The sequence below is a fragment of the Terrihalobacillus insolitus genome, assembly GCF_028416575.1.
Lineage (GTDB): Bacteria > Bacillota > Bacilli > Bacillales > Amphibacillaceae > Terrihalobacillus > Terrihalobacillus insolitus.
Map to the genome: position 1 here is coordinate 115343 of NZ_JAMQKB010000003.1, position 92006 is coordinate 207348.

Below are 92006 nucleotides of genomic sequence, written 5' to 3' on the forward strand. Positions count from 1 at the left end.
TCAAAAAGTCATCAAATGATAAGCTGCGACTTTTTGAACACGCACTTATAAATTATTTTCTTATTATAGAAAAAGACAGCATCATTTGCAAGCCTAATTATTTAAATAATACATTAAAACACCAGCAGCGACACTGACATTTAATGATTCGGCCTGACCATAAATCGGAATATGTACCTTTTGATTGGCAAGCTCGATGATTTCCTGGGAAATTCCAGCACCTTCATTGCCCATAACTAATGCTATTTTATCCGGTACCTGCAAGTGCGTATATTCCTTTGCACCCTCATCAAGTGTCGACACCCAAACATCGAAGGATTGATTTATAAGATTTGATATCACGTCTTCCAAACTCTGATGAAAAATGGGTAAGTGGAACAGTGATCCTTGCGTAGAACGAATTACCTTATCGTTATAGAGGTCTACTGTGCCTGTCCCAAGAATGACAGCATCAAATCCTGCCGCATCTGCTGTTCGCACCATTGTGCCCAAATTTCCAGGATCTTGGACGGCATCGATCAAAAGCAACTTTTTAAACGGTTTCCAAATCGGTTTGTTTATTTCAACGACGGCCGCCATCCCTTGTGGCGTTTTTGTGTCGGTTATGGATTGCAAAACATGGTCTGCTACGATGCTTACTTTTGTCTCCCTTGCCCATGAAGGCAGTTCTACGCCATTTTGCACGATTAATTCCTGTACTTTCCATTTAGATGTTAGCGCTTCTTCAATTAAATGAATACCTTCAATTAAAAAAGCGTTTGCCTTATGTCGTCCTTTTCTTTTTTTCAATTTATGCCATTGCTTTACTTTTTCATTCTGTACCGATGTGATCATACCGTTCCCGCCTTATTATTTAGTGACTTTTTGAACATCCTCTTATAAACTTTAATCCAATCATACATATTTCACCATCACTAGGTCAAACTATGTTTAAACCAAACTAAAAAAAGAGGTGTGCATGGTGGATTTAAATTTAAGAAAAGCGATCCTAGAAAACATTTCTGACAATGACCAGTCTCAATTAGAAGCAACCATTGTAGAGGCCATTCAAAGTGGGGAAGAAAAAATGCTTCCTGGTTTGGGTGTATTGTTTGAACTTATTTGGGAACAATCGAGTGAATCCGATAAAGAAGAAATGCTTAACACATTAGAAAAAGGTGTAAAACAATCATCCTAAAGGTTGAAGGGTTATCTCTGTTAATGGGATAACCTTTTTTGTTGCAAAAAAAGGTTTATCGTCAACTTTGCAAATAGGATCAATTACACCGAGTTTATGTTCCAGTTTGCTCCGAATACACCTCCTATGCACTGGATAGAAAAAAAGATTGCTCCTTTTACGCATATCCTGTAAACTTAAATAAAAAACTCGAACATTTGTGGGGGAATGAAAATGGACGTCAAATACATACAAAGTTTTATTCAGTTGCAAGCAATGTCTTTAATGTCTGGCAAAGACTCATTTTCTTACCAATCTCCCGTATTTGATACTGCTTTTCAGCAATTACTTGCATCACATGCACAAAATAAAGATTCCACCAATAGTATGATGAGCAGCACCACCGACAGAGTTATTCCACCTAATACTTTATATTATCCACCTAACATATCTTATGACAAAAATGCAATTGAACCATTGATTAATCAAGCGGCAACTAAATACGGTGTGGATCCAAGTCTGATTCGTTCTATCATTCAAACGGAATCTAATTTTGATACAAATACTGTTAGCCAGGCAGGAGCACAAGGGCTTATGCAATTAATGCCTGATACTGCAAGAGGGCTTGGTGTGAAAAATCCGTTTGATCCACAGGAGAACATTTTGGCTGGTACAAAGTTTTTCAAGCAAATGCTGGATCGATACGATGGCAATTCTGAGCTTGCATTAGCAGCTTACAATGCTGGACCAGGAAACGTTGACAAGTTTAACGGTATTCCACCATTTAACGAAACACAAAACTATGTAAAAAAAGTAATGGCTTCGTATTTAACTTAAGGCAGCTTTTTTTACACATTTTTGATCACTTCAATCTGCCCGATACTTTCTAAGCAAAAGGGTGTTTCAGAATACATTTCTGAAACACCCTTTACTAATCGCTTATCCAAATGTAATTTCTTTTACCTTATCTGCATCCAAACCTTTAATTACTTCAACGACCAATTTCACCGCATTTTCAAAATCATCTTGGTGTAAAATTGCTGCATGCGTATGGATATATCGGGTGGCAATCGTAATAGAAAGCGCAGGAACCCCATTTGCTGTTAAATGAATGGAACCAGAATCCGTTCCACCACCAGCCATTGTAGCGTATTGGTAAGGAATTTTCTTTTCATCTGCAGTGTCAAGAACAAAATCGCGTAAACCTTTATGCGAAATCATAGATGCATCATATAACACAATTTGTGGACCTTCGCCTAACTTGCTGTCTGCATCTTTATCCGAGATACCTGGTGTATCACCAGCAATGCCTACATCAACTGCAAAGCCAATGTCTGGCTCAATTTTATTTGTTGATGTTTTTGCTCCACGCAATCCTACCTCCTCTTGTACTGTGCCGACACCATATACAATATTCGGATGTTTTTCATCTTTTAATCTTTTAAGGACTTCAATCGCCATGGCACATCCAATTCGATTGTCCCAAGCCTTTGCAAGCAGAAGCTTTTCATTTTTCATTTGAGTAAATTCAAAATACGGTACGATTGAATCCCCAGGTCGGACGCCAAATTCTTCCGCCTCTTCTCGACTCGTTGCGCCAATATCAATAAACATATCCTTCATTTCTACCGGTTTTTTTCTAGCTTCTGCAGGTAATATATGTGGAGGTTTTGAACCAATAATACCCGTAATATCTCCTTTTCTAGTCAGAAGCGTAACCCGCTGTGCAAGCATTACCTGACTCCACCAGCCACCAGCCGTTTGAAAATAGATAAAACCTTTGTCGTCTATTCGAGTTACCATAAATCCAACCTCGTCAAGGTGGCCTGCAACCATAATTTTAGGGCCATTTTCTTGCCCAACTTTTTTTGCGATAAGACTTCCCAAATTATCTGTAAAAACCTCATCTGCATATGGTGCAATATACTTTCTCATCACTTCTCTCGCTTCTTTTTCGTTTCCAGGAATTCCTCTTGCATCTGTTAATTCTTTTAACATGGTTAATGTTTCTTCGTTTTTTGCCATATGTAAAATTACCTCCCTCATAATATTCTTCCTATAAAGTATATACTTTTTTAAAAGAAGTAACAAAAAATACGAGCGGCTTCTACTTTCTTAATATCCTTGATCCTGTCTCTCATGGTTTACTTGATTCTTTTCCATATAGGCTTGTTGTATATCCCTTTCCCCAAATCCTAAAGATTCACCGAGCTGTATATACTTCGTAAACAATTGAACATACGTTTCTTTACTTGGCGTATTTTTGAATGCCAAAGTTTTCTCAAATACTTGATTAAACAAAACAGTAGGATCTGCTGATTGTAGATTAATTGGAATAGAATGATAAGTAAGTCCTTTTTCTATCCCTAAAGATAAAATAAAGTGAAGCCCATCAACATATTCTTCTAATATAACATCTGATTCACTTTTAGGCTTGGTGCTCCAGAATTTAAAGCAACGTGTTTCATTTGCTAATTCACCTACTTCTACAAACAGGGCCAAAACCTTTTTGTCGAAAAGATCACTGCCATCCAATTGATGCTTTGATAGAATATAGGCATCTAATTTTTTTTGCATCGTGAATAAATGATTCCAATCCATTATGTATACACCCTTTTTTAATAATTATATCACGACAAAGGCTAGAAAGAATAGAAGTACGTGAAACTAATTTATGCTCCTAGCCGCAATACAACTTGCTATGCAATTTCAAAACATAATTGATAGCAACTCCTCTTAAATCAACAAAAACTGACCATCAAATTCAAGCGTAAATTGATGGTCAATTGAACTTACATTATAATTATTTGCGATAGGTAACGGATCCCGTTAGATTTTCCAAACTTTTTTTACATAAAAGATTTATAGTCACGTACTCGCTTGAAAAAATTCATCCCACTTCATACTAATTTCCTTTTTCCGTAAGATATAGAATAACGGTATTAAAGCGAGTAATAACGCTGTGATCAATAGTGGTGATAGGGTGGATATCCATTTGCCAATAGACGTATACACTACTGCAAGTGGAATGTTCGAGTAAAAAGAATTCCTTAAGTAGTCTTTAAAGCTGTATGATACTTCCAAAATACATAATGAAAGCAAATGAAAATGAATAAATGGTATGAGACGAAGCACGGCCACTTGTGACGTCGTAAAGCTTGCATTTTTACCAATAAGCTTATGCTTCATCCGAACTAATTTATCAAAGGTTTTCGGAACCCAACGTATGACTTGATAAAAAACGATACTAGATAATGTAATACCAACAATTGAGTATATCGTTCCTGCGACGACGCCGAACAAAATGCCACCTGAGATGCAAATAAATACGACAGGTAGAAAGAACAAAGGCCTGAGCAAATGAAAACCGATAAACAATACGGGAGCAAAAATGCCACCCGTTTCCACAATGGCCATCAAATAAGTACCCAGGTATTCCATAGATGTCCTCCTCATAGATGTGTCTCTCTATATGTATGACATAAGACGAGCTATTATGACAGAAAAAGATACACATATAAAATTACTTGTAGCAAAGCGACAATAGGTAGTCCGTACTTAAATTGTAGATGTTTCGTTTTGTGACGAAATGTTCGCATACCATAATACGCTCCGATTGCACCACCAAATAACGTTAGCAACCAAAGTCGGCGTTCTGGGATTCTCCAATGTTTACTCTTTGACCTCCGTTTGTCTACTCCCATTGTAAAAAAGGCTGTGATATTGATGATTCCAAAATAGGTGATAATCAAAATAATTTCATCCATTTACCTAAACACATCCCTTTTTTGTTGATAAAAATATTGCATCAGAAAAGACCATTTCCTTAAGGAAATGGTCTTTTTGTTTCTTATTTTAGTGCTGTTTTTGCCTTTTCAGCAAGTTGGCTAAATGCCTTTTCATCATTAATCGCAAGATCAGAAAGCATTTTACGATTCACTTCAATACCAGCTTGTTTTAAACCGTACATTAAGCGGCTATATGAAAGATCGTTATTACGTGCTGCTGCATTTATACGAGCGATCCATAGTTTGCGGAATTCGCGTTTTTTCTGTCTGCGGTCACGATAAGCATACTGACCTGATTTCATTACCTGTTGTTTTGCTGTTTTAAATAAAGCATGTTTTGAACCGTAATAACCTTTAGCTAATTTAAGCACACGTTTACGACGTCTGCGTGTAACTGTTCCACCTTTAACACGTGGCATAGTTGTTCCCTCCTATATATGAACCAGTCTGGTTAGTCAAATTGTTTTATTTATTTGGTAGCATTGTTTTAATACGCTTGTAGTCTCCTGAAGAAACGACCGTTGCTTTACGAAGCTTACGTTTTTGTTTTTGAGATTTGTTAGCGAATAAGTGACTTGTATATGCATGGGATCGCTTAAGCTTCCCTGAACCAGTTCTTCTAAAACGCTTTTGAGAACCTTTATGGGTTTTCATTTTTGGCATGTGTAGTTCCTCCTTGAATGCTTATCTCACAACTCTATTTATTTCTCATTAATTGGGGCTAGCATGATAAACATGCTTCGACCTTCCATTTTTGCTTTTTGCTCAACAGTGGAAATGTCTTTACACGCATCTGCCATACGCTCTAGCACTTCTTGACCAATTTCTTTATGCGTTATGGCACGCCCACGAAAACGAATTGAAGCCTTTACTTTATCTCCTTTTTCGAGGAATTTTCTTGCATTACGTAACTTCGTATTAAAGTCATGTTCCTCAATGCCAGGACTTAGGCGGACTTCTTTTACGTTAATAACCTTTTGCTTTTTGCGTGCTTCTTTATCTTTCTTTTGTTGTTCAAAACGGTATTTTCCGTAATCCATGATCCGGCATACCGGTGGTTTTGCATTAGGAGCAACTAAGACAAGGTCTAAGTTCCTTGTTTGTGCAATTTCTAATGCGTCTTGGCGTGATTTCACACCAAGCTGATCTCCATTTGAATCAATGAGACGAACCTCGCGTGCGCGTATTTTCTCATTGACGTTCATATCCTTGCTAATAATCAGCCACCTCCATGTTTTTTTAGCAAATACTCCATGCATTCCCTCGACAAGTAAATGATCACATAAAAAAAGTGTCGGCACATACTACACCCACACGTCTTCTGTATATCAGAATAATTACCTGTCAACTGCCATTGGCGTCAATCAGGTGAGAAGCGGGTGCTTCTACTTGTCTCAGATCGCTCATTTAATTTTTACTTTTAATATATTACCATGATTTTATTTAACTGTCAACCAGTCTGTTGATCATTTGACGCGTTTAGAAAAACACGTTTAGTTATATTTTAATCCAAATTAACACTTATTTAAAAAGGATGTTCAAAAAGGCACCAAATGATAAGCGGCGCATCTCAGGCCCACACGATGTGGGTCATGCAGGCGTTGCCACAGGACGTGGCGGTCTTAGCCTGTATTCCTTAAATGGCTTGTTTTTCCGTTCCTTGGAAAAGAAATCCGCTTTTCCTGCGTGCGAAGTTTATTCGGGGAAGCATTCCTTTTGCTCACGTATTAAAAGCATACGCTACGCTACTCAAAACTACGCCGCCTCGACCTGCTTGCTTCTAATTTGCCGACTTTTTGAACACTTATTTAAAGTAAAAAATGAGATTTTCATTCCTTTGGGTGAAAATCTCATTTTAATGGCTTATTTTTTACGTAAAGACTTATCGTCAATTTCCTGCTTGATTGCAGTAACGAAGTTCTCTAAAGGTTTTGTTTCAGAATTTTTCTCCCCGTAACGGCGTACATTTACTGCTTTCTCTTCGATCTCCTTATCCCCGACTACGAGCGCAAATGGAATCTTTTGCATCTGAGCTTCGCGTATTTTATAGCCAATCTTTTCATCTCTTTCGTCTACTTCCACACGTATTCCATTATAACGTAGATCCTCTTCCACTTTTCTTGCATAATCTAAGTGGACATCAGCTGATACTGGAATAACCTTTACTTGAATCGGTGCTAGCCAGGTTGGGAAAGCTCCTTTATACTCTTCAATCAAGAAGGCAACAAAGCGTTCCATAGTCGATACTACTCCACGGTGGATCACGACCGGACGATGCTCTTTTCCATCTTCACCAATGTACGTAAGATCAAATCGATCTGGTAAATGGAAGTCTAGCTGGACAGTAGAAAGTGTTTCGTCTTTTCCTAAAGCCGTTTTTACTTGGACATCTAGTTTGGGACCATAGAAGGCAGCTTCGCCTTCAGCCTCAACATAATCAAGCTCCATATCTTCCATTGTTTCTTTCAGCATTGCTTGTGCCTTTTCCCACATTTCATCGTTATCCACATACTTTTCGGTGTCTTCCGGGTCACGGTAAGAAAGGCGGAAATAATAATTGTCAATCCCAAAATCCTTATAGACAGCTTGAACGAGCTTCACGACACGGATGAATTCATCTTTAAGTTGGTCTGGTCTAGCAAAAATATGTGCATCATTTAATGTCATCGCCCGAACGCGCTGTAATCCTGCAAGTGCACCTGACATTTCGTGCCTGTGCATTGTTCCAAGTTCAGCGATTCGAACTGGCAAATTCCGATAGCTATGGAGCTGGTTTTTGTATACCATCATATGATGGGGACAGTTCATTGGTCTTAAAACCAGATCCTCATTATCCATTTCAAGTGTTGGAAACATGTCATCCTTATAATGATCCCAGTGACCGCTTGTTTTATACAATTCAACGCTGCCCAATACAGGAGTGTATACGTGATTGTAGCCTAGACGTTCTTCTATATCCACAATGTATCGCTCAATTGTACGGCGAATGGTTGCCCCTTTCGGAAGCCAAAGTGGTAAACCTTGCCCTACCTGTTGGGAAACGGTAAACAATTCGAGTTCCTTCCCAAGTTTACGGTGATCACGTTCCTTCGCTTCTTCACGAAGACGTAAATATTCGGCAAGCTGTCCTTTTTTCTCAAATGCTGTTCCATAAATACGTTGCAGCATTTTATTGTTACTGTCCCCACGCCAGTAAGCGCCCGAAATACTTAGAAGCTTAAACACTTTTATTTTACTTGTTGCTGGAACATGGATCCCCCGACAAAGATCAAAAAATTCGCCTTGCTCATAAATAGAAACGGTTTCCCCTTCAGGAATTGCTTCAATTAGCTCTAATTTAAGCTCATCACCAATTTCCTTAAAACGTGAGATAGCTTCTTCTCTTGCTATTTCTTTACGAACAATTTCTAAATTTTCATCTACAATCCTCTGCATTTCCTTTTCAATGTGCGGCAAATCCTCTGGAGTAATTGACTCCTCCATGTCGATATCGTAATAAAATCCATTTTCGATTGTTGGTCCAACTCCCAAGTTCACATTACCATATAGTCGTTTAATCGCCTGTGCCATTAAATGCGCTGTTGAGTGCCGAAGAATATCAATGCCTTCTTCATTTTTAGACGTAATAATTTCTATTTTCCCGTCTGACGGAAGCTTCGCACGTAAATCGTACGCTTTACCATCAAGCTTCACTGCCAACGCCTGTTTTTTTAGTCCAGGAGAAATGGAAGCTGCTATATCTTCTCCTGTCGTTCCTTGCGGGAATTCCTTCTTAGCTCCGTCTGGAAATGTAATGATCATTGAATTTTCCATTTGTTTTCCTCCTTTTTCTACAACTAAAAAAACGCCCATCCCTCTGCATAACTGCAAAGGGACGAGCGTTGGTCTCGTGGTTCCACCCTAATTCCCGTATTTCTACGGCTTCTTACATCATTAACGCTGATTTAGACGTTGCTGCCTACTAATCGGTTCAGAAGCAAAGTTTAGAGGTGGTAGTCAACTGTTTCCATACAGGAAGCTTCCAGCCAATGGCTTCCCTCTCTCGCGTATTTCCCACAAATGACCTTGTCCTCATCAAAACGGATCAAACTATTATTTTTAATATGAACGTATTATAGCCTTTAAAATTAAAAAAATCAAGTGCTCTTTATTTATTTTTTAAATTACTTAAAGTGTGTGTTCAAAAAGTCGGCAAATTAGAAGCAAGCAGGTCGAGGCGGCGTAGTTTTGAGTAACGGAACGTATGCTTTTAATACGTGAGTAACGGAAAAACAAGCCAACGAAGAGATGCGCAGCTTATCATTTGGTGACTTTTTGAACAACCTCTTAAAACGGAAATTGATGAGAATGTTTTCGTTTTACTTTCTCTTGGAATATATTCATGATCGTTGTCGTTTTTGGCTCGGAGGGATCGTCTCCATAAATGTTAATTTCTTTCGGTGCCATTGCTAGCAATGGTGTAATATTCATCTCATTTGAATCCAATCCAACGATGTATAGAGGTTCATGTTGCATTAATGCTTTTAACTCCATGTGTGATAGTAGTTTCCCATTTTCATTGTAAAAAGAAAAGTTCGTACCTTGTAAAACGTGAATCGCTTTGTATTTCGACTTTTTCTTTGCCACATACTCCCTTAATGATTGCACAAATGATTGATAATCCTCTTCTCTTTTAAATTCATCAATAGCAAGACCAACGACTTCGATCAATTCTTCACGAAAGTTTTTAAAGCGAAACTTCATGATCGAATCAAAGTAGATCGGTGATTCTTCACGATTGACCCAAAACAAAGTTAGTAGCATATCCCTTGGTCTGTTGTCTTTCACTATATCCGCTAAGTCTGCATCTTCTCCAGCAATAATCGCTTGTGCCAGAGATGCAATTCGGTTGATTTCTTCTTTGTGCTTGTAATAGTAACACGTCTTAATAATGTCGATAATCCAATGAATTTCTCTATGCTGTATGAATACATCCGACAACGCATGGGCGACAGGCAATCCTATTTTCGACTTGTCCTCCATTATTTTTACTTGATTACCAATCGACACATCTGTTTTCCAAACAATATTTAGCTTGTTATCGTATGTAAATAATCGATCACAAAATGTTACTGTCTCTTCCTTTGACTCAAAATAAACTTCAAGCAATCCATATCACCCTCATCACGATCAAACTGATACATTATATGGGTGATTTGTGCAAATAATGAGTATTTCATTTAAAAATACCATTCCTAGCTTGTGCTTTGTCCTTCTAATAGAGCTTTTAGAACACACACTTTTATCGTTTCTTCTTTACCCGATTCTTTTTAACACAAAAAGCCCACACTTAAGCAGTATGGGCCGAAACACTAAAACCATTTAATGATTACATTCTTCGGTTTTTACCATATAGTGGTACTTCCCTACTTACTTGCTTGATCCGTTCGATAATCCTTCCTGCTTTAACTGTTTCAGTATCTCCTCGATTCGTCGTTGCTAGGTGCTGTTCAAGCTGCTTCAAGCTGTAGTTGGAAGTGAAAAAGACAGGCAGACGTTCCATCATTCGATATTGCAAAATGGAGCCCAAAATTTCATCTCTAAACCAGGCGGATTGAGATTCTGCTCCGATATCATCAAGCATGAGTACAGGTGTTTTTTTAAAGTGTTCTATTTTTTGGTTGATAGAATCATCTTTTAATGACGCCTTTATTGCACGGACAAATTCAGGCATATAGATGAGCATCGATGAAATATTTTTTTCTGCCAATTCATTAGCTAACGCCCCAAGAAAATACGTTTTTCCTACTCCAAAAGGCCCATGAAAATAGATTCCTTTTTCTGCATATTCAGTTCCAATCATCTCCAAGTAACCAATTACCTTACGAACAGCCTCAGAACGTTCCTTGTCCCTATGGTCTATGTCCGCAATCGAAGCATTCAAAATATCCTTAGGCATATACAAACTTTCCACTAATGATTCCTTCTTTCTTTTTTCATCATTTTTTATTTTCTTAAAACACTTGTCATAAGCGATACGAATATCACCATTTTCGACATATAGATGGGGGGTATAGCCTTTTAAAATATTGTCACATTCATTCAAAGATTGGCAAGCGTCACAGTTCTTAGATTGGCTTGTGAATTCATATAACTTCACTAAGTGTTTATCCAACTGTTCCGTTGTAAGTTCAGGGTGATCGAATAACAATTGCTTTACTGCCGGATCACTTAGCACGCTTTCCCTCATTTGGACATATTGCTGTTTAAAATTCTTATTTTCTCTCATCCACTTTTTCAATGATGCTTGAATAGGCTCCATATAACTCAACCCCATTACTGTTTAGATTGTTTGTTTTTAGAATACTTCTCTATTAAGTTAGCAATATCCTCTTTTTCCTCTAAATTACTTCCATTTTGATTATTTTCACTTGTTTTTGCTTTGGAAGCATCCTGACGTTCTTTAAACCAGTCTGGTACAATATCTTTCTTTCCAGTTGATTTCTTATAATATTGTCGGTTACTACTACTCCATTGCTGATACTTTTGATTTTCTGACTTTGCCATGATCATTGCTTGTCTGACAGTCGTCACATTTTTTCTTGCCCAGTGACTTGCAATCTTTTCAAGGTATGCCTTGGAAAGTTTCATGTCTGTTTTCAGTAAAACGTAATGAACTAATACATTCATTACTTCTGGGGTAATTCCCTGCTGTGTCATCACATCTCGAATAACCTTTAAGTCCTGTGCTGATGCTTCATTTCCGCCTGATAAGTCCTCTAACAATTGTTTTGGTGAAATTTGTTCAAGCATTTGAATAAATTGATCTTCTTTCGTTCCTGATTTTTTATCGATTGTTTCATTATTATTGGAAGGTACTTTTGTACGGAAGTCCATTCCTTTTGCACCAGATTGTTTTTTGGACGAAAACAGATCGTGGCATGCAGACTTAAATTCCTTTGAATCAAGCTTATTATCTTCGTTTAATGCCCACATTACTGCACTCTCTAATTCCTGTTCTGTAAGGTCGTATAAAACAACCAATTGTACCATTAATTTCTTGTTTTTTGGTGTTAATACTTTATTTGAAGGTAGCATCCTTTGTTTGAGCATCTTTTCTAACCAATTAAAATCAACGATATTATTCGGAAGTGGTGGACCATGTTGATCGTCACGATTATCAGGCTTGATTTGTTTATCTTTTTTGCTCAAATCTGTTTCAGTGGGGCTGTATGTATCAAAAATATCGGTAAAGGTAACCGTCACATCCTGCCCACTAATGTATTTGGATTCCATTACACCAAATAGCTCTTGAAGTTCATCATATTTTGTTTCACCTATATGATGAAGTAATAATTGGGAAAGCATTCCATCCTCAAAAAATTCATTGGCGGAAAATGGTGCATGCAACTCGTAAAGGTACGTTTTTTCCTCCTCATTTTCAGAGGCATATGAACGAAGCAAACCAATAGCTTCTAACCGTAATCGCGCTTCGTAAATTTGATCCAATGGTAAGGATAAATACGTCATAAGTGTATGGTGCGTTTGTAATGATCCTTTTTTAATATAATATTCATTTAACAACGTTTGAAATAATGAAATGGCTTGAACACCTATTAGCGGTTGATACAAATGGGTTAAGGATTGGGGATAGGATGTGGCTATATTCCCACGAATGGTGACTTGGTATCCTTCTATTGGAAGGAGTTTTCCGATATGTTGTGTCATATTACTTACCCTTTCTAAACCACAATAATTCATATAACTTACTAGAGAACAAAATGAGAGAGACCTTGAAAATATTTCAAAAACGTGAAACATAAAAGTCAAAGTCTACTTTTTATCTTTATCTGACCGAATTAAATCCTTCAACTCATCAAGAAATACACTAATATCCTTAAACTGTCTGTAAACAGATGCAAACCGAACATAGGCAACCTCATCAACAGATGATAATTGGTCCATGATCATCTCACCGATCTCCTTACTTTGAACTTCAGAAGTACCCCTGTTTCGCAATTCTTTTTCTACTTCAATAGCAATCGCTTCAATTTGTTCCAGAGCTACAGGTCTTTTTTCACATGCCTTAATAAGACCGCGCATTAGCTTTTCACGGCTATACTCTTCACGAGTGCCCTCTTTTTTCACTACGATTAATGGAACCTCTTCAATTCTTTCAAAAGTAGTAAAACGAAAAGAGCAATTTTCACATTCCCTTCGTCTTCGAATGGAACGACCTTCTTCAATTGGTCTTGAATCCAAAACCTTGGTACTTTTAAAATGACAATTTGGACATCGCATGTTTGATCATCCCCAGAAAATTGTTTTCCATAATTCGTGTAAAACCGATCTTGCTGACTTTAATTTTCAATAAACTGCAATTCTTTTTTTAACTGTGTATACAATTTCTTCGCTAGATTGTGGCTGAAACCGAAATCAAATGGAAGAGACGATTCAGTTGTGATTGAAAAATCAATAGCAGTTCGATACGGCTTGACCATAACAATAGTAGCGACAACGAAGGCCTTCTTACTTCCTTTATATATAAAACTGATTTCTCCGTGTTCTTTCGATTCAGCCTTAATTTTAAAGGATTGGGATCTCGAAAGGTAATCCTTGACTACTTGAAGACCTTTATCTTTTGTCGTTTTGAAATAATGCGTTTGAAGTAATGGATCCCAGTGTTGCTCACTCGTTTCCGAATGGTTGCTAAAATATTTTGACAATACTTGTCTAACAGTCATCACTACACCTCTTCACAGTACATTTACTACAAGTGCGTGTCTACAATTTCTATTTTAACATGTTTTTAATGAAACGTTCATGTATATTTAATTTATTATGAATTTATTTTTACACAGCAATTAAAAATCCCCAACTGTCAGAAACAGTATGAGGATTTTATCTGTTACAATGCTTTAAATTGTTCAACCTTTACAGAACCCATGCCACGAGGTAATTCAATTTTTTCGCATGTTTGTGCTTCCAATGCTTCTGCAATGTACGATGCGGCAACGTTTGGATCAATAATATCGCCACATGTATACACATCAATACTTGCATAGCCGTGTTCAGGAAAACTGTGAATGGTTAAATGTGATTCGGAAATGATCACTACACCACTTACACCATGAGGAGCAAATTTGTGAAAAGCTACTTCTCTTATTTCAGCACCTGCTTTTAAAGCAGCATCAACAAAAATTTGTTCAATTAAACTCATGTCGTTCAGTGTATCTATATTACAATCCCATAATTCAGCAATAACGTGTCTTCCCATTGTATCCATTGTATTACTCCCCCTTTACTAATTTACTTCCCATGATGCAAAACTACCACGGGGGAAAGTTAGTCCAGTGAGATCCTAACCCTTTAAGCAGTTTCTAAAGCGCATATATTCTGAAGTTCAAAAAAAGTATATACGCTTTACCCTATTTTGGCAAGCCAGATTTTTTTATTCAAGAAAACATTTGGTTAAAAATCAACCTTGTACAAGTCTGTTTCCCCTAATTCAGCTAAGACCAAACATGCTAAAAGGTGGAGCATTACATGATATAGTATTGGATACAATGGGTTATCCTATCCATTATGAACACGCACTTTTTGAACACGCACTTTTATGCAAAAACCTTTGATTCTGATCCTACGTATTTTGCTAAATCGACGACTCTACAGGAATAGCCCCATTCATTATCATACCATGCTAAAATTTTAACTTTGTTACCATCGATCACCATCGTAGATAAACCATCAATTATTGCTGAGTACTCGGATGTTGTATAATCAATGGAGACAAGCGGCTCTTCTGAATAATGTAGCAAGCCCTTAAGATCGGTTTTCATAGCATTTTTAAATGCATCGTTTACTTCCTGTTTCGTTACGTCCTTTTGTTTGACATCAACAACAAGATCAACAAGTGATACATCAGGAGTTGGCACGCGTAAGGCTACACCATGGAGTTTTCCTTGCAGCTGTGGCAATACCTCTCCGATCGCCTTTGCCGCACCCGTTGTAGTCGGAATGATGGATTGGGTACAACCCCTAGCACGCCGCAAATCTTTATGTGGATTATCAATGTTTTGTTGGTCATTTGTAAAGGCATGAACCGTTGTCATTAGACCATTATTAATTCCAAATTCGCGTTCTAACACTTTCACTACTGGAGCAAGGCAGTTAGTCGTACAGGAAGCATTAGAAATAATATGGTGATGATCAGAATCATATAACTTTTCATTAACACCCATTACAATTGTTGTGTCAACTTCCTTGCCTGGTGCAGTAATGATCACTTTTTTTGCTCCAGCTTGAAGGTGTAAGCCAGCACGATCTCTGGTTTTAAATTTGCCTGTTGCTTCGATAACAATGTCGATCTCCATTTCTTTCCACGGTAGTTCGCTTGGATTACGGGATGATACGATCTGCACTATTTTTCCGTCCACTTCAATTGCGTTCGGAAGTGCTCTTACTTCTCCATTAAAACGTCCATGGACACTATCATATTTCACTAAATGAACAAGCGTTTCAGGTGGATAACTCGCATTTATTGCGATAACGTCTAATTGATCATCCTTTATCGCTTTTCTAAACACCAATCGACCAATTCGACCAAATCCATTAATGGCAACACGAGATGGCATGAACAAAACCTCCAATATGATATACTTATTACGATTTAATTTATATATAGTATATCACATTAAAACATATTGTGTGCGATTTTCATGCATCATTTCCAAAAAAATAAAAAGCCTGACACATAGTCAGACTTAGAGGATCTTCCATTTAGATAGAATGTCATTTAATTGTGCTTGAGATTGGATGATTGTTCCATTGTTATGAATAACAGCATCTGCTCTCTTCGCTTTTTCTTTCAAAGGTAATTGTGCATGTATTCGTTGTAGTGCTTCTTGTTTTGATAACTGATTTCTTTCCATTAGGCGAGTCAACTGAACCTCCTCATCTACTGACACAACTAATGTTTTATCTACATAATGTGGCAAATTGCTTTCAAATAAAAGTGGAATATCTAGAACGATAACTTTTTCACCCATTTTAACAAATGCATTTTTCTTTTCAAGCATCCGTTCCCTTACAGCAGGATGGACGATGCTATTCAGCTTCTCACGCGCCTCTTCATTAGAGAAAATGACGTTTCCTAGTTTTTTTCGATCGATCGTTCTGTCCTGATACAGAATGTCATCACCAAATGCTTTTACAATTTTTTGATACGCTTTCTGTCCTGGCTCCACCACTTCTCTAGACAAAACATCTGCATCAATAACGGGAATTTGTTTTTCTTTAAACATATTTGCAATGGTGCTTTTACCACTAGCTATACCACCAGTTAACCCAATTACTACTGTCAATTACATCATCCTTTACAATATCTTTAAGTCATCTTTAAGTCATCTTTAAGTCATCTTTAAGTCATTTTTAGTACTCCGATCGCAATTAAAATAATCCCTGGAATAAACGTTAGGCGATGTAACCAATCCCAGTAAGAAAAAATTTTTCCGCTTTTTAGTCCTATTGTAAGAGACAAAGCTGTCGTAATTCCAATTGTAACCGCTCCAAGTAGTGGAACAAATCCAAGTAATGCAGCACCTATTCCAGCTCCAAAAGAATCCATCGATAACGCAATACCTAACAAAAAGGCTTCCACTCCTGTAACTGCACCTGATTTATCCATGTCAGCAACCATTGGCTTTTTTAAAATCCGAATTACGATGCCAAGTGACTTAATTTCAAAGTTCACCAAAATCGGGTCACTATCATTTTGTGTATTGTCTGTTTTAAAAAATTGAATAATTACCCAAATCCCAATAAGGATGAGTACCCATCCGCCAATGTCCTCTGCAACCTTAGGAGATAGGAAGGAGGCAATAAAATCTCCTACAAACATGGATAGAAAAAACACAATAGAAGAAATTGTCGCAATGATTACAATCGAACGAATCGGAAGGTACATTTGTCTTAACCCATAAGTAAAACCTACCACAAAACTATCCAAACTAACCGCAAACGCTAGCAAAATAAAGGTGGAGATTTCGGCCATTTGATTAGCTCCTTTTCTTTATTTTTCTTGGATAGTATATGGCAGGAGCTATTCGACCGTGTATCAAACCTTCATCTATTTTTGACAGGACAGACAAATGTGTGTCCCTCTTCCTCCAAGTTTTATTTTTGTAATGGGCTTACCACATGCTTTACATGGCTTATCTTCTTGACCGTACACAAATAATTGCTGCTGAAACATTCCCATGTCACCTTGACTATTCACATATGAGCGAATCGTTGTACCACCCTGCCTGACAGCCTCTTGAATCGTTGCAATAGCTTGAGTCCTTATCTCATTCACTTCTTTATGAGTCAATCCATTTCCTTTACGTTCAGGGTTAATCCTTGCTTGGAACAATGTTTCGTCCACGTAGATATTTCCTAATCCTGCTACAACAGACTGATCTAATAAAATATTTTTTATCTTTCGTTCACTGCGGTGGACTTTTTCATAAAAATAAGAGAGACTAAATGCTGGATCAAAAGGATCTGGTCCGATCTGGTTAAGTGGCTTGTCTGTTAACTCCTTCCCTTTTTCCATAAGATGCATCGTTCCAAATTTACGAACATCGTTATATCTTAGCTCCATCCCATCCGTGAAATGAAAGATAACATGAGTATGCTTTGGAAGTGGCGTATCATCTGGAAAAACACGGTATTTTCCTTCCATCCTGAGATGGGATATGAGAACAAATCGATCAAGGACAAATAGTAAAAATTTCCCCTTTCTTTCAATATCATGAATGGTTTCCCCGATAAGTTCTTCCTTAAACAATGACACATCATCAGGCCTCTTTATTATTTTCCCCCAATGCACCTCTACCTGATCAATCGTCTTATTTAGTACGAGTTGCTTTAATGTATTCCTGATTGTTTCTACCTCTGGAAGTTCTGGCATATCCTTTTACCTCTTTCTCTTTACTTTGCATCGTACCAAGTTTTTCCGTAGGCATACTCAACTTTTAACGGAACGTCAAGTTTTACAGTTTGTTCCATCACTGCAGGAACTAATTGTTTTAATTTTTCTAGTTCTGCTTCTGGTGCTTCTATAATCAACTCGTCATGCACTTGTAAAAGTAAAGTTGCTTCTAGTCTTTCCTCTTTTAGCTTTTGACGCAAATCAATCATTGCTTTTTTAATGATATCTGCTGCAGTACCTTGTATTGGCGTGTTCATCGCCGTTCGCTCAGCAAAGCTGCGCTTATTGAAATTACGACTCGTTATATCTGGTAAATATCTTCTTCGATTCATTAATGTTGTCACATATCCGGTTTGTTTTGCCTTATAAACAACTTCTTCCATATAAGCCTGAACACCAGGGAAGCTTTCCAAATATTGATCAATGAATTTTTTCGCTTCTTTTCTTGTGATTCCAAGACTTTGGGAAAGGCCGTAATCACTAATACCGTATACAATTCCAAAATTGACTGCCTTAGCTTGTCGTCTCATATTGGAAGTAATCTCTTCTGCTTCAACATGAAAAACATCCATTGCTGTACGCGTATGAATATCCATATTATTGTTAAAAGCCTCTATTAGTTTTTCGTCTTTTGCAATATGGGCCAACACTCTTAGTTCAATTTGAGAATAGTCAGCAGCAAACATATACCAGCCTTCTTTAGATGGTACAAATGCCTGTCTAATTTTCTTTCCCTCTTCTAGTCGAATCGGGATATTTTGAAGGTTCGGCTCCGTTGAACTCAATCTCCCAGTTTGTGTTAACGCTTGGTTAAAACGTGTGTGGATTTTACCAGTATCTTTATACACAACCTTTAACAGACCTTCGATGTATGTGGACTGTAATTTACCAAGCTGTCGATACAATAACAGCTTAGGAATTATTTCATGGCTCTCTTTCAATTCCTCTAATACTTCTGCAGAGGTCGAATAGCCTGTCTTTGTTTTTTTGATGACAGGTAAACCCAGATTTTCGAATAGGATCGGCCCTAACTGCTTAGGAGAATTTATATTAAATGTCACTCCAGCTAGTTCGTACACCTGATACTCTATCTCTTTTAAACGTTTTTGAAGCTCTTCACCCATCTGTCGCAGGCGTTCTATATCAACGGATACACCAGTATGTTCCATCTCACCAAGAATAAGCGCAAGCGGCATTTCTAAATCCAAGTATAGTTCGTGTTGATCATTTTGTTCGAGTAGTTTTTCAACTTTTTGTTTTACATGGAAAAGCATGTTGGTTTTTCGCACAACATGTTCAGCAAGAATGTCTTGTTCCGGAAGCTTTAATTTTGCACCTTTTCCATACACCTCTTCATCATATAATAATCCTTGTTCACCCATACGATAACCAATTGCTGGAATATCATGATGATTTTCGGAAGGGTTAATCAAGTAGGATGCTAGAAACAGATCAAAATCGATTCCTTGCACATGTATATGTTGATTTAACAGGGCCACAAGTGTTTTTTTGGCATCAAACACCCACTTTTTCTTTGTTTTATCTTCAGCCCAATTTTTGAATACATCCGATTGAATCGCAACATCTGTTGGGATAAACATTTTCCTTTGTTCATTTACAATGCCAATGCCTTCAATTGGTGCTTGATGATAATTTTCGTGGAGCATTTCAACGATTATTGCCTCCTCACCAGTAAATAAATCGTCGGTGATTTCATCGACAACCGTAACTTCTATGTCAGGCAATTTCTCCGCAGATTTGCCCACCTTTTCCCCTTCTTCGCCAACTATACGGTCAAGCAAGGACTGAAAACCGAGTTCTTGAAAAATAGCACGCACCTTTGAAGATTGGTAGCCGCTATATGCAAGATCTTCAAGCCCAATAGATATAGGGGAATGACAATCAATGGTTACTAATTCTTTACTCATACGTGCATCCATCTGATGGGTCTCTAGTTTTTCTTTTAATTTCTTCCCACTGACACCATCTAAGTTTTGATATAAATTCTCAAGTGTTTCATATTCTTTCAACAGCTTAACCGCCGTTTTTTGACCGACGCCAGGTACGCCAGGAACATTGTCCGAACTGTCTCCCATTAACGCTTTCATATCAATAATTTGATCTGGACGTAACTCCAATTTTTCTTTCATAAAATTAGGAGTATAGTGATCAACCTCGCTTATGCCTTTTCGGGTCAAGCGAACATTTACTTTATTTGATACGAGTTGAAGCAAATCCTTGTCGCCAGAAATGACGTTCACGTCCCATTCTTCCTTTTCCCCTTGCTTAGCTAATGTTCCAATAATGTCATCTGCCTCATATTGATCAAGCTGATAATGTGGAATTTGAAAAGCATCTAAGACTTCTTTTAATAAAGGGAATTGCTCGGACAGTTCTGGCGGTGTTTTTTGCCGACCACCTTTATACTCCACATACGTTTTATGGCGAAAAGTAGTTTTTCCCGCATCAAACGCGACTAATACATGTGTCGGATTGTCCTCTTCTAAAATTCTAAGTAGCATAGTAGTAAATCCGTAGATTGCATTTGTATAAACACCCTTATCGTTATTTAATAGGGGTAAGGCAAAAAACGCCCGATAAGCAATGCTATTTCCATCAATTAAAATCAACTTGTTTGTCATTTCTGGCACTCCTTAAAACATTCTATTTCTTCTATTTTATCATGTTTCATGAAAAGAGGGAAAAAGACTCTACTTGTTGGAGAACATGATACACGTCTATGGCCTGTATTGCATCATTATGTGGATGAAGCACGAAGCCGCGAAGACTATTCTGATGTTGATAAGGTGGGCTGTGTTGAAACATTACGCCGAAGAGGGCACGAGTATGTCTCCATTTTTATGGACATGGATAAGCGTAAAGTCATTTCTGTAGCAGAAGGAAAAGATCATGAGGTTTTAGATGACTTTAAACAGATTTACTAGAGCACGGCGGCCATACAGATAACATTAATGAAATGAGCATTGACATGTCCCCAGCGTTTATTAAAGGGATTGAAGAGTCTTTCCCCAAAGCATCCATTACCTTTGATAAGTTTCATGTAATGAAGTGGATGAATGAGGCTTTGGACATCACAAGACGTGAAGAGCAGGTAAAAAAATCCTGAATTGAAAAAATCGTAATGTGGGTTGCATGAGGAGATGCTAAACCAAAACACCCCCTCGGGTAGGCTTTCGTCAGCTAAACTTCACTGTTACGGTAAATTTTTACGCCTTTTCACCGAGCTCTTAACACTATCATCCTTACTGAATCCAGTGCTAATCGACTAAGAGAGAACTCTTCCGAGTGTTACCTCTTCATTTGATTCTTCGATATAATCCTTCAATTCTACAAGGAATTGCCTAGCCTTTACTAGAGAAATGTAACCATCCTCCATTTAAGCTAGGAACATTTCGCACAACTTAGATGCCAACTAGTAGATTGAAATCATAAGTTGTTGAAGAAGGTGGAAAAAAAACAGCATCAAGCGCTCAAAGCCCTGAATTGCAAGCATGTTATCAACAATGATTTTCTAAAGAAAATCCTTAAGCATTCAGCGCTGTAGTATAGAAAAGGATTTTTGGCCTTTAAAAACCCCGTTATGCCGCCGTTGTAAATATTTGCAACTAAACTTGGGTAGTAATTAGGTTTATACTATGCTCAAGGGAGAATTACTATTTTTAATTTTCGGGGTACAGAGACCGAAAAGGATTATCTCAATCAAAATGGCGAATATCCCGAACTGAAAGGACAACCACCACTGTCAGAACTATTGCACCAGCCAACATCATCATAGTTAAGACACCCCCAACGACTTCAGCCAACCACCCAGTTACTAAATAACCAATGGGCAATAATCCAAATGAACCCAACATATCCAAACTAGCTACTCTGCCAAATGCCTCTTCAGGAACAAGTTCCTGCAAAGTCGTTTCCCATATTAAACCAAAGACCATAATTCCGAACCCATCAAAAAACATCAAAAGGACTATTCCTGGGGCCCACGAAAGAAAAGGGATCACTAGAAGGGTAATTCCACTTAACAGGACTCCTCCATAAGCAATCAATCCACGATGACGCCATTGTTGCCTCGAACTAAAAATCAAAGCGCCTATGATCGCCCCTCCTCCTGAAAATGCCATGGCGAATCCATAAACAAAAGGATCAAAATGAAAATTAACATTAAGTAACCATGGAACCAAAACAGCTACTACTCCGCCATAACAAAGGTTGATAAAGGAAAAAGCCAGAATCGTTACCCATAGCCATCGGTGACGCTTTAGCACCGTTATTCCTTCCATAAAATCCTTTTTGAAATTAGGTGCTTGATTTTTAGAAATTGGCACGGTCCTTGACCCTACATTCTTTAAAAATAGAAGTGATATAAAAGAAACTAAATAGGTGAACGCATCAAGTCCGAACGCAACACCTGCTGACACGGCTGAAACAATTACGCCGCCAAGTGCTGGTCCGATCAAACGTATTCCCTGATTACTTATTTGTGTCAAGGAGTTTGCGGCATTTCTGATTGCTGGAACGAAAATTTTTGCCCTTAAAGCTGAATAGGCGGGTTGAAACAAACCATCCATAAGCCCGTATATTGCAACAAATCCATATACAATTTGAACTGTTAGTTTATCTGTAAACATAAACCCCATAATTATCAACATTAAAAAAAATCGAACAATGTCTGTTACCATCATTAATTTAACACGATTGAAACGATCCACAATTAATCCAGAAAACGGGAGTACGAGGACATTGGGAAGCGTATAAAGTGTCATTACGAGCCCCATAACTACCGTTGATCCAGTAAGCGAATAAACCACTACTGGGAGAATCACCATTGTAATGGATCTCCCTAGGAGGGAGAGGATTTGCCCAATCCATAAAAAAGTAAAGTTTCTTGATTGCACTATGGGCGATACTAGACTTTTAAAAAATACTGTTTTTTTATTTTCCTCGATTTGTTGCAACATATTCACTCCAATCATTGCAAATATATTTTTAAGTTGATCACTTATAAAATGTTTCTATTCCCCTTCGATGGCCTCTTCTAACCTTTAGTATTTTGATCAAAATTCAACAAATAATATGCACCTTTGATAAAGTATGTACTTTCTATTTTCCTTAACCTTTTTTAGCATTTTAAAGCACTTTGAGCAAAAAATTAGATGTCCAAAGTCAAATAAGGGCTTGTGAGTGTCCTCTATCAATATAATACATGGATATATTGAGAACACCGACTGAACCTCTTAAAAAAATAAAGTTTATTAGTCAATAAGTGACTGTTGTAAAACTATTTTGATTCGGCTTGGAAAAAAGCGATTATTTGAGCACAAAGAAACTTGATAATCACTACCTAGGTAATAATTTTCAAACCCCCAGTCAAGGAATTGTCTATAATTGCTCTTTACACAAATTTTGTTTTTCAAAAGCAAAGGTATATCAAAGGTAATATTTTTCATAGGGTATTTAATCCCCTCACCAGTCGCCTTAACAAAGGATTCCTTTAAGGTCCACAATTTGTAGAAAATGTCCTGTTGATCTTTGGGCACTAGTTTGTTAAATTGTTTTAATTCCTCATTCGACATAAATTCCTTACTAATTGATAAATCAGTACGTAGCCTTTTTTCTATGTCCACTCCCACCTTCCCATCCTTTGTTATCGAGCAAATAACCCAAAAATTAGAGTGTGAAATATTAAAATCTCCACCAAATTGATAAGGATTGCTTATGTAGGGTCTATTCTTATCGTCTCTGGAAATTTCAACAGGCTGTTTTAAATAATCCTCATTCAATTTTTGTGATAATAACAATCCTAACAGTGAATTATTTCTATCTTGAGGATGATGATATTTTTGAAGCCGACTGATTTCTGATCCTGGAATTTTTTTTATGGCTTTTCGATAAAAGGTATAGGAAAGTTTGTGTTTACTATTTACTGCATATATCGTAACCATCATCTTCACCGCCTTTAAGATTTTTTTTAACTTAATTTGTTATACCTCTTTAATCATATGAAATCAATTCATTGTCAAACTTGATAAGGAGACTGTAGGTATGATTACGAAAAATCCCAACACCTGACGTAAACAATATTAATTTCTATGCCTACGCTTTCATGCCTACCACTCCGGATAAAACCCAAATAACAAAAATATTGTCGAACTATCAATATACCAATGCTATAATTATTTACAATTTGACTAATCCGTCTAATCTTTCGTTTAAAATTTTCATGAAACATATGTTATCTAAAAAATAAAAATGCCCACCAGGAAATATTTTTTTTTCAAAAGTGTTTGATGTATGCTTTGACCATAACGAAAGTTCTTCTTCGCTTGAAACGCTATCATGTGCACCACCATAAACAGTGATTGGACATTCTAAGGGACTTTCTTTCTGATATTTGTATGTCTCACATAAATAAAAGTCTTTACGCAGTATTGGTTCTATCAATTGAATTAAATCAGGATTATTTAATATCTGATTCGAAGTCCCATTAAGGTCCTCAACTTTTTTTAAAAAATCCTTCGTCGGTAAACAACTTAATGGTTCCGATTTTTTACATTGGGGAGCTCGACATGCAGATATTATTAGAAGTCTGGGTAGAATATTGAATTCGCGCCTTATAAATCGGGTTAACTCAAAACTTATTAAAGCACCCATACTATGACCAAAAAAAACAAATGGCTCTTCTAAGTAAGGTTTTATACAAATGCCTATTTTTTTTGCTAAATTATGCATATCAAGTTCAGGTGGTTCATTATAACGATTTTCCCGTCCTGGCAATTGGATTGGGATAACATCTACATCGGACAATTGATTTGGCCAGTTCCTAAAAATTGACGCCCCTGCCCCAGCATACGGAAAACAAAATAATTTTAACTTTCCATGATACTGGTTTTTATAATTACCAAACCATTTTGATGAGGTTGGTTTGTACATAACCTAAAAACCCTTTCTTGAATATTTTCCTCTATAGTTAAAAAGTATAAAACAAAATATGGACCAGAAAGGAGTAATCTTACAAGCCCCTATTTGACCTTGGACATCTAAAAGAATGATATCATACAATAAATTCGAAAAGGGAAATTCCAATGAAACGCCAACATTATTCTAATTAATTTAAAGTACAGGTTGTGAAAGAAACCCAGGAAGTTGGCAATAAGGCCGCTGACCCAAGCAATATCAAGACGGCCAGTTTGTTGGTATAGATACTGGTAAAGCCAGTCACCGTCAGGTTGGCGAACTAACAAAAGAAAATGTTAATCTGAAATAGCTTCTTGGGGATGTACATCCAATCGTCCCTTAATAAAAAATCACTAAATATATATACTCTTATTCTATTCATCTAAACATTAGTTCATATTTTTTGATCAATTAGTGATTGAACAAGTTCACCTAAAAATTTTATATTGGAAGTATTCATCATTGTATAATGATTCCCTAATGTTTTTAAAGCTCTTGTTTCCCCTAAGGTTAACTTATTCCACTCACTTAATGAACTATCCGAATCTTCCTTCCCTTGTATTAGGGTAATAGGGGTTTCTATAATATCTATAGATTTTCCCCATTCCCAAAGAGCATTGTAATTTTCCTGCCACATTTTTAGAGATTCCCTTATACGGTTCAAATCGTGTACACCATTTAATTCATTGTCTTTATTAGCTAATCTTAATAAATAGTGTTCTTGTTCGTTATTAGTTAGGTTTTCGCTGGTACTGTCAAGAAGATTGTGTAAGTTAATAGATTACCACAGAATGGCTTTGTGGGGAGCTCAGACATTCCTCGGGCTAGCCCGCAATGCCATCAACCCAAGTTTCCAAAAATTGTAATAAATAAATCACTCATACTTTTATAAAAAAAATCGACAATAAAATAAATCAAAAAAACAAGCAAAATTCCCCTTGACATTTGAACTTCTCCCCCACAATCGATTTTAATACCATTTTTTGGTAAATAAAATCGATTGTGGGGATTGTAATGAAGAAGATATTTTTAGGTGCCATTCGGGTTACTGAAAATCTATTAAACGATTTTGTTTTCATGTGTGAATCCCGATTGAAACCAACTTATTTTACGCGTCAAGGAACGAATAAATTGACGTTTAAAAGCATCACCCTATTTAGCTTCAACTTTGTAAAAAAGAGTATTCAAATCGAATTAGATGACTTTTTTGACCTCATGAATCAACCTGATATCAGGGTTACCAAAAGGGATTCTCAGAGGCTAGAAAGAAAATCTCACCAAGTGCATTTGTGAAACTCACTGACGCTGTCACAAACTGGTTATGATGATGATTCTTTTAAAACATTTAAAGGATATTCTTTTGTTTATTATACCATGTTTAAAGGGAAATCGTTCAACTTTACTACAGTTGAGACTAAAAAGCAAAGGACAGAATCCTTTGTTAGCTAACTTTCGGTAATTCAACAATAAATATTGCACCTTTATTTAATTCACTCTCTACTCGGATTGTCCCACCATGTGCTTCCACAATATGTTTTACAATGGCAAGCCCTAATCCAGTGCCACCTGTGTTTCTGCTTCTCGCCTTATCCACTCGATAGAAGCGTTCAAAAATCCTTGTTTTAGCATCATCTGGAATACCAATTCCCGTATCTGACACTTTGATATGCACCATTTCATCTGATTCCTGAACCTTTAACTTAACTTCTCCATTATTCGATGTGTAACTAATCGCATTGTTTAATAAATTAATGAAAACCTGTTTTAAACGATTGACATCTACTTGTATTGTTACATTTTCCATTACGTCTAAGAAAAGTTGGATATTTTTCTTTTGCGCTTGATGTTCTATAACTGGCAATACATCTTGTAAAAGTTCTTTTATTTGGACGGATTCTAGTTGTAATTTCATTTCGTCTTTTTCTAACCTAGAAAGTTCCAGTAAATCATGCACTAACGATTGGAGTCGTTCACTTTCATCCAAAATAATGTTTAAAAATTGTCTACGAGTGGCTTCATCTTCCATTGCGCCATCCAACAATGTTTCCGTAAAGCCACGAATAGAAGTGATAGGGGTTTTTAGTTCATGTGAAACATTTGCAACAAAGTCTTTTCTCATTTGCTCTAGCATTTTTAACTCTGTAATGTCATGAAAAACGAGAACCACGCCTTTTAATTGGCCTGATTCATTAAAAATTGGAGCACCTCCAATTTCAAGAAACCTTTTTTCAATATCGACACGTAGTGTAAACGAATCTTTTACTTTTTCCTCATACATAAAAGCTTCCTGAATCGCATGATGGATCTGATCCTGAGAGAGAACATCATAATAAATGTATCCTACATAATCCTTGGATTCTCCACCAAAAATACGTAAAAACTTTCGATTCACGAGATGAACATAGCCTCTTTCATCGATCAGAATTAAGCCACTATCCATGTTACTTATAACTGTTTTTAACTGGCTTTCTTGCATTTTCTCTTGAATCGTAACTTCCTGTAGACTTCTTGCAAGTGTGTTTAAAGAGTTCCCAAGTCTTCCGGGCTCGCCAAAATTACTTTCATAGGTTCTTGCTTTAAAATTACCTTTTGCAAGTTCTTCTGCAACGTTTGTAGCTGAACGAATTGGTTTAAAATACTTTTCGTATATCTGAAACAAAAGAACAAAAAATAAAACGGCTAAACTTATAAGAGCAACTATCATAATGACCCAATCGGTTGTGATTTGAGAAAGTACAATGCCTATCCCTAAGACAAAAAAAACGACAATTAATCCGTATGTAATGAACGGGCGACTTGTAGAACGCATCAGGTTGGATCCTCCATTTTATATCCGAGTCCCCTTATCGTTTTGATGTACACTGGGCGTTTCGTATCGGGTTCTATCTTTTCCCTTAAATGACTGACGTGAACATCCACGATCCGTGTGTCCCCTGCAAAATCATAATTCCAAACAGAATTAAGAAGCTGGTCTCTTGATAAAACTCTGCTTTTGTTTTTAGAAAGATATAGTAATAATTCAAATTCTTTCCGTGTGAAATCCAATGCTTCTCCGTTTAATTCTGCAACATATTGTTCTGGGTAAATCAATAAATCTCCAATTTTTATTTTTTTATAGCTTGTTCCGTTTATTGGATGTGACCTGCGAAGGATCGCTTTAATCCGAGCGACAACTTCTTTCGGACTAAATGGTTTCGTCAAATAATCATCGGCCCCAAGCTCTAAACCTAAAACCTTGTCAAATTCATCGTCTCGTGCCGTGAGCATGAGTATTGGAGTATCTATTTGCTGTTGTCTTAATTTCTTACATACCTCTGTACCATCCAATTCAGGAAGCATTAAATCAAGAATAATGAAATCGAACTCTAGTGTCGTTGCTTTTTGCAAAGCATCCAATCCATTGTAAGCAACATCTGTTTCATAACCTGATTGTTCGATATTGTATTTTAATAAAGTTACGATCGATTCTTCATCATCAACAATTAGTACCTTTTGTTTCATTATTCACCCCGCCTTTCCTACTAGTGTGTGTTCAAAAAGTCGGCAAATGATAAGCTGCGCATCTCTTCGTTGGCTTGTTTTTCCGTTACTCACGTATTAAAAGCATATCCTTAGAAAAAGAAGAACACTTTTTCTTCGTGCGAGGTAATGCTTTCGAAGCAACAAGCTTTCGCTCCGTTACTCAAAACAGCGCCGCCTCGACCTGCTTGCTTCTAATTTGTTGACTTTTGAACACGCACTACTATTATCATACAACAGAAATTGGAGTGTGAATGTAAATTTTTCTTAACATACTCCTTGAAGAACCTGCGCGCGGGAAAATCACCTTGATCGTACTCTGTACTCAAGCTTTTTTTGAGTTTAATGATCCACTATCGAACAGAATTAATAGAAATTATCCAAAGAGCTTGCTGTCATGGACTCCGGTTTATAAGGTGGGGTCACATGTAAACTTCCACAAATAACTTGATCACCATTGCTGTCAAATCCAGTCACAGATAGTACAACCAGGTGATTAGGCATATCAATTGATTGTACTTCAAGATTAAATTTGACCTCTGAATAGTGGTAGACAGGTTTAGGGAATGTCATATTATGACTAGTAATGTGACTCCCTGGTCCTGGTAGATGCATAGAAACCATTGTGGATACCATACCAAATAACATAACTGATGGTACGAGTGGTCGTTTGTATGGTGTTTGTGATGCATAATCATGCTGGATGTATAATGGATTGGCGTCATCGGTTAGACCTAAGTATAATAGTAATTCCTTATCTTCTATGGTATGAGCAGCCCAATAGCATTCGCCAATTTCGAGTTCATCAATTTTTTTACCAATCATTCTTTTCTTACCGAGCATTGTATACACTCCTATCATTTGAAAGCGTTTACCTAGTATTATAACATATGTAATGGCTGAAGCTGTTTTGAAAGGATCAACGAATAACATACTTAGAAAAACTCTTGTGCTTTTTATGGCCTGAAAATTCGTTCAAGTTCCACTGAAAGTCCTTCAAAAAGAAAAGATAGCGCGGTTTCCGAATGTTTATATGTCTTTATATTGTTGACCTCATTATTCTTAAAGCCATAAATTGTGACCGCCTTATTGAATGGGTTAACAATCCAGTATTCGTTGACTCCCGTAGTCATATAAAGATCCAACTTCTTAACTAGATCGTTGCTCTGTGTGCTTCTAGACAACACTTCGGCCACGAGCGATGGTACACCTGTGTAATAATCTCTCTCGTCCAGATGATTATCTAGATTACAAATAACCATCAAATCGGGTTGAACCACACTTGGGTCATCAAAATTTGGTCTCTTAAGATGTATATCAAAAGGTGCAACAAACGGTGTGCATTTTTCCCCTCTGAACCATTGATGAAAACTCACCAACATTTCTGTAACTGCATATTGATGCCTTGTTGTCGGCGAAGCCAATAAATAAATTTTCCCATCAATATATTCATAACGGTTCACCTCATCATCACGAGTCAGCTCAAGAAACTCCTCATACGACGCTTTTCTTCCTTTGAAATGATACGGTTCCGCGGTTTCTTTCACGATACTTTCCTGCAAAATTGGCTCAAGTTTCCCTTCCATCGACTGCAATCGTGCAAATTCGATTCCGTTACGGGTAATGATGATCTCCTCTTTTGCTGCGAGCATTAAGTATTTCCCAAAATTATTCTGCACCTCTGTAGAACTGACAATCATACGGCTTCACCTCACATTTAGTTATATTAGCTAATTTAGCTAATATAACTCTATAATACCTAAATGCCGAATGTATTACAACAACGTATAGGTCAATCCATTGCTCATACCAGAAGATATGATGGCAAGCCCGACTACCGCCAATACCATTAATAACGGGTTTGTAGAACATTGTGCAGATTTTTACCACACAAAAACAACCCACTTGAGATAAGTTGATTGTTTTGTGTGGTGTACTATTTAGTATTGATCGATTCATTGATTAGTTAGATCTTAATAATCGAAGTCCATTTAATATAACGACTAAAGTACTTCCTTCATGAATAATAACACTGATTGCAATATCCGTTAATCCTAACAAACTACCTCCAACTAAAAAGGCAACAACCGCCATTGAAAAAATAATATTTTGCCGAATAACACGGCTCATTCTTGAAGAAATTCTATGGGAATTTACCAATTTAGATAAATCATTCTTCATTAAAACCAAGTCAGATACTTCTACTGCAACATCGGTACCATCTCCCATAGCAATACCGACGTCTGCCTTGACGAGAGCTGGTGCATCATTCACACCATCTCCTACCATTGCGGTGACCCCATACTTTTCTTTTTGTTCATTTATAATATTTGATTTATCATCAGGCATTACATTAGCGATAACTTCGTCAAGTCCTAATTGTTCGGCAACAGCTCTCCCGGTCATTTCTGAGTCACCAGTAATTAAAGTTGTGTGTATACCACGTTTTTTAAAGTAATCAATGGTCGCTCTCGCGTTTTCTTTCGGAACATCCATTAAAGCTATAAGTCCGATAACTTTTTCATCTTCTGCTACATATACAACAGTCTTTCCTTCTGAAGCCCATTCGTTATTTAAACGAGTAAACTCATCTGAAACATCATCAAAAGAAGTAGGTTTACCTACACGGTAATTTTTTTGATTATAATCTCCTGTTAGACCTTTCCCAATCTGATTGATCACTTCAATGTCTATTTTATTCTTAGCTTCAAATTTTTCTAAAATTGCATTTGCTAATGGGTGATTAGATTTTTTTTCAAGTGCCACTACGATATCAATAATATTTTCTTCATTTACAGAATCAGCAAAATAAAAATTTGTTACTTCTGGTTTTCCATTCGTAAGGGTCCCTGTTTTATCGAAGGAAATTGCATTAATATCAGCGAATTGCGATAAGTAAGAACTTCCTTTTGAAAGGACTCCTCGTTTTGCAAGATTAGATGTTGTTGACAAAGTCACTGAAACGGTACTTGCCGCCAAGGCACAAGGGGAAGCTGCGACTAAAAGAACTAAACCTCTATAAACACTTTGTGCCCACGTCAAATCAAAGAGAAAAGGAGCAAGTAAGACTACTAATGGTATCATGATCAAAACTAAATTAACATATTTTGGCTCGAATTTTTGGATAATACTGGCAACTTTTGTTTGATTATTTTGATTTTGATTAACTAGTTGTAAAATTTTTGAGAAAACAGTATCTTTACTCTCTTTAGTGACTTCCATAGTAAAAGTTCCAGATCCATTAACCGTACTCCCAAACACATCGTCTCCTGTAGCCTTCTCTTTGGGTATACTTTCACCATTAATTGAAGATTCATCAATGGAGGTAGTTCCAGATAGAATTATTCCATCAATTGGTACTTGATCTCCGTTTAATACTTGAAGTTGGTCTCCGACTTTTAATTCACTAACTTCAACAATTTCGATATTTCCATTGGGCATAATTAATCTAGCTGTTGTTGGATTCATTTCGAGCAACTTGGTAATTTCCCTTTTACTTCTTCCTTCAGCGTAATCTTCAAGAAAATGCGCACCAGCAAAGATAAGAATTAATAAAGTTCCCTCGCTAAAATTCCCCATTAGGGAAGCTCCAATTGCTGCTAATCCCATTAATATATGAGAATTCGGCGTGAATTTTCTATTTAATTTAGTGTTTGCAATAGTCTCTCCAATGCCTTCAAGAACAACTACATGATAACCAGCTGTTATTGAAGCGATTGAAAATAAAACATTTTTCAACAATAAATTCTCATCACCTAAAAATAATGGAACTAAAAATAAGACTAAGCCAATATAATAAGAAATAACTGGCATTTTTCCATGATCGTGATCATGGCCGTGACCGTGACCATGTCCATGACCGTGGTCGTGGTCGTGATCGTGACCGTGATCATGATTTTCGTGTGATTGCTGTTCTTTAGTATTTTCCATTTCGAACACCTTCCTTAAAATATGATATTGGATCCAAATACACCTTTCATTTTTTACTGCCCGTTAAGATGGGATAAATTATTAATACATATTAGTTTCTCTTGAAGTACTAATGATGACAAGCGTGATCTACAGTTTGCCTTAGCATATGCATTACATGTTCATCATCATGGGAGTAATATAATGTAGTCCCTTCCCTACGGAATTTTACTAAGTGTAAATTTTTCAAAAAACGTAATTGATGTGAAACAGTTGTTTGTTTAAGTTCTAGCGCATCTGCTATTCCATTCACTGATAACTCCTTATGAAACAATAAATTAAGAATTCGTATTCTTGTTGGATCACCTAATGCTTTGAAAGTTTCAGATATTACAAATAAAGTTTCCTCATCTAAGTCATTCTTATAATATATTTCTTTCTGTTCCTTGTTATCTCCCATAAATGATTCTCCCTTATAAATGCCATTATATAAAGATGAGCATGAACAAATTATTTGAACATCTTATAACCCCACCTATTCATGTATATATTAGCATATGATCATATTATGCATATAATAAAAAGAATTGTCAAACATATAAAAAAAGCATATTATTTTCTGTAACAATATAAATCAACAATATCCGTATAAAAAACGCCATTGTCAGTGAAGACAATGGCGTTTTTTGATTTTTTGCTGATCATACTATTAAATTAACTACTTACTTAACACTTTTAAAACATTTTTTACGGAATCAGCAGATTTATCTAAAGCAGCTTTTTCATCATCGGATAAATCAAGTTCAATTATTTCCTCAAGACCATTACCACCAACAACAGTTGGAACACCTAGGTAAATGTCAGAATAACCGTACTCCCCTTCTAAGTATGCTATTGAAGGTAATACTCGTCGTTGATCTTTCAAAATAGCTTCAGCCATTACAGTCAAGGAAGCTGCTGGAGCATAATAGGCACTTCCATTGCCTAGAAGATTAACGATTTCACCGCCACCTTTTCTTGTACGCTCCACGATCGCATCTAAACGATCTTTTGAAATTAAATTTTCAAGCGGAATTCCACCTGCATAAGAATACCGAATAAGTGGCACCATGTCATCACCATGACCACCTAATACAAACCCAGTTACATCCTTAACAGATAAGTTTAATTCCTCTGCTACAAATGTACGGAACCTTGCTGTATCAAGTACACCCGATTGGCCAATCACTCTATTTTTAGGGAACCCTGATTCTTTAAATACCGTATAGGTCATAGCGTCAACTGGATTCGTTAACACTAGAATAAAGGTTTCGGGAGAATATTTTACAATTTCTTGTGTAACACTCTTCATAATTTTAGCATTTGTGCTAACGAGATCATCACGGCTCATACCTGGCTTTCGTGCAATCCCTGCCGTAATAATGACGAGGTCTGATCCTTTTGTATCTTCATAATTAGATGTACCAGTGACTTTGGCATCAAATCCTTGTACAGGACTTGCTTCTAGCATGTCGAGCGCTTTTCCTTTTGTAGGATCCTCCATATTAGGAATGTCGACTAATACAACGTCAGCCAGTTCCTTTTGAGCTACCATAAGTGCTGTCGTTGCACCAGTAAATCCACTACCAATAACAGAAACTTTTCTTCTTTGAATTGCCATCTAGAATCTCTCCTCCTAAAGCTTAGTCCATATTTTTGATCAAGGCATCGCCAAATTCGGATGTTTTGACTTCTGTTGCACCATCCATCATTCGCGCGAAATCGTATGTTACAACCTTCGAAGCAATTGTTTTATCCATTGCCTTTGTAATTAAATCCGCTGCTTCTCTCCACTCTAAATGCTCAAGCATTAATACTGCTGAAAGAATGACAGATGAAGGATTTACTTTGTCCATACCAGCATACTTTGGTGCCGTTCCATGAGTAGCTTCAAAAATGGCATGACCTGATTCAAAGTTAATATTAGCCCCTGGCGCAATACCAATTCCACCGACCTGTGCAGCAAGTGCGTCAGAAATATAATCCCCGTTTAAATTCATTGTTGCGACTACATCGAATTCTTTTGGACGTGTTAAAATTTGTTGTAAGAAAATATCTGCAATTGCATCTTTTACAATAATCTTGCCAGCTTTTTCTGCGGCATCCTGTGCTTGGTTAGCAGCATCTTTTCCTTCTTTTTCGACGATTCTGTCATACTCTGCCCACGTGAACACTTTATCACCAAATTCTTGTTCAGCAACTTCATATCCCCATGTCTTAAATGCACCTTCTGTAAACTTCATGATATTTCCTTTATGCACAAGCGTTACGTTTTTACGTCCTTCGTTAAGTGCATATTCTATTGCCGCACGAACTAGACGCTTTGTTCCTTCTTCGGAAACTGGTTTAATTCCAATCCCAGAAGTTTCTGGAAAACGAATTTTATGTACGCCCATTTCATTTTGTAGAAATTCGATTACTTTTTTTGCCTCTGGTGATCCTTTTTGCCACTCAATCCCTGCATAAATATCTTCTGTATTTTCACGGAAAATGACCATATCTGTATCTTCTGGATGTTTAACAGGTGATGGAACACCATCAAAATAACGAACAGGTCGCAAACAGGTGAATAAATCCAGTTCTTGACGTAATGCTACGTTCAAGGAACGAATCCCTCCACCAATTGGGGTAGTCAACGGACCTTTAATTGCAATCTTATAGTCACGGATCACATCTAATGTCTCACTTGGTAACCATTCACCAGTTTGATCATAAGCCTTTTGCCCAGCAAGAACCTCTTTCCACTCAATTGACTTAACGCCCTTATATGCTTTTTCCACTGCTGCTTCAATAACTTTTCTGGACGCAGCCCAAATGTCTGGTCCAATTCCATCCCCCTCAATAAAAGGAATGATTGGACGATCTGGTACGTTCATAACCCCATTATCTACTGTGATTTTTTCACTTTGTGTCATATTTAAATGCCCTCCAATTCTTTCTGTTTCCTTACTATTGTAACATATGAAAGTGATTACCTTTGTTCAATTGGGACGTACGTTTGGCCTTTAGGACCAACATATTCTGCTCTCGGACGAATCAATCGATTGTTATCATACTGTTCTAATATATGTGCAAGCCATCCAGAAACACGACTTATTGCAAATATAGGTGTAAACAAGTCATGGTCAATCCCTAGACTGTGGTAGACAGAAGCGGAATAGAAGTCAACATTTGCAGGCAGTCCTTTTTCTGCTTTAATGTACTCCTCTACTTTAACAGACATATCATACCATTTTGATTGACCAGTTAAATGAGTTAACTCTTTTGACATTTTTCGAAGGTGTTTTGCCCTTGGATCTCCATTTTGATATACACGATGCCCCATACCCATTATCTTTTCTTTGTTCTCTAATTTTTCTTTAATGTATGGTATCGCGTTATCAACTTCACCAATTTCCGTTAACATTTTCATCACTCGTTCATTTGCACCACCATGAAGTGGTCCTTTCAATGCGCTTATTGCAGCGGTAATTCCAGAGTAAACATCCGATAAGGTTGCCACACAAACGCGGGCAGTAAAGGTGGAAGCGTTTAACTCATGATCAGCATGTAAAACCAACGCCTTATTAATTGCTTCAACTTCAACATTCTCAGGACGTTTATTGTTTAACATAAAAAGAAAATTTTCTGCATAGCTTAAATTTTCCTTAGGAGACACAGGATCTTTTCCTTGTCGGATACGAGCAAAAGCTGCGACGATGGTTGAAACCTTTGCCTGCAAACGCAATGCTTTTCGTTTGTTCGCTTCTTGCTCCATAACGTCCGCTTCTTCGTCAAATAATCCAAGCATCGACACAGCAGTTCTTAATGCTGCCATCGGATGAACAGTTGATAGATCATATGATTTTAAATGAGCAATAATTTCATCAGGAACGGACATATTCGCTGCAAGCTCTTGTTGTAATTTATTTAACTCTTCTTTGTTTGGAAGTCGCTTATTCCAGAGTAAAAATATGACTTCCTCAAAACTGGCTTGTTCAGCTAAGTCATCAATTTTGTACCCGACATAGGTCAATTGGTCGTCAATAATCGAGCTTATTGAGGATTCTGTTGCAACAATACCTTCAAGACCTTTCGTTGACATTTTATCTCTCTCCTTTTCTATTGTTTCGCTAGTTGCTTCTTAAACTACAAAGAAAATATTAAAATGACATCTTCCGTAAATAAGAAACATATTCAACTCCATAAACAATTATAAACAATCTAGCACTTTTTGTGAATTGAAACCGATTAAACAGAGTGAATTTATTGGAATGTTAAAATTTACCTAAGTTAAACCAAGGATAAAATCGACCAACTTCATCACTAAATAGGCTATTCCAGCTCCTATTAAAGGGCCAACAGCAACACCTTGAAAAAAAACAACTGCAAGAATCGTACCCATTACAAGTGCCGCTGTTAATTGGGGATCATTAGCAAGTAAACTGACACCACTTTTAGCTATTAAAGCAACAAAAATTCCAGCACCTAATGCAATCCATGCATAGTAAGATTTCACACTAGCATATAATTCTTTAAAGCCAATTTCTCCTGTAGCAATTGGTACGAGTACCGCAATCGTTAAAACAGTTACGCCTAAACCAATACCTTTTGTTTCCAAGTAAGGGAATACTTTATCTTCTAGCTGAAAAAGCTTTATTCCAAATAAAACATAAACAGCGATCAAGATAGACTGATTTTTTCCTAACAAACCTAATATAAATAAAATAAGCAAAAATAACGATGACTGTGTGAACATAACGACCTCCATAAATATGGCAACAAGGATAGACACAACCTCTTTAAATCAATGGTGTGATGGGAGTGATTGGATTGAATAAACTAATATGGCATCGATTGATCAGACTGCTAATCGTTTTAGGGACTTTATTTTTTTCATTTATTATCGTTTTTTATATAACAACATTTACGTATCCGTTTGTTCTTGCAATTCTATTTGCAAGTCTATTAAATCCAATCATTAATTTTTTACAAATAAAGTGGAAATTATCTCGAAGCCTTGCTGTTCTTGCATCGATTTCATTTGTTTTAGCATTGGTCATTAGTATCATTACAATTTTGATTATAGAATTAATTCGCGGTACAACCTATTTAGGCGAACACATCCCAGCACATTTTAAAACGCTCGTACAATTTGTCGAAGATTTTATCGCACATCAAGCAATGCCGATTTATGAAAAAATGATCTCCTTGATTCGTACATTAGATCCAGCACAACAAGCAACAATCAAAAGAAACATTGAAAATATTGGAGACGAAATTGCTTCTACTGGTGCTAATACATTACAAGCGTTATTGCAGAATATACCCGTTGCACTTGGTAGTCTCCCAAATTACATGACCGTTTTTATTTTTTCCTTATTGGGTACATTTTTTATTGCAAAGGATTGGTACAAGCTACACGCATTAACAAAAAGAATGCTTCCAGAATCTGTAACCGAATCGGGCAGTGATGTGGTCAATGGACTGAAAAAAGCGTTCTTTGGTTTTGCCAAGGCTCAATGCATCCTTATTTCTATAACGGCTGTGATTGTCCTAATTGGACTCCTTTTTCTTCAAGTAAAGTATGCCATTACGATTGCTGTTATAACAGGCCTTATCGATTTAATACCCTATTTAGGGACTGGGATTGTATTCCTCCCATGGATTGCTTATCTTTTTTTAACTGGACAGTACGGCATGACAATTGGTCTTACCGCTTTGTACATGGTCGTAATTGTTCAACGTCAAGTGATGGAGCCAAAAATTCTATCAACCAATATTGGACTAGACCCATTGGCCACACTAGTAGCACTCTTTGTTGGCTTTCAAATATGGGGATTTGCCGGACTTATCCTAAGTCCAGCATTACTTGTCGTGATCAACACTTTGTACCAAACAGGGGTACTATGGCAAATTTGGTTATTTATTAAAGGACCAAAGGAAGGGTAGCATCGATTTTTATTATCTCCTGAAAATTGTTATGGTTCCACGTTTCATCATATTTTGCAACATTTTTTGCATCCAATGTTTGATTGGGTTCCTTGTATACGGAATAAGCAGGATAAAGCCTAAAGTATCTGTAATGAAGCCTGGTGTTAATAAAAACGCAGCACCGATTAAGATGCACAACCCATCAAAAATCACATCATGAGGAACCTGCCCCATTGAAACAGACTGCCTTGCTCGATGGAGTGCTTCTATCCCTTGTTGTTTAGCGAGCCATGCTCCTAAAACTCCGGTTAATATAATGAGTAAAATCACCCACCATGGACCGACTATCCCCCCTATCCATACAAGAACTCCAATTTCAAGGGCTGGAACAACTAATACAAATAACAATAACCACCGGAACATAGATCGTTCTCCCTTCTAGAGGATGTCCATAAAAAGGGGTATTCCCCCTTTTCATTACAGTACGCTTGCGTGACCGTCATAAATATCACCTTTTGTGGAATCTATGGTAATATCTTTCCCATCTTTAATAATGTCGATTGCTTTGTCTACACCAACGATCACTGGTTTTCCGAGACTTAAACCAACAACAGCAGCATGAGAGGTAATGCCCCCTTCTTCTGTTATGATTCCACTCGCTTTTTCTATTGCTGGCATCATCTCTTTGTCTGTACCATATGTGACAATAATGTCATCCTCAGAAACTTTCTGTAGTGCCTCCTCAGCATTTTTAACCACAACCGCTTTTCCGTATGCTGTTCCTTTTCCGACACCTTGTCCTTTGGCAAGCACATCTCCGATAACGTGCACTTTCATAATATTCGTTGTTCCACTTTCACCAACTGGTACACCAGCTGTAATAATTACACGGCTTCCTCTTGAAAAAATGTTTGTTGCAAGACCTCGATCCACGGCAATGTCTAACATGTCATCAGTCGACTGTGCTTCTTCTCCGATTACGGCGGATACACCCCAAACAAGAGACAATCTCCTGTTTACTTTTTCATTAAAGGTTACAGCAACAATCGGTGCTTTTGGACGGTATTTCGAAATCATTCTCGCCGTATGACCACTTTCGGTTGGCGTAATAATGGCACTAACATTTAAGTTCATCGCCGAGTGGGTAACAGACTGACTAATCGCATCTGTAATAGTCAAATCACTAGATCTAGAACGTTCATCTAAAATGATCTTATGATCAATGCCCGTTTCTGCTTTTGTCGCAATATTACTCATTGTTTGAACCGCTTCTACCGGATAGAGACCAGCAGCCGTTTCTCCAGAAAGCATAATGGCATCTGTTCCGTCAAAAATAGCATTTGCTACATCTGAAGCTTCTGCTCGTGTTGGTCTAGGGTTCCGCTGCATCGAATCCAACATTTGTGTAGCAGTTATGACTGGCTTTCCAGCTGTATTACATTTACGGATCATATCCTTCTGTACTAAAGGAACGTCCTCAGGTGGTATTTCTACTCCCAAATCTCCCCTAGCAACCATTAATCCGTCACTAACCTGCAAAATGCTGTCAAGATTATCTACACCTTCCTGGTTCTCGATCTTCGGAATAATTTGAATATCTGTTGCATGATGGCGTTCAAGTAGTTCTCTGATCTCTAGAACATCCTTCGCCCTCCTAATAAAAGACGCCGCAATAAAATCAACACCTTGTTGGATTCCGAATTCGATATCTTGTGCGTCTTTATCTGTTATTCCTGGTAGATTCACACTAACATTTGGTACATTTACACCTTTTTTATTTTTCAATAATCCAGAATTTAGTGCGATCGTTTTTAATTCGTTTTTATCGTTGATCTTTTCCATGACTTCTAGTTCGATTAATCCATCATCGAGAAGGATTTTTGAACCTTCATGCACATCGTCAATTAATTTTGGATACGTAACAGAAATACGTTCAGATGTCCCCTCTATTTCATCCATAGATACATAAACGATATCGCCTTTATTTAACTGTGCTTCTCCACCTTTAAGGACACCTGTGCGAATCTCTGGCCCTTTTGTATCCAATAAAATAGCAACTGTTTCTCCAGTCTTTCTCGCTGCTTCGCGAATATTTACAATTCGTTGGCCGTGTTCTTCAAAATCTCCGTGTGAAAAATTTAACCGAGCAACATTCATACCTGCTTGAATTAACTGGACAAGTATTTCAACAGACTCTGATGCAGGGCCAATCGTACATACGATTTTCGTTTTTCTCATGTTTCATTTCCTCCTTATATAACTTCATTAGAGATTAACACTTATAGAGGATGTTCAAAAAGTCACCAAATGATAAGCTGCGCATCTCTTCGTTGGCTTGTTTTTCCGTTACTCACGTATTAAAAGCATATCCTTAGAAAAAGAAGAACACTTTTTCTTCGTGCGAGGTAATGCTTTCGAAGCAACAAGCTTTCGCTCCGTTACTCAAAACAGCGCCGCCTCGACCTGCTTGCTTCTAATTTGTCGACTTTTTGAACACGCACTTATATGGATAATTCATTCGATAACTTGTACATATCCAAATCAATTTTATGTTCTTGAGCAAGTGCCTCACTAATAACGTGATCCACTAGTACGTTATTTTGGATTCCTACCATTCTTCCTGCTTTTCCTTCTAAGATAAGGTCTACAGCTCTTGCGCCTAATCGACTTGCTAGAACACGATCGGCTGCTGTTGGAGATCCACCCCTCTGTGTATGACCTAGAACCGTAACCCTTGTTTCAAACTGTGCTTCTTCTTTAATTCGTTTACCGTATTCGACAGCATTACCAACGCCTTCTGCCAAAATGATGATACTATGTTTCTTCCCTCTTTCATGACCGCGCTTCAGTTTTTCAATCACTTCATAGAAGTTATCAGGCTGTTCTGGTATCAAAATACTCTCTGCACCATCGGCCAATCCAGCCCACAAAGCAATATCACCTGCATGTCTCCCCATTACTTCTACAACATATGTACGTTCATGTGATGTTGCTGTATCTCTGATTTTATCAATAGCTTGTATGACTGTATTCAGTGCTGTATCAAATCCGATTGTAAAATCAGTTCCAGGAATGTCGTTATCAATAGTGCCTGGTACCCCAATACAAGGATAGCCTTTCTCCGTAAGCTTCTCTGCACCTCGAAAAGAGCCGTCCCCGCCAATTACGATCAAACCTTCAATACCATGTTTCTTTAATTGTTCTATTCCCTTTCGTTGACCCTCTTCTGTTTTGAATTCCTCACATCTGGCAGAATAAAGTACTGTTCCACCTCGCTGAATAATATCGCCAACAGAGCCAAGCTCCATCTCTGTTATATTCCCATCAATTAGACCTTGGTATCCATAACGGATCCCATAAATCTTCAAATCATGGTAAATCGCTTTTCTTACTACAGCTCGAATCGCAGCGTTCATTCCTGGAGCATCACCACCGCTCGTTAAAACTCCAATTTTTTTCATATCCTTCACCTCTATTAAAAGTTGTCGCGATTTTCTAATTCTGTCCCTATTGCAAGATAGTGCTACATTGACAATAGGCAGCTTTCATCCTTCTACCTATTATTACATCATACACGATAACGATTATAGGACACAAGGAACCCTTGCCAATTGTCTTGGCAAGGGTTATTGACTACTTTAGGCGTGAATCTGCCATTTATTCCAGTTCCTTGTACTCACCAATTTGTTTATATTTTTCCCATCTATTTTCTATCAGTTCATTGGTTGTAAGTGATTGTAATTCTTCCAAGGAAGCAGCTAAGACAGTGTCAATTTTCTCAGACTGTTCCTTAATGCTACGGTGGGCTCCACCTTTAAGCTCTGGAATAATTTGATCCACTACGCCCAGTTTCTTTAAATCATAGGACGTAATTCCCATCGATTCCGCTGCTCGCTGTGCTTGATTGGAGTCTTTCCATAGCAATGCTGCTGCCCCTTCAGGAGAAATAACAGAGTAGGTAGAATTTTCAAGCATGTGAATGCGATCACCAACACCTAAACCGAGAGCACCACCACTTCCACCTTCGCCAATTACAATACAAATAATTGGCACTTTTAAACCTGCCATCTCTACAAGATTTCGGGCAATTGCCTCACTTTGGCCACGCTCTTCTGCAGCCTTTCCTGGATAAGCACCCTTTGTATCGATAAAACTGATAATCGGTCGATTAAACTTTTCAGCTTGTTGCATGTGACGCAATGCTTTTCGATACCCTTCTGGATGCGGCATACCAAAGTTTCTTCGGATGTTTTCTTTCGTGTCCTTACCTCTTTGATGACCGACAATTGTTACTGATTTTTGTTTATATTTCGCTATCCCTGCTACAATTGCCTCGTCGTCTCCAAAATGACGGTCGCCATGAAACTCGATAAAATCAGTAAACAACTCACCTACATAATCAAGTGTCGTTGGCCGTTCAGGATAGCGCGCCATTTGGACGCGATCCCACGGTTTCAAGTTCCCGTAAATATCATCCTCTAATCTTTCTAATCTTTTTTCTAATGTTGAAATTTCATCCGTTAGATCGATATCACTGTCACTCGTAAACTTTTTTAATTCGGCAATTTTTTCTTTTAGTTCAATGACTGGTTTTTCAAAATCTAGCACCTGCTTCATGGACGATCTCCCCTAGGTTGATGTATATCCAGTATGGTCGTTAGGACGTGTTTCATTTCACTTCTTGGGATTACTTTATCAAGTTGCCCGTGTTGAAGCAAAAATTCAGCAGTTTGAAAATCATCTGGTAGATCCTCTCTTATCGTTTGTTCAATAATCCTTCTACCAGCAAATCCAATCAACGCCCCTGGTTCTGCAAAATTATAATCCCCAACAGATGCGAAACTAGCTGACACACCACCAGTTGTTGGATGGGTCATGACAGATATCATCAGACCACCTGATTCCCGAAAACGTTGAATCGCAACAGACGTCTTACTCATTTGCATTAAGCTTAGAATACCTTCTTGCATTCTAGCTCCACCAGAAGCTGTAAATACGATAAATGGGAGGGACGATTCCTTAGCTCGTTCAATTGCTCGTGCAATTTTTTCACCTACAACAGATCCCATACTTCCCATTCGAAAGCGAGAATCCATTACCGCAAATGCCGTTTCGAACCCATTAATCTCCCCTTTTCCAGTAACTACTGCTTCATTTAGACCCGATTTATTCCGGTCTTTCTCAAGTTTTTCCTCATAATCAGGGAAATGTAATGGATTAGCTGAAACGAGTTGTTGGTCCCATTCTTGGAAAGATCCTTCATCAAATAAGCTATCGATTCTTTCTCCTGCATTTAACGGATGATGGTGCTCACAATGTGGGCAAACATGAAGATTTTTTTTCATTTCTTTTCGGTAAAAAATCTTTTGACAACCTAAACATTTTTGCATTAGTCCTTCAGGAATATCTTGCTTTGCTTCCTTTCTTGGAACAGATGCATATTTCTTTTTCTTGCTAAAAAAGTCCTTGAGCAAGGGTTATTCCTCCTTTTTACAACGAAAGCAGCCATTCCATTTCTCAGAAAGTTATCGTAAGTTAAAATACTACGATTCGTCTATTAATGTTAATTGGCGAGTCTTTTCGGCTATTTCTTCTGGATCAACGTGAATACGTGCAACCCCAGATTCCATGGCAGCTTTCGCGACACTTGCAGCTACAGCCGGTGCAACCCTTGGATCAAATGGCGCTGGAATCACATAATCCTCGTGTAAATCTTCCTCTCCAATTAAGGATGCAATTGCTTCAACAGCAGCAATTTTCATTTTTTCATTTATTCTTGTTGCCCTAACATCTAATGCACCTCTAAAAATCCCAGGAAAGGCTAACACATTGTTTACTTGATTGGGAAAGTCTGATCTTCCTGTTCCGATCACTCTGGCACCTGCTTTTTTGGCAGTTTCAGGCATAATTTCAGGATCTGGATTTGCCATTGCAAAGATAATCGAATTCTCGTTCATACTCTCTACCATTTCTTCTGATAACAGACCACCAACAGAAACACCAATAAAAACGTCAGCATCTTCCATTACTTCTGCCAATTGACCTTCTTGTTTATCTTTATTCGTTATTTTAGCTACTTCATCCTTTACATCATTCATCCCATAGTTTCTACCTTCATAAATAGCACCTTTTGAATCACACATAATCATGTCACGAACACCAAAGCTATGCAATAATTTTATAATGGCAATACCAGCTGCTCCAGCTCCATTGGCGACAACTTTTATATCTGAAAATGATTTATTCACTAGCTTTAGTGCATTGAGTAATCCAGCAAGAGTTACAATTGCCGTTCCGTGCTGATCATCATGAAAAATAGGAATATTTGTTTCCTTTTTTAATCGTTCTTCGATCACAAAGCAATTAGGAGCCGCAATATCCTCCAAATTCACACCGCCAAAGGTCGGTTCCATTAATTTAACCGTACGAACGATTTCTTCCACATCATGTGTATCAAGGCAAATTGGAAAAGAGTCGACTCCAGCAAAGCTTTTAAACAACACTGATTTTCCTTCCATTACCGGAAGTGCAGCTTCCGGGCCAATGTTACCTAATCCTAAAACGGCTGAACCATCGCTTACAACTGCCACCATGTTTCCTTTCATCGTATATTCATAAACTTTGTCCTTTTGATCATATATCTCTTTACATGGTTCGGCTACACCAGGTGAATAAGCCAAACTCAGGTCCCTTGCATTTCTTACAGGAACCTTGGACTGTAATGTTAATTTTCCTTTGTTCACTCTATGAATATGTAAAGCCTCATCTCTTAAATTGGTCAACTAAAATCCGCTCCTTTTAAATGACTAGCCCGATCCTATAAAAATGGATAGACTACTACTTAGTACGTTTTATTATAACAAATGAACAACTAGTGTAAAGGATTGATACTTATTTTCCCCAGAAAAAAAGCAACGGAAAAACACATCGTTCTAGCTCCAAACAGTCCATTTTTATATTGTGTCCTCGATATTACGAATTTCGTATGACAACATTGCTTTTTCCAAATGCATGGTATAAATGATTTAGACATGTTTTCGTTAGCTTTACATTATAATCTCCACTTAATTGATACGCTGATTTTGTTTTTTCGTGGTAAATGATCACAGGTGTCTCTCCTGGGATTTCAGCTGCAATTTGTTTTAAATCTACTAGTACGTCACGATCATTCTGTTCCATTACCTTTATAAACAGCTTTTGCTTGTTTTGTTGTTCTATTTCTTCTTTTTCAAATGGTATGATTTCAGATAGTACCCATTGTAGTCTGCCATTTCTTTGTTCGATTTTACCGGTAAATAGAACGAGCATTTCTTCTTTTAACCAACGATGCACATTCCGATACAGTTCAGGAAAAAGAACGGCATCTACTTCATTACTCTCGTCACCTAAAATTAAAAATGCCATCGGGTCCCCTCTTTTTGTCCGAATTGCTTTTATTTCCAACACTACTGCTGCGCTTTTTTGATTGCGTTGTTGCAGAAATTTCTTTGAATCTGCTAATGCAAGGTAACCACTAGCGCGGAGCTTCCCTCGATAATCACTGAGTGGGTGACTAGATACATACAACCCAAGTACACTTTTTTCAAATGACAAGTATTTCATCGGTGTAAAAGGCTCCATTTCCACATATGAAACATCTAATTGAATGTCGCTCATAAATAAGGAAGGTTGATCCTCGAACTCCCGAAACAGCTCCCCTTGCTCCATTGCTTGATCAATCGTAGCCATGAGACTTGCTCGATTCGGATATGTTTCATCAAATGCACCGGCTAATATTAATGATTCCATCACCGATCTGTTGACGATCTTCGCAGACACCCTTAGGCAGAAATCAAAGATATGCTTAAAAGAACCTTCCTTTCGAGCACGAATAATTTCTGACACTGCTTGCATGCCAACGCCTTTTATCGAGCTCAACCCCATTCGAATCCTTTTGTTTTCAACCGTAAATCTTCCGGAGCTTCTATTAATGGATGGTGCTAGCATCTCAATCCCAAGTTCTTTCGCCTCTTTTACGTACATGCGTACTTTGTCTTCTTGGCTAGCTAGTGAACTCATTAATTCGGCTAAAAAATAGGTAGGGTAATGCGCTTTTAAGTAAGCCAATTGAAACGCAATCATACTATATGCAACCGCATGACTTCGGTTAAATCCGTAGTTAGAAAACCGAACAATCCAATCAAAGACTTCTTCCGCGACACTTTCTTCATAACCATTCGTCAAGCATCCTGCTATAAAATTCTCTCTTTGTTCATGCATCTTTTCCTTTTGTTTTTTGCTGACAGCTCTACGTAAAATATCTGCTTGTCCGAGTGAAAACCCTGCCATCATGTTCGCAATTTGCATGATTTGCTCTTGATAGACGAGAACACCATACGTTTTTCCTAAAATAGGTTTTAGATCGGGATGTGGATACGTGATTGCTTCCTGTCCATGCTTTCTTTTAATATAGACTGGAATATATTCCATTGGACCTGGTCGATACAATGCATTTACTGCAACAATATCTTCAAAATCGGATGGCAAAAGGCTCCTTAACACACCCTGCATCCCTTGTGATTCTAGCTGGAAAATTCCGTTTGTTCTCCCCTCCTGCAATATGGCAAAAGTATTTCGATCATCAAAAGGTATGTTTTTTATATCCAACCTTTTGTTTTCATTTTTAGCAATGGCAGACACTACTTGCTCCAGGAGGGTAAGATTTCGTAATCCTAGGAAATCCATCTTTAACAATCCGATTGCTTCTAATTCATTCATGGCAAACTGGGTTAATGCAACATCATTGTGACCCACTGTAAGTGGCACATGCTCCACTAATGGTTCTTGACTTATTACAACACCTGCAGCATGTGTGGACACATGTCGTGGTAATCCTTCTAGCTTTGCTGCAATTTTAAATAAGCGCTGCAATTTTTCTGACTGCTTCACATAGGAAGTTAGAGCATCCGAGGCCTTTACACTTTGCACGATTGAATTGGATGCGTGATTTGGAATTTCTTTTAAAATAAAAGCGGCATCCTGCTTGTCAATTTCCATTGTTTTGATTAGCTCACGGAGCACGGAACGGGCAGCAAATGTACCATACGTAATAATTTGGGCTACGTGTTCGAAGCCATATTTGTTTTTCACATACTGAATGACCTCATCACGGCGGTGATCTGAAAAGTCCACATCGATATCTGGCATCGTGATTCGCTCTGGGTTCAAAAATCGTTCAAACAATAAACCATATTTTACTGGGTCGACTTCCGTGATCCCAAGTAAATAGGCAACAAGAGACCCTGCTGCCGATCCACGACCAGGACCAACTATAATTCTTTGTTTTTTAGCAAATAAAATAAAATCCCACACGATTAAAAAATAATCGCTAAACTTCATTTTTTTAATAACGGTTAACTCAGAAGTAAGACGCTCCTCTATTTCTGTTGACATCTTATTGTCATACGTTGTTACGAGACTTTCCCGACATAGTTTTTCCAAAAATGTGTCTGCTGTCTCGCCAGTTGGGACTGGGTAGGAAGGAATCATGCGCTTACCTAAATCCAAGTTAAGCGTGCACTTCTTCGCAATTTCCATTGTGTTTTCGAGTAACTCTGGCCAAAATCCTCCATACATCGATACCATTTCTTCCTCAGACTTTAAGTATTTATTTTTCGTCGAGGCATTTGCAGCTGATCGTGACCATTTCTCTCCATTTCTTATTGCTTGAAGACAATCAAATGCAAGATGGTCTGTCGGTTCAAGGTATCTGACATCATTGATTGCAACAACAGGTGCATCAAGCTGTGACTGGTTATGATTTACTATCTGTTGGCTTTGTCTCTCTGTTTCTTGTCCATGATCCTGTACGCCCAGATAAAAATCACGTTCTTTATAGATATTCTTCCATTCAGAAACGTATGCTCTCGCTTTTTCCTTCTCATCTTTTCCTAAATAGGCTGGAATTGGCGTTGATTCCACTAGTAGAATTCCAATAATACCGCCTGTATATTGTGCTAAATCGTCCCTGTTGATCCAATCCAACTGTTTAAGCTGAATGTACGAGCTCAGTTTAAGCAGATTTTTATACCCACGATTGTTTTTGGCAAGCAATATAAAGGATGCCTTTTCACTTTCATTGTCAGACACATTAACAGCCATCCCGATAATTGGTTTCATTCCCGCTTTTAGACAAGCCTGATAAAAAGGAATGGCACCGTGTAACACATTTTCATCGGTGATGGCAAGTGCATCAAAACCAAGACTTTTCGCTTTTTCAACTAATTTCTCAATAGTTATCGAACTTTTCATCAAACTATATCCGCTTCGGACTTGCAAGTGGGTATATCCCATTATTCTCCCGCCTTTTCGAATTACTTCTATTATAGCCGAGGAAAAAGCAAAGACACAATAATATAAACTAACATAACTTGTACCCGTTTATCATAATTTTAACTAAATAGGTTGTCTTTAGGTTGGAACAAATATACGAGCTTGCTTTTCTCGAAGGTAAGAAGCTGGAATAGAGAAAGATCGGCGGATTTTACTTATTCACATGAAAAATCTAATCGTTTTAAAGGAGTCGTCATAGATGGAAGAACGTTTTTTCTCCTCCATGATTCAGATTTATTTTATCGCTTTGGGTGTAATCGTGGGTGGATCACTCATTGGCAGTATTGGCTCATTTGCCGCAGGGGAACCCCCATTGACGATGATGAGTCGTATTGCCAAAGGCCTGCGAATTTGGGCTATTGTTGCTGCAATCGGAGGCACATTCGACGCAATCTCTAACTTCGAGCGAGGCATATATGATGGTTCTACGATGGATTTGATTAAGCAAATTTTATACATTTTATCTGCCATGGGTGGTGTTCAAACTGCACTGATGGTGATTGAATGGATGACACAGGAGAGTATCGACTAATGCATATCCCGCCATTATTTAAAAAAGCCAGCTGGCAACGGTTTCTTGCTGGTATGTTTATTGGAGCAATTGTCGCTTTTCTCGTTTTCGTTTATATGTACGGCTCATTGTATGAAATGTGGGTGGAGGAACGGGTAAAATTGGAGAGTAAAATTGATGATTTAGAAATATTAGTAGAGGATACAAAGGAAAAAGATAAAGAAACGAAAAGCCAATTACAGATAAAAGAAATTGATATTTTAATTGAGGATGATAAAAGATTGAAGCTAGATGATTTAATCAAATATCAATTACGAGAAATGGTAAAAGGGGAGCTCAAGGATGTAGTTGGAAAAAACACTAGCACGGTTGCAGAAAATTATCAGTTGCTTATTTCAACGATTGAAAATAAAAGGTATGCAATTGATGACTTCTCGTACAAACTGGAAGTCAAAATGTTAGCCATTGCACCAAAGCTTCGTGTCATCGTAAGTGTAGGTCTTTCAAGCTAGAAACATGAGATCTTTAACATTGACAGCTGTCTCAGAATAGGCATCCTAGTCTACAAATAGTGAACGTTTAATGAAATTTCTGAAAAACGGTGACAAGACAGGCCTCTTTTATATAAAATAGAATTAGTACATGAGGATGTTGCTCAGGTAAGTCGTCTTTATTCGTTTGCTTGTTGAACGCGCACTATATTGGTTAAAGGGGTGGATGATCATGCTAATTATGAATCGACGGTTAGTCGAGGATAAAGTCAATACCCTGTTAGAAGGCTACTCTGCCTATGCTGAGACACAAGAAATCATTCGACTAATCAAAAGAGACATCGCAAAACATAATATTTCGGTCGTGTGTGATGAAACGGAAAGCGGTTGTTGGTTTATACCGCAATCCGAGATACAAAGCACCTAGTGCCACTTACCTGAATGGGTTTGGGTTTCCTTCTAAAGGAAGCTTTTTTTTATCTTTAAATGGCTTTAGGATTTTCCTTTATTTCACTTTCTTTTTGAAAGCAGCACAGACCATTTCTAGATCCTCTTTTACTTGCTCTGTTTCTTCCCATGAATACACTGACGCACCAGCAGCCATTGGATGGCCGCCACCATTATATTTAGCAGCAATTTCATTAATAACAGGGCCTTTTGAGCGAATCCGAACCCTTATTAAGTCTTCCTCTTCCACAAAAAACACCCACGTATAAACCCCATCAATATCTCCAAGAATCCCTACAAGCTGTCCTGTTTCCATAGGAGTCATTTGATGTTCTTGCAAAATTTCTTTTGTCAGTTTAACTGCACTAACACCATTTGCCGTTATCTCAAAGTTTTGCAAAACATAGCCTTTGAGTTTTGCTACATGTGGCTTCGTATTATAAAGCCCTTCATATAATGCTGAACGATCAAAATCAAACGTAACAAGGTCTGAGGCATATTGGAAAGTCTTGTTTGTTGTACTTGGAAACAAAAACCGACCAGTATCTCCAACAATCCCACCATAAATTAATCTTGCAGCTTCATCTGGACAAGTAAGTCCTTTATCTTTGCCAAACAGATATAATTCAAAAATCATTTCACTCGTTGAACTTGCCTCTGTATCAACCCAAGCAATATCTCCATATGGATCAACATTTGGGTGGTGATCAATTTTTATTACTTCTTTCCCTTTGTTATAACGTTGGTCTGAGATACGTGCTTGGTTTGCTGTATCACATATAATGACTAAAGCATTTTCGTACTCAGCATCCTGAATGTCATCCATTACTGCTAAAAAAGAAAATGCTGGGTCTTCTTCCCCTACGACAAACACTTTTTTCTCTGGAAATGAACTTTTAATTATTTTCGCTAAACCAACTTGTGATCCGTAAGCATCTGGATCTGGTCTCACATGGCGATGAATAATAACGGTTTCGTTTGCCTTTATTTTTGCTATGATATTCGTTTTAGTCATGGCTTTGCTCCTTCTATAAGAGGTTGTTCTGCTATTGTATTATATTTCTGGTAAAAATTCGAAAAACAAGCTACAATGAATGCAGTTAAAAATTTGATTAAAGGTAGGTTTCGTATGGTTATCTTTCCGATTATTATTGTCATTTCACTCGTATTATACATCTATTATAAAGTTGCTATTATCCGAACAAGCGAAGAACTTAATCAACATTATTATAATGCAAAAGCACGACTTTTTCTTGGATCCTTTGTTTTATTCTTCGGCATCAATCAATATTTCTTCTACGAAACGACACTCTCACTATTTATCGGAATTATATTCCTTATTGTAGGCGGGCTACAAATGATCGCTGGGTTTAAAAGGACTCGGTTTTATGGAAACCAACTAGAAAAAACAAGTTAGATTGAACCCCCTTGCATAGGTGCAAGGGGGTTCATGATTTTAACGATCGATTAATTGTGCCATCAGCAACGCTTTTCCAACTAGCGTTCGATCATTAAACACTTCCACATCTACCTTGGCAAACTTACGCCCAACTTCAAGAATTCGCGGTCTAACTTCAAGTTTACTTTCCAACTGAACGGGCTTAATAAAGTAAATCGAAATATTTTCAACAACAAGGTCACCTTTTTTATAGTGGCGCAGTAGTCTGCTGCTTGATTCCGTAACAATGGATGTAAAAACCCCATAAGATAAAGTTCCGAGCTGATTGGTCATCTGTGGCGTGATCTCTGCATGATATATTGTCTTGTTATTACTTTCTTCCCCTATTTCAAGACGACTCGAAACAATATCGTCTATCGTTTCCCCGATTTGAGGCTGTCGTTGAATATACTGCAATGCTTTCAATACATCTTGTCGTGAGATTAATCCAGTAAGTTTGTGGTGAGTGTCCACAACAGGCATGATTTCGATTCCTTCCCAAACCATCATATGTGCGGCATAGGCCAACGACGTTTTCGTTTGAACCGTCATTGGATTCTTGGTCATCACCTTTTCAATTAGGCTTGATTTTTCTTTTCCAATCACATCTTTAGAAGTAACCATCCCAGTAACCCTATTATTCTCATCGACAACAGGGTATCGACTATGTGTTGTTTCTTCGTTAAATTGATACCATCTTTCTAATCGATCCTTCGCTTTTAAGTAATAAGCGTCTTCAAATGGTGTATAAATATCGCCGACTAACACAATTTCCTTTTTAATCAATTGATCATAAATTGCTCGGTTTATCATGGCCGCTACGGTAAATGTATCATAGCTTGTCGACATAATCGGCAGCTCTTTTTCATCGGCTAGTTTTTTTACGTGTTCCTCTGTATCAAAACCTCCTGTAATTAAAACAGCAGCTCCAGCTTGAATTGCTAGCTCATGAGCTTTTATTCGATTCCCTACAATTAATAAAGAATCCTTCTCTGTGTATCGCATCATGGCGTCGAGCTTCATCGCTCCAATAACAAATCGATTTAACGTCTTATAAAGTCCTTCTCTTCCCCCAAGTACTTGTCCGTCCACAATACTGATTACTTCGGCAAAGGTAAGTCGCTCAAAATTTTCCTTTTGCTTTCGTTCAATTCGAATCGTACCAACGCGTTCTATCGTACTTACTAATCCTTCGTTTTCAGCTTCTTTGATCGCTCGATAAGCGGTTCCTTCACTTACATTTAATTCCTTAGCAATTTGCCTGACAGAAATTTTGTTTCCAACTGAAAGTGATTCAATGAATGATAGAATTTGCTCATGTTTTGTTCCCAACCTGTTCACCATTCTTTCCATCTGTACTAGTCCGTTTCACTTAATTGTTATTATACAGATGAATAGGGATGGCTTCAATTGTTTCCGACTTGAACAGGTTGCTTTTTTTCCTGTTCCATTACAGGTGGCTTCGTCATCTTTAACAGTGTAGCGAAATTGGCTCCTACTACTAATAATAAAAACACGAGCCATCCAGCCCAAAAAATAGATGATAATTGTGTCATCTGACCATTAATGGAAGGCCAAGCAACATATAGAAAAAAGCCAGCTAAAAGTATACGTAGTAGCGCATATTGTTTCATCGATGATCTCCCCTTTACATTCAAATGTTTATTTTTCATTTTATGCTTCTATTTTAGGAAACATGTTTTTAATAAGTGATAATGCGGATTCTACTCGTGACTATTCCTATACCATATAAAAAGGAGCACCAATTGAGTGCTCCCTGCTATATCTATCTTAGAGTTCGAAGCCTTCCCCAGGCTTTAACGCTATTCCCTTCCCTGGTGTCACTTTTTCTGCAAATGCATCCCCATCCTGTTCAATTAATGGGAATGTATTGTAATGGATTGGCACAACCGTTTTGGCCTTGATCCACTCTGCTGCAACCAATGCATCTTCTGGTCCCATCGTGAAATTATCCCCGATTGGAATGAAAGCAAGATCAATATTGTTTCGTTCCCCGATTAATTTCAAATCAGAGAATAGTCCTGTGTCTCCTACATGATAAATCGTCTTACCTTCTGCACTAAACAGGATTCCAGCTGGCATGCCTGTGTAATGACTAACTCCATCTTCATCAACAAAGGCAGAACCATGAAAGGCTTGAGTAAGTTTTACTTTTCCAAACTCAAACGTATGGGCACCGCCAATGTGCATAGGGTGTGTATTTAACCCCCTCGACGCCAGGTAGTTGGCAAGCTCATTTGGTGCTACTACTAATGCCTCGTTACGCTTAGCGATTGAAATCGTATCGCCAACATGATCATTATGTCCATGGGTAAGTAAAATGACGTCTGCATCTACCTTACCTGCATCCAGATCGCTTTTGTCATTTCCAGTAATGAATGGATCGATAAGAATGGTATGGTTTGACGTTTTAATCTGGACTGCGGATTGTCCATGAAAAGATACTTGCATCATTAACACTCTCCTCTTAAATTCTCAGTTTTCTACCCTCTATAACTATTACTAAAAAAAGAGTCAAAATTCCTTTACCCACTTTAACGATTTTCTAAAAGTCCGTTATCAAACTCCAACTACCCTCTAGTAGTATTTCCACGAACTTTCATATAATTGAATTAAACGTGGATCAATCAATGTGTTTGGCGAAAGCTCGATTACTTCCCCGTCATCATTTCGAATCGTACTATCTTCATCCTTGCCAAATTCCGTCAGACCTAAAAGCATTTCTTCCGTTAAAAAACGAGTTGGAACGTCTACTTCCATCTCCGACACTTGTATCGGTTGTCGACTTGCCATCACGAACCCCCAATTCCCAAAGCTTGGGACATCAACATGAAAATTTTCAATTTCTAATCCTGTGGAGGCAATCGTTTTGGAGATCGTCCAATAAACAGACGTGGCAAAAACAGGGCTTGTTGCCTGCACCATCATTGCACCATCTGGCTTCAAATGATTACGAGCTAATGAATAAAATTCCTTCGTATACAGCTTGTTTAAACTTTCATTGTTTGGGTCTGGTAGATCTACAATAATAACATCGTACCAATCATCCGTATTCTCTAAAAAATTAAATGCATCCTGATTCAGTACACGTATTTTTTCGTTTTGCAACGAACCTTCATTTAATTGAAGGATCTTATAATTGGAGTTGGCCAGGCTTACTACCGCAGGATCGAGGTCGACTAATGTAACATTTTCCACTTCTTCATGCTTCAATACTTCTTTCGCAGCAATCCCATCTCCCCCACCTAAAATGAGAACGTTTTTAGGATTCCTTGCCTGTGCCATGACAGGATGAACCAACACTTCATGGTATCGATATTCATCAATAGAACTAAACTGCAAGCCTCCATTTAGGTAAAGTCTCGTATCCCCTTGATTTTGGGTCACAACAATTTTTTGATATTTACTTTCTTCCATATAAATGATTGGATCTTGATAGAGTTTTTGTTCAAAACTAAATGCCATTTCTTCTCCAAAAAGAAGCCCAATGATCAAAAGAATGCCTATCACTATACCAATCAAAAAATGAATTCCTTTTCGTTTTATCTCCTGTCGGAAAAACCAAAGTATAAGAAGAGCAACGGTTAAATTAATCAACCCTACAAAAAAGGCCGTTTTTACCATACCTAATTGTGGCCGTAAAAAAAATACAAACAGTAGTCCGCCAATCAATCCACCAGCATAGTCCGAAAAAAGAACCCGTGCTGTGCTTCTGTGCAGCGAAACACCAATTTCGTTTGCCTTGCGTATGAGTATCGGAAGCTCGACACCAGTAAGGGCACCGATCACAAAAGTAATCATATACAAAAACAATGCATCGGTTCCTGCCGGGGAAAAAGCTGTAATTCCAAACATAGTAAAGCTTGAAAAACCCCCAATAAGGGCGACAAGAAATTCAATGTACACAAAAGCAATGACAAGGTTTTTCATCACTTTCTCGCTAAGACTAGCCCCAACACCCATCCCAGTTAAAAACAACGATATCGTAAGCGTGTATTGCTTTACACCATCCCCTAAAATATAGGAACCAAGTGCACCAAACAGAACCTCAAATATAATACCACATATGGAAACAATCCCAGATGCCCAGTAAATAAACATACTTTGTTTAACCGAATCCTGCTTCATTTTCCCTCACTCCGATATAAAAAATCATGTGAAAAGAAAAGGTCTGACCTTTGGCACGAAGGTCAGACCTTTTCTTTCTACAACACTTCTATGTAATCGATGCGCCAATTACAAAAGCTAATCCAATAGAAACAGTCATGGATACGATTCCTACTGCAACATTGTTTTCTTTTATTTTTTCTTCTACAGAGTATTTGGTAGTAAGTGCTTCAAACAAGTAATATGCGATCATCTGTAGAACTACGCCATAAGCACCCCAAATAAGTGTTTCCCAAATGACGACACTGTTGTACACTGCAAAAGCTAAAATAATACAGATCCCTATTATTTTACCACCAACGGATAAGGCAACCGCAGTGTTACCTTCACCAATTTCTTCCCAGTCTTTGTACTTTGTTGTGATCTGTTCAAAAATAATAAGTCCGATTAGCACAATGATAATGGCAATCGCAAAATAAAGAAATGTAGCAATAAATGGTCCCATACTAAAAAACCTCCCTATTTATTTTCCTGCACTCGGGCCGCCGCCTCGGAAACTGGACATCCCTCTTTTCGATGTAGTTCCTCCCGAATAATTTCTTCCATTCGTATATCCTCCATAACAGGCTCCATTTCGACATTGATCAGCCCGATTCTGGGCCCAATTATTCCTGTCAAGCATACGATTCAGCAGCATAAAGGTAAAAAATGTATTCAGATAGTTAGGTGAGTAATTATTTCGGACAAACTGATCACTTGCTACTTCCATTAGAACGGTATTTGAAGCGATGTCGCTTTGTTTGAACGTAACAAACGTATTTGGATATATTAAGATTTGTTGGTTATCCTTTAACTCACTTTTTTCATCTGGTTCTACAACCGATGTGATTGTTTCCACTAACTCGGAGACCGTAAACCGTTGTGTAGCATAAACTTTTGCATTTTCATTATCACTCGAAACAACATCTAACAGAAAAAAGTTATCCTGTATTATTCCTTCTATATCATTACCATTTGCTTTCTTTATCTTTTGGGAAATCTCCTCTTTGGTTGGTTCTTCAGGAATGGCTTCATCGATATCTTCTTGTGAAGAAAAAGGAGTACCGTTTTCTGGTGAACCTGTTAATTCTGAAAAAGAGGCAGGTCCACAACCAGCCAGTATACCTATACCTAGAAGGGTGAGTGTGCCAAAAAGCCATTTTTTCATATAGTGAAATGCCTCCCTTCTGTATTTATTATGAGCCGTCGTGGGCAAGAAGATGCGCCACTTATCATTTGGTAACTTTTTGAACAACCTTTTATACGAAAACGAGCGATTTTAGTCTATTTTTTTATCTTGTAAAAAAGGCAAAGGTAAACCCTTGGGATTGCTTAACAAAAGGTTTACCTGATGCATCTTGTTTCACATCTACTCTTGGTGCTTTGCCTAACTTATTATTCTTTTCCTAGCTTCTTTTTCAATGCTGCTAGTTCATCGTCAACCCCATCTTTTTTGTCCATTTCTTCAAACTCATCATCAAGGGATCGACTAGAAGAAGACATATCCTCACTCGTCTCTGCTTCTGCTTCAAACTGTAATACTTTTTCTTCCATTCGCTCAAACCCTTGTTTTGATTCGTCGTTCCCAACAGAGGACATGGTTCGATTCATTTTTGTTCTGGTTTTCGCTGATTCCGCACGTGCTTTTAGCGAATCCTTCTTTAACTTCATTTCACGATATTCATTTTTCATTTCGTCTAGTTTCTCACGAAGGTTTGTTGCATCACTTTTAGCCCTGTCCCAAGATTCTTTCAAAACAGTTGCTTGTTGTTCGTGATCCTTTTTATCTTGAAGTGCACGACGAGCTAGATCTTCATCCCCAGCATCAATTGCTTTTTCAGCTTGCTTTTGTCGTTTATCAACAATTGATTGTGCATCCTCATACTTTCGTTTTAACATTTTTTCATTTGCAATCTGTTTCGCAACTGCCCCTTCTACATCGCGCATATCCTCAGCCATATCTCTCATGTATTGATCCAGCATTTTAACAGGATCTTCTGCCTTATCGAGCATTGTATTTAATTCCGCACCAACAACCGTTTTTACCCGTTTAAATAATTTAAACATTTACATTTCCTCCTCTATTTCTTTTGAACCTGCAATAATCTTTATTTCATAGGCTTCGATCGGATATCCGTAGCTAACCTCGATCTCATTCCCCCATGATTCCACACTTAAAAAGTGCTCTTCTTCGTTATCACCGTATTCAGCATATTGAATCGTCTGACCATTTATATTTCTGCTTCGTCCTTCACCTACAACACTAGCTTCACCTTGTTCATCTAAATCATAAGTTTTGTCTTGATAAGTCAGTTGCTTTGGAAATGGAGAAGTTACCGATAAATTAATTTTTTCATACATGCCCAATTCCAATTCATCATCCATTTCTGCGGAGAGCCAGATCGTATCATGCCCTTCTAACAATTGATAGCCAAACCACTCATACCCATGAGACCGGTACGTTATTTTTCCAACCACCTCATATTCGACTAGATCGTACGTGACAATGTCACCAACCTCAATTGTCAGTGGAGTACGTTCCTTTACCGGTGCCTGACTTTGTTTCTTATTAAATAGTTTGTCAAAAATACCCAAATTCTTCCACCTCACCTTTGGATCAACCCTACATTTATATGTACGATTACCGCATCTAATAGGTTTCAAAAATTTTTGCAGTCAATGAAGAATCACTTTGTTATACTAAGTATACTATACTTTATAAGGTGGGGAAACCATGGAAACTCGAATCAATAAGCTCTTACACATGTTAAAAGAAAAAAACGTAGATAGTTTGTTTTTAACATCGAAGGCTAATATCTTCTATTTAAGCAATTACTATACGGAACCACACGAGCGACTAGTAGCAATTTATCTAGACCAAAAGGATGATCCCCTTCTCATCTTACCCGCAATGGAAAAACAAGATGCGGTGCAAGCTGGTTGGAAAGGCGCTCTGCTTCCTTACACAGATGACGAAAACCCGTGGAAACTGTTTTCAAACTACATAAAACAATTAAAGAGAAAACCAAAATCCCTTGCTATTGAAAAGGATCACCTTACCGTTGATCGTTATGAAAGCATCAAAGGTGTCCTCCCTTCTACAGAACTCATCGAGGGGAAGGAGCTAGTTTCAGATCTGCGTCTTATAAAAGACAAAGAGGAGATGGATACACTGAAGCATGCTGCTAAGCTTGCTGATTACGGGATAAAGGTCGGTGTTGATGCACTGCAAGTAGGAAAACGCGAACTCGACGTGATCGCTGAGATTGAGTATGCACTTAAAAAAGAAGGCGTAAGAGAAATGTCTTTTTCTACTATGGTTCTCGCTGGCAAAAATACAGCATCACCACACGGCACACCTGGACTAAACAAAATCAAAGCAGGAGATCTTGTTTTATTCGATTTAGGTGTAGTCTATAATGGGTATTGTTCTGATATTACGAGAACAATAGCCTATCAAGAGATTAATCCAGAGCAAGAAAAAATATACCAAGCCGTTTTACGAGGTCAAGAAAAGGCGATTGAAGCCGCACAGCTCGGAAAAACGGTTGGTACTTTAGATCAAGCCGCTAGACATTACATTTCGGCTGCAGGATATGGGGAATATTTCACACACCGAATTGGACACGGAATCGGAATTGATGTACACGAATATCCTTCTTTAACTAGTGAAAACAATTTGACCCTTCAATCAGGCATGTCCTTTACAATTGAACCAGGTATTTATGTCCCTAATGTTGGTGGTGTACGTATTGAGGACGAGATTGTCATGACAGAGGAAGGAGCAGAGTTGCTTACCACGTATCCAAAAGAGCTTCAAGTGATCGAGTAATCTTAAAAAGGGGAAACGACAGTCATTACGATCCATCGTTCCCCTTTTTTTTAGGATGTTAAAAATCCTTGTGTCTTTGTAGTTAACTGTTTAATCGTTCTTCAGCACTGGCATAGTCAAGCTGATGGGATTCTGCTACCGCTTTATAGGTAACATATCCATCCAATGTGTTAATCCCTTTTAGTAGTGCAGAATTATCTAGACATGCTTGTTGATAGCCTTTGTTTGCAAGCTGCAATGCATACGGAACCGTAACATTTGTAAGACCGATTGTTGAAGTTCTTGGGACTGCTCCCGGCATGTTCGCTACTGCATAATGGAGTACCCCATGCTTCACATAGGTTGGATTGTCATGAGTGGTAATTCTGTCTGTCGTTTCAAAAATGCCACCTTGATCAATGGCTACATCAACAATGACCGAACCATCTTTCATCGATTTCACCATATCCTCGGTAACAAGTTTTGGTGCTTTTGCTCCTGGAATAAGCACGGCTCCTATAACAAGGTCTGACTCTGATAAGGCATCCGCGATATTTAATGGATTGGACATAAACGTATTGATCGATGATCCAAAAATATCATCCAATTGCCGTAACCGTTCAGGATTCAAGTCCATAATTGTAACGTCTGCACCTAGCCCAGCCGCAATCTTAGCTGCGTTTGTTCCGACAACACCACCACCAATTACCGTAACTTTCCCTCTTTTCACACCAGGAATTCCTGCTAGTAAAATTCCTTTTCCACCCTTTGATTTTTCCAAGAACTGTGCACCAATTTGAGATGCCATTCGTCCTGCAACCTCACTCATAGGGGTCAGTAATGGTAACGATCCATTTTGTAATTGAACAGTTTCATAGGCAATGCCTACTACTTTTTTATCAATTAAAGCTTTTGTTAGTGCTGGTTCAGCAGCTAAATGTAAATATGTAAAAAGGATAAGGCCTTCGTAAAAGTAATCATATTCTTCTGATAGTGGCTCTTTTACTTTCATTACCATTTCTTGCTGCCATGCTTCTTTTGCAGTTGAAACGATCTCCGCACCTGCTAAAATATATTGCTCATCCGTGAAACCAGAACCTAGCCCTGCTTCTGTTTCTACAAATACGTGATGACCTGCATGCTTAAGTGAAATTACCCCTGCTGGTGTCATTGCAACACGATTTTCATTGTTTTTTATTTCCTTTGGTACGCCGATTTTCAACTTCATAACCTCCAATAAAATAACTTGTTATAAGTGCGTGTTCAAAAAGTCGCAGCTTATCATTTGGTGACTTTTTGAACAACCTTTAAAATAGAACAAACATAATGAAAGCATTTTCATTGTATCAAAGTTCCTATTATGTGTACAGATTTAACGGTATCGATGAATAACGTCTAGCCCCCCAGTTATTTCAAAAACAGAACCAGTAATCATATCTGAGTCGTCCTCACATAAAAATAACACTGTCCGAGCAATATCTGCCCCAGTTCCTGACCTTCCAATTGGCGTTTCTTTATTCGGAATAAGACGACTTTCATTAATGGACGCTTCTTTCATTTCACCTACAATATTTCCTGGACAAACCATATTGGAGGTTATTCCATATTCCGCTTCCTCATAGGCAATCGTTTTCGTTAACGAAACTAATCCTACCTTAGCCGCTGCAAAGGCAGACCGATAAAGCCAACCAGCTGCTGTATGAGCTCCTTGGAATCCATAGGTTATCACTCGACCGAAACGATTATTTCGCATATGTGGGATCGTCAGCTTCAGTAAATGAAAAAAAGAATCCAGATTCCCTCTGATCATGTCATCCCATTCTTGTTGAGTATAATCCATTAATTTTTTCCTATCAAAAATAAAGGGTCCTGCATTATTAATTAAATAATCAATACCACCAAATTTAGCAACGGCCTGTTGTACTAAACTCTCTAAATCTTCCGGTATGGTTACATCTGCTTGAATCAATTGAACATTGTTTTTGTAAGATGAAAATGCTGTGAGCAGTTCTTCTGCCTTTTTTACATCACTGCGATACGATACCGTGACATTGTGACCTTTTTCAAGAAACGCTTCCGTTACTTTTTTTCCCAACCCTTTTGTACCAGCAGTTATTAACGCATGTCCCATCACTACCCCTCCTAGGGCAATTCTCTGTTACATTCTAACTTTATCATCTTACAGGATAATCCCTATAATTTCTAATGAGAAGTTTTATTAGTGAAAGCGAACTCGTTTCAGCAAGCTGAAACATCGGTGAATCAGATGGAGTCTCGACTCCATCTGATTGGAAATTCCCACCTACGCTTCGCTTAGAGGTAGGGATCTAAAACCCTAAAACATTTAAAGATAAATGATTCTTTACATAGCAATTAGATGTTATAATATAATTACAGTAAACGCTTTCATAATATGTGGAAGGGGTGGGGAAATGGAATTTGAATATAAGGTAATAGTAGTTGCATTAGATGGGTCAAAGGCCTCTGAGCTCGCTTTTGACAAAGCACTCGACATCGCCAAGCGTAACAATGCCAAGCTAATTCTATCCCATGTTATTGACACAAGAACCTTCGCTACTGTAGAGGCATATGATCGAACCCTTGCACTTCGATCAGAGCGACACGCCGAAGAATTACTGCGCCACTATCAACAAAAAGCCCAGTCGGTCGGTATTACAGAAGTAGAATTAAATATAGAATACGGATCACCGAAAATCAAAATTGCCAAAGACATCGCACCTAACCATGGGGCGGATCTAATCATATGTGGTGCGACTGGATTGAATGCAGTGGAACGCTTTTTGATTGGCAGTGTATCAGAAAGCATCACCCGCTATGCTTCGTGTGATGTGCTCGTCGTTCGAGGCTAAACACAAATTTAAGAGACAAGCGTTCTTCAGCTTGTCTCCCATGTGCGTGTTCAAAAAGTCGGCAAATTAGAAGCAAGCAGGTCGAGGCAGCGTAGTTTTGAGTAGCGGAGTGTATGGTTTCAGATACATGAGCAACGGAAAAACAAGCTAACGAAGAGATGCGCCGCTTATCATTTGGTGACTTTTTGAACAACCTCTACATGTCTTTTTTTAATTCTCGAACAATGTGGGGAAGTTCAGGAACAATGAGACGATCCATTGCTAGGATGACCGCGCCACTCGAACCAGGTGTTGAAAAAATAGCGGTATCGCCTGCTACACCTGCAACAGCTCTTGACAACATTGCCGCTGCACCAATATCTTCGGTGTAACTTAACATACGAAACAATTCACCAAAACCAACCAGTTCTTTGTCAAACAGTCGTTGAACTGTTTCGATCGTTACATCCCTTTTCGCTATTCCCGTTCCCCCATTTGTTAGTACTATATTAATTTCGGGATCCTGTATTCCTTTTTGAACAGCTTGATAGATGGCATTCCTTTCATCCTTCACGATTTCATAAGCTGCCACCTCGTGTCCAACAGCAATCATCTTCTCCTTCATCAGTTGTCCGCTTTTATCTGTTTCCATCGATCTTGTATCACTGATCGTTATAATTTTACAACGGACATCCCAGCGTGCTTCTCTTTTATGTTCCTCTACTGACATTTTCCTCTCTTACCTTCTTTCTTCTGTTAAAAACCTTTTTTGATAAAATCGAAGTGTAAATTCTCCAACTTGATATGTTAACTGATCATTTAAATAAGCACTAACACCCACCCTTATGAATGGAAAACGTGAAGTCTTTTTATTTCTTAGTCTGATTAGGAATAGATTTTTCACGATTTGTCTCAATGGTTGATGCATCGACCTTACATTAGTGGTATGTTCATCGCCTTCATACATATACCCATGATGATTTAATGTAAGTTCATCTTGTAAGGAAGCCCATGCCTCTGATTGAAGCCGTTTAGGGAGACTAGCAGCATGAAACACTTTTAGGGCAATCATCATTTCATAAGGCTTTCGCATCTCATAACCAAAAGTAGAACCAATTACATAAACAAGTCGAAGGTTGATTAAAATCGCAAGTGGCAAATCTAGTCCTACGAACGAAATACGACCTGTACCAGTCAATCCTCCTTGGATAATTGAAATCCATCTATTACTCGAAATTTGATCCTTTGCAATATAGGTCAACTGGTCGATCGACAATTGTTTCATATCTTCAACCGACCGAATGTCCGTATTAAAAATTTTGCCCGTTTGCAGGACATTTTCTACCGCATGCTTACCTAGTGGTACATTTTGCAGTAATGCATGGGTGTGAAAAAGCCATTGATCAATATGTTGAAAAAAAGTTTCTTGATCTTTTATAGGTATAAGGTGAAATAGGTCCTCTGTCCATTTTTCGAATAATCGTATGCGCTCATTTGTTTGGACGTTTTTTTGTTCTTTTTCCCAATCTCGTATTTGTTGTTCTATCTCCTCTCGACTCACAATACTTCCCTCCATGTTACTTGTTCTTCATTAGCCTCATTATACTAAAATTAAGCATAAAAGAACCAATGTGATATTCAACATTGGTTTTTAATGTGTTGCAAGATTAATGATTCATAACATGTTGTGTCAATCGTACGGTGTCCCTCGCAATCATGACTTCCTCATTTGTTGGGATGACGATTACCTTTACTGGCGAGTGTGGATAATTAATAAAGGTTTCTTTACCACGAATACTGTTCAAGGCAGGATCCCAATATACACCCATAAACTCAAGCCCTTTTAATACACGAGCACGAATTTCTGAACTGTTTTCACCCACGCCTGCAGTAAAAATGATGGCGTCTATTCCATGCATCCGAGCAGCATAGGAACCGATATATTTGTGTATTCGAGATGCGAAAACTTCAAGAGCAAGTTGAGCGCGTTTATCCTGATCCGAAGCCTTTTCCTCAATATCTCTTAAATCGCTGGAAAAACCAGAAAGTGCCAGCATTCCGCTTTCTTTATTTAGGACGTTCATTACTTCAGCAGCTGTTTTTCCTGTTTTGTCCATAATATAAGGAATTAAGGCAGGATCAATATTGCCTGAACGTGTACCCATTGTCACTCCTGCAAGCGGTGTAAAGCCCATAGAAGTGTCAATTGATTGTCCATGTTCAATTGCAGCAATGCTTGCTCCATTTCCCAGGTGGCAAGAAAGGAGCCTGAGCTGATCAAGCGGGACACCGATAAGCTCTGCCGCTCTCTGGGAAACATATTTATGTGATGTGCCATGAAACCCATATTTTCGAATACCATATTTTTTGTAGTATTCATACGGTAAGCTGTATAAATAGGACTGTTCTGGCATTGTTTGATGAAATGCCGTATCAAAAACGGCAACTGCTGGTACATTTGGTAAGATACTTCTAAATGCTCTTATTCCCGTCAAATTGGCAGGGTTGTGCAATGGAGCAAGATCCGATACGTCTTCTATATTTTTAATTACCTCATCGGTTATTTGTACAGAATCACTAAAACGTTCGCCGCCATGAACAACCCGGTGTCCAATCGCATCAATTTCCTCTAATGATTGGATAATCCCTGATGTAGTCAATTTGTCTAATAACACTTTGACAGCTTGCTCATGATCTGTTATATCACCCATGTCTTTATATTTTTCTCCATTTATTTCTATGCTGAAAATGGAATCATTTAATCCTATTCGCTCGACTAATCCTTTCGTTAATACCGTTTCCTCTGGCATGGTGATCAATTGAAATTTTAAAGAAGAACTACCTGCGTTTATTGCTAAAATTTTACTACTCACGATCATTCAACCCCCATAATTAGGTTTGTGATTCATTGCGCCATACATATTAAAACACCAGCCCAATAGGTTTGCAAGGATAACTAGCGATGACAACGCTTCCTAATTTAAAGTCTTTATTTTCTCATTATTTTACTTGAAATAAAGGCTTCGCAAAGTTGCGAAGCCCCTATTAAGTGCGTGTTCAAAAAGTCGGCAAATTAGAAGGTCGACTAATGTCGCCACGTCCTGTGGCAACGTCGACACTAGCACGTCCTGTGCGTCGCAAGCAGGTCGAGGCGGCGCTGTTTTGAGTAACGGAGCGAAAGCTTGTTGCTTCGAAAGCATTACCTCGCACGAAGAAAAAGTGTTCTTCTTTTTCTAAGGATATGCTTTTAATACGTGAGTAACGGAAAAACAAGCCAACGAAGAGATGCGCAGCTTATCATTTGGTGACTTTTTGAACCTCCTCTATAACATATAATTTAGTGTCTACCTCTTTTGATTATTTACTCATCATTGCCATTCTCTGACTGGAACCATTGATTTATTTTGTCCAACATTTTATTCATCGCAACGGGATTTTTAAAAGATGGAAGCTGTGCCATTAAGGCTTCTTTTGGAGCATTTGTAGCCCGTCCTTTTTTCTGAAGGATAAAAATACTCTTTGCATTTTTTTCTAGTTTAAACATGCTTAAAGGTAGCTGTAATAACCCAATAACGTGAGCATGCTTGTGTAAGAATCTATTTAATTGACTAGACTGTTCACTTTCAAAAAGGAAGTTTGGAATGACAAAAACGAGATACCCTCCCTCTTTCGCATATTTAATACCTTGTTCTATAAATAAATGATGGGAATAGGAATGACCTTCCTCTGCCTTTAGTTCATACTGACTTGCTTGAACATCATCTGGATAATAACCAACTGGCAGGTCTGACACTACTAGATCAACTGGTTCTAACAAAAACGGGCGTAAACTATCCTGATGGAAGTATTCAATATCAAGCTGCTGAACGTTTGCATTCATAAGAGCTAATTGAATTAGAGTGGGGTCTACTTCACTGCCATAAGCCTGCTTATTTCCTGATAATCGATTTACTACTGCTGTAAGCAAATTTCCCGTCCCACACGCTGGGTCAAATAGCCGAACATGATCGTTTTTGCCGATTAGTTTTTCCGACAGATAACCGATAAACATTGCAACAGTGTCAGGGGTTATTAAATGCTGTTGCTGGGTTGCATCCTTCATTCCTTTTAATGTTGCAAGCTGGATCGTTTTCCTTAACACTTCTTTTTCGTATTGGAAAATATTCAATTCCTTTGCTTTTTTCTCCAACTGTTGCTTTAATAGATCATTTTGTTCCTCCAAAGTTTCCTTACCCATCATATATGATAGTGTGATACTGAGACTATCAAGGTATGGAACATTCATTTGTTGTTGGATTAATTCAGTCGTTTTATCTAACCATTGAAATGCTGTTTCTACTTTTGTTTGTTCCACGATTTCTTGCCTCCGTTTGTTGGTATGTATTATTATGTAAGGGCTATGACTATACATTTGAATTTCCGATTGATGGCATTAAAAAACTGCCTTTTTATTAGTATGAAGGCAGTTCTTTAGGTTGTCTACTATTTACTTTTATTCTTCATCTTCATCCTCTTCATCTTCCTGATGTGCATCTTGCTCTTTCTTTTTTTCTTTTTTCTTCGGCTTGTCTTTTTTCTTATCTTTGTTTCCTTTTTCTAATGTGGTACCTTTTAATAGATCTTGGATTTTTTCAACCGCTTGTGGTGCAAGATCTAGCAACCGCTCATACAAATGCGTATTCTCATCCAAGTGTACCATTTGGACACCTTTATCGTTGACAATTAAAAAAGCGATCGGCGTAATGGAGACGCCTCCACCACTTCCACCACCAAAAGGATAAAAGCTTTCCGAATCACCTTCAGAATCACTTCCACTTTGGCTTTGACTTGGATTAAACTCACTCCCACCTGCTGCAAAACCAAAACCTACTTTAGATACGGGAATAATAACACTTCCATCTGGTGATTCAATGGGGTCTCCTACAATGGTATTAACATCGATCATGTCTTTTAGATTTTCCATTGCTGTAGTCATTAAACCTTGAATTGGATGTTCGCTCATTTCGCTTCCTCCTCGGTTAAACCTTATTTTTCTTCCACTCTGTAGAATATTGTTTTCGTCTCCTTAACAAATACATGAATGCGTATATAGTTTGTCCGAGGCGTACGGATAGCATACATGTTAATTCCGTTTTTGCGTACTTGGACTGAAAAAGTGGTGTAACGATAAGAATCGGGCGATTTACAACGGTTGTATACGAATGGAGTATGCCAGTGATTCCCCCCTTCATCGTCCAAACACCCCCACACACCATTCCAGTCGAACCTGCATTCCCTGTACCTATTTTCGACTTCCAGGAAAATTGGTTAATATGTATTTTTTTGATGAACGGTAGAAAAAGTGGTTTCATCTCAAATATTTCAAGAATTTTATTTTTAATAGACTTTATCTTGTTAAAGATTGCTTCAACACTGTTTATTTCTTGTTCGCGTTCAGGTATATTTTGTGTCGTTTTTTCAATTTCCGACCACATTTCATCATTCAAGTCAATGGTTTTATGGATCATGGGTATTTTCCAAAGATGTATTTTAATCACAAGCTTGTTCTCATTATCTTCATATATATAATGAATCGTCACATAGACTCGAAATAATAAAATCATAATAAGTAAAAATAGAAAGATAAGAGTAAAATAAATCCAACCCATACAACCACCACCTTTTAAACTTTTTGAACAAGTACTTTTAAATTAGTATTTTCACTATTTTATTAGATTAAACTAAAAACCTTGCAGTTCGTTTTAGGCTAGGATTCCTTGTCAAATAGTGCTAATATGAAAGGAGATATTGCAATAGGATGTTAGGAGGATTTTACATCATGAATTCGCGAAGTAATTTATACTTTTATTACCCAAAAGAAAAAGAGCTCGAACAAAAACTAGAGCCACTATTTGACCTTGCAATTGAAAATGGATTTCAAATTGTAGAAGAGGACAAGGATGCTAATATTATTATTAGTGTTGGTGGCGACGGAGCATTTTTACAGGCTATTCGAAAAACTGGATTTAGGCAGGACTGCTTATACACTGGTATAACTCGTGCAAATGAAACTGGCTTATATTGCGACTTTAATTTAGATAACTTTGATGAAATGGTTCAATCGATGATTAATGAAGAGCTCGAGGTTCGCCGTTTTCCATTGATCGACGTACTTATAAATAATGAAACACTTTTTCATTGTTTGAATGAAGCTAGTATTCGTTCTGCTATCATAAAGACGATTGTTATGGAAGTTTACATTGATGATATGCATTTTGAAACTTTTCGTGGTGACGGATTAATTGTCGCTACGCCAACAGGGAGCACAGGCTACAACAAATCGTTAAATGGGGCTGTACTAGATCCCAAAACACCCTGTTTTCAAGTGAGCGAATTGGCATCCTTGAACAGTAATCGTTATCGAACGTTAGGGTCTTCTTTCGTCTTGGACAAGGAACGCAAGCTCACACTGGAATTCGTGCAGGACGGAAATGACTATCCAATTATTGGTCTTGACAATGAAGCTTACTCGATAAGAAATGTAAAGGACTTAACCGTTACACTAAGTGAAAAAATGATTAAAACAGTAAAACTAAAAAATAATTCTTATTGGAATCGTGTAAAGCGCACATTTCTGTAAAAGTAACAATGCCCTCTTTCGCAAAAAAGAGGGCATTGTTTTTAAATTCATACTCTATTGCTGTATACAATTTCACCATCAACAATTGTAAATATTACATTGGCCTTCTGTACCTCTTCTGGAGCTAGTGTCATAATGTCTCGATCGAAAACAGTGAAATCTGCTGTATAATCAGGTGCAATTTTCCCTCTTCTCTCTTCCTGATTAATGGCGTACGCACTACCAGTAGTGTAAAGAGAAATCGCCTCAAAATTTGTGAGCTGCTCATCTTGTTGATAGATTTTCCCATCCCAGTTTGATCTTCGTAGCATTGCAGCTTGTACACCGATTAACGGATCCACAATTTCGATTGGTGCGTCTGAACCACCTGCACATCGTATTCCGCGGGCTAGAAATGTTTTCCACGGATAAGCGTTTTTCGCACGCGTTTCTCCGATTCTTTCCATGACCCAAGGGAAATCGGAAGCAACAAAAGTTGGCTGAATATCAAGCACAACTGGAATTTCTTCTAACAGCTCCAGTACTTCATCATTAATAATTTGCGCATGAATAATCCGATCTCGTTTCCCATTGGTTAAAGGGTATTTTTTTAGGATGGAAGCAATAACCGAAACTGCTTTGTCACCAATAGCATGCACAGCTACTGGTAAGTCATGTTTTCTTGCCTTTTTGACGAGTGCTTCTAATTCTTCAATCGGGTGAATAGCCATCCCCACATTACCAGACTCATCGTCATAAGACTCCATTAGCCATGCTGTTCTTCCACCTAAAGCCCCATCCGCAAAAATTTTTACTGCTCCTAATTCTACATAATCTGTTTCCAATGATGTTTTAGAAGTTTCCTGAATCCGATCATCCAGTACACCATGATGTACAAGTAAATGGGCCTTAAATTTACGATTTACACCATCAATCGCATTTGTGAACGCACGAAAGGTTTTCAAAAACCCCCCATAGTAATTCAAATCCTCGGTATGGCCACCTACTAATCCATATTTCAACAAATCGTCTACCGATTTTTCTACAAGCCTTGTTAAAGAAGCTTCTGATAAGGATGGGATGGCGTCTTTTATTAACTCCTGAGCTGTATCCAAAAAATACCCAGTAGGATTGCCTTCATCGTCTCGGACAATAACTCCACCTTGTGGATTCGTTGATTGATTCGTTACCCCAGATTCGTTCATCGCTTTCGTATTTGCCAATATCGCGTGGCGACATATTCTAGTGAGAACCATTGGATGATTCGGACAAATTTCATCAAGTTCTTCTAGGGTAAAAATCGAATAATCCTGATCCCAACCGTTTTCATTCCATCCTTCTCCAATTAGCCAATCCCCCTCCTCCAAAGATTCTATTCTTGCCTTTAAAGCAGAGGATATTTGTTGTTTTGACCTCATTTTGGATAAATCTAGATGAACCAAACGCTCGCCATGACCAATAATATGTAAATGACTATCCACAAAACCTGGAAACATTGTTGCACCGTCTAAATGATGTTTCACCTCTATGTTATCCGCATATTTATCGATTAATTCTTCACATTGCCCAGTTTCTTTAATGAAGCCATCTTCAACATAAATAGCCTCGACAAAATCATTTTCAGCTAGCATTGTATAGATTTTCCCACCATACCACAGCATACCCATATCTATTACTCCTTTTTGTAAAAATAATCATAGTGAAATAATAACACAAATCCCTCTAATATAGCTTGCGATTTCTCCTAAAAGTGCGTGTTCAAAAAGTCGCCGAATTAGAAGCAAGCAGGTCGAGGCGGCGTAGTTTTGAGGAGCGCAGTGTAGACATAAACCTACATGAGCACAAGGAATGCTTCCCCGATTATACATCGCACGAAGGAAAAGCGGGCTTCTTTTCCAAGGACCGGAAAAACAAGCCAACGAAGAGATGCGCAGCTTATCATTTGGTGACTTTTTGAACATCCTCTAAAAAAGAAAGAAAGGATAGCCGTAGCTACCCTTTCTAATTTATGCCATCAATATGATTTTGTTAGCCTCTCATTTGTTGTTGAGCGATTGATACGAGACGCTTTGTGATTTCTCCACCAACAGAACCGTTAGCACGAGAAGTAGTATCAGCGCCAAGATTTACACCAAATTCTTGAGCAATTTCAGTTTTCATTTGATCTAAAGCTTGCTCTACACCAGGAACTAGGATTTGGTTACTATTATTGTTGCTTGCCATGACTGTCTCACCTCCTTCGCATTACTATATTGTGCGTTTTAGGAGGAATCATGCATGATGAGCCACTGGTAGTTCTTGCAAGCTTAACCAGTTCCAAAAGAGTGCAAAGTTATAAAATTAAAGTAACTCCTCAAAGTGGTTATTTTGATTAGAATGACTCGTTATTTCAACTGTTTCAATATTTTCGATTGTCTTCTGCAATTCTTGTTCAACATCTAAAAACTTCTCTAATTGAATAACTTTTGCTTTTTTCGGTTTTGTTTTTGGTGCATTTGGAACAAAAACGGTGCAACAATCCTCATACGGACGGATGGAAATATCGTATGTCTGAATATGTTTCGACAATGAAATAATATCATCTTTATCCATAGCAACTAATGGCCTCAACACAGGATAGTTGGTTACCTCATTGATAGCATTCATACTTTCCATCGTTTGGCTTGCGACTTGCCCTAAGCTTTCTCCTGTTGTTAATGAAAGAATGCCTTCTTTTTCAGCTACCATTTGACTAATTCTAAGCATCATTCTTCGCATAACGGTCATAGAATATCCATGAGGAACTTCACGATGAATGATCTGTTGTAGCATTGTAAAAGGAACAATATGGACACGAATCGAGTGACCATATCCAGTTAATTTTTTAGCAAGATCCAAAACCTTTTGCTTTGCTCTTTCACTCGTGTACGGTGGTGAGTGAAAATGGATGGCTTCGATTCGAACCCCTCTTTTCATTGTCAAATAACCAGCAACAGGGCTATCGATCCCACCAGATAAGAGCAACAGTGTTTTTCCAGAAGAACCAACTGGTAGCCCTCCCATTCCTTGTACCCTTTTAGAAGTAATGTAGGTGGCATCTGTTCGTATTTCAACAGTTAATTCTATATCTGGTTGATGCACGTCCACCTTATAGTTCGTTGTATTGGATAGTAAATGACCACCAAGTACCTGATTCATGTCTTGAGACCCGATCGGAAACGTTTTATTGCTACGCTTTGTTGTTATTTTAAATGTTTTCGCATTTTCTGCTTGATTTAAGGCTTCTAAAGCACCAGCTTTTATCTCTTCTACCTCATTTTCAACCTTCATTGCCAAACTAATACTTTGAATTCCAAATATATACTTGCATTTTTCAATAATGTCCTGTGGATCCGTTCCATTTAACAGGACAAACATTCGATCGTGTGTTTGTTTTACTTTTATATCACGATACTCTTTTAATGCTCGTTTCACATTTTCATGAAGTTGATTGATGAATACTTTTCTATTTTTCCCTTTTAAAGATATCTCACCATATCGAATTAAAATATGATTGGATTGCATAATTATCTACCCCATTATTTTAATACACTATTTATGACATCATGAAAAGCTTCACAAAATGTGATCATTTCATCGATGCTGTTTTCATAAGTAAGGCTAATCCGTAATGCTGATGAACTTCTATCAAATCCAAAGCCACACGCTGTTAAAATTGCGCTCTCGTCTGCATCTTTGGACGAGCAGGCAGACTTAGTCGAAATATAGAAACCTTTTTCTTCAAGAGCATGAATTAGAACCTCTGGTTTATAACCAAGGGCAGAGAAGTTAAGAATATGTGGTGCACCATTTACTGGTGAGTTGATCACCACTTCCTCCCCTGCTTCCAAGCAGTTTCGAAGCTTATCATTTAAAGTCTTTAGCTTCATCTTATTGCTAATTTGTGCTTCCTTGATTAAACGTAAAGCTTTTACAAATGAAACCGCGCCAGCTAAGTTTTCTGTGCCTGATCGAAAACCCCGTTCCTGCCCACCTCCGTGAAAAAGTGGGAATAGCGTAGTCGCTCGTTTTACATATAATAATCCAGTACCCTTCAAACCATGTATTTTATGCCCTGAAACCGTACAAAGATCTATTTTACTCTTTTTAAAATCAAGATCCACTTTTCCGAGGCCTTGTACATGATCAACATGAAAAAACAGCTTCGGATATTTCGCGGCAATGTCACCTATTTCCTCTATAGGTTGAACAGAGCCAAGTTCGTTATTCACATGCATGATGCTAATCAAAATGGTCTCATCCGTTATTGCGTTTTCGACATCCTCTACCGTTACACAGCCCATGTTATTTACTGGTAAGTACGTTATCTTAAAACCCAATGTTTCTAATGCCTTGCAGGCATCCAAAACAGACGGATGTTCAATCTGAGTTGTGATAATGTGTTTGCCTCGATTTTGGTGGGCAAATGCAATCCCTTTTATAGCCATATTATTTCCTTCAGTTCCACCTGAAGTGAATATAATTTCTTCAGGTGACACATCTAGAAGTGTTGCAGCTTGCTCCCTTGCCTTACGCAACAGCGCCTCTGCGTCTGTACCAAATTGATGAACGGAGGATGGATTTCCATAAAATCGTTCAGACACTTTTTGAAAGCTTTCGATCACTTCTGTAAATGGTTTTGTTGTTGCACTATTGTCTAAATAGATCACTTTTCCACCTCCTCATCAGACTTTGCAAGCATTAATGTTACCATACTTTCAAGCTTCTTAATAGTAGTTAGCTACTGAAAAATACCTTTGATTCATATTAGATTGCAATAATATATGCAACAAAATCCCCTGCTACTATAGCAAGGGATTTTAAAATGCGTGTTCAAGCTAGTCTAAGTTTAACTTGGCAATCAACGTATCAACGGAAATAATGTTATCTCCCTCTATTTCCTCTAACCAATCTCGAGTGATCTCCATGTTATTGGAATAATCAGCAGTTGCATCACTTTCTACACTGTTAAAAGTCTCTACCCTTTCCGTAAACTCATTAAACTTATTAGGGTAATTTGTTACCGATCGCTGAACCGTTGTGTGATTCGCAGTTTGCAGAGTTTTTTCATCACCTAAGTATAACCAAATCACAGTAAACCACACGGATATAGCAGCCATACTTAGAAAAAGTAGCCCAACTTTAAACATATGCTATCACACCTTTAACTCGGGATCTCGGCATGCTCTTCTAATCGCTTTATAGCACCAGGGTCCACTGCCTCTAGTGCCTTCATTGACTGTTCAAGAGCGTTTTCGTACTCGAAATTTCGGAACATAGCTTCCGCTTCCGCCAATTTTGATGAAAGCAAAGGATATTGGCTGCGATAACGGTTAGCATATTGTATAACCACTTCTACTAAGTTGGCTTGATCAAGTAAAAGTTCCGTTTGATCAATCGTTGTTTGTACTGCTTTCTCCGCTTCCTTTAAAGCCTGTTGTACCTCGCCCATATCTAATGGCTGTTTTTGAAGCTTTTCAATACATGCTTCACTTTTCTCCATTGCTGTTTCTATTAATTCCCATATGTACGATGGTACACCTGGAATGTTACTCTTTTGGAGCTTACGGTTCGTTTGGTATAGCTTTCTCCTCATATCCGTTATTTTTTCCTTTGCCTGAAGCTCGTCTTTACGCAATGTTCGAATATGTTCTTTAAACTGTTTATGTCTTATTTCTAAATCTTCAAGCTCTTGAAATCCTGTTTCAAGCTTCTCCCTTAAGTCGATATGTGTCATTTTGTCATTACCTAATTCGTTTTCTAATTCGGCAAATTGGTTTCGAAGTTGACTCATCCACTTCTCAAGATTTAAATGGGTTTCCAAATCGGCATCTTCAAAATAATAGGCTTTCTGCAACGTTTCTACTTCTGATGTTGTTTCATCAAAGGATTCTGATGATTCTGTAATAAGTTCACGATACTGTTTAATATGATTTTCAATGTATTTTTTGGCAACGGCTTCTTTTTCTAATAGCTGGTACATTTCTTTTAAGCGCTCATCTATTTCGGGAATGACTTGCTGCGCTTGTTCCAGTTCTCCTTTGTCCAATTCAGACAAGCAAATAAGCAGCCGTTCCTGAAACCTATGTAATTCTTTTTCGAATCCAAGATGTTCAATACGGTACCCTGATTCTTTCATATCCTTTATACCTGACAAAAGGTCATCAATTTGGCTAGGGAGCTCTTGTTTCACTTTCTTGTACATTGTAGGAAACTCTTGGATTTGAATCTCAAGCAAATAAAGGCTGTTTTTCAACTCTTCCACAACAATACGGGCATCGGAATAATTACCAGAGTCGATCATTTGGTAAGCATTTGCTAGCCCTTCTTCTAATTCATCAATCTCCACTTCAAATCGAATTTCAGCTTTTCCATAACTGTGGCGATTCTGTAATAGTTCTTTTCGTAAGGCTTTTAAATTCGGACGTAGTTCCTCCATTTCCTCACGACTATTTTTTTCTGAATCAAGCAAATCTTCTAGTTCAGAAAGCACCTGTTCGATATCTGTTTCGATTGTTTTTAACGTTTCTTTAACCGATCGAATATTCTTTTTGGCTGAACGAAACCGATATCGGTCAGCTGACTCTTCAGCGTCAAATAAGTATTCTTCTATATCAGGAAGTTCTCTTGTCAAAATAAAATCCCAGCGTTCCTTCCAAGACTCAAACTTCTCTTGGGTTTCTCCAGATAAGTTAAGATCCTTTATCCGAGAAAGTTCAGCTGTCACATTGCGATTCATAATGTCCATTTTCCAGCTTTCCATTCGATCCACTTCGTCATAAACCTTTTTCCTTAAAATTAGTCCCAAAATAATGAAAGCAATTAATATTAATATCATTCCAATAATGTATGCCATGTTCAAGCCTCCTGCCTATTACTAGTTCATAAGGAGAAATGAGAAGTGACTTTAATGCCCCGATAAGATCTAGCAAATTAGTAGCCATTCATTTTTCCGTGTTTTTTCGTATCATTTTATTATTCATATGATACCATGTTCACACCATATTTGGCTAAATTTTTTCAAATTTATCGCTGACATGACATTTTTTTCTGTTTTTTGCTCTTGTATTTTATTTTTTTGGTGCATTCAAACGGAAAGCTTCCTCCATGTATTTTGTCATTACAGAGGTTGTTCAAAAGGTCACCAAATGATAAGCGGCGCATCTCTTCGTTGGCTTGTTTTTCCGTTACTCACGTATTAAAAGCATATCCTTAGAAAAAGAAGAACACTTTTTCTTCGTGCGAGGTAATGCTTTCGAAGCAACAAGCTTTCGCTCCGTTACTCAAAACAGCGCCGCCTCGACCTGCTTGCTTCTAATTCGGTGACTTTTTGAACACGCACTTACAGCAAAAAAAAACAGACCCTAGTTACGTATTAAGATAACTCTGATCTGCTTTTTTCTTTTTCTACACTTGTTACAAATTCGATCCATTTGAAAATAGAGGTTGTATATTTTGTTATAAACAAATCATTTGACCGACTCCATTTCACCTTATTATGCCATTCGTTGGGTGCCATATATGGCGTATTCAGTAATCCTTTTAACTGGAGAAGATAAAACTGACGGTCAGTTTTATTGTAATGAGTCTCTTCAAGTACTTTTTCAAATAACCCACTAAGTATATAGTGCTCCTTGGCAAGATAAGTGACCATCATCTCCCTAACGAACACAGAATCTAATGTTAATTCACGCTGAATGAAACAAGTAAATTGATGGCGTTCTTGTTTATATTGTATAATGATAGCAATTACTCGTTTTAATTGTTCAAAAGAGGATAGATTCTCGGATTGAATCATTTCTTCTTCTATTTTTTTTAAGTATTCTTCATAGTAATGCACAACAGCAGATTCCAGTAAACCTTGTTTACTTTGAAAATAATAGTTGATTAAAGAAACGTTTACTGTAGCCTTTTTGGCTATTTCCCGTACAGATGTACCATGATAACCTTTTGAGTAAAACAGTCTACAGGCAGCATCCATCACTTTACGTTTTGTTTCATTATTTTTCATAAGAATTCACCTCACTTTATGTTTTACGACATAAATGTAAGGAGTCCTTCATTTTTCGCTCGTCAAATTCCGCGTCAGCAATGTCGAATTTATTTTAATAGGAGGGGATTTCGTTGTTTAAAGTCGAACATTATTCTGGTAATAAAGCAAAAGATTATGAGTTGATGCTAAAGCAACTTGAAGCATTAGTACAAGGGGAGCAAGACATAATTGCAAATTTGTCGAATGCGTCTGCACTTCTCAATCAATTTTTAAATGACGTAAACTGGGTTGGTTTTTATTTGTGGAAAGAAAAGGATCAAGAACTCGTACTTGGCCCTTTCCAAGGACTCCCAGCTTGTATCCGGATTAAATCTGGTAAAGGCGTATGTGGAGCAGCCATTAAAGAAGGGAAGACACAACGAGTAGAGGATGTTAATAAATTCCCAGGACATATTGCATGTGATGCGGCGAGTCAATCCGAAATTGTCGTTCCTCTTTTTGTGAACGACACATTGTTCGGAGTACTCGATATTGATAGTCCGATCACGAATCGTTTTGATGATGTCGATCAAGTGTATATCGAGAAATTTGCAGAAACATTACAACAACACTTACTTTTAAAAACCGAGTAGTGACTACTCGGTTTTTATTTGTACCTTTCTTTGACGACACAATTTTTGCCCATCTTCTTAGCCTCATACAATGCAACATCAGCCCGATCGAACACACTTTTAGGCTGATCATAGTGTTGGCTGTTCCAATACGAAACGCCACAAGAAATAGTAACTGCAGGTTCAGTGAATGCTTCCACTTGACGAACTAATTGGAGAGCCATTTCCATGCCATCACTAATTGTTCCATTTGGCAAATAAACAGCTAATTCCTCGCCTCCCCATCTAGCCGCAAAATCTTCTTTTCCTATATGGCTTTTAATAATATTGGCAACCTGTACAATTAGAAAATCCCCAGTATCATGTCCATATGTGTCATTGATGATCTTAAAATCATCAATGTCAATAAGAATAAACGTTCCTTGCACATCTGCTTTCATGTGTTCATGAAGTTTTTCATCTAAATATTTCCTTGAATATAGCTTTGTCAAATAGTCTGTTATAACCAATTGTTCCAGCTTTTCTCTGAGCATTGAGTTAACAAACGCTAAGGTAGAATGATGTACTAACGTTTGAAATAGCTTGAAAGATTCAAAAGAAAAAGCATATGCATCCGTATGCAATAGGACGATCGCGCCAATAAGATCGTCGGATTGTGTCATGGGCGCGGCAATAACGGAGCGATAGGATATAGCAATTTCGGGATTACTTGTTAAAAAGTCACCTATGAATAAAGCCTCTTCCGTTTCTAGCACTTCTTGTATATGTGCTATGAATGAGCTTGCTTCTTTTAACAAAAAATAGTCTGTGCTTCCATCTAAAATTTGATACTCGTTTGCTTCTGTTTCTTTAAAAAGGATAAATCCAACTTGGTCTGCATCAAATGATTCCTTCAGTTGTTTATTCATAAATGCTGTTGTTTCGGATAATCTTAAATTGGTGTTTAATGTGCGCGACGTTTTGTTAACAAACATTAAATCATCTATTAAACGCTTAGAATGTTGGTGCAGACTAGCGTTCTCTATGGCTGTTCCTGCTAAATTGGACACTGCTGTAATGAAATAAATATCCTCTTTTGGGAAAATAGGTTTATTTATTGAAATAACCTGTAGGACTCCGTATGTACCTTGTTTTCCGATCATAGGAACAAAGATTTGACCTGAAACACTTGATCCTGATGTCTCAGCATCATCGATTTGAATCTTTCCAGTCTTATAGGCCATAGTGCTTAGACGGCTTTCTGATTCTTCCGTGTATACTAGTTCCTTTAAAGGAAGCGAATGACATTGTTCGTAAATCTGTGTTAAAAATAAATGATGTAAAAAGGCAGGATAGGATTCTTCTACTGCTTCTGAGATAGCCTTTAACACATGCTCTATTTCAATCGAAGAAAAAATCTTTTGCGAAATTTCAAATAATAATTTATAGTTTCCATTGTTTTGTTGATTCAACTCACAATCATGGTCGCTTGTCATGATCATCTCACCTATCATTCCAAATAAATCTTTACTAGTTATTATATACTATATGTCGCCTATTTCCTACATTATAATATGATTCGTTTCAAAACAAGAAGGAATTGACAACAAAATGAGTTGACTTCTATCCATAGAAAACTTATAATGGTCTTTGTGTAAAATAAAAGGTAGCCTTTGTGATCCTCCGACTGTTTCATTTTGTTCCTAGTAACGGATAGCATTTGACCTATATCTTATGTTCTAGGTGTATCGTGTAACTCTCTGCTGCTGGAGCGATGGTACATGAAAACAAAATGAGCTGCGATCAGGGAACACACTCTGTCTTATTTTATGCTAATCTAATAAAAAAAGGAGGAAATGTCCTATGTCTCGCTATACAGGATCTGTATGGAAAAAGTCTCGTCGACTTGGCATTTCTTTAAGTGGAACTGGTAAGGAACTAGATAAACGCCCTTACCCACCTGGACAACACGGTCCAAATCAACGTAGAAAGCAATCAGAATACGGATTGCAACAACAAGAAAAGCAAAAGCTACGCTTCATGTACGGAATAAACGAACGTCAATTCCGTAATCTGTTTGATATCGCTGGTAAAATGAAAGGGATTCATGGTGAGAACTTTATGATTTTACTAGAATCTCGCTTGGATAACCTTGTTTACCGATTAGGTCTTGCACGTACACGCAGACAAGCTAGACAATTGGTTAACCATGGTCACGTTACAGTTGATGGCAGTCGCGTTGACATTCCATCTTACCGAGTAAAACCTGGTCAAGTTATTGGTTTACGCGAAAAATCACAAAACCTTAACATTGTAAAAGAATCAATTGAAGTAAATAATTTCGTACCAGAATATCTTACGTTTGATGAAGATAAGCAAGAAGGCACGTACAACCGTTACCCTGAACGCTCTGAACTGCCTGCTGAAATTAACGAAGCACTAATCGTAGAATTCTACTCTCGTTAATTTTCAATTGAAAAAAAGCACTGCAATATTATGCAGTGCTTTTTTTATATAGTTTCATATTTACTCAAATCGGAGAAGAAAATACTTCTTTTTTCCTCTTCTTATAATCGTAAATTGGTTGTCAATTCGATCTGCTGCACTTACTGCATAAGAGACGTCCGTTTTTCTTTCACCATTTATATAGATGGCACCATTTTGGATATCTTCACGCGCCTGTCTTTTAGAAGAGGTTATTTTTGCTTCAACAAGTAATTCCACAAGCTTCATCTCCTCTTTTGACACGATATGTGAAGGTACATCTTTAAACCCTTGCTCGACTTCTTGTGCAGTTAATTCCTTCACATCACCACTAAAAAGCGCTCTTGTAATTCTTTGTGCTTGTTTTAGTGATTCTTCCCCGTGAACCATCTTCGTCATTTCTTCTGCCAATCGGGTTTGAGCTGTACGTTTTTCAGGTGAAATTTCTACCTCTTTTACTAGCTCCTCTATTTCTTCCAATTCTAAGAAAGTAAAGTACTGGATAAATTTAATAACATCACGATCGTCCGTGTTTATCCAAAATTGATAAAACTCATATGGGGACGTTTTTTCTGGATCAAGCCATACTGCTCCTCCAGCGGTTTTTCCGAATTTAGTACCATCGGCTTTTGTTATTAATGGAACTGTAAGCCCGAATGCCTTGCCTTCTTTTTCTCCACCCTTTGTCCGACGAATCAACTCTAAACCCGCTGTAATATTTCCCCACTGATCACTACCACCAATTTGCAGTGTACAGTTTTCTTTCTCATACAAGTTTAAAAAGTCGACTGATTGAAGAATCATATAACTAAATTCGGTAAACGAAATTCCATTCTCGATTCTAGATTCAACAGATTCTTTCGCAAGCATATAATTAACACCAAAGTACTTCCCGGTATCTCTTAGAAATTCAATAATAGTCATATTTGATAACCACTCATAGTTATCTCTAGCAATTGCTGCGTTTTCACCATCGTCAAAATTTAAAAGTTTTGCAAGCTGTTGCTTAATCTTTTCACTGTATCCTTGAACCACTTCCAAATCGTTTAAAGAACGTTCAGTAGATCGACCACTTGGATCTCCAATTAAACCAGTTCCCCCTCCAATCAATGCGATTGGCCGATGCCCTGCCCGTTGAAACCTTTTCAAAATCAAAATTTGAACCAAATTCCCGATATGAAGACTATCTGCTGTTGGATCAAACCCACAGTATAAGGTAACAACATTTTCTTCTAAATGTTTTGTTAAACCTTCATCATCGGTTGTTTGACTAACTAACCCTCTTTGTTTTAAATCCTCTAAAATGTTCACATTATGTCACTCCGATCCTATAATTCAATTCAGTTTTCTTAAAGCACAAAAAAACCTCATCCCTAAAAAAGGGACGAGGTGCGCTCGCGGTACCACCCTTGTTGCAATCCTAACAATTGCCACTTGAGTTTATAACGGTAAAATGACCGACTCTCACCAAAAGATAAGAGTAGCTTCAGAGTGTACTTCGCAACTAATTTTGCACTGACTCGCACCTACCGTCAGCTCTCTTTGTGCAGGGAATTACGCTGCTACTATATTCCTTCAACGCTTTTTTTCAATATTTTCAAATTAAGATAAAAAACACAATGTATTTCTAATGATACTATTAATAGCATATCTCATTATAAATTGCAATACTTTCTTCACTCCCGCAATTTGACGGATTGTGCTATAATGAAGATTGAAATTAGGGGGGTTAGCTGTGAATTACAAGGAAATGTTCGACAAATATATCACGAAACTAAAAGAATTATGGGATAAAGGGATGATTCAGAAAGGATCCCGGATTACCTATGATGTTATTTGGAATATTTTGTTATTTTTTATTGTCATTGGAGTGATCGGTCTTTTTTTTGCGGGTGGAGTAGGTGCAGGCTATTTTGCCTCTCTTGTAAAGGATGAGCCGATACGACCTGTAGCAGATATGCAAAAAGATATCTATAACTATGAAGAAACATCTGAGCTCTTTTTTGCAAATGGGATTTCTTTCGGCAATGTTCAATCCGATTTGTTTAGAGAAGAAGTTACATTGGATCAAGTATCAAAACAAGCGATTGATGCGGTTATTGCTACGGAAGATCGTAATTTCTACAAGCATAATGGTGTTGTTCCTAAAGCTATTTTACGTGCAGTAGTCCAAGAAGCAACAAATGCCGACATTAAAACGGGTGGAAGTACATTGACCCAACAGCTTATTAAAAATCAAATATTAACAAATGAAGTTTCTTTTGAAAGAAAAGCAAAAGAAATTCTATTAGCACTTCGACTTGAGCAATCCTTTAACAAAGATCAAATATTAGAAGCATACTTAAATGTTGTTCCCTTTGGAAGAAATGCATCCGGTCAAAACATTGCTGGTATTCAAACTGCAGCAAAAGGTATCTTCGATGTCAATGCGAATGAGTTAAATCTAGCACAATCGGCATTCATAGCCGGATTGCCACAAAGCCCATATTACTATACCCCCTTCACAAACAATGGCGAACTAAAGAGTGCAGAGGGCTTAGAACCAGGCTTGGATAGAATGAAGCTCGTACTACAAAGAATGTTAGAGGAAGAGTCTATAAGCCAGAAGGAATACAACCAGGCACTTGACTTTGATATCGTTGCTTCATTTACAGATCGCAAACCAACTCCACTCGACAAGTATCCTTATTTAACAAATGAAGTGGAACAAAGAGCAAAGGAAATTTTAGCCTATATTCTTGCTGAAAAAGATAATTATACAAAAGAGGATCTCAACACAAATGATAAATTGAAAGAAGAATATATGATTCTAGCAGATCGAGATCTGCGTCAAAGTGGGTATAAAATTCAAACGACTGTTGATAAAGAAATCTATGACGTTTTTCAAGAAGTAGCTAAAAACTATGACAATTACGGCCCAGATAAAAAACAAACATTTACGAATCAAGATACGGGTGAATCATGGAGTGTGATGGAACCTGTTCAAACTGGCGCAATCCTAATTGAAAATAAAACAGGTAAAATTATTAGCTTTGTTGGTGGACGTGGATTTAGTCTCGATTCGCAGTTGAACCATGCGATGGATGCACCACGACCAAATGGAAGTACAATGAAACCTATTTTAGACTATGGCCCTGCAATGGAAGCAGGAGTTATTCAACCTGGCTCCATTATTGTTGATATGCAAAATTATAAAAACTACCCGTCCATACCTAAAGGATGGCCTGATAACTACACAGGAAGATTTCACGGTCTTGTATCAGCAAGAACTGCTCTTGCCAAATCATACAACGTTCCAGCAGTAAAAATTTATAGTCAAATCATCCAAAATGATCCTGTCACCAATTATCTTCAGAAAATGGGGATCACTTCTCTAGTAGAAGAAGACCATCAGATACTTGCTGCTGGGATCGGATCCACAAAATACGGAATATCTGTTGAAGAAAATGTCAATGCTTTTGCGACGTTTGGGAACGGCGGGAAATTTGCCGACGCCTATATCATTGATAAAATTGAAACAGTGGATGGGGAAACCATTTATGAAAATAAAAGTGAATCGGTGGAAGTTTTTACCCCGCAAACGAATTACTTGACCCTTGATCTTATGCGGGAAGTATTAAGAAGTGGTACGGCTGCATCTGTTCCGTCCCAGCTTACAAATAGAAATGTAGATTGGGCAGGTAAAACCGGAACATCTGAAAACTGGGAAGATGCGTGGTTTGTCGCTACGAATCCAAATGTAACGTTTGGAACATGGATTGGTTATGATACACCGAAAAATTTAAAGTGTAGCGGCTGTACTAGCTATAGTTCTCGGAACACCACACTTTGGGCAAAACTGATTAATGCTGCAACAGAAGTTGACCCAGAACTAATGGCACCTTCTGAAAGATTCAAACGTCCAGGTGGAATTGTGTCCCGCTCTTATTGTATAACTTCTGGTTTGATTCCATCAGACTTATGCAGAGAGCTTGGTCTAGTCGATACGGATCTATTTAATGCAAAATATGTTCCGACCAAGGTAGACGACAGCCTGATTAAAGGAGAGTATGTCATGGTCGGCGACAAAGCATATGTTGCAGGATCGAAAACACCGAAAGAATTCACACAAACCGATGGGGTTGCATTTAATCCTGAATTCTTGAAACGAATGGGTTTAGAGGATATAAAAGACATCTCTGAGATTATTCCAAACAGTAATAGCGGTGTCTGGAAGGATGTTAAACTGCCGAGTACAGATGAAGTTAAAAATGATGGTAAAAATCCGTCTGTACCAACAAGCCTAAAGAAGACTGGAAGCGAGCTAACATGGAAAGCTCCTAGTAATAATGATGTAGTTGGATATCGTATTTTCAAGGCGGACAAACCAGATGCAGCATTCAAACTAATTGGAAATACAACCGACACAAACTACACGGTTGGAGACGGGAAAGCCATCTACCATGTAAAAGCAGTTGATTACTTTGGTTCTTCCTCAGCTGCATCGAATGCAGTTCAAGTCGGTGATTTCACGCCAGAACCTGAAGAACCTGATAAACCCGATGATGATAAACCTGATGATAAGCCTGATGATAAGCCTGATGATAAGCCTGATGATAAGCCTGATGATCCTAAAGAGCCTGATCAGCCTGATAAGCCCGCAACAAACGATTCTGAGCAACCGACAGATGGTGGTGGAACGGATGATGGCACTGTGGTTCCAACTCCTGAAGACGAACAACCAACTGAATAGTAACTAATTCAAATAAAATGTCACCTTTGGAAAACATAGAGTGGCATTTTATTTTGGATATAATTAAGCAGTTGTGTCGGTTCGCAACATTTCGATCCTTATCATTCACGTTGTTTAACAACAGATCACAAATTCCTGTATAATGAAGTTTAGATATCTTTGTAGAGGATGTACAATAGCACTATTAGATAGGTGGTGTTTCAGTGGAACACAAAAAAGAATATCATGCTGTCCTGAAAGACACAGAAATGGGTGCAGTAGTAGTGGAAGGCCCTGTACCAACTACTGAATTAAAGAAATATCACCTTCACGAAGGGCTGGATGCATTTCGCCCAGCACCAAAGCAATTTCAAGCATTACTAGAAATTGCTGATTTTGAAGAAGGTCGTTTAATTATTGCTCGAAATAACAACACCATCGTCGGATATGTGACATATCTTTATCCCGATCCTTTAGAACGTTGGTCGGTGTTTCAAATGGAGGATCTCATTGAACTTGGAGCGATTGAAGTCGCCCCAGAATTCCGTGGAGCCAAACTCGCCTCTTCTCTACTAAAACTCTCGATGATGGATGAAATGATGGAGAACTATATCATCATTTCAACCGAGTACTACTGGCATTGGGATCTTAAAGGAACACAATTAAGTGTTTGGGACTATCGAAAAGTAATGGAAAAAATGATGTTTGCTGGCGGGTTAACACCTTCCCCAACAGATGACCCTGAAATTGTATCCCATCCTGCCAACTGTTTAATGGTCAAAGTGGGGAAAAATGTACCTGAATCCTCCATTAAACAATTTGATCGTTTGCGATTTTTACAAAGGGAAAAATATCGTTCCATGAAGAAGGAGGAATAGAAAATGCTGGTAGAAGAAATCATGAAATCGGAGGTTACCACGTTACCTCCAACCGCACCAATTGAAGATGCATTACGTCTATTAAATCAACATCATATCCGCCATATCCCAATTGTTGACCAATCCTACAAAGTGATTGGCATTGTGTCGGATCGCGATGTACGTGATGCTAGCCCTTCCATATTTGATACTAAATCAAAATCAGAGGCATTAAAACACGAGATTCAAACAATAATGAGCAGTCCTGTCGTAACTGTTCACCCACTTGATTTTGTTGAGGAAATTGCTTCCATCTTTTATGAAGAAGAATTTGCTTGTTTACCAGTTGTTAGAAATGAAAAACTAATTGGGATTGTTACGGAAAAAGATATGCTATATACGATGATTCAACTAACTGGCACAAATGTTCAAGGTTCGCAAATCGAAATTAAAGTACCCAACAAAGCTGGAACACTTCCGGCTGTTGCAAACGTAGTCGGGAAACGTAAAGTAAATATTTCATCCGTTCTTATATACCCATACAATGATGATTCAGATTACAAAATACTCGTATTTCGAATACAAACAATGAATCCACTACCCATTATTGAAGATTTAAAACGTGCACACTATGAGGTTTTGTCGCCCAATCAAATGAGGTTTCATAATGAGTGAACATTCGGCATTTATTTTCTCAAAAGACTATGAAACATATCACTTTCATGAAGATCATCCCTTTAACCAAAAAAGGGTTGCATTGACAAAGGAATTATTAGAGGCAGAAAATCGTTTAGTACCTGAACAGATTATTGCTCCGAGACATGCAACTGACGAGGAATTAGCACTCATTCATGATAGGCAATACATTCAGGCCATCAAAAAAGCTAGTCGTGGCGAGCTAACAGCAGAGGAAGGATTGGAATTCGGGATTGGAACCGAAGACACCCCTATGTTCGAAAACATGCACGAATCCTCTTCCCTGCTTGTAGGAGGAACATTAACAGCAGTTGATGCTGTCCTTAAAAACTCCTTTACACATGCATTAAACCTTGGAGGTGGTCTGCACCATGGATTTAAACGAAAAGCTTCTGGTTTTTGTATCTACAACGATGGGGCAGTGGCAATTAAGTACATAAGAGAAAAGTACGATTTAAAGGTCTTGTATGTCGATACAGATGCCCATCATGGTGATGGCGTACAATGGGCTTTTTACGATGATCCAAACGTCTGCACGCTTTCGATTCATGAAACGGGTAGATATCTCTTTCCTGGGACAGGTAATGTCAATGAACGTGGGCTAAAGAAGGGGTTTGGTTACTCGTTTAATGTACCAATTGATGCCTTTACAGAGGATGAATCTTTTTTACATGTTTATGAGTCCGCTTTCAAAGAAATATGCCACTATTTCAAGCCAGATGTTATTATCACACAAAATGGAGCTGATGCTCATGCATATGATCCTTTGACCCATTTATGTGCAACAATGGAGATCTATGAAAAAATCCCTACCCTTGCTCATCAACTTGCACATACATATTGTGATGGAAAATGGATTGCATTAGGTGGTGGCGGCTATGATATTTGGCGTGTTGTGCCACGGGCATGGTCTCAAATATGGGGTGTCATGACATCTGGAAAGGCGTTCGATGGTGACTTACCGAAACGATGGATTACAAAATGGGGGAAACTTGCTCCTGTTTCCTTACCAACAACATGGGGTGATGACAAGCGTATTTACTCTCCTATACCGAGAAAACAAGAAATAACAGAGAAAAACAGCAACACATTAAACAAAGCACTTCATTATATAAGAAATCAAAATAAATTCAGTAACGTGTGATGAAAAAAGCGATTCTGACTCCTGTACTATAAAAAAACTCCCCCGATCCATTCATGCATTAGGGGAGTTTTATTGCTCTTTTTCCAGTATAACAATTTCAACACGACGATTTTTATTCCAATTTTCTGGTGAAGTATTTGGAACAACGGGTCGGGTGTCCCCGTATCCAACAGCGATGAACCGATTTTCTTGTATTTCCTGTTGGTCAATTACATATCGAATGACACTACTTGCCCGAGCTGCAGAAAGCTCCCAGTTAGATGGAAAACGATAATTCGAAATGGGACGATTATCGGTATGACCCTCAACCCTAACCTGATTTGGGATGTTACTAAGCAATGTACCTACTTTATCTAAAAAAGGTTTTCCTGCATCAATAATATTCGCTTCAGCCGATTCAAATAGCACCTGCTCTTGTAGGATTAAGACTACACCCTCTTCGGTATGATTTGCTGTAATCACATCATTTAAGTTCTGTTCATCTAAAAAAGATTGTACTGCATTTAACAAGCTATCTAATGATTCATCATTTTCACTTGATTCCTCAGGCTGCTGTATCGCTCCCTGATAACTTTCCTTAGGTAGATCAATATCGTTTGATCGTACTTCACTTTCGATTGGATCGGATGTTTCTGCAGGATTATCCATCGGAACAGGAGATGGATAAAATTCAAAGACCATTCGATTACGAAATGATTCAGCAATTGCTTCAAACTTCACTAAATCAATTTGAGACATGGAAAAAAGCAAAATAAAGAATACTAGAATAAGCGTCATCATGTCAGAATAGGTAACCATCCACCTAGGTGCGCCCTTGTCTGGCTTTTTTTGTTTACGCCTAAGCTTCATGAATGGTCTCCTCCACAAGTCCTTGTTCTTCACTTTTCTCTTCTTTCTCAAGTTTGTGATTATTTGATAAAAAGGCACTCAATTTTTCTTCTAATATTCTTGGATTTTGACCAGATTGAACCCCGATGACCCCTTCAATAACGATTTGCTTTAAAAAGATCTCTTCATCCGTTTTGTTTTCTAGTTTACCTGCCATAGGGATAAATACTAAATTAGATAAAACCGTGCCATAAAAAGTCGTTAATAATGCAACAGCCATGTTTGGTCCAAGTGTCGACGGGTCTTGAAGGTTATTAAGCATTAACACAAGACCAATCAATGTTCCAATCATTCCCCAAGCAGGTGCATATTCTCCTGCCTTCTCTATAATAGCTCTTCCTTTTTGATGACGTTCTTCCATTGCTATAATTTCTGCGCTCATGATGTCATTGATTACATCTGGTTCAATTCCATCTACTGCCAGCAATATCCCTTTTCGAATGAAAGGATCATTTACATCTTCTAATTCATTTTCTAGAGCTAACAATCCTTCTCGACGCGCTCGCTCTGATAACCGAACAAATAAACCGATTAAATCAGAGAGACTTTGCTCATTTTTAGAAAAAGCTTCCTTCATTACAACAGGTGTTAATTTTACTTGATCCAGATTAAAATTGATCAAAAGTGCTGCTGCCAATCCACCAATTACAATTAAAATGGAAGCGATTTGAAGGAAGGAAGCAAATCCACTCGTCCCACCACTGCTAATAATGCCAAACATAAGCATCACAAATCCTAATGTAATGCCGATTGGAGTTAAAAGGTCTCTCTTTCTCATAAACTCTCTCCTAACCGATTTTGAAAATAGGCTTATTATTTATATCGGCATTATTTGTCGATTGTTGAGTCTCTTTCGATAATTCGGTGAGGTAAAATTACATTTTGTTCAGAAACTTCTTCTTTTTTCATGAATTTTGTCAAAAGTCGCATGGCAACTGCACCAATGTCATACATTGGTTGAACAATCGTAGAGAGCGTTGGACGAACCATTGTCGCAAGTCGTGTATTATCAAAACCAAACACTTCAATATCATCTGGAACACGCATTCCTCTATCTTGAATGCCATGAATGACACCTAAAGCCATTTCATCTGAGGCTACAAAAATACCCGTAGGTGGTTGCTCTAATTCCAATAGCTGCTGGGCTGCTTCTATTCCAGAGTCGTACGAGTAATCCCCTTTCACAATAAATGCATGTTCAATGGACTGGTTATTTTCTTCTAATGAACGAATATATCCATTGTACTTTTGATTATTTATGTCTGTTTCATCCAACCCAGTAACAAAGGCAGGGTGATGCCCATGATCAATCAAAAGCTTTGCCGCCTCATATGCTGCTTGTTCATAATCAATGTTAACAGAAGGAATTGAATTTGTTTCATCAATGGTAGCCGCTAGTACAATAGGTGCCGGAGACCTTTTGAACTGCTCGATATGTTCCTCTGTTATTGTGCCACCCATGTATACAATACCATCCACCTGTTTTTCCAGCATTGTATTAATTAAATGTAATTCTTTATCTTTATTTTGATCAGAGTTACTCAGGATAATGTTATAATTATACATCGTTGCGATGTCTTCAATACCCCTTGCTAATTCTGCAAAAAAGATACTTGAGATATCTGGAATAATAGCACCAACAGTAGTCGTTTTTTTACTCGCAAGTCCTCGTGCAACAGCATTGGGGCGATATCCTAATCTCTCAATTGTATTTAATACCTTTTTTCTTGTTGTTGGTTTTACATTTGGATTGCCATTGACAACTCTTGATACGGTTGCCATGGATACATTTGCTTCTCTTGCCACGTCATATATTGTAATGTTCATTTCGATATTACCTCCTAAAGAATGAAAGATTTCGACCATCTTTTCATTTATCATACGATACAACGCATGCATCCGCAACGTTTCCAACTATTTTGACACGTTTTTTTCAAAATCAACCATGAAACTTTCTCGTTTTGTTCTTATTTCCGTCAAAAGATAGAAGCAAAGAGGCGATGAAATATACAATTTCCCATAAGAAAAACCCCTGTCAATGATATATGACAAGGGTTAGTAAATTACTGGGTTCCATTACTTCTTACTATGCACGAGTTAGTTCTTTTTTCGTTAACTCATACATGAATTGTTCAAACTGATCAAAGTCCATTTGCTGTGCTGAATCGGAGAGAGCTACTGCTGGATCTGGATGCACCTCTGCCATGACTCCGTCTGCGCCAATCGCAATGGCAGCTTTTGCTGCAGGAAGTAGTAAATCCTTACGTCCTGTTGAGTGCGTAACATCGACCATTACCGGTAAGTGTGTCTCTTGTTTGAGAATAGGTACAGCAGAAATGTCTAACGTGTTTCTTGTTGCTTTCTCATACGTGCGTATACCACGTTCACAAAGAATAATATTTCCATTTCCTCGTGAAATAATATATTCAGCTGCGTTGATAAATTCATCAATCGTTGCTGACAATCCTCTTTTTAGTAAAACTGGTTTGTTCACTTCTCCAGCAGCTTTTAGTAACTCAAAGTTCTGCATGTTACGTGCTCCAATTTGAATAACATCAATATAATCTACAGCTGTTTCAATATCCGCTGGGTTTACAATTTCACTAATTACAGCTAATTGATATTCATTTGCAACTCTTTTTAATATTTTTAATCCTTCAAGCCCTAAGCCTTGGAAATCATATGGTGAGGTACGTGGTTTAAAAGCACCTCCACGAAGTAATTTTAATCCTTTATTCTTAACTACTTCTGCAACCTTAGCCACTTGCTCGTAGCTTTCGACTGCACAAGGGCCCATAATAAAGTGCGTGTTTCCGTCCCCGATTTTTTCCCCATTTATTTCAACAATTGTATCTTCTTGCTTCTTTTTACGTGATACAAGTAAAGCCTTTCTGTGATCATCTTCCTGCAGCTCTAAACCAGCTTTGAATATTTGTTTAAATAGGTGTTCGATCGTAGAATTTTCAAAAGGGCCATCATTATGCTGTGTAATTAAATTTAGCATATCGCGTTCACGAACTGGATCAAAACGGCTTGTTCCTTGCTTATCTTTCAGTTGGCCAATTTCCTGAACAAGCTTTGCACGGTGATTAACCCTCTCTAATAATTCTAGGTTCACCTTATCCAATTCTTCACGCAGATTTTCTAGTTCATTGTTGCTCATAATTTCCGCCTCCTATTATTCATTGCATTCGATAACATGTTAGAATTTTAATAATTAGGATTCATTATAGCTAAAATTTGAATTCTTGTCACCACTTATACAGAAAATATTCTTACTCTTTAAAAATAGTTAATATATATTGTATTCCTCATCTTTATGTTTGTTCCATTATTGAACAAAATCGCTATCGCGATGGCTTTTAAACCCATCTTTCCCAAACATTTCAGCTAATTTAATATAGCAGCACACTCAAATATAAGGTATTGTTAATTTACCACAAAAAACAAACCAAAAAGTGAGGTGCTGCTACTTGTTTATCGTATCATGTCCTAATATAATTAACAATTTTTATTTTATTTCCTCAAGGTCGCCCCCTAAATAAAAGTACTGTACAAGCAACAGTGTTCAATTTTTGACAATACACTTTTATTTAGGAGGTCTACATCATGAGTTTTTTCGATACTAAACCTTATGTTAAGAAGTTTAATGACTTATTAGTGCTGCGTGATTTAACCCATAATACGGTCA

90 protein-coding genes and 3 other annotated features are annotated in these 92006 nt (G+C 37.8%); of the genes, 19 read left to right on the forward strand and 71 right to left on the reverse strand.

Annotation, left to right across the window (positions count from 1 at the left end; translation table 11 throughout):
• Positions 1-93: 93 nt before the first annotated feature.
• Positions 94-834 carry a TrmH family RNA methyltransferase gene (locus NC797_RS05420; protein WP_272435729.1) on the reverse strand — a complete coding sequence of 247 codons (741 nt, stop codon included), beginning with the start codon at positions 832-834 and terminating at the stop codon, positions 94-96.
• A 127-nt stretch (positions 835-961) separates the two neighbouring features.
• Here NC797_RS05420 and sspI point away from each other — a divergent pair, with 127 nt between their 5' ends.
• Positions 962-1177: a small acid-soluble spore protein SspI gene (gene sspI, locus NC797_RS05425; protein ID WP_272435730.1), complete on the forward strand. Its 216-nt coding sequence runs from the start codon at positions 962-964 to the stop codon at positions 1175-1177.
• Between the two features lie 213 nt (positions 1178-1390).
• Positions 1391-1993, forward strand: coding sequence for a lytic transglycosylase domain-containing protein (locus NC797_RS05430; RefSeq protein WP_272435731.1), 603 nt, complete (start codon positions 1391-1393; stop codon positions 1991-1993).
• A gap of 102 nt (positions 1994-2095) precedes the next feature.
• Here the strand turns inward: NC797_RS05430 and NC797_RS05435 are convergent, their stop codons facing one another.
• The 19 genes from NC797_RS05435 to polA form a co-directional block, all read right to left on the reverse strand.
• Positions 2096-3181, reverse strand: a complete 1086-nt coding sequence (locus NC797_RS05435; RefSeq protein ID WP_272435732.1) for a M42 family metallopeptidase — start codon at positions 3179-3181, stop codon at positions 2096-2098.
• Positions 3182-3271: 90 nt separating this feature from the next.
• Entirely contained in the window at positions 3272-3757 is a 486-nt protein-coding gene (locus tag NC797_RS05440; RefSeq protein ID WP_272435733.1) for a dUTP diphosphatase, read from the reverse strand.
• Between the two features lie 267 nt (positions 3758-4024).
• Positions 4025-4597 (reverse strand): TVP38/TMEM64 family protein, encoded by a 573-nt coding sequence (locus NC797_RS05445; RefSeq protein ID WP_272435734.1) that lies wholly within the window; start codon positions 4595-4597, stop codon positions 4025-4027.
• Positions 4598-4650: 53 nt separating this feature from the next.
• On the reverse strand, positions 4651-4923 hold the full coding sequence (locus tag NC797_RS05450) for a DUF1294 domain-containing protein (protein WP_272435735.1): 273 nt from the start codon (positions 4921-4923) through the stop codon (positions 4651-4653).
• Between the two features lie 83 nt (positions 4924-5006).
• Positions 5007-5363: a 50S ribosomal protein L20 gene (gene rplT, locus NC797_RS05455; RefSeq protein WP_272435736.1), complete on the reverse strand. Its 357-nt coding sequence runs from the start codon at positions 5361-5363 to the stop codon at positions 5007-5009.
• A 46-nt stretch (positions 5364-5409) separates the two neighbouring features.
• Positions 5410-5607: a 50S ribosomal protein L35 gene (rpmI, locus tag NC797_RS05460; protein WP_272435737.1), complete on the reverse strand. Its 198-nt coding sequence runs from the start codon at positions 5605-5607 to the stop codon at positions 5410-5412.
• A 38-nt stretch (positions 5608-5645) separates the two neighbouring features.
• Positions 5646-6149 carry a translation initiation factor IF-3 gene (infC, locus tag NC797_RS05465; RefSeq protein ID WP_272435835.1) on the reverse strand — a complete coding sequence of 168 codons (504 nt, stop codon included), beginning with the start codon at positions 6147-6149 and terminating at the stop codon, positions 5646-5648.
• 74 nt (positions 6150-6223) lie between these two features.
• Positions 6224-6341: a sequence feature (ribosomal protein L20 leader region), on the reverse strand.
• A 466-nt stretch (positions 6342-6807) separates the two neighbouring features.
• On the reverse strand, positions 6808-8757 hold the full coding sequence (gene thrS / locus NC797_RS05470) for a threonine--tRNA ligase (RefSeq protein ID WP_272435738.1): 1950 nt from the start codon (positions 8755-8757) through the stop codon (positions 6808-6810).
• A gap of 54 nt (positions 8758-8811) precedes the next feature.
• Positions 8812-9031, reverse strand: a binding site (T-box leader).
• Positions 9032-9270: 239 nt separating this feature from the next.
• Positions 9271-10092: a sporulation protein YtxC gene (gene ytxC / locus NC797_RS05475; RefSeq protein WP_272435739.1), complete on the reverse strand. Its 822-nt coding sequence runs from the start codon at positions 10090-10092 to the stop codon at positions 9271-9273.
• Between the two features lie 220 nt (positions 10093-10312).
• Positions 10313-11245, reverse strand: coding sequence for a primosomal protein DnaI (gene dnaI, locus NC797_RS05480; RefSeq protein ID WP_272435740.1), 933 nt, complete (start codon positions 11243-11245; stop codon positions 10313-10315).
• A 14-nt stretch (positions 11246-11259) separates the two neighbouring features.
• The gene (locus NC797_RS05485) at positions 11260-12651 is read right to left on the reverse strand and encodes a replication initiation and membrane attachment family protein (protein WP_272435741.1); all 1392 of its coding nucleotides are present in this window, start codon (positions 12649-12651) and stop codon (positions 11260-11262) included.
• Between the two features lie 105 nt (positions 12652-12756).
• The gene (gene nrdR, locus NC797_RS05490) at positions 12757-13224 is read right to left on the reverse strand and encodes a transcriptional regulator NrdR (RefSeq protein WP_272435742.1); all 468 of its coding nucleotides are present in this window, start codon (positions 13222-13224) and stop codon (positions 12757-12759) included.
• A 59-nt stretch (positions 13225-13283) separates the two neighbouring features.
• Complete coding sequence (locus tag NC797_RS05495) at positions 13284-13667, reverse strand: cytosolic protein (protein ID WP_272435743.1); 384 nt, start codon at positions 13665-13667, stop codon at positions 13284-13286.
• Between the two features lie 164 nt (positions 13668-13831).
• Positions 13832-14209, reverse strand: coding sequence for an adenosylmethionine decarboxylase (speD, locus tag NC797_RS05500; RefSeq protein ID WP_272435744.1), 378 nt, complete (start codon positions 14207-14209; stop codon positions 13832-13834).
• A 328-nt stretch (positions 14210-14537) separates the two neighbouring features.
• Complete coding sequence (locus NC797_RS05505; RefSeq protein WP_272435746.1) at positions 14538-15557, reverse strand: glyceraldehyde-3-phosphate dehydrogenase; 1020 nt, start codon at positions 15555-15557, stop codon at positions 14538-14540.
• Positions 15558-15686: 129 nt separating this feature from the next.
• Positions 15687-16286 carry a dephospho-CoA kinase gene (gene coaE / locus NC797_RS05510; protein ID WP_272435747.1) on the reverse strand — a complete coding sequence of 200 codons (600 nt, stop codon included), beginning with the start codon at positions 16284-16286 and terminating at the stop codon, positions 15687-15689.
• A gap of 56 nt (positions 16287-16342) precedes the next feature.
• Positions 16343-16975 (reverse strand): sporulation membrane protein YtaF, encoded by a 633-nt coding sequence (gene ytaF / locus NC797_RS05515; RefSeq protein ID WP_272435749.1) that lies wholly within the window; start codon positions 16973-16975, stop codon positions 16343-16345.
• Positions 16976-17050: 75 nt separating this feature from the next.
• Positions 17051-17875, reverse strand: coding sequence for a DNA-formamidopyrimidine glycosylase (gene mutM / locus NC797_RS05520; protein WP_272435750.1), 825 nt, complete (start codon positions 17873-17875; stop codon positions 17051-17053).
• Positions 17876-17895: 20 nt separating this feature from the next.
• A complete protein-coding gene (gene polA, locus NC797_RS05525) occupies positions 17896-20538 on the reverse strand; it encodes a DNA polymerase I (protein ID WP_272435751.1) in 2643 nt (880 codons plus the stop codon).
• A 48-nt stretch (positions 20539-20586) separates the two neighbouring features.
• Here polA and NC797_RS05530 point away from each other — a divergent pair, with 48 nt between their 5' ends.
• Positions 20587-20841 (forward strand): hypothetical protein, encoded by a 255-nt coding sequence (locus NC797_RS05530; RefSeq protein ID WP_272435753.1) that lies wholly within the window; start codon positions 20587-20589, stop codon positions 20839-20841.
• Positions 20842-20864: 23 nt separating this feature from the next.
• On the forward strand, positions 20865-21023 hold the full coding sequence (locus tag NC797_RS18410) for a transposase (RefSeq protein ID WP_417168686.1): 159 nt from the start codon (positions 20865-20867) through the stop codon (positions 21021-21023).
• A gap of 589 nt (positions 21024-21612) precedes the next feature.
• On the opposite strand, the gene NC797_RS05535 is transcribed toward NC797_RS18410, so the two are convergent.
• The 4 genes from NC797_RS05535 to NC797_RS05550 all read right to left on the reverse strand — a co-directional run bounded on the left by NC797_RS05535 (position 21613) and on the right by NC797_RS05550 (position 25508).
• Positions 21613-22875, reverse strand: a complete 1263-nt coding sequence (locus NC797_RS05535; protein ID WP_272435754.1) for an MFS transporter — start codon at positions 22873-22875, stop codon at positions 21613-21615.
• Positions 22876-23169: 294 nt separating this feature from the next.
• Complete coding sequence (locus tag NC797_RS05540; protein ID WP_272435755.1) at positions 23170-23859, reverse strand: 4'-phosphopantetheinyl transferase family protein; 690 nt, start codon at positions 23857-23859, stop codon at positions 23170-23172.
• A gap of 235 nt (positions 23860-24094) precedes the next feature.
• Positions 24095-24847 (reverse strand): thioesterase II family protein, encoded by a 753-nt coding sequence (locus NC797_RS05545; protein ID WP_272435756.1) that lies wholly within the window; start codon positions 24845-24847, stop codon positions 24095-24097.
• Between the two features lie 418 nt (positions 24848-25265).
• Positions 25266-25508: a hypothetical protein gene (locus tag NC797_RS05550; RefSeq protein ID WP_272435757.1), complete on the reverse strand. Its 243-nt coding sequence runs from the start codon at positions 25506-25508 to the stop codon at positions 25266-25268.
• Positions 25509-25885: 377 nt separating this feature from the next.
• Here NC797_RS05550 and NC797_RS05555 point away from each other — a divergent pair, with 377 nt between their 5' ends.
• Positions 25886-26164, forward strand: a complete 279-nt coding sequence (locus NC797_RS05555) for a hypothetical protein (protein WP_272435758.1) — start codon at positions 25886-25888, stop codon at positions 26162-26164.
• A 148-nt stretch (positions 26165-26312) separates the two neighbouring features.
• Here the strand turns inward: NC797_RS05555 and pnpS are convergent, their stop codons facing one another.
• The 10 genes from pnpS to NC797_RS05605 form a co-directional block, all read right to left on the reverse strand.
• Positions 26313-27680: a two-component system histidine kinase PnpS gene (gene pnpS / locus NC797_RS05560; protein ID WP_272435760.1), complete on the reverse strand. Its 1368-nt coding sequence runs from the start codon at positions 27678-27680 to the stop codon at positions 26313-26315.
• Positions 27680-28372, reverse strand: coding sequence for a response regulator transcription factor (locus NC797_RS05565; protein WP_272435762.1), 693 nt, complete (start codon positions 28370-28372; stop codon positions 27680-27682). The genes pnpS and NC797_RS05565 overlap by 1 nt, the downstream gene beginning before the upstream one ends.
• A gap of 384 nt (positions 28373-28756) precedes the next feature.
• Entirely contained in the window at positions 28757-29233 is a 477-nt protein-coding gene (locus tag NC797_RS05570; RefSeq protein WP_272435763.1) for a MaoC family dehydratase, read from the reverse strand.
• Positions 29234-29346: 113 nt separating this feature from the next.
• On the reverse strand, positions 29347-30090 hold the full coding sequence (locus NC797_RS05575) for a type II toxin-antitoxin system Phd/YefM family antitoxin (protein WP_272435764.1): 744 nt from the start codon (positions 30088-30090) through the stop codon (positions 29347-29349).
• Positions 30091-30352: 262 nt separating this feature from the next.
• Positions 30353-32320 carry a heavy metal translocating P-type ATPase gene (locus NC797_RS05580; protein ID WP_272435765.1) on the reverse strand — a complete coding sequence of 656 codons (1968 nt, stop codon included), beginning with the start codon at positions 32318-32320 and terminating at the stop codon, positions 30353-30355.
• A 109-nt stretch (positions 32321-32429) separates the two neighbouring features.
• The gene (locus NC797_RS05585) at positions 32430-32759 is read right to left on the reverse strand and encodes an ArsR/SmtB family transcription factor (protein ID WP_272435766.1); all 330 of its coding nucleotides are present in this window, start codon (positions 32757-32759) and stop codon (positions 32430-32432) included.
• A 258-nt stretch (positions 32760-33017) separates the two neighbouring features.
• On the reverse strand, positions 33018-33959 hold the full coding sequence (mdh, locus tag NC797_RS05590; RefSeq protein ID WP_272435767.1) for a malate dehydrogenase: 942 nt from the start codon (positions 33957-33959) through the stop codon (positions 33018-33020).
• A 22-nt stretch (positions 33960-33981) separates the two neighbouring features.
• Positions 33982-35253: an NADP-dependent isocitrate dehydrogenase gene (icd, locus tag NC797_RS05595; RefSeq protein WP_272435768.1), complete on the reverse strand. Its 1272-nt coding sequence runs from the start codon at positions 35251-35253 to the stop codon at positions 33982-33984.
• A 56-nt stretch (positions 35254-35309) separates the two neighbouring features.
• Entirely contained in the window at positions 35310-36422 is a 1113-nt protein-coding gene (citZ, locus tag NC797_RS05600) for a citrate synthase (protein WP_272435769.1), read from the reverse strand.
• Between the two features lie 183 nt (positions 36423-36605).
• On the reverse strand, positions 36606-37076 hold the full coding sequence (locus NC797_RS05605; RefSeq protein WP_272435770.1) for a DUF441 domain-containing protein: 471 nt from the start codon (positions 37074-37076) through the stop codon (positions 36606-36608).
• A gap of 74 nt (positions 37077-37150) precedes the next feature.
• Between NC797_RS05605 and ytvI the strand changes: the two genes are divergently transcribed.
• A complete protein-coding gene (ytvI, locus tag NC797_RS05610) occupies positions 37151-38269 on the forward strand; it encodes a sporulation integral membrane protein YtvI (protein WP_272435771.1) in 1119 nt (372 codons plus the stop codon).
• A gap of 12 nt (positions 38270-38281) precedes the next feature.
• On the opposite strand, the gene NC797_RS05615 is transcribed toward ytvI, so the two are convergent.
• The 7 genes from NC797_RS05615 to dnaE all read right to left on the reverse strand — a co-directional run bounded on the left by NC797_RS05615 (position 38282) and on the right by dnaE (position 48583).
• The gene (locus NC797_RS05615) at positions 38282-38674 is read right to left on the reverse strand and encodes an FxsA family protein (protein ID WP_272435772.1); all 393 of its coding nucleotides are present in this window, start codon (positions 38672-38674) and stop codon (positions 38282-38284) included.
• Positions 38675-38728: 54 nt separating this feature from the next.
• Entirely contained in the window at positions 38729-40489 is a 1761-nt protein-coding gene (pyk, locus tag NC797_RS05620) for a pyruvate kinase (RefSeq protein WP_272435773.1), read from the reverse strand.
• A 263-nt stretch (positions 40490-40752) separates the two neighbouring features.
• A complete protein-coding gene (gene pfkA, locus NC797_RS05625) occupies positions 40753-41712 on the reverse strand; it encodes a 6-phosphofructokinase (RefSeq protein ID WP_272435774.1) in 960 nt (319 codons plus the stop codon).
• Positions 41713-41908: 196 nt separating this feature from the next.
• Positions 41909-42868, reverse strand: a complete 960-nt coding sequence (accA, locus tag NC797_RS05630) for an acetyl-CoA carboxylase carboxyl transferase subunit alpha (RefSeq protein ID WP_272435775.1) — start codon at positions 42866-42868, stop codon at positions 41909-41911.
• On the reverse strand, positions 42865-43725 hold the full coding sequence (gene accD / locus NC797_RS05635) for an acetyl-CoA carboxylase, carboxyltransferase subunit beta (RefSeq protein WP_272435776.1): 861 nt from the start codon (positions 43723-43725) through the stop codon (positions 42865-42867). Before accD ends, accA begins: the two co-directional genes overlap by 4 nt.
• Before the next feature lie 69 nt (positions 43726-43794).
• Positions 43795-45033: an NADP-dependent malic enzyme gene (gene ystJ / locus NC797_RS05640; RefSeq protein ID WP_272435777.1), complete on the reverse strand. Its 1239-nt coding sequence runs from the start codon at positions 45031-45033 to the stop codon at positions 43795-43797.
• A gap of 190 nt (positions 45034-45223) precedes the next feature.
• Positions 45224-48583: a DNA polymerase III subunit alpha gene (dnaE, locus tag NC797_RS05645; protein ID WP_272435778.1), complete on the reverse strand. Its 3360-nt coding sequence runs from the start codon at positions 48581-48583 to the stop codon at positions 45224-45226.
• Positions 48584-48821: 238 nt separating this feature from the next.
• Between dnaE and ytrH the strand changes: the two genes are divergently transcribed.
• From ytrH to NC797_RS05660, 3 genes are all read left to right on the forward strand, one after another.
• Entirely contained in the window at positions 48822-49154 is a 333-nt protein-coding gene (ytrH, locus tag NC797_RS05650) for a sporulation membrane protein YtrH (RefSeq protein WP_272435779.1), read from the forward strand.
• Positions 49127-49645 (forward strand): sporulation membrane protein YtrI, encoded by a 519-nt coding sequence (gene ytrI, locus NC797_RS05655; protein WP_272435781.1) that lies wholly within the window; start codon positions 49127-49129, stop codon positions 49643-49645. Before ytrH ends, ytrI begins: the two co-directional genes overlap by 28 nt.
• A 211-nt stretch (positions 49646-49856) precedes the next feature.
• Positions 49857-50051 (forward strand): hypothetical protein, encoded by a 195-nt coding sequence (locus tag NC797_RS05660; protein WP_272435783.1) that lies wholly within the window; start codon positions 49857-49859, stop codon positions 50049-50051.
• Positions 50052-50129: 78 nt separating this feature from the next.
• Here the strand turns inward: NC797_RS05660 and NC797_RS05665 are convergent, their stop codons facing one another.
• Positions 50130-51086: a DHH family phosphoesterase gene (locus NC797_RS05665; protein ID WP_272435784.1), complete on the reverse strand. Its 957-nt coding sequence runs from the start codon at positions 51084-51086 to the stop codon at positions 50130-50132.
• Positions 51087-51200: 114 nt separating this feature from the next.
• Here NC797_RS05665 and NC797_RS05670 point away from each other — a divergent pair, with 114 nt between their 5' ends.
• Positions 51201-51488: a YtpI family protein gene (locus NC797_RS05670; RefSeq protein ID WP_272435785.1), complete on the forward strand. Its 288-nt coding sequence runs from the start codon at positions 51201-51203 to the stop codon at positions 51486-51488.
• Between the two features lie 39 nt (positions 51489-51527).
• On the opposite strand, the gene NC797_RS05675 is transcribed toward NC797_RS05670, so the two are convergent.
• From NC797_RS05675 to NC797_RS05710, 8 genes are all read right to left on the reverse strand, one after another.
• Complete coding sequence (locus NC797_RS05675) at positions 51528-52841, reverse strand: DRTGG domain-containing protein (RefSeq protein WP_272435836.1); 1314 nt, start codon at positions 52839-52841, stop codon at positions 51528-51530.
• Between the two features lie 74 nt (positions 52842-52915).
• On the reverse strand, positions 52916-53143 hold the full coding sequence (locus NC797_RS05680; RefSeq protein ID WP_272435786.1) for a hypothetical protein: 228 nt from the start codon (positions 53141-53143) through the stop codon (positions 52916-52918).
• 157 nt (positions 53144-53300) lie between these two features.
• On the reverse strand, positions 53301-53981 hold the full coding sequence (locus NC797_RS05685) for a metal-dependent hydrolase (RefSeq protein ID WP_272435837.1): 681 nt from the start codon (positions 53979-53981) through the stop codon (positions 53301-53303).
• 126 nt (positions 53982-54107) lie between these two features.
• Complete coding sequence (locus NC797_RS05690; RefSeq protein ID WP_272435788.1) at positions 54108-55658, reverse strand: polyamine aminopropyltransferase; 1551 nt, start codon at positions 55656-55658, stop codon at positions 54108-54110.
• Positions 55659-55746: 88 nt separating this feature from the next.
• Positions 55747-56142, reverse strand: coding sequence for a DUF350 domain-containing protein (locus NC797_RS05695; protein WP_272435790.1), 396 nt, complete (start codon positions 56140-56142; stop codon positions 55747-55749).
• Between the two features lie 18 nt (positions 56143-56160).
• Complete coding sequence (locus NC797_RS05700; RefSeq protein ID WP_272435791.1) at positions 56161-56844, reverse strand: DUF4247 domain-containing protein; 684 nt, start codon at positions 56842-56844, stop codon at positions 56161-56163.
• Positions 56845-57071: 227 nt separating this feature from the next.
• Positions 57072-57743 carry a PspA/IM30 family protein gene (locus NC797_RS05705; protein ID WP_272435793.1) on the reverse strand — a complete coding sequence of 224 codons (672 nt, stop codon included), beginning with the start codon at positions 57741-57743 and terminating at the stop codon, positions 57072-57074.
• Positions 57744-58271, reverse strand: a complete 528-nt coding sequence (locus tag NC797_RS05710) for a DUF4178 domain-containing protein (RefSeq protein ID WP_272435795.1) — start codon at positions 58269-58271, stop codon at positions 57744-57746.
• Positions 58272-58410: 139 nt separating this feature from the next.
• Between NC797_RS05710 and NC797_RS05715 the strand changes: the two genes are divergently transcribed.
• Positions 58411-59508 (forward strand): M24 family metallopeptidase, encoded by a 1098-nt coding sequence (locus NC797_RS05715; RefSeq protein WP_272435796.1) that lies wholly within the window; start codon positions 58411-58413, stop codon positions 59506-59508.
• An 82-nt stretch (positions 59509-59590) separates the two neighbouring features.
• Here NC797_RS05715 and ald read toward each other — a convergent pair whose 3' ends face one another.
• Positions 59591-60709: an alanine dehydrogenase gene (gene ald, locus NC797_RS05720; protein WP_272435797.1), complete on the reverse strand. Its 1119-nt coding sequence runs from the start codon at positions 60707-60709 to the stop codon at positions 59591-59593.
• A gap of 150 nt (positions 60710-60859) precedes the next feature.
• Entirely contained in the window at positions 60860-61618 is a 759-nt protein-coding gene (locus NC797_RS05725; RefSeq protein WP_272435798.1) for an SDR family oxidoreductase, read from the reverse strand.
• 301 nt (positions 61619-61919) lie between these two features.
• On the opposite strand from NC797_RS05725, the gene NC797_RS05730 reads away from it, so the two are divergent.
• On the forward strand, positions 61920-62357 hold the full coding sequence (locus tag NC797_RS05730) for a universal stress protein (protein ID WP_272435799.1): 438 nt from the start codon (positions 61920-61922) through the stop codon (positions 62355-62357).
• Between the two features lie 196 nt (positions 62358-62553).
• Here NC797_RS05730 and NC797_RS05735 read toward each other — a convergent pair whose 3' ends face one another.
• The 6 genes from NC797_RS05735 to NC797_RS05760 form a co-directional block, all read right to left on the reverse strand.
• On the reverse strand, positions 62554-63066 hold the full coding sequence (locus NC797_RS05735; RefSeq protein WP_272435800.1) for a MogA/MoaB family molybdenum cofactor biosynthesis protein: 513 nt from the start codon (positions 63064-63066) through the stop codon (positions 62554-62556).
• Between the two features lie 9 nt (positions 63067-63075).
• Positions 63076-63897, reverse strand: coding sequence for an EcsC family protein (locus NC797_RS05740; RefSeq protein WP_272435801.1), 822 nt, complete (start codon positions 63895-63897; stop codon positions 63076-63078).
• Positions 63898-64003: 106 nt separating this feature from the next.
• Entirely contained in the window at positions 64004-65209 is a 1206-nt protein-coding gene (locus tag NC797_RS05745) for an acetate kinase (RefSeq protein ID WP_272435802.1), read from the reverse strand.
• A gap of 488 nt (positions 65210-65697) precedes the next feature.
• A complete protein-coding gene (locus tag NC797_RS05750; protein WP_272435803.1) occupies positions 65698-66690 on the reverse strand; it encodes a class I SAM-dependent methyltransferase in 993 nt (330 codons plus the stop codon).
• A 138-nt stretch (positions 66691-66828) separates the two neighbouring features.
• On the reverse strand, positions 66829-67338 hold the full coding sequence (gene ytfJ, locus NC797_RS05755) for a GerW family sporulation protein (RefSeq protein ID WP_272435804.1): 510 nt from the start codon (positions 67336-67338) through the stop codon (positions 66829-66831).
• Positions 67339-67354: 16 nt separating this feature from the next.
• Positions 67355-67984, reverse strand: a complete 630-nt coding sequence (locus tag NC797_RS05760) for a DUF2953 domain-containing protein (protein WP_272435805.1) — start codon at positions 67982-67984, stop codon at positions 67355-67357.
• Positions 67985-68154: 170 nt separating this feature from the next.
• On the opposite strand from NC797_RS05760, the gene NC797_RS05765 reads away from it, so the two are divergent.
• Positions 68155-68955: an NAD kinase gene (locus NC797_RS05765; RefSeq protein ID WP_272435806.1), complete on the forward strand. Its 801-nt coding sequence runs from the start codon at positions 68155-68157 to the stop codon at positions 68953-68955.
• A 47-nt stretch (positions 68956-69002) separates the two neighbouring features.
• On the opposite strand, the gene NC797_RS05770 is transcribed toward NC797_RS05765, so the two are convergent.
• The 7 genes from NC797_RS05770 to refZ all read right to left on the reverse strand — a co-directional run bounded on the left by NC797_RS05770 (position 69003) and on the right by refZ (position 76963).
• Positions 69003-70601, reverse strand: coding sequence for an amidohydrolase (locus NC797_RS05770; RefSeq protein ID WP_272435807.1), 1599 nt, complete (start codon positions 70599-70601; stop codon positions 69003-69005).
• A gap of 361 nt (positions 70602-70962) precedes the next feature.
• Positions 70963-71157, reverse strand: a complete 195-nt coding sequence (locus NC797_RS05775) for an alpha/beta-type small acid-soluble spore protein (RefSeq protein ID WP_272435808.1) — start codon at positions 71155-71157, stop codon at positions 70963-70965.
• Positions 71158-71274: 117 nt separating this feature from the next.
• Positions 71275-72477 carry a tRNA uracil 4-sulfurtransferase ThiI gene (gene thiI / locus NC797_RS05780; protein WP_272435809.1) on the reverse strand — a complete coding sequence of 401 codons (1203 nt, stop codon included), beginning with the start codon at positions 72475-72477 and terminating at the stop codon, positions 71275-71277.
• Between the two features lie 14 nt (positions 72478-72491).
• Positions 72492-73622 carry a cysteine desulfurase family protein gene (locus tag NC797_RS05785; protein WP_272435810.1) on the reverse strand — a complete coding sequence of 377 codons (1131 nt, stop codon included), beginning with the start codon at positions 73620-73622 and terminating at the stop codon, positions 72492-72494.
• A 168-nt stretch (positions 73623-73790) separates the two neighbouring features.
• Complete coding sequence (locus NC797_RS05790; RefSeq protein WP_272435812.1) at positions 73791-74102, reverse strand: hypothetical protein; 312 nt, start codon at positions 74100-74102, stop codon at positions 73791-73793.
• A 14-nt stretch (positions 74103-74116) separates the two neighbouring features.
• A complete protein-coding gene (gene ezrA, locus NC797_RS05795; protein ID WP_272435814.1) occupies positions 74117-75808 on the reverse strand; it encodes a septation ring formation regulator EzrA in 1692 nt (563 codons plus the stop codon).
• A 519-nt stretch (positions 75809-76327) separates the two neighbouring features.
• Positions 76328-76963, reverse strand: a complete 636-nt coding sequence (refZ, locus tag NC797_RS05800; RefSeq protein ID WP_272435816.1) for a forespore capture DNA-binding protein RefZ — start codon at positions 76961-76963, stop codon at positions 76328-76330.
• Between the two features lie 113 nt (positions 76964-77076).
• On the opposite strand from refZ, the gene NC797_RS05805 reads away from it, so the two are divergent.
• Positions 77077-77577 carry a GAF domain-containing protein gene (locus NC797_RS05805; protein WP_272435817.1) on the forward strand — a complete coding sequence of 167 codons (501 nt, stop codon included), beginning with the start codon at positions 77077-77079 and terminating at the stop codon, positions 77575-77577.
• Between the two features lie 14 nt (positions 77578-77591).
• On the opposite strand, the gene NC797_RS05810 is transcribed toward NC797_RS05805, so the two are convergent.
• Positions 77592-79031 carry a sensor domain-containing diguanylate cyclase gene (locus NC797_RS05810; RefSeq protein ID WP_272435818.1) on the reverse strand — a complete coding sequence of 480 codons (1440 nt, stop codon included), beginning with the start codon at positions 79029-79031 and terminating at the stop codon, positions 77592-77594.
• Between the two features lie 367 nt (positions 79032-79398).
• Between NC797_RS05810 and rpsD the strand changes: the two genes are divergently transcribed.
• Positions 79399-80001, forward strand: a complete 603-nt coding sequence (gene rpsD, locus NC797_RS05815; RefSeq protein WP_272435819.1) for a 30S ribosomal protein S4 — start codon at positions 79399-79401, stop codon at positions 79999-80001.
• A 60-nt stretch (positions 80002-80061) separates the two neighbouring features.
• Here rpsD and tyrS read toward each other — a convergent pair whose 3' ends face one another.
• Positions 80062-81330 carry a tyrosine--tRNA ligase gene (tyrS, locus tag NC797_RS05820; protein ID WP_272435821.1) on the reverse strand — a complete coding sequence of 423 codons (1269 nt, stop codon included), beginning with the start codon at positions 81328-81330 and terminating at the stop codon, positions 80062-80064.
• Positions 81331-81396: 66 nt separating this feature from the next.
• Positions 81397-81607: a binding site (T-box leader), on the reverse strand.
• A gap of 147 nt (positions 81608-81754) precedes the next feature.
• Here tyrS and NC797_RS05825 point away from each other — a divergent pair.
• The 4 genes from NC797_RS05825 (at position 81755) to NC797_RS05840 (ending at position 87427) form a co-directional block, all read left to right on the forward strand.
• Positions 81755-84751 carry a transglycosylase domain-containing protein gene (locus NC797_RS05825; protein WP_272435822.1) on the forward strand — a complete coding sequence of 999 codons (2997 nt, stop codon included), beginning with the start codon at positions 81755-81757 and terminating at the stop codon, positions 84749-84751.
• 203 nt (positions 84752-84954) lie between these two features.
• On the forward strand, positions 84955-85608 hold the full coding sequence (locus tag NC797_RS05830; RefSeq protein ID WP_272435823.1) for a GNAT family N-acetyltransferase: 654 nt from the start codon (positions 84955-84957) through the stop codon (positions 85606-85608).
• A gap of 3 nt (positions 85609-85611) precedes the next feature.
• Positions 85612-86262, forward strand: a complete 651-nt coding sequence (locus NC797_RS05835; RefSeq protein ID WP_272435824.1) for an acetoin utilization AcuB family protein — start codon at positions 85612-85614, stop codon at positions 86260-86262.
• Positions 86255-87427 carry an acetoin utilization protein AcuC gene (locus NC797_RS05840; RefSeq protein WP_272435825.1) on the forward strand — a complete coding sequence of 391 codons (1173 nt, stop codon included), beginning with the start codon at positions 86255-86257 and terminating at the stop codon, positions 87425-87427. Before NC797_RS05835 ends, NC797_RS05840 begins: the two co-directional genes overlap by 8 nt.
• Positions 87428-87496: 69 nt before the next feature.
• Here NC797_RS05840 and motS read toward each other — a convergent pair whose 3' ends face one another.
• From motS to NC797_RS05860, 4 genes are all read right to left on the reverse strand, one after another.
• The gene (gene motS / locus NC797_RS05845; RefSeq protein ID WP_272435826.1) at positions 87497-88276 is read right to left on the reverse strand and encodes a flagellar motor protein MotS; all 780 of its coding nucleotides are present in this window, start codon (positions 88274-88276) and stop codon (positions 87497-87499) included.
• Complete coding sequence (gene motP, locus NC797_RS05850) at positions 88266-89093, reverse strand: flagellar motor protein MotP (RefSeq protein ID WP_272435827.1); 828 nt, start codon at positions 89091-89093, stop codon at positions 88266-88268. Before motP ends, motS begins: the two co-directional genes overlap by 11 nt.
• A gap of 50 nt (positions 89094-89143) precedes the next feature.
• Positions 89144-90142: a catabolite control protein A gene (gene ccpA / locus NC797_RS05855; protein ID WP_272435828.1), complete on the reverse strand. Its 999-nt coding sequence runs from the start codon at positions 90140-90142 to the stop codon at positions 89144-89146.
• 259 nt (positions 90143-90401) lie between these two features.
• The gene (locus NC797_RS05860; protein ID WP_272435829.1) at positions 90402-91478 is read right to left on the reverse strand and encodes a bifunctional 3-deoxy-7-phosphoheptulonate synthase/chorismate mutase; all 1077 of its coding nucleotides are present in this window, start codon (positions 91476-91478) and stop codon (positions 90402-90404) included.
• Between the last annotated feature and the right edge of the window lie 528 nt (positions 91479-92006).

Bases quoted from the DNA above. Each gene is read 5' to 3' on its own strand.
- ezrA (WP_272435814.1), bottom strand. From the start codon at position 75,808: ATGGCATACATTATTGGAATGATATTAATATTAATTGCTTTCATTATT.
- rpsD (WP_272435819.1), top strand. From the start codon at position 79,399: ATGTCTCGCTATACAGGATCTGTATGGAAAAAGTCTCGTCGACTTGGC.
- thiI (WP_272435809.1), bottom strand. From the start codon at position 72,477: ATGCAATCCAATCATATTTTAATTCGATATGGTGAGATATCTTTAAAA.
- NC797_RS05485 (WP_272435741.1), bottom strand. From the start codon at position 12,651: ATGACACAACATATCGGAAAACTCCTTCCAATAGAAGGATACCAAGTC.
- NC797_RS05665 (WP_272435784.1), bottom strand. From the start codon at position 51,086: ATGACTAAAACGAATATCATAGCAAAAATAAAGGCAAACGAAACCGTT.
- speD (WP_272435744.1), bottom strand. From the start codon at position 14,209: ATGGATACAATGGGAAGACACGTTATTGCTGAATTATGGGATTGTAAT.
- NC797_RS05705 (WP_272435793.1), bottom strand. From the start codon at position 57,743: ATGTTTAAATTATTTAAACGGGTAAAAACGGTTGTTGGTGCGGAATTA.
- NC797_RS05535 (WP_272435754.1), bottom strand. From the start codon at position 22,875: ATGTTGCAACAAATCGAGGAAAATAAAAAAACAGTATTTTTTAAAAGT.
- NC797_RS05715 (WP_272435796.1), top strand. From the start codon at position 58,411: ATGGAAACTCGAATCAATAAGCTCTTACACATGTTAAAAGAAAAAAAC.
- NC797_RS05835 (WP_272435824.1), top strand. From the start codon at position 85,612: ATGCTGGTAGAAGAAATCATGAAATCGGAGGTTACCACGTTACCTCCA.
- refZ (WP_272435816.1), bottom strand. From the start codon at position 76,963: ATGAAAAATAATGAAACAAAACGTAAAGTGATGGATGCTGCCTGTAGA.
- NC797_RS05615 (WP_272435772.1), bottom strand. From the start codon at position 38,674: ATGTTCCGGTGGTTATTGTTATTTGTATTAGTTGTTCCAGCCCTTGAA.
- NC797_RS05695 (WP_272435790.1), bottom strand. From the start codon at position 56,142: ATGGGACCATTTATTGCTACATTTCTTTATTTTGCGATTGCCATTATC.
- motS (WP_272435826.1), bottom strand. From the start codon at position 88,276: ATGAAGCTTAGGCGTAAACAAAAAAAGCCAGACAAGGGCGCACCTAGG.
- dnaI (WP_272435740.1), bottom strand. From the start codon at position 11,245: ATGGAGCCTATTCAAGCATCATTGAAAAAGTGGATGAGAGAAAATAAG.
- ytaF (WP_272435749.1), bottom strand. From the start codon at position 16,975: ATGGCCGAAATCTCCACCTTTATTTTGCTAGCGTTTGCGGTTAGTTTG.
- NC797_RS05670 (WP_272435785.1), top strand. From the start codon at position 51,201: ATGGTTATCTTTCCGATTATTATTGTCATTTCACTCGTATTATACATC.
- mutM (WP_272435750.1), bottom strand. From the start codon at position 17,875: ATGCCAGAACTTCCAGAGGTAGAAACAATCAGGAATACATTAAAGCAA.
- NC797_RS05570 (WP_272435763.1), bottom strand. From the start codon at position 29,233: ATGCTCGGTAAGAAAAGAATGATTGGTAAAAAAATTGATGAACTCGAA.
- ytrI (WP_272435781.1), top strand. From the start codon at position 49,127: ATGGATGACACAGGAGAGTATCGACTAATGCATATCCCGCCATTATTT.
- pyk (WP_272435773.1), bottom strand. From the start codon at position 40,489: ATGAGAAAAACGAAAATCGTATGTACGATTGGCCCTGCATCAGAGTCT.
- NC797_RS05680 (WP_272435786.1), bottom strand. From the start codon at position 53,143: ATGAAACAATATGCGCTACTACGTATACTTTTAGCTGGCTTTTTTCTA.
- NC797_RS05810 (WP_272435818.1), bottom strand. From the start codon at position 79,031: ATGACAAGCGACCATGATTGTGAGTTGAATCAACAAAACAATGGAAAC.
- NC797_RS05580 (WP_272435765.1), bottom strand. From the start codon at position 32,320: ATGGAAAATACTAAAGAACAGCAATCACACGAAAATCATGATCACGGT.
- NC797_RS05450 (WP_272435735.1), bottom strand. From the start codon at position 4,923: ATGGATGAAATTATTTTGATTATCACCTATTTTGGAATCATCAATATC.
- dnaE (WP_272435778.1), bottom strand. From the start codon at position 48,583: ATGGGATATACCCACTTGCAAGTCCGAAGCGGATATAGTTTGATGAAA.
- NC797_RS05685 (WP_272435837.1), bottom strand. From the start codon at position 53,981: ATGCAAGTATCTTTTCATGGACAATCCGCAGTCCAGATTAAAACGTCA.
- mdh (WP_272435767.1), bottom strand. From the start codon at position 33,959: ATGGCAATTCAAAGAAGAAAAGTTTCTGTTATTGGTAGTGGATTTACT.
- NC797_RS05530 (WP_272435753.1), top strand. From the start codon at position 20,587: ATGAAAAGAGGGAAAAAGACTCTACTTGTTGGAGAACATGATACACGT.
- NC797_RS05505 (WP_272435746.1), bottom strand. From the start codon at position 15,557: ATGCCATCTCGTGTTGCCATTAATGGATTTGGTCGAATTGGTCGATTG.
- NC797_RS05585 (WP_272435766.1), bottom strand. From the start codon at position 32,759: ATGGGAGATAACAAGGAACAGAAAGAAATATATTATAAGAATGACTTA.
- NC797_RS05430 (WP_272435731.1), top strand. From the start codon at position 1,391: ATGGACGTCAAATACATACAAAGTTTTATTCAGTTGCAAGCAATGTCT.
- NC797_RS05565 (WP_272435762.1), bottom strand. From the start codon at position 28,372: ATGAAACAAAAGGTACTAATTGTTGATGATGAAGAATCGATCGTAACT.
- polA (WP_272435751.1), bottom strand. From the start codon at position 20,538: ATGACAAACAAGTTGATTTTAATTGATGGAAATAGCATTGCTTATCGG.
- NC797_RS05725 (WP_272435798.1), bottom strand. From the start codon at position 61,618: ATGGGACATGCGTTAATAACTGCTGGTACAAAAGGGTTGGGAAAAAAA.
- NC797_RS05730 (WP_272435799.1), top strand. From the start codon at position 61,920: ATGGAATTTGAATATAAGGTAATAGTAGTTGCATTAGATGGGTCAAAG.
- NC797_RS05840 (WP_272435825.1), top strand. From the start codon at position 86,255: ATGAGTGAACATTCGGCATTTATTTTCTCAAAAGACTATGAAACATAT.
- icd (WP_272435768.1), bottom strand. From the start codon at position 35,253: ATGACACAAAGTGAAAAAATCACAGTAGATAATGGGGTTATGAACGTA.
- NC797_RS05575 (WP_272435764.1), bottom strand. From the start codon at position 30,090: ATGATTGTCAGTTCTACAGAGGTGCAGAATAATTTTGGGAAATACTTA.
- NC797_RS05555 (WP_272435758.1), top strand. From the start codon at position 25,886: ATGAAGAAGATATTTTTAGGTGCCATTCGGGTTACTGAAAATCTATTA.
- citZ (WP_272435769.1), bottom strand. From the start codon at position 36,422: ATGTCAACGAAAGGTCTTGAAGGTATTGTTGCAACAGAATCCTCAATA.
- motP (WP_272435827.1), bottom strand. From the start codon at position 89,093: ATGAGAAAGAGAGACCTTTTAACTCCAATCGGCATTACATTAGGATTT.
- thrS (WP_272435738.1), bottom strand. From the start codon at position 8,757: ATGGAAAATTCAATGATCATTACATTTCCAGACGGAGCTAAGAAGGAA.
- rplT (WP_272435736.1), bottom strand. From the start codon at position 5,363: ATGCCACGTGTTAAAGGTGGAACAGTTACACGCAGACGTCGTAAACGT.
- pnpS (WP_272435760.1), bottom strand. From the start codon at position 27,680: ATGCGTTCTACAAGTCGCCCGTTCATTACATACGGATTAATTGTCGTT.
- NC797_RS05435 (WP_272435732.1), bottom strand. From the start codon at position 3,181: ATGGCAAAAAACGAAGAAACATTAACCATGTTAAAAGAATTAACAGAT.
- NC797_RS05445 (WP_272435734.1), bottom strand. From the start codon at position 4,597: ATGGAATACCTGGGTACTTATTTGATGGCCATTGTGGAAACGGGTGGC.
- NC797_RS05690 (WP_272435788.1), bottom strand. From the start codon at position 55,658: ATGAAGCAGGATTCGGTTAAACAAAGTATGTTTATTTACTGGGCATCT.
- NC797_RS05440 (WP_272435733.1), bottom strand. From the start codon at position 3,757: ATGGATTGGAATCATTTATTCACGATGCAAAAAAAATTAGATGCCTAT.
- NC797_RS05790 (WP_272435812.1), bottom strand. From the start codon at position 74,102: ATGTTTAAAGTTGGGCTACTTTTTCTAAGTATGGCTGCTATATCCGTG.
- NC797_RS05605 (WP_272435770.1), bottom strand. From the start codon at position 37,076: ATGTTCACACAGTCATCGTTATTTTTGCTTATTTTATTTATATTAGGT.
- NC797_RS05765 (WP_272435806.1), top strand. From the start codon at position 68,155: ATGAATTCGCGAAGTAATTTATACTTTTATTACCCAAAAGAAAAAGAG.
- NC797_RS05540 (WP_272435755.1), bottom strand. From the start codon at position 23,859: ATGGTTACGATATATGCAGTAAATAGTAAACACAAACTTTCCTATACC.
- ccpA (WP_272435828.1), bottom strand. From the start codon at position 90,142: ATGAACATTACAATATATGACGTGGCAAGAGAAGCAAATGTATCCATG.
- NC797_RS05660 (WP_272435783.1), top strand. From the start codon at position 49,857: ATGCTAATTATGAATCGACGGTTAGTCGAGGATAAAGTCAATACCCTG.
- NC797_RS05775 (WP_272435808.1), bottom strand. From the start codon at position 71,157: ATGGCAAGCAACAATAATAGTAACCAAATCCTAGTTCCTGGTGTAGAG.
- NC797_RS05550 (WP_272435757.1), bottom strand. From the start codon at position 25,508: ATGTGGCAGGAAAATTACAATGCTCTTTGGGAATGGGGAAAATCTATA.
- NC797_RS05760 (WP_272435805.1), bottom strand. From the start codon at position 67,984: ATGGGTTGGATTTATTTTACTCTTATCTTTCTATTTTTACTTATTATG.
- ytrH (WP_272435779.1), top strand. From the start codon at position 48,822: ATGGAAGAACGTTTTTTCTCCTCCATGATTCAGATTTATTTTATCGCT.
- ytfJ (WP_272435804.1), bottom strand. From the start codon at position 67,338: ATGAGCGAACATCCAATTCAAGGTTTAATGACTACAGCAATGGAAAAT.
- pfkA (WP_272435774.1), bottom strand. From the start codon at position 41,712: ATGAAAAAAATTGGAGTTTTAACGAGCGGTGGTGATGCTCCAGGAATG.
- NC797_RS05700 (WP_272435791.1), bottom strand. From the start codon at position 56,844: ATGAAAAAATGGCTTTTTGGCACACTCACCCTTCTAGGTATAGGTATA.
- NC797_RS05770 (WP_272435807.1), bottom strand. From the start codon at position 70,601: ATGGGTATGCTGTGGTATGGTGGGAAAATCTATACAATGCTAGCTGAA.
- NC797_RS05545 (WP_272435756.1), bottom strand. From the start codon at position 24,847: ATGTACAAACCAACCTCATCAAAATGGTTTGGTAATTATAAAAACCAG.
- nrdR (WP_272435742.1), bottom strand. From the start codon at position 13,224: ATGCGATGTCCAAATTGTCATTTTAAAAGTACCAAGGTTTTGGATTCA.
- rpmI (WP_272435737.1), bottom strand. From the start codon at position 5,607: ATGCCAAAAATGAAAACCCATAAAGGTTCTCAAAAGCGTTTTAGAAGA.
- NC797_RS05495 (WP_272435743.1), bottom strand. From the start codon at position 13,667: ATGACTGTTAGACAAGTATTGTCAAAATATTTTAGCAACCATTCGGAA.
- NC797_RS05420 (WP_272435729.1), bottom strand. From the start codon at position 834: ATGATCACATCGGTACAGAATGAAAAAGTAAAGCAATGGCATAAATTG.
- NC797_RS05735 (WP_272435800.1), bottom strand. From the start codon at position 63,066: ATGTCAGTAGAGGAACATAAAAGAGAAGCACGCTGGGATGTCCGTTGT.
- infC (WP_272435835.1), bottom strand. From the start codon at position 6,149: ATGAACGTCAATGAGAAAATACGCGCACGCGAGGTTCGTCTCATTGAT.
- NC797_RS05860 (WP_272435829.1), bottom strand. From the start codon at position 91,478: ATGAGCAACAATGAACTAGAAAATCTGCGTGAAGAATTGGATAAGGTG.
- accA (WP_272435775.1), bottom strand. From the start codon at position 42,868: ATGAAGCAGGTGCTAGATTTTGAAAAACCAGTCATTGAACTAAAAGAA.